At 62.0% G+C, this 112,468-nt stretch carries 109 protein-coding genes, 5 tRNA genes, 3 rRNA genes and 1 pseudogene (1 of these 118 cut by a window edge); 83 read left to right on the forward strand and 35 right to left on the reverse strand.

Translation table 11 applies throughout. The annotated features are described in order from the left end of the window. Window positions 1-143: 143 nt before the first annotated feature. From C7K55_RS03220 to rrf, 5 genes are all read left to right on the forward strand, one after another. Window positions 144-1,628, forward strand: a 16S ribosomal RNA gene (locus C7K55_RS03220). Between the two features lie 260 nt (window positions 1,629-1,888). Then, window positions 1,889-1,962, forward strand: a tRNA-Ile gene (locus tag C7K55_RS03225). Window positions 1,963-1,971: 9 nt separating this feature from the next. After that, window positions 1,972-2,044 (forward strand) — tRNA-Ala (locus C7K55_RS03230). 495 nt (window positions 2,045-2,539) lie between these two features. Next, window positions 2,540-5,415: ribosomal RNA gene (locus tag C7K55_RS03235) — 23S ribosomal RNA — on the forward strand. A 112-nt stretch (window positions 5,416-5,527) separates the two neighbouring features. Then, window positions 5,528-5,644, forward strand: a 5S ribosomal RNA gene (gene rrf / locus C7K55_RS03240). Together the 16S, 23S and 5S rRNA genes with 2 tRNA genes alongside form the textbook arrangement of a ribosomal RNA operon. A gap of 131 nt (window positions 5,645-5,775) precedes the next feature. Here rrf and C7K55_RS03245 read toward each other — a convergent pair. From C7K55_RS03245 to C7K55_RS03265, 4 genes are all read right to left on the reverse strand, one after another. Further along, window positions 5,776-6,210, reverse strand: a complete 435-nt coding sequence (locus C7K55_RS03245) for a DUF4440 domain-containing protein (RefSeq protein ID WP_106501998.1) — start codon at window positions 6,208-6,210, stop codon at window positions 5,776-5,778. Next, window positions 6,207-7,649 carry an acireductone synthase gene (mtnC, locus tag C7K55_RS14175; protein WP_338152860.1) on the reverse strand — a complete coding sequence of 481 codons (1,443 nt, stop codon included), beginning with the start codon at window positions 7,647-7,649 and terminating at the stop codon, window positions 6,207-6,209. The genes C7K55_RS03245 and mtnC overlap by 4 nt, the downstream gene beginning before the upstream one ends. Next, window positions 7,628-8,473 carry a DNA-formamidopyrimidine glycosylase gene (locus tag C7K55_RS03260; protein ID WP_106501999.1) on the reverse strand — a complete coding sequence of 282 codons (846 nt, stop codon included), beginning with the start codon at window positions 8,471-8,473 and terminating at the stop codon, window positions 7,628-7,630. Before C7K55_RS03260 ends, mtnC begins: the two co-directional genes overlap by 22 nt. A 108-nt stretch (window positions 8,474-8,581) precedes the next feature. Next, entirely contained in the window at window positions 8,582-8,791 is a 210-nt protein-coding gene (locus tag C7K55_RS03265) for a photosystem I reaction center subunit IV (RefSeq protein ID WP_106502000.1), read from the reverse strand. A gap of 150 nt (window positions 8,792-8,941) precedes the next feature. On the opposite strand from C7K55_RS03265, the gene C7K55_RS03270 reads away from it, so the two are divergent. Together C7K55_RS03270 and C7K55_RS03275 are read left to right on the forward strand one after the other, a co-directional pair. Next, the gene (locus tag C7K55_RS03270; RefSeq protein WP_193486133.1) at window positions 8,942-9,982 is read left to right on the forward strand and encodes a hypothetical protein; all 1,041 of its coding nucleotides are present in this window, start codon (window positions 8,942-8,944) and stop codon (window positions 9,980-9,982) included. 77 nt (window positions 9,983-10,059) lie between these two features. Further along, window positions 10,060-11,565 carry a RecQ family ATP-dependent DNA helicase gene (locus C7K55_RS03275; protein ID WP_106502001.1) on the forward strand — a complete coding sequence of 502 codons (1,506 nt, stop codon included), beginning with the start codon at window positions 10,060-10,062 and terminating at the stop codon, window positions 11,563-11,565. Between the two features lie 40 nt (window positions 11,566-11,605). Here the strand turns inward: C7K55_RS03275 and C7K55_RS03280 are convergent, their stop codons facing one another. The 4 genes from C7K55_RS03280 to C7K55_RS03295 all read right to left on the reverse strand — a co-directional run bounded on the left by C7K55_RS03280 (window position 11,606) and on the right by C7K55_RS03295 (window position 14,971). Further along, entirely contained in the window at window positions 11,606-13,093 is a 1,488-nt protein-coding gene (locus C7K55_RS03280; protein ID WP_106502173.1) for a LysM peptidoglycan-binding domain-containing protein, read from the reverse strand. Between the two features lie 115 nt (window positions 13,094-13,208). Further along, complete coding sequence (locus C7K55_RS03285) at window positions 13,209-14,558, reverse strand: aldehyde dehydrogenase family protein (protein ID WP_106502174.1); 1,350 nt, start codon at window positions 14,556-14,558, stop codon at window positions 13,209-13,211. A gap of 249 nt (window positions 14,559-14,807) precedes the next feature. Then, a tRNA-Thr gene (locus tag C7K55_RS03290) sits at window positions 14,808-14,879 on the reverse strand. Window positions 14,880-14,889: 10 nt separating this feature from the next. Beyond that, window positions 14,890-14,971, reverse strand: a tRNA-Tyr gene (locus tag C7K55_RS03295). 37 nt (window positions 14,972-15,008) lie between these two features. Here C7K55_RS03295 and aroQ point away from each other — a divergent pair. The 3 genes from aroQ to C7K55_RS03310 are packed head-to-tail and all read left to right on the forward strand — an operon-like array spanning window position 15,009 to window position 17,007. Then, entirely contained in the window at window positions 15,009-15,449 is a 441-nt protein-coding gene (aroQ, locus tag C7K55_RS03300; RefSeq protein ID WP_106502002.1) for a type II 3-dehydroquinate dehydratase, read from the forward strand. Beyond that, the gene (locus C7K55_RS03305; protein WP_106502003.1) at window positions 15,449-16,063 is read left to right on the forward strand and encodes a MiaE family protein; all 615 of its coding nucleotides are present in this window, start codon (window positions 15,449-15,451) and stop codon (window positions 16,061-16,063) included. Before aroQ ends, C7K55_RS03305 begins: the two co-directional genes overlap by 1 nt. Window positions 16,064-16,104: 41 nt before the next feature. Then, window positions 16,105-17,007 (forward strand): cation diffusion facilitator family transporter, encoded by a 903-nt coding sequence (locus C7K55_RS03310; protein ID WP_106502004.1) that lies wholly within the window; start codon window positions 16,105-16,107, stop codon window positions 17,005-17,007. Window positions 17,008-17,022: 15 nt separating this feature from the next. On the opposite strand, the gene C7K55_RS03315 is transcribed toward C7K55_RS03310, so the two are convergent. Both C7K55_RS03315 and C7K55_RS03320 read right to left on the reverse strand, forming a co-directional pair. Beyond that, window positions 17,023-18,183, reverse strand: a complete 1,161-nt coding sequence (locus tag C7K55_RS03315; protein ID WP_106502005.1) for an HD-GYP domain-containing protein — start codon at window positions 18,181-18,183, stop codon at window positions 17,023-17,025. A gap of 46 nt (window positions 18,184-18,229) precedes the next feature. Next, the gene (locus C7K55_RS03320) at window positions 18,230-18,790 is read right to left on the reverse strand and encodes a 1,2-dihydroxy-3-keto-5-methylthiopentene dioxygenase (protein ID WP_106502006.1); all 561 of its coding nucleotides are present in this window, start codon (window positions 18,788-18,790) and stop codon (window positions 18,230-18,232) included. 55 nt (window positions 18,791-18,845) lie between these two features. Between C7K55_RS03320 and cobI the strand changes: the two genes are divergently transcribed. Beyond that, window positions 18,846-19,625, forward strand: a complete 780-nt coding sequence (gene cobI, locus C7K55_RS03325) for a precorrin-2 C(20)-methyltransferase (RefSeq protein WP_241518142.1) — start codon at window positions 18,846-18,848, stop codon at window positions 19,623-19,625. On the opposite strand, the gene dusB is transcribed toward cobI, so the two are convergent. Continuing rightward, window positions 19,598-20,623 (reverse strand): tRNA dihydrouridine synthase DusB, encoded by a 1,026-nt coding sequence (gene dusB, locus C7K55_RS03330; RefSeq protein ID WP_193486128.1) that lies wholly within the window; start codon window positions 20,621-20,623, stop codon window positions 19,598-19,600. The genes cobI and dusB overlap by 28 nt on opposite strands. A 28-nt stretch (window positions 20,624-20,651) precedes the next feature. Between dusB and C7K55_RS03335 the strand changes: the two genes are divergently transcribed. The 7 genes from C7K55_RS03335 to proC all read left to right on the forward strand — a co-directional run bounded on the left by C7K55_RS03335 (window position 20,652) and on the right by proC (window position 25,932). Continuing rightward, window positions 20,652-21,131 carry a DUF1823 family protein gene (locus C7K55_RS03335; protein ID WP_106502007.1) on the forward strand — a complete coding sequence of 160 codons (480 nt, stop codon included), beginning with the start codon at window positions 20,652-20,654 and terminating at the stop codon, window positions 21,129-21,131. 82 nt (window positions 21,132-21,213) lie between these two features. Then, window positions 21,214-22,578, forward strand: coding sequence for a ribosome biogenesis GTPase Der (gene der / locus C7K55_RS03340; RefSeq protein WP_106502008.1), 1,365 nt, complete (start codon window positions 21,214-21,216; stop codon window positions 22,576-22,578). Between the two features lie 13 nt (window positions 22,579-22,591). Further along, window positions 22,592-23,527: a CbiQ family ECF transporter T component gene (locus C7K55_RS03345; protein ID WP_106502009.1), complete on the forward strand. Its 936-nt coding sequence runs from the start codon at window positions 22,592-22,594 to the stop codon at window positions 23,525-23,527. Between the two features lie 51 nt (window positions 23,528-23,578). After that, entirely contained in the window at window positions 23,579-23,845 is a 267-nt protein-coding gene (locus tag C7K55_RS03350; protein ID WP_106502177.1) for a PipX family protein, read from the forward strand. Window positions 23,846-23,849: 4 nt separating this feature from the next. Beyond that, a complete protein-coding gene (locus C7K55_RS03355; protein ID WP_241518143.1) occupies window positions 23,850-24,488 on the forward strand; it encodes a YggS family pyridoxal phosphate-dependent enzyme in 639 nt (212 codons plus the stop codon). Window positions 24,489-24,581: 93 nt separating this feature from the next. Next, window positions 24,582-25,133, forward strand: a complete 552-nt coding sequence (locus tag C7K55_RS03360; RefSeq protein WP_106502011.1) for a cell division protein SepF — start codon at window positions 24,582-24,584, stop codon at window positions 25,131-25,133. Between the two features lie 7 nt (window positions 25,134-25,140). Further along, a complete protein-coding gene (gene proC, locus C7K55_RS03365; RefSeq protein WP_106502012.1) occupies window positions 25,141-25,932 on the forward strand; it encodes a pyrroline-5-carboxylate reductase in 792 nt (263 codons plus the stop codon). Window positions 25,933-25,984: 52 nt separating this feature from the next. Here proC and plsY read toward each other — a convergent pair whose 3' ends face one another. From plsY to C7K55_RS03390, 5 genes are read right to left on the reverse strand one after another with little or no spacing between them, the layout of a single operon-like run. Then, on the reverse strand, window positions 25,985-26,584 hold the full coding sequence (gene plsY, locus C7K55_RS03370) for a glycerol-3-phosphate 1-O-acyltransferase PlsY (RefSeq protein WP_241518166.1): 600 nt from the start codon (window positions 26,582-26,584) through the stop codon (window positions 25,985-25,987). Window positions 26,585-26,616: 32 nt separating this feature from the next. Then, window positions 26,617-27,531, reverse strand: coding sequence for a DUF3086 domain-containing protein (locus tag C7K55_RS03375; protein WP_106502014.1), 915 nt, complete (start codon window positions 27,529-27,531; stop codon window positions 26,617-26,619). Next, complete coding sequence (locus tag C7K55_RS03380) at window positions 27,524-27,958, reverse strand: DUF3119 family protein (protein ID WP_106502015.1); 435 nt, start codon at window positions 27,956-27,958, stop codon at window positions 27,524-27,526. Before C7K55_RS03380 ends, C7K55_RS03375 begins: the two co-directional genes overlap by 8 nt. Further along, on the reverse strand, window positions 27,958-28,704 hold the full coding sequence (locus tag C7K55_RS03385; protein ID WP_106502178.1) for an MlaE family ABC transporter permease: 747 nt from the start codon (window positions 28,702-28,704) through the stop codon (window positions 27,958-27,960). The genes C7K55_RS03380 and C7K55_RS03385 overlap by 1 nt, the downstream gene beginning before the upstream one ends. A gap of 14 nt (window positions 28,705-28,718) precedes the next feature. Continuing rightward, complete coding sequence (locus C7K55_RS03390; RefSeq protein ID WP_106502016.1) at window positions 28,719-30,083, reverse strand: MFS transporter; 1,365 nt, start codon at window positions 30,081-30,083, stop codon at window positions 28,719-28,721. Between the two features lie 97 nt (window positions 30,084-30,180). On the opposite strand from C7K55_RS03390, the gene C7K55_RS03395 reads away from it, so the two are divergent. Further along, a tRNA-Gly gene (locus C7K55_RS03395) sits at window positions 30,181-30,251 on the forward strand. A 2-nt stretch (window positions 30,252-30,253) separates the two neighbouring features. On the opposite strand, the gene C7K55_RS03400 is transcribed toward C7K55_RS03395, so the two are convergent. Continuing rightward, window positions 30,254-32,320 carry a glycogen debranching protein gene (locus C7K55_RS03400; protein WP_106502179.1) on the reverse strand — a complete coding sequence of 689 codons (2,067 nt, stop codon included), beginning with the start codon at window positions 32,318-32,320 and terminating at the stop codon, window positions 30,254-30,256. A 202-nt stretch (window positions 32,321-32,522) separates the two neighbouring features. Between C7K55_RS03400 and C7K55_RS03405 the strand changes: the two genes are divergently transcribed. The 24 genes and pseudogenes from C7K55_RS03405 to C7K55_RS03510 all read left to right on the forward strand — a co-directional run bounded on the left by C7K55_RS03405 (window position 32,523) and on the right by C7K55_RS03510 (window position 54,291). Then, the gene (locus C7K55_RS03405; RefSeq protein WP_193486130.1) at window positions 32,523-33,194 is read left to right on the forward strand and encodes an MBL fold metallo-hydrolase; all 672 of its coding nucleotides are present in this window, start codon (window positions 32,523-32,525) and stop codon (window positions 33,192-33,194) included. 192 nt (window positions 33,195-33,386) lie between these two features. Beyond that, the gene (locus tag C7K55_RS03410; RefSeq protein ID WP_006911342.1) at window positions 33,387-33,662 is read left to right on the forward strand and encodes an HU family DNA-binding protein; all 276 of its coding nucleotides are present in this window, start codon (window positions 33,387-33,389) and stop codon (window positions 33,660-33,662) included. A gap of 90 nt (window positions 33,663-33,752) precedes the next feature. Further along, a complete protein-coding gene (gluQRS, locus tag C7K55_RS03415) occupies window positions 33,753-34,721 on the forward strand; it encodes a tRNA glutamyl-Q(34) synthetase GluQRS (RefSeq protein ID WP_193486136.1) in 969 nt (322 codons plus the stop codon). Window positions 34,722-34,876: 155 nt separating this feature from the next. Further along, entirely contained in the window at window positions 34,877-35,032 is a 156-nt protein-coding gene (locus tag C7K55_RS13510) for a hypothetical protein (RefSeq protein WP_161956106.1), read from the forward strand. Between the two features lie 158 nt (window positions 35,033-35,190). Then, a complete protein-coding gene (locus tag C7K55_RS03420) occupies window positions 35,191-35,457 on the forward strand; it encodes a hypothetical protein (RefSeq protein ID WP_241518144.1) in 267 nt (88 codons plus the stop codon). After that, window positions 35,441-35,830, forward strand: a complete 390-nt coding sequence (locus C7K55_RS03425; RefSeq protein ID WP_241518145.1) for an NADH-quinone oxidoreductase subunit NuoE family protein — start codon at window positions 35,441-35,443, stop codon at window positions 35,828-35,830. The genes C7K55_RS03420 and C7K55_RS03425 overlap by 17 nt, the downstream gene beginning before the upstream one ends. Then, window positions 35,827-37,311 carry a NuoF family protein gene (locus C7K55_RS03430; protein WP_106502019.1) on the forward strand — a complete coding sequence of 495 codons (1,485 nt, stop codon included), beginning with the start codon at window positions 35,827-35,829 and terminating at the stop codon, window positions 37,309-37,311. The genes C7K55_RS03425 and C7K55_RS03430 overlap by 4 nt, the downstream gene beginning before the upstream one ends. After that, window positions 37,308-38,039 carry a bidirectional hydrogenase complex protein HoxU gene (hoxU, locus tag C7K55_RS03435; protein WP_206603460.1) on the forward strand — a complete coding sequence of 244 codons (732 nt, stop codon included), beginning with the start codon at window positions 37,308-37,310 and terminating at the stop codon, window positions 38,037-38,039. The genes C7K55_RS03430 and hoxU overlap by 4 nt, the downstream gene beginning before the upstream one ends. Next, complete coding sequence (locus C7K55_RS03440; protein WP_106502020.1) at window positions 38,036-38,617, forward strand: NADH-quinone oxidoreductase subunit B family protein; 582 nt, start codon at window positions 38,036-38,038, stop codon at window positions 38,615-38,617. The genes hoxU and C7K55_RS03440 overlap by 4 nt, the downstream gene beginning before the upstream one ends. Window positions 38,618-38,628: 11 nt before the next feature. Next, entirely contained in the window at window positions 38,629-40,107 is a 1,479-nt protein-coding gene (locus tag C7K55_RS03445; RefSeq protein WP_106502021.1) for a Ni/Fe hydrogenase subunit alpha, read from the forward strand. Between the two features lie 88 nt (window positions 40,108-40,195). Then, window positions 40,196-40,630 (forward strand): hydrogenase maturation protease, encoded by a 435-nt coding sequence (locus C7K55_RS03450; RefSeq protein WP_106502022.1) that lies wholly within the window; start codon window positions 40,196-40,198, stop codon window positions 40,628-40,630. A 178-nt stretch (window positions 40,631-40,808) separates the two neighbouring features. Continuing rightward, the gene (locus C7K55_RS03455) at window positions 40,809-41,552 is read left to right on the forward strand and encodes a carbonic anhydrase (protein ID WP_241518146.1); all 744 of its coding nucleotides are present in this window, start codon (window positions 40,809-40,811) and stop codon (window positions 41,550-41,552) included. Between the two features lie 127 nt (window positions 41,553-41,679). Beyond that, window positions 41,680-42,021, forward strand: a complete 342-nt coding sequence (gene hypA / locus C7K55_RS03460; protein WP_106502024.1) for a hydrogenase maturation nickel metallochaperone HypA — start codon at window positions 41,680-41,682, stop codon at window positions 42,019-42,021. A gap of 242 nt (window positions 42,022-42,263) precedes the next feature. Next, window positions 42,264-42,872, forward strand: coding sequence for an SDR family NAD(P)-dependent oxidoreductase (locus tag C7K55_RS03465; protein ID WP_241518147.1), 609 nt, complete (start codon window positions 42,264-42,266; stop codon window positions 42,870-42,872). Further along, window positions 42,872-43,075, forward strand: coding sequence for a hypothetical protein (locus tag C7K55_RS14000; RefSeq protein WP_241518148.1), 204 nt, complete (start codon window positions 42,872-42,874; stop codon window positions 43,073-43,075). The genes C7K55_RS03465 and C7K55_RS14000 overlap by 1 nt, the downstream gene beginning before the upstream one ends. Before the next feature lie 115 nt (window positions 43,076-43,190). Beyond that, a complete protein-coding gene (gene hypB / locus C7K55_RS03470) occupies window positions 43,191-43,895 on the forward strand; it encodes a hydrogenase nickel incorporation protein HypB (protein WP_106502025.1) in 705 nt (234 codons plus the stop codon). After that, complete coding sequence (hypF, locus tag C7K55_RS03475) at window positions 43,892-46,213, forward strand: carbamoyltransferase HypF (protein WP_106502026.1); 2,322 nt, start codon at window positions 43,892-43,894, stop codon at window positions 46,211-46,213. The genes hypB and hypF overlap by 4 nt, the downstream gene beginning before the upstream one ends. A gap of 17 nt (window positions 46,214-46,230) precedes the next feature. After that, window positions 46,231-46,455 carry a HypC/HybG/HupF family hydrogenase formation chaperone gene (locus tag C7K55_RS03480; protein WP_106502027.1) on the forward strand — a complete coding sequence of 75 codons (225 nt, stop codon included), beginning with the start codon at window positions 46,231-46,233 and terminating at the stop codon, window positions 46,453-46,455. Next, a pseudogene (gene nifJ / locus C7K55_RS03485) lies at window positions 46,452-50,065 on the forward strand (pyruvate:ferredoxin (flavodoxin) oxidoreductase). Before C7K55_RS03480 ends, nifJ begins: the two are co-directional and overlap by 4 nt. Next, a complete protein-coding gene (locus tag C7K55_RS03490) occupies window positions 50,062-51,093 on the forward strand; it encodes a dihydroorotate dehydrogenase-like protein (protein WP_106502183.1) in 1,032 nt (343 codons plus the stop codon). Before nifJ ends, C7K55_RS03490 begins: the two are co-directional and overlap by 4 nt. Window positions 51,094-51,179: 86 nt before the next feature. Further along, on the forward strand, window positions 51,180-52,202 hold the full coding sequence (hypD, locus tag C7K55_RS03495; protein WP_396094810.1) for a hydrogenase formation protein HypD: 1,023 nt from the start codon (window positions 51,180-51,182) through the stop codon (window positions 52,200-52,202). Continuing rightward, window positions 52,199-53,194: a hydrogenase expression/formation protein HypE gene (gene hypE, locus C7K55_RS03500; protein WP_106502029.1), complete on the forward strand. Its 996-nt coding sequence runs from the start codon at window positions 52,199-52,201 to the stop codon at window positions 53,192-53,194. The genes hypD and hypE overlap by 4 nt, the downstream gene beginning before the upstream one ends. Before the next feature lie 53 nt (window positions 53,195-53,247). Beyond that, on the forward strand, window positions 53,248-53,952 hold the full coding sequence (locus tag C7K55_RS03505) for a response regulator transcription factor (RefSeq protein WP_106502030.1): 705 nt from the start codon (window positions 53,248-53,250) through the stop codon (window positions 53,950-53,952). 105 nt (window positions 53,953-54,057) lie between these two features. After that, window positions 54,058-54,291: a DUF3136 domain-containing protein gene (locus tag C7K55_RS03510; RefSeq protein ID WP_106502031.1), complete on the forward strand. Its 234-nt coding sequence runs from the start codon at window positions 54,058-54,060 to the stop codon at window positions 54,289-54,291. On the opposite strand, the gene C7K55_RS03515 is transcribed toward C7K55_RS03510, so the two are convergent. Next, on the reverse strand, window positions 54,288-54,848 hold the full coding sequence (locus C7K55_RS03515) for a hypothetical protein (protein WP_241518149.1): 561 nt from the start codon (window positions 54,846-54,848) through the stop codon (window positions 54,288-54,290). The genes C7K55_RS03510 and C7K55_RS03515 overlap by 4 nt on opposite strands. A gap of 507 nt (window positions 54,849-55,355) precedes the next feature. Between C7K55_RS03515 and C7K55_RS03520 the strand changes: the two genes are divergently transcribed. The 7 genes from C7K55_RS03520 to C7K55_RS03550 all read left to right on the forward strand — a co-directional run bounded on the left by C7K55_RS03520 (window position 55,356) and on the right by C7K55_RS03550 (window position 62,692). Beyond that, the gene (locus C7K55_RS03520; protein ID WP_241518150.1) at window positions 55,356-55,943 is read left to right on the forward strand and encodes a LysR family transcriptional regulator substrate-binding protein; all 588 of its coding nucleotides are present in this window, start codon (window positions 55,356-55,358) and stop codon (window positions 55,941-55,943) included. 271 nt (window positions 55,944-56,214) lie between these two features. Continuing rightward, window positions 56,215-57,090 (forward strand): type 2 periplasmic-binding domain-containing protein, encoded by an 876-nt coding sequence (locus tag C7K55_RS03525; RefSeq protein ID WP_206603461.1) that lies wholly within the window; start codon window positions 56,215-56,217, stop codon window positions 57,088-57,090. Continuing rightward, window positions 57,045-58,385: a DUF6880 family protein gene (locus C7K55_RS03530; protein ID WP_106502034.1), complete on the forward strand. Its 1,341-nt coding sequence runs from the start codon at window positions 57,045-57,047 to the stop codon at window positions 58,383-58,385. Before C7K55_RS03525 ends, C7K55_RS03530 begins: the two co-directional genes overlap by 46 nt. Before the next feature lie 84 nt (window positions 58,386-58,469). Further along, window positions 58,470-59,642 carry a Fic family protein gene (locus tag C7K55_RS03535; protein ID WP_106502035.1) on the forward strand — a complete coding sequence of 391 codons (1,173 nt, stop codon included), beginning with the start codon at window positions 58,470-58,472 and terminating at the stop codon, window positions 59,640-59,642. 964 nt (window positions 59,643-60,606) lie between these two features. Next, a complete protein-coding gene (locus C7K55_RS03540; protein ID WP_106502036.1) occupies window positions 60,607-61,101 on the forward strand; it encodes an SLOG family protein in 495 nt (164 codons plus the stop codon). A gap of 60 nt (window positions 61,102-61,161) precedes the next feature. After that, window positions 61,162-61,815, forward strand: a complete 654-nt coding sequence (locus C7K55_RS03545; protein WP_106502037.1) for a siphovirus Gp157 family protein — start codon at window positions 61,162-61,164, stop codon at window positions 61,813-61,815. An 85-nt stretch (window positions 61,816-61,900) separates the two neighbouring features. Beyond that, a complete protein-coding gene (locus C7K55_RS03550) occupies window positions 61,901-62,692 on the forward strand; it encodes an RAD52 family DNA repair protein (RefSeq protein WP_106502038.1) in 792 nt (263 codons plus the stop codon). Between the two features lie 52 nt (window positions 62,693-62,744). Here C7K55_RS03550 and C7K55_RS03555 read toward each other — a convergent pair whose 3' ends face one another. After that, window positions 62,745-63,668, reverse strand: coding sequence for an Abi family protein (locus C7K55_RS03555; protein WP_106502039.1), 924 nt, complete (start codon window positions 63,666-63,668; stop codon window positions 62,745-62,747). A gap of 204 nt (window positions 63,669-63,872) precedes the next feature. Here C7K55_RS03555 and C7K55_RS03560 point away from each other — a divergent pair, with 204 nt between their 5' ends. The 6 genes from C7K55_RS03560 (at window position 63,873) to C7K55_RS03585 (ending at window position 66,625) form a co-directional block, all read left to right on the forward strand. Continuing rightward, window positions 63,873-64,133, forward strand: coding sequence for a galactose oxidase (locus C7K55_RS03560; protein WP_241518151.1), 261 nt, complete (start codon window positions 63,873-63,875; stop codon window positions 64,131-64,133). Window positions 64,134-64,143: 10 nt separating this feature from the next. After that, window positions 64,144-64,428 (forward strand): DUF1651 domain-containing protein, encoded by a 285-nt coding sequence (locus tag C7K55_RS03565; RefSeq protein ID WP_106502041.1) that lies wholly within the window; start codon window positions 64,144-64,146, stop codon window positions 64,426-64,428. 56 nt (window positions 64,429-64,484) lie between these two features. Then, a complete protein-coding gene (locus C7K55_RS03570; protein ID WP_241518152.1) occupies window positions 64,485-64,727 on the forward strand; it encodes a hypothetical protein in 243 nt (80 codons plus the stop codon). A gap of 9 nt (window positions 64,728-64,736) precedes the next feature. Next, window positions 64,737-65,159: an NUDIX hydrolase gene (locus C7K55_RS03575; protein ID WP_106502043.1), complete on the forward strand. Its 423-nt coding sequence runs from the start codon at window positions 64,737-64,739 to the stop codon at window positions 65,157-65,159. A gap of 272 nt (window positions 65,160-65,431) precedes the next feature. Continuing rightward, complete coding sequence (locus tag C7K55_RS03580; protein ID WP_106502044.1) at window positions 65,432-66,037, forward strand: methyltransferase domain-containing protein; 606 nt, start codon at window positions 65,432-65,434, stop codon at window positions 66,035-66,037. Between the two features lie 207 nt (window positions 66,038-66,244). Then, window positions 66,245-66,625 (forward strand): AbrB family transcriptional regulator, encoded by a 381-nt coding sequence (locus C7K55_RS03585; RefSeq protein ID WP_106502045.1) that lies wholly within the window; start codon window positions 66,245-66,247, stop codon window positions 66,623-66,625. A gap of 208 nt (window positions 66,626-66,833) precedes the next feature. Here C7K55_RS03585 and C7K55_RS13515 read toward each other — a convergent pair whose 3' ends face one another. Further along, the gene (locus C7K55_RS13515) at window positions 66,834-67,004 is read right to left on the reverse strand and encodes a hypothetical protein (RefSeq protein WP_161956108.1); all 171 of its coding nucleotides are present in this window, start codon (window positions 67,002-67,004) and stop codon (window positions 66,834-66,836) included. 237 nt (window positions 67,005-67,241) lie between these two features. Then, entirely contained in the window at window positions 67,242-67,862 is a 621-nt protein-coding gene (locus tag C7K55_RS03590) for a tetratricopeptide repeat protein (protein ID WP_106502046.1), read from the reverse strand. 2 nt (window positions 67,863-67,864) lie between these two features. Here C7K55_RS03590 and C7K55_RS13230 point away from each other — a divergent pair, with 2 nt between their 5' ends. After that, the gene (locus tag C7K55_RS13230) at window positions 67,865-68,113 is read left to right on the forward strand and encodes a hypothetical protein (protein ID WP_127431964.1); all 249 of its coding nucleotides are present in this window, start codon (window positions 67,865-67,867) and stop codon (window positions 68,111-68,113) included. Continuing rightward, window positions 68,110-68,334, forward strand: a complete 225-nt coding sequence (locus C7K55_RS13410) for a hypothetical protein (protein WP_153062444.1) — start codon at window positions 68,110-68,112, stop codon at window positions 68,332-68,334. Before C7K55_RS13230 ends, C7K55_RS13410 begins: the two co-directional genes overlap by 4 nt. Window positions 68,335-68,338: 4 nt before the next feature. On the opposite strand, the gene C7K55_RS13520 is transcribed toward C7K55_RS13410, so the two are convergent. The 4 genes from C7K55_RS13520 to C7K55_RS03610 are packed head-to-tail and all read right to left on the reverse strand — an operon-like array spanning window position 68,339 to window position 73,385. Continuing rightward, complete coding sequence (locus tag C7K55_RS13520; RefSeq protein ID WP_127431965.1) at window positions 68,339-69,061, reverse strand: hypothetical protein; 723 nt, start codon at window positions 69,059-69,061, stop codon at window positions 68,339-68,341. A gap of 3 nt (window positions 69,062-69,064) precedes the next feature. Beyond that, a complete protein-coding gene (locus C7K55_RS03600) occupies window positions 69,065-71,233 on the reverse strand; it encodes a CHAT domain-containing protein (protein WP_106502048.1) in 2,169 nt (722 codons plus the stop codon). Further along, window positions 71,233-72,243, reverse strand: a complete 1,011-nt coding sequence (locus C7K55_RS03605; RefSeq protein WP_106502049.1) for a hypothetical protein — start codon at window positions 72,241-72,243, stop codon at window positions 71,233-71,235. The genes C7K55_RS03600 and C7K55_RS03605 overlap by 1 nt, the downstream gene beginning before the upstream one ends. Beyond that, window positions 72,240-73,385: a hypothetical protein gene (locus tag C7K55_RS03610; protein ID WP_127431966.1), complete on the reverse strand. Its 1,146-nt coding sequence runs from the start codon at window positions 73,383-73,385 to the stop codon at window positions 72,240-72,242. The genes C7K55_RS03605 and C7K55_RS03610 overlap by 4 nt, the downstream gene beginning before the upstream one ends. 929 nt (window positions 73,386-74,314) lie before the next feature. Here C7K55_RS03610 and C7K55_RS03620 point away from each other — a divergent pair. The 6 genes from C7K55_RS03620 to C7K55_RS13240 all read left to right on the forward strand — a co-directional run bounded on the left by C7K55_RS03620 (window position 74,315) and on the right by C7K55_RS13240 (window position 82,976). Further along, entirely contained in the window at window positions 74,315-77,221 is a 2,907-nt protein-coding gene (locus C7K55_RS03620; RefSeq protein ID WP_241518169.1) for a CHAT domain-containing tetratricopeptide repeat protein, read from the forward strand. Window positions 77,222-77,982: 761 nt separating this feature from the next. Further along, window positions 77,983-80,982 (forward strand): CHAT domain-containing protein, encoded by a 3,000-nt coding sequence (locus C7K55_RS03625; protein WP_161956109.1) that lies wholly within the window; start codon window positions 77,983-77,985, stop codon window positions 80,980-80,982. Between the two features lie 112 nt (window positions 80,983-81,094). Further along, window positions 81,095-81,334, forward strand: coding sequence for a hypothetical protein (locus C7K55_RS03630; protein ID WP_106502054.1), 240 nt, complete (start codon window positions 81,095-81,097; stop codon window positions 81,332-81,334). Between the two features lie 384 nt (window positions 81,335-81,718). Further along, window positions 81,719-82,012, forward strand: coding sequence for a hypothetical protein (locus C7K55_RS13860; protein ID WP_206603462.1), 294 nt, complete (start codon window positions 81,719-81,721; stop codon window positions 82,010-82,012). A gap of 115 nt (window positions 82,013-82,127) precedes the next feature. Then, window positions 82,128-82,373: a hypothetical protein gene (locus C7K55_RS03635; protein WP_127431968.1), complete on the forward strand. Its 246-nt coding sequence runs from the start codon at window positions 82,128-82,130 to the stop codon at window positions 82,371-82,373. Window positions 82,374-82,403: 30 nt separating this feature from the next. Then, window positions 82,404-82,976 carry a hypothetical protein gene (locus C7K55_RS13240; RefSeq protein WP_127431969.1) on the forward strand — a complete coding sequence of 191 codons (573 nt, stop codon included), beginning with the start codon at window positions 82,404-82,406 and terminating at the stop codon, window positions 82,974-82,976. An 865-nt stretch (window positions 82,977-83,841) separates the two neighbouring features. Here C7K55_RS13240 and C7K55_RS03640 read toward each other — a convergent pair. Both C7K55_RS03640 and C7K55_RS03645 read right to left on the reverse strand, forming a co-directional pair. Next, a complete protein-coding gene (locus C7K55_RS03640) occupies window positions 83,842-84,360 on the reverse strand; it encodes a DUF4236 domain-containing protein (RefSeq protein WP_106502056.1) in 519 nt (172 codons plus the stop codon). Window positions 84,361-84,363: 3 nt separating this feature from the next. Continuing rightward, the gene (locus tag C7K55_RS03645) at window positions 84,364-84,690 is read right to left on the reverse strand and encodes a hypothetical protein (protein WP_106502057.1); all 327 of its coding nucleotides are present in this window, start codon (window positions 84,688-84,690) and stop codon (window positions 84,364-84,366) included. A gap of 173 nt (window positions 84,691-84,863) precedes the next feature. Between C7K55_RS03645 and C7K55_RS03650 the strand changes: the two genes are divergently transcribed. Next, complete coding sequence (locus tag C7K55_RS03650; RefSeq protein WP_241518153.1) at window positions 84,864-85,430, forward strand: thermonuclease family protein; 567 nt, start codon at window positions 84,864-84,866, stop codon at window positions 85,428-85,430. A 63-nt stretch (window positions 85,431-85,493) separates the two neighbouring features. On the opposite strand, the gene C7K55_RS03655 is transcribed toward C7K55_RS03650, so the two are convergent. From C7K55_RS03655 to C7K55_RS03665, 3 genes are all read right to left on the reverse strand, one after another. After that, the gene (locus C7K55_RS03655) at window positions 85,494-85,955 is read right to left on the reverse strand and encodes a hypothetical protein (RefSeq protein WP_206603463.1); all 462 of its coding nucleotides are present in this window, start codon (window positions 85,953-85,955) and stop codon (window positions 85,494-85,496) included. A gap of 942 nt (window positions 85,956-86,897) precedes the next feature. Then, window positions 86,898-87,797 (reverse strand): hypothetical protein, encoded by a 900-nt coding sequence (locus C7K55_RS03660; RefSeq protein WP_127431970.1) that lies wholly within the window; start codon window positions 87,795-87,797, stop codon window positions 86,898-86,900. Window positions 87,798-87,996: 199 nt separating this feature from the next. Next, entirely contained in the window at window positions 87,997-90,195 is a 2,199-nt protein-coding gene (locus tag C7K55_RS03665) for an AAA family ATPase (protein ID WP_106502060.1), read from the reverse strand. Between the two features lie 127 nt (window positions 90,196-90,322). On the opposite strand from C7K55_RS03665, the gene C7K55_RS03670 reads away from it, so the two are divergent. From C7K55_RS03670 to C7K55_RS03710, 9 genes are all read left to right on the forward strand, one after another. Further along, on the forward strand, window positions 90,323-91,207 hold the full coding sequence (locus tag C7K55_RS03670) for a hypothetical protein (RefSeq protein ID WP_127431971.1): 885 nt from the start codon (window positions 90,323-90,325) through the stop codon (window positions 91,205-91,207). A gap of 162 nt (window positions 91,208-91,369) precedes the next feature. Further along, window positions 91,370-94,885, forward strand: a complete 3,516-nt coding sequence (locus C7K55_RS03675; RefSeq protein ID WP_106502062.1) for a helicase-related protein — start codon at window positions 91,370-91,372, stop codon at window positions 94,883-94,885. Window positions 94,886-94,888: 3 nt separating this feature from the next. Beyond that, window positions 94,889-97,780, forward strand: coding sequence for a DUF1156 domain-containing protein (locus C7K55_RS03680; protein WP_106502063.1), 2,892 nt, complete (start codon window positions 94,889-94,891; stop codon window positions 97,778-97,780). A 15-nt stretch (window positions 97,781-97,795) separates the two neighbouring features. Then, window positions 97,796-101,137, forward strand: a complete 3,342-nt coding sequence (locus tag C7K55_RS03685) for a DUF499 domain-containing protein (protein WP_106502064.1) — start codon at window positions 97,796-97,798, stop codon at window positions 101,135-101,137. A gap of 42 nt (window positions 101,138-101,179) precedes the next feature. Then, complete coding sequence (locus C7K55_RS13245; RefSeq protein WP_127431972.1) at window positions 101,180-101,494, forward strand: hypothetical protein; 315 nt, start codon at window positions 101,180-101,182, stop codon at window positions 101,492-101,494. Continuing rightward, complete coding sequence (locus tag C7K55_RS03695; RefSeq protein WP_106502066.1) at window positions 101,487-102,176, forward strand: TerB family tellurite resistance protein; 690 nt, start codon at window positions 101,487-101,489, stop codon at window positions 102,174-102,176. Before C7K55_RS13245 ends, C7K55_RS03695 begins: the two co-directional genes overlap by 8 nt. Window positions 102,177-102,206: 30 nt before the next feature. Then, on the forward strand, window positions 102,207-102,566 hold the full coding sequence (locus C7K55_RS03700; protein ID WP_127431973.1) for a hypothetical protein: 360 nt from the start codon (window positions 102,207-102,209) through the stop codon (window positions 102,564-102,566). A 29-nt stretch (window positions 102,567-102,595) separates the two neighbouring features. Continuing rightward, a complete protein-coding gene (locus C7K55_RS03705) occupies window positions 102,596-102,850 on the forward strand; it encodes a hypothetical protein (protein WP_127431974.1) in 255 nt (84 codons plus the stop codon). Between the two features lie 66 nt (window positions 102,851-102,916). Continuing rightward, window positions 102,917-103,474, forward strand: a complete 558-nt coding sequence (locus tag C7K55_RS03710; protein WP_106502069.1) for a SprT family zinc-dependent metalloprotease — start codon at window positions 102,917-102,919, stop codon at window positions 103,472-103,474. Between the two features lie 45 nt (window positions 103,475-103,519). Here C7K55_RS03710 and C7K55_RS03715 read toward each other — a convergent pair whose 3' ends face one another. Then, the gene (locus C7K55_RS03715; RefSeq protein WP_106502070.1) at window positions 103,520-104,158 is read right to left on the reverse strand and encodes an HNH endonuclease signature motif containing protein; all 639 of its coding nucleotides are present in this window, start codon (window positions 104,156-104,158) and stop codon (window positions 103,520-103,522) included. Between the two features lie 343 nt (window positions 104,159-104,501). On the opposite strand from C7K55_RS03715, the gene C7K55_RS03720 reads away from it, so the two are divergent. The 3 genes from C7K55_RS03720 to C7K55_RS03730 all read left to right on the forward strand — a co-directional run bounded on the left by C7K55_RS03720 (window position 104,502) and on the right by C7K55_RS03730 (window position 106,715). Next, window positions 104,502-105,437, forward strand: a complete 936-nt coding sequence (locus C7K55_RS03720; RefSeq protein WP_106502071.1) for an ArdC family protein — start codon at window positions 104,502-104,504, stop codon at window positions 105,435-105,437. 161 nt (window positions 105,438-105,598) lie between these two features. Continuing rightward, entirely contained in the window at window positions 105,599-105,826 is a 228-nt protein-coding gene (locus C7K55_RS03725) for a hypothetical protein (RefSeq protein WP_106502072.1), read from the forward strand. 208 nt (window positions 105,827-106,034) lie between these two features. Next, window positions 106,035-106,715: a sigma-70 family RNA polymerase sigma factor gene (locus tag C7K55_RS03730; protein WP_241518154.1), complete on the forward strand. Its 681-nt coding sequence runs from the start codon at window positions 106,035-106,037 to the stop codon at window positions 106,713-106,715. 26 nt (window positions 106,716-106,741) lie between these two features. Here the strand turns inward: C7K55_RS03730 and C7K55_RS13525 are convergent, their stop codons facing one another. Next, window positions 106,742-106,879, reverse strand: a complete 138-nt coding sequence (locus C7K55_RS13525; RefSeq protein ID WP_161956110.1) for a hypothetical protein — start codon at window positions 106,877-106,879, stop codon at window positions 106,742-106,744. A gap of 193 nt (window positions 106,880-107,072) precedes the next feature. Here C7K55_RS13525 and C7K55_RS03735 point away from each other — a divergent pair, with 193 nt between their 5' ends. From C7K55_RS03735 to C7K55_RS03750, 4 genes are all read left to right on the forward strand, one after another. Next, the gene (locus C7K55_RS03735; protein WP_106502073.1) at window positions 107,073-107,444 is read left to right on the forward strand and encodes a type II toxin-antitoxin system PrlF family antitoxin; all 372 of its coding nucleotides are present in this window, start codon (window positions 107,073-107,075) and stop codon (window positions 107,442-107,444) included. Then, window positions 107,441-107,917: a type II toxin-antitoxin system YhaV family toxin gene (locus tag C7K55_RS03740; protein ID WP_106502074.1), complete on the forward strand. Its 477-nt coding sequence runs from the start codon at window positions 107,441-107,443 to the stop codon at window positions 107,915-107,917. The genes C7K55_RS03735 and C7K55_RS03740 overlap by 4 nt, the downstream gene beginning before the upstream one ends. 335 nt (window positions 107,918-108,252) lie before the next feature. Further along, complete coding sequence (locus C7K55_RS03745; RefSeq protein WP_241518156.1) at window positions 108,253-109,347, forward strand: Fic family protein; 1,095 nt, start codon at window positions 108,253-108,255, stop codon at window positions 109,345-109,347. Between the two features lie 252 nt (window positions 109,348-109,599). After that, complete coding sequence (locus C7K55_RS03750; RefSeq protein WP_106502076.1) at window positions 109,600-109,953, forward strand: hypothetical protein; 354 nt, start codon at window positions 109,600-109,602, stop codon at window positions 109,951-109,953. Between the two features lie 45 nt (window positions 109,954-109,998). On the opposite strand, the gene C7K55_RS03755 is transcribed toward C7K55_RS03750, so the two are convergent. Both C7K55_RS03755 and C7K55_RS03760 read right to left on the reverse strand, forming a co-directional pair. Continuing rightward, window positions 109,999-110,559, reverse strand: a complete 561-nt coding sequence (locus C7K55_RS03755) for a collagen-like domain-containing protein (RefSeq protein WP_106502077.1) — start codon at window positions 110,557-110,559, stop codon at window positions 109,999-110,001. Window positions 110,560-110,631: 72 nt separating this feature from the next. Beyond that, complete coding sequence (locus C7K55_RS03760; protein ID WP_106502078.1) at window positions 110,632-111,099, reverse strand: hypothetical protein; 468 nt, start codon at window positions 111,097-111,099, stop codon at window positions 110,632-110,634. A gap of 122 nt (window positions 111,100-111,221) precedes the next feature. On the opposite strand from C7K55_RS03760, the gene C7K55_RS03765 reads away from it, so the two are divergent. After that, window positions 111,222-111,413: a hypothetical protein gene (locus C7K55_RS03765; protein ID WP_106502079.1), complete on the forward strand. Its 192-nt coding sequence runs from the start codon at window positions 111,222-111,224 to the stop codon at window positions 111,411-111,413. Between the two features lie 59 nt (window positions 111,414-111,472). Here the strand turns inward: C7K55_RS03765 and C7K55_RS03770 are convergent, their stop codons facing one another. Continuing rightward, entirely contained in the window at window positions 111,473-112,255 is a 783-nt protein-coding gene (locus tag C7K55_RS03770) for a hypothetical protein (RefSeq protein WP_106502080.1), read from the reverse strand. Window positions 112,256-112,332: 77 nt separating this feature from the next. Between C7K55_RS03770 and C7K55_RS03775 the strand changes: the two genes are divergently transcribed. Then, window positions 112,333-112,468 carry the 5' end (the start) of a nucleotidyltransferase family protein gene (locus C7K55_RS03775; protein ID WP_106502187.1) on the forward strand. Its footprint extends 179 nt past the window's final position, so only the first 136 of its 315 coding nucleotides appear in the window; its start codon is at window positions 112,333-112,335; its stop codon lies beyond the right edge, outside the window.

Consider the following 112,468-nt stretch of genomic DNA (forward strand, 5'->3'; position numbering starts at 1 on the left):
AAGTCAAGAGGAAAGAAATTTCTGAATGCACTCTTTGAAACCTTCTGTCAGAGGAAGGGGCTCCAACTGTGAGACCTACGCCAGTGGGTTGAAGCGGGTGAGAAGCAATTCAAGTTGAGGCGAAAGCCGATAGGACGTGAACTACAACGGAGAGTTTGATCCTGGCTCAGGATGAACGCTGGCGGCGTGCTTAACACATGCAAGTCGAACGAACCTTCGGGTTAGTGGCGGACGGGTGAGTAACGCGTGAGAATCTGCCCTTAGGAGGGGGATAACGGCTGGAAACGGCCGCTAATACCCCATATGCCGAGAGGTGAAATGAATTTCGCCTGAGGATGAGCTCGCGTCTGATTAGCTAGTTGGTGTGGTAAAGGCTCACCAAGGCTTCGATCAGTAGCTGGTCTGAGAGGATGATCAGCCACACTGGGACTGAGACACGGCCCAGACTCCTACGGGAGGCAGCAGTGGGGAATTTTCCGCAATGGGCGCAAGCCTGACGGAGCAACGCCGCGTGAGGGATGAAGGCCTCTGGGCTGTAAACCTCTTTTATCAAGGAAGAAGATCTGACGGTACTTGATGAATAAGCCACGGCTAATTCCGTGCCAGCAGCCGCGGTAATACGGGAGTGGCAAGCGTTATCCGGAATTATTGGGCGTAAAGCGTCCGCAGGCGGTTTTACAAGTCTGTCGTTAAAACGTGGAGCTCAACTCCATTTCGGCGATGGAAACTGTAAGACTAGAGTGTGGTAGGGGCAGAGGGAATTCCCGGTGTAGCGGTGAAATGCGTAGATATCGGGAAGAACACCAGTGGCGAAGGCGCTCTGCTGGGCCATAACTGACGCTCATGGACGAAAGCCAGGGGAGCGAAAGGGATTAGATACCCCTGTAGTCCTGGCCGTAAACGATGAACACTAGGTGTCGGGGGAATCGACCCCCTCGGTGTCGTAGCCAACGCGTTAAGTGTTCCGCCTGGGGAGTACGCACGCAAGTGTGAAACTCAAAGGAATTGACGGGGGCCCGCACAAGCGGTGGAGTATGTGGTTTAATTCGATGCAACGCGAAGAACCTTACCAGGGTTTGACATCCTGCGAATTCCTTGGAAACTTGGAAGTGCCTTCGGGAGCGCAGTGACAGGTGGTGCATGGCTGTCGTCAGCTCGTGTCGTGAGATGTTGGGTTAAGTCCCGCAACGAGCGCAACCCACGTCTTTAGTTGCCAGCATTAAGTTGGGCACTCTAGAGAGACCGCCGGTGATAAACCGGAGGAAGGTGTGGATGACGTCAAGTCATCATGCCCCTTACATCCTGGGCTACACACGTACTACAATGCTACGGACAAAGGGCAGCAAACTCGCGAGAGCTAGCAAATCCCATAAACCGTGGCTCAGTTCAGATCGTAGGCTGCAACTCGCCTACGTGAAGGAGGAATCGCTAGTAATCGCAGGTCAGCATACTGCGGTGAATACGTTCCCGGGCCTTGTACACACCGCCCGTCACACCATGGAAGTTGGCCACGCCCGAAGTCGTTACTCCAACCCTTGTGGAGGAGGATGCCGAAGGTGGGGCTGATGACTGGGGTGAAGTCGTAACAAGGTAGCCGTACCGGAAGGTGCGGCTGGATCACCTCCTAACAGGGATACAATAACTAATTGTGATGTCTGAGTAATTTATTCTCAGGCCATGATTCTGTCATCTCTAAGGTCGATCGGTGCCTCAATTTAAGAATTCAAGAAGAACTGAGCAATCAGTTTGGAGATGAAGGTCTTATTTTCAGTTCCTAAACTTTGTCTAGGTCACCCCACAGCGGGTAAAGCCGAAAGCACATGTAATTTAATTATTTGTGTTTGATCTGGCAAGCCGAAAAGCGAGCTAGGTTGCGGCGAGAGCTCCTGGGCCATTAGCTCAGGTGGTTAGAGCGCACCCCTGATAAGGGTGAGGTCCCTGGTTCAAGTCCAGGATGGCCCATTCGTGTTTGGGGGTTTAGCTCAGTTGGTAGAGCGCCTGCTTTGCAAGCAGGATGTCAGCGGTTCGAGTCCGCTAACCTCCATCCAATAATGATGCTCATCCCTCAATCTGTAACTGCAAGTTTTGCAGTAAGGAGTTTTGCTGTGTTTGTGATCTTGACTGTTGTTCGCTGAAGATTTCAGCTTCTTTTCATCCTAATGAGTTAACCAGATAGCTGGTTAGTCAGTTTAGTTGAAAAGACGCTGGATTCAATCCTGCCCTGGAGACAGGGCTGTTTGAATGTCAGCAGAACCTTGACAACTGCATAGGTAAAGTCTGGAAATAAAGCATCTCATGGATGCTTGATTCTGGCTTGAGTTTCATCCAGCAATGGATAGGGCTTAAAGCTGGTATCAAGAAAATTCTATTGAGTTTTTAGAGCCGAGAGCTTCCAGTTTTCTTCTGAGCCCGCCGAGGGTTTGGGAGTTTGATCCTGGCATTCAAACCGCATTAGGTATTCAAAGAGATTTGAGTATTAAGTGTAGGTGAATCTAGAGAGAATAGGCCTCAACAGCCTGAAGGACTGGGAGTTGAAATTGGTCAAGCTACAAAGGGCTCACGGTGGATACCTTGGCACACAGAGGCGATGAAGGACGTGGTTACCTGCGATAAGTCTCGGGGAGCTGGAAACACGCTTTGATCCGGGAATTTCCGAATGGGGCAACCCTTAGAACGGCCGCCTGAATCCATAGGGCGGCACGAGCCAACCCAGCGAACTGAAACATCTTAGTAGCTGGAGGAAAGGAAAGTAAAAACGACTCCCTGAGTAGCGGCGAGCGAACGGGGAAGAGCCTAAACCGATGCTTCCGAGCATCGGGGTTGTGGGACAGCAACGTGGACCAACAGAGTTAGAAGAAGCGTTTGAATGGCGCGCCACAGAGGGTGAAAGCCCCGTATTCGAAAACAAAGTTGGCCTAGCTGTATCCCGAGTAGCACGGAGCACGTGAAATTCCGTGTGAATCTGCGAGGACCACCTCGTAAGGCTAAGTACTCCTGTGTGACCGATAGCGAAACAGTACCGCGAGGGAAAGGTGAAAAGAACCCCGGGAGGGGAGTGAAATAGAACATGAAACCGTGAGCTTACAAGCAATGGGAGCCCGACTAATCGGGTGACCGTGTGCCTGTTGAAGAATGAGCCGGCGACTTATAGGCACTGGCAGGTTAAACCGGGAATGGTGGAGCCATAGCGAAAGCGAGTCTGAATAGGGCGATCGTCAGTGTTTATAGACCCGAACCCGGGTGATCTAACCATGGCCAGGATGAAGCTTGGGTGATACCAAGTGGAGGTCCGAACCGACTGATGTTGAAAAATCAGCGGATGAGCTGTGGTTAGGGGTGAAATGCCAATCGAACCCGGAGCTAGCTGGTTCTCCCCGAAATACGTTGAGGCGTAGCGTCTAGTGCTCCAGCAGGGGGGTAAAGCCACCGTTTCGGTGCGGGCTGCGAGAGCGGTACCAAATCGATACGAACTCTGAATACCCTGTGTGTAACTAGGCAGTCAGACTGTGGGGGATAAGCTCCATGGTCGAAAGGGAAACAGCCCAGACCGCCAGCTAAGGTCCCCAAATCAATGCTGAGTGATAAAGGAGGTGGGATTGCCCAGACAACCAGGAGGTTTGCCTAGAAGCAGCCATCCTCAAAGGAGTGCGTAATAGCTCACTGGTCGAGCGATCCTGCGCCGAAAATGAACGGGGCTAAGCATTGTACCGAAGCTGCGGATTAAACTTGTTTAATGGTAGGGGAGCGTTCCATGCGGGGTGAAGCGTTAGCGTAAGCGGGCGTGGACTACATGGAAGTGAGAATGTCGGCTTGAGTAGCGAAAACATGGGTGAGAATCCCATGCCCCGAAACCCTAAGGGTTCCTCCGGCAGGCTCGTCCGCGGAGGGTTAGTCAGGACCTAAGGCGAGGCCGAAAGGCGTAGTCGATGGACAACAGGTCAACATTCCTGTACCTGTGATGTTTTGGGAAGGGGGACGGAGAAGGCTAGCCAAGCCAGATGTTGGTTACTGGTCCAAGCGTTCGAGGCGTTGAGAACCGGCGAAAACGGTTTGAGCTGAGGCGTGAGTGCGAGCTGCTACGGCAGCGAAGTTGGTGACGTCATGCTTCCAAGAAAAGCCCTATACCCGTTAAGGCATCATGGCCTGTACCCGAAACCGACACAGGTGGGGTGGTAGAGAATACCGAGGGGCGCGAGGTAACTCTCTCTAAGGAACTCGGCAAAATGACCCCGTAACTTCGGGAGAAGGGGTGCCACCGCAAGGTGGTCGCAGTGAAGAGGCCCAGGCGACTGTTTACCAAAAACACAGGTCTCCGCTAAGTCGCAAGACGATGTATGGGGGCTGACGCCTGCCCAGTGCCGGAAGGTTAAGGAAGCTGGTCAGCGTAAGCGAAGCTGGCGACTGAAGCCCCGGTGAACGGCGGCCGTAACTATAACGGTCCTAAGGTAGCGAAATTCCTTGTCGGGTAAGTTCCGACCCGCACGAAAGGCGTAACGATCTGGGCGCTGTCTCGGAGAGAGGCTCGGCGAAATAGAATTGTCTGTGAAGATGCGGACTACGTGCACCCGGACAGAAAGACCCTATGAAGCTTTACTGTAGCTTGGTATTGTGCCCGGGCTCTGAATGCGCAGGATAGGTGGGAGGCTTTGATCAACAGCTTGCGGGTTGTTGTGAGCCAACGGTGAGATACCACTCTTTCAGAGCTAGGGTTCTAACAGTCACCCGTTATCCGGGGACTGGACAGTATCTGGTGGGCAGTTTGACTGGGGCGGTCGCCTCCTAAAAGGTAACGGAGGCGCGCAAAGGTTTGCTCAGGCTGGTTGGAAATCAGCCGACGAGTGTAAAAGCAGAAGCAAGCTTGACTGTGAGACCTACAAGTCGAACAGGGAGGAAACTCGGCTTTAGTGATCCGACGGTTCTGCGTGGAAGGGCCGTCGCTCAACGGATAAAAGTTACTCTAGGGATAACAGGCTGATCTCCCCCAAGAGTTCACATCGACGGGGAGGTTTGGCACCTCGATGTCGGCTCATCGCAACCTGGGGCTGAAGTCGGTCCCAAGGGTTGGGCTGTTCGCCCATTAAAGCGGTACGCGAGCTGGGTTCAGAACGTCGTGAGACAGTTCGGTCCATATCCGGTGCATGCGCAGGAATATTGAGAGGATTTCTCCCTAGTACGAGAGGACCGGGAGGAACGCACCTCTGGTGTACCAGTTATCGTGCCAACGGTAAACGCTGGGTAGCCATGTGCGGAGTGGATAACCGCTGAAAGCATCTAAGTGGGAAGCCCACCTCAAGATGAGTATTCCCATGGCTTTAGCCAGTAAGGTCACGGGAAGAACACCCGTTGATAGGCTCTATGTGGAAGCGCAGTAATGCGTGAAGCAGAGGAGTACTAATAGACCGAGGGCTTGACCAAAACTCAGGCTCTAAACAAAAGCTTGTTTCCAGTTTTTAATCACTAAATCTTAGGGTTAAGTGGTTGACTTACCTATGTAGTTCTCAGGGTTCAACCTGAGGATGAATACTATCCTGGTGTCCATGGCGCAGTGGAACCACTCCGATCCATCTCGAACTCGGCTGTGAAACGCTGCAGCGGCAACGATATTTGGGGGGCAGCCCCCTGAGAAAATAGCTCGATGCCAGGTAAAACATTCATCCTATTAAATTGCCCCATCTTCTTGAAAGAGGATGGGGCAGTTAACTCAAAAGCCACCCGAAGGGGTGGCTTTTTTGTTGGGTAAGCTTCTTGGTGGGGCTTGGTAACTAAAAATGACTTTCAGGAACGATGCACGTGGATGTGTTTCCAGGTGCCATCGATCCTCTGCCAAATACGCGTCTCGCAGCAGCTAGACGTAACCGCTGCTCCGTCGACCAACTTCTGAGTGAGACGGGTGTAGCTCAATACGGCAGCGTCGGGGCTAATCCAGCGAATGTGTGGTCTTGCCATGCTCACCTGTATGGGAGTGGAAGGGGTGCTTGTCGCTGCTGCTGGTAGGTCGAAATAGAATTGATGGAAGGCAAGACCCTCTGCGAGGATTCCATTGGTCTCTGCTTCGAAGCAGGTGAGGTCAAGGCTGCAGTGGCTGGAATAGGTGAGCCAATCACCGCTTACTACGCTTTCAAGCAGGTTTTGGTTGAGGCAGATCAACTGCTGCTCGTTTGTCTGCGGTGCCCCAGCTTTGGCATCAATATCCTTATCGCCTTGGTTCATGGGTTTAGCTCCAGGTCTTGGAATGAGCTGATCCTCTCAAATCGAGTCACCGCTTGTGCCGGATTGCCTGGGCGGATGCTTAGCAGCACCTGCATGCCGCTCGCAGCCGCCGCCTCGCATTCGGCCAGGGTGTCGCTTATGAACAATATTTGGTGGCTGGCAACATCAAGCGACTCGGCAATCTTTCTGTAGCTGCTTTGATCACGCTTGCTGCCCACGCGGGTGTCAAACCAATGCCTAAATATCTCCCTGAGATCTCCACCACTGCTGTATCTGTAAATCAGCTGTTGGGCTCCAACTGATCCAGACGAATAGACCGCCAATTGCAGTCCTGCTGCATGCCACTGCCGCAGGGCGCCTGGTACATCTTCAAACAGCGGACCCTGAAGTTCGCCGCTCTGATAGCCAATCTCCCAGATCATCCCCTGCAGCTCTTTCAGTGGCGTGAGCTTCCGATCCATCTTGATCAGCCAATGCAGGTACTTCAAAACACCATCCTTGCCCTCTGATAGGCCCGGCCGCCGAATTGATTGAGCTTCGGGGTCTGGATCTTCCACCCAGGCTTTTTCTACTTCTGCTAGCAACTCTTGAACCTGCGGGTCCTTGTGTTGCTCGTCCAAAAAGCTGCCGAGATGCTCAGCCGCATAGGGGAAAAGGGTGTCTGATACAAAACTCACCGGACAGGTGGTGCCCTCAATGTCAAGCAGCACATGGCTCACGCCATGCCGTTGCACAACTGCCCTGCCGTGCTGCCTGCCGCTTAGCCCCTGAAGCAATAGTTGACGCCAGTGTTGCTCCAGCAGGAACTCCAGAATCTCGAGATGTCTACGAGCTGTTGTCAGATCTTTCCCCCAGGCATAGAGCCCATGACCCGCTATTAGTAGCCCATAGGGCGCTGCCGCAAGGTGGGGTTCCGCGTTGCCGCGCAGTCGTTCCAGATCCTGATCGTTACCCAGTACTGGAATTGAGACGCTGGTGGCATGGGTGGCGACACCTTCAAGTCCTTTAAGCATCTCCAGGTCTTGCAGCACTAGGAAGGCAGCCCCTGCTTTGGTGGGTGCGTAGTGCTGGGACAGCAGGGTGCCGGCTTGGGAATGGGTGTGCAGCACCGCACCGGCTCCACAGGTCTGCACAAGGGCTAGGTGCAGGGCGGTTTCGGCGCTGGCCCGCCCGGTGCCTTTCAGCACCGCCCCAGCAGCATCGACCACGATCAGCTGCTCAGGGGCAACGCTGCCCTTATCCACCCCACTAGGAGCCATCAGCAGCTCCAGCGGCTGCCACCGCAGAACGCAGCTGAAGTTGCCTCCCGTGCCATCGCACCAACCGCGGCGATGAATTGCGGCCATCGTCGCGCTGAGCTGTTGCGCCAACTCGGCAGTTTGTGATGCGGCGGTTTCCACGCAAGCTTGCGGTTGGTTCAATGCTGGCAGCTCGGGCACCAGTGGCTGCTGCGCCCGCCGAGTTTCTCGCGTTGAATGGGGGTCTGGCAGCGGCGGCAGGGTTCGCCACCACGCCTGTACACCCAGGCCACGCCGCCGTAATTGCCGTTGTTGCCCTTGAGGTCGCGGAAGTCGCTGAAGGTTGTGCCGCCGGCGCCGATGCTGGTTTCAAGCACCTCCACCAGGGCCTGCCGCAGGCGCTCCAGCTGCGAGACGCCAAGGCTGCCGCTGGTGGTGGCGGGCCGAATACCTGCAGCAAACAGGGACTCATCGGCGTAGATGTTGCCCACCCCCGCCACCAGCGCCTGATCCAGCAGGGCATTTTTGATTGGCCGCTTCGAGCCCCGCAGTCGCTCGGCCAGGTAGGCCGCGTTGAAGGCTGGGCTGAAGGGCTCGGGGCCCAGCCGCCCCAGGCCCGTGATCACCGAGTCCAACGGTTGGCCGGGGGGGACCCACCACATCTGGCCGAAGCTGCGGGTGTCTACGAACCGCAGCTCCTGATTGCTGGCACCAAACATTTGCACGCGGGTGTGGGGGCAGGCCGGTTTCGAGGTTTCCAGCCAAAGGAATTGGCCGGTCATGCGCAAATGGACGCCCCAGCTGCCAGCATCTTCCCCCCCTCGGCTGAGCTTGCTCATCAGATATTTTCCCCGTCGTGACCAGGCGCCAACTCGGCAACCGCACAAGGCCGCAGCGAATGCAGCGGGGTTTACCGGACTGGCTATGGCCCTAGCCCGGTGTACCTCAACCCTGCTGATCTCAAAGCCTTGGGTCTGCTGCTCGAGACCCCGCCGCACGGTTTCAACTTCGGGTAATTCCGGCATTGCCTTAGGCGCTTGCCCAGCAAAATGCCCGCGCAACCAAAAGTTGCACGGGCTTTAGAGAGGCCTGCAAATTGTCCAGAAACTTGGATCCCAAGAGGCTGAAGCGGTTCAGGCCTTTTGGAGTTCGCTCTCGGCGAAGTTGTTGGTGTTGATGCCGCCTTCAGAGCCGCTGTAGCCGTTGTAGTTCACCTTCTCAAAGCGAACCACCACGGGGTAGCGGATGCCGGAAGTGTCGATCGAAGCGACGGTGCCGACTTCGTTGAACCAGTAAGACTCGGGGCGCTTGATGCGCACCTTGTCGCCGCGGGAGATTGCCATCGCTGCGCTTTAGATCGGGTGGCTGCCAGAGCGAAGATACCCGCGCAGGAGGTGGGCTTCACCAAGGGCGTCACGATTCGTCGCCCTTGGTGAGACGTTGGCTGCCCATGGCACCATCGACAGCACAGCAGCCCGTCCTTTCCCATGGCCATGGACCCGATGGAGGTCCCGGCGCCGCCGGTGCTCAACCTCGAGCTGCCCGACCCCGAAAGCGACACCATCAGCACGATTGAGTTTCTGGCCAGGCTTGAAGAAGCCTGGGCCGTGTGCGACCGCTTTGACCTGCAGACCGAAATCTGGCGCGGGCGGATTTTGGCGGCGGTGCGGGACCGGGAAAAGCGCGGCGGCGAAGGGCGAGGCACGGGCTTCCTGCAGTGGCTGCGGGAGCGGGAAATCAGCAAGACCCGGGCTTACACCTTGATCCAGCTGGCTGAGTCGGCTGAGAGCTTGGTGGGTGGCGGCCTGCTTGAGGAAACCAGCGTCAACAACTTTTCGAAGCGGGCCTTTCTGGAGACTGCCCAGGCTGACCCGGAGGTGCAGCAGATGATCAGCGAGGCGGCCAATGAGGGTCAGCAGATCACCCGCAAGCAAGTGCGCCGTCTTAGTGATGAGTTCACAGCCGCCACCAGCCCCCTTTTGCCCGAGGAGATCCGCCAGCGCACAGCTGACAATCTCCTGCCACCGCGGGCTGTGGCTCCCCTGGTGAAGGAGCTGGCCAAGTTGCCAGAAGACCAGCAGGAGGACCTGCGCAAGGTGTTGCGCGAGGAGCCGGAGCTGGAGCGAGTCAAGGAGGTGACCTGCACGGCCCGTTGGTTGAGCAAGGCGGCGGAGGCAGCTCTGGCGGTGCGGGCGTTTCAGCAGGGGGAGCTGGATTTCGAGAAGGCGCTGCAGGAGGCTCAACGACTCGATGCCCTGGGCTTGCTGGCCGATGCGGTGGGCCAGGCCCAGGCCCTGGAGAGTGCCGTGCTGAAGCTTCACACCAGCTGGCGGCGGCTCGGGGGCCTGCAGGAGCGCCTCTGGGTGGAGAGCGGCAGCAGCACGCCCCACCTGCGCGAACTGCTCACTGCCTTGCAGTCGCTCAGCGGCAGCACCCTGCGGGTGTCCCTGGGGGAGTTGGCGGGGGGCAAGCGGGTGCGCTTGCAACTAGTGGAGGAGTCACCGGAGCAGCTACCGCCACCACCCCTGCCATGACCACCTCTGCCATGACCGGCCCCTAGCACCGCATCTGGTGGTCGCTATGGTCAGTGAGCACTACGGGTAGGGCCCAATTGCCTTCTGGCCCCGCTGATCCCCTGGCGCTGGCCCTGGAGCGCCATTTCGGCTGGTCCGATTTCCGTCCCGGTCAGAGGCCGGTGGTGGAGGCCCTGCTGGCCGGCCAGGACTGCCTGGCGGTGCTGCCCACTGGCGGTGGCAAGTCGCTTTGTTATCAGCTGCCCGCCTTGGTGCGTGGTGGGCTGGTGCTGGTGATTTCACCCCTGGTTGCCCTGATGCAGGACCAGGTGAGCCAGTTGCAACGCCGAGGCATCCCTGCCGCCTGCCTGCATGGCGGCCTGGCCTTGCCGGAGCGGCGCCAGCTGCTGCAGCGGCTGCGCGATCACAGGCTGCGGCTGCTTTATCTGGCCCCGGAGCGGCTGCAGGGGGAAGCCACCCGCCAGCTGCTCGACGACGTTCTGGAGAGCGGCCAGCTGGTGGCGCTTGCGGTGGACGAGGCCCACTGCATCAGCGCCTGGGGCCATGATTTCCGCCCCGACTACCGCCGCCTAGGCCAATTGCGGGCTCAGTGCCCCGGGGTGCCCCTAGTGGCGCTCAGCGCCACCGCAGCCCCCCAGGTGCGGGCCGACATCATTCGCCTGCTGCAGCTGCGGCGACCGCTGATCCAGGTGCGTTCGGCCCGCCGCACCAACCTGGTGTACGGCATGCAGGTGCGCCCGCCCGATCCCCTGCCCCTGGTGCTGGCGGAGCTGGGGGCATCCAGGGGCGCCGTGCTGATCTATGCGCGCACCCGCCGCTCGGTGGAGCAATGGGCGGCTCGCTTGACAGGGGTCGGGGTGGAGGCGATCGCCTATCACGCCGGCATGGACCCCGAAAGCCGCCAGCTGGCCCTGGAGCATTTCCAGCTGCAGCCGCGGCCGGTGCTGGTGGCCACCGTGGCCTTCGGCATGGGAGTGGACCGATCGGATGTGGGACTAGTGCTGCACCTGGACCTGCCGGCCAGTCCGGAGGGTTATCTGCAGGAATCGGGCCGGGCCGGCCGGGATGGGGAACTGGCGCGCTGTCTGGTGCTCTACGACTCGGCTGATCGCACCAGCTTGGGCTGGGCAATTCGGGGCGTGGGGGCCCAGCGCCAGCAGGACCAGCAACGGCTGGAGCTGGCCCAGCAACAATTGCGGCGGATGGAAGCGGTGGCGGAGGGCGAGGGCTGCCGGGAGCAGGCGCTGCTGCTGGCCGTAGGGGAACTGGCGGCTGCCTGCGGCCGTTGCGATAACTGCCGTAGTCCCCGTGAAAGTCGGGATTGGTCTGTTGAGGCGCACCAGGCGCTGGAGGTGCTGGAGCTGCGTCCCGGCCGCGATCTACGCAACCTGGCTGAGGAGCTCGCATCCGCCGTGTCGGTTGAGCAGCGACAGCAGCAAGAAGCGAGCTGGGGGTGGCTGCTGCGGCGGCTGGCCCAGGAGGAATTGCTCAGCGAAAGCGATGACGGCGCCCAGCGGCTCTATCTGCGCGCCTCGGGCCGGCGCTACGTGCGCCAGCCCTGGCCACTTCACTGGGCTGCCTGACTGGGCAGCCTGATTTGTGGTGCTTGGCTAGCCGGTTGGATTAGCTGGCCCGGGCTTTGCAGATATCGCTGATTAGCTGCTCCTCAAAGTCGCTCTGGGGTGCATCCCAGCTTTTCCATTGGCCTGATTGGCTGGTGGCATTGAGCTTGCGGGCTCCGCAGTTGACCGCCAAATAAACGGGCTTGCCATCGCTATTGAGGGTTGGGGCTACGAAACTGCCCCCCATGGGCTGCCAGTTGGCCCAGTCCACCTGCAGCGGGCCGTAGCTGCGCCAGTCGGGCCCCTGAGGCTTGCTGCTGCTGGGTTTGCTGCTGCTGGGCTTGCTGCCAGTGCTCGGCCGGCTGGCGGGGGAGGTGGTTGCGGTAGTCGAAGTGGTTGAGGCTTTGGCGATCGGCGTGGCAACGACTGGGGAGGGTTTCGGAGTGGGTTGGATTTTCGGTTGGCCCGCCGCTTGTACGACTGGTTGTACTGCGGGTTGTACAGCCCTCTCAGCAGCCTTTTGCACTGGCTGTTGAACAGCTTGTTGAACAGGTTGTTGTATGGCCTGTTGTATGGGCTGCTGAACGGTGGGTGTGGGCCGGGGAGTGGGTGTGGGTGCTGGCGTTTTCACGGCCACTGGTGTTGTTACTGGCGTTGCCACTGCAGTTGCAGTTGCCACCGGCTTGGGATTGGGTTTGGCCTGGGGTTTGGTCTGCGGTTTGGCTTGGGCGGCGGCGGGCTTTGGAGTGGCTGGCTTTGGAGTGGCCTTCACCGGAGGCGGGGACTGCAGTTTCAGGCGGGCGCCGGACACCACCAGATCGGGGTCGTCGATTTTGTTGATGGCAACCAGCCGCTCAACCGGCAGCCCATAGCTGTCGGCGATGGTGGAGAGACTCTCACCGCTGCGCACCACGTGTTCCTTGGCGTTGCGCGGGGCCGCTGTGCTGCGGGGGGCGGCCGATGAGGACGGACGCCCAGGGATGGCCAGGCGTGTTCCCGCCACCACCAGATTTGGATTGCTGATCCCGTTTAACTGAATCAGGCGCTCAGTGCTCGTGCCAAAGCGATCGGCGATTTCTGAGATGGTTTCACCGCTTTTCACCGTGTAAGGGGCGGTGGGCAGCTCGCGGGGAGCGGCGGCCGCAGTTGCCCGGCGAGATCCAGGTAGCACCAGCTTTTGGCCTGCTACCACCATGTCGGGGTTGGTGATGCCGTTGGCCTGCATCAACTGGTTGAGGCTGATCCCCTGGCGATCGGCGATGTCGGAGAGGGTGTCTCCGGGCTGGACGGTGACACTGGCGCCGCTGGAGCTCCCAGCGCCAGCGGCGCTACTGCCTGGCAGCCTCAAGCTCTGGCCCGCCACCACCAGGTTGGGGTTGGTGATGCCATTGGCCTGCATCAGTCGGGTGAGGCTGATGCCGTGGCGGTCGGCAATTTCCGAGAGGGTTTCGCCTGGCTTTACCACCACGTTTGCCAGGGCTGCCGCAGGGGCCAGACCCGGGAAGGGCAACACCACCGCTAGGGCCAGGGCGGCAAGGGAGCGACGCATCGGCACCACTTATAGGTACGGGAACGTTAAGGGCGTTGCCTCGTCCCATCCAGTCCCTGGATCGCTTTCGGGGCATCAAAGCTGCTGATCGCCCCCCCCCGTCGCCGTGCCCCAGTTAGCCCAGCAGCCGCTTCACCAGGGCCAACTTGCCCGCATAGGGGGGGTAGCGGAAGGGCAGATCCAGCCAGAAAGGGCGCCTCAGCACCGTGCGCCGGTGCGAAAAGGTTAGAAAGCCTGCCTCGCCGTGGTAGCTGCCCATGCCGCTTTCGCCGACGCCGCCTAAGGGCAGGGCCGCCCCACTCGCCTGCATCACTACATCGTTGAAGCAGACGCCACCGGAGCTGGTGGTGTCCAGGGTGCGCTGCTGGGCGGCTCGATCGTGGCTAAACAGATAGAGAGCAAGGGGCTTGGGCCTTGCCCTCACCTCGGCTAGGGCCGCTTCCAGGTTGGCTACTGCCAGCACGGGCAGGATTGGGCCAAACAGCTCCTCCTGCATCAGCGGATCGTCGCCGGATTCGATTGCTACCAAGGTGGGTTCGATGCGCCGGCGGCTGGGATCGCTGCGCCCCCCGGCCAGCACCTGGCCGCGGCTGCGGGCTCCCGCCAGCAGGGCCTCCAGTCGCTGGAACTGGGCTTCATTGACGATGGAGCCCATGTCCTCGCTGGAGAGGGGATCGCTGCCGTAGAAGCGCTGCCATTCGGCAGCGATAGCTGCAACTAGCGCTTCCCGCACGGCTGGTTGCACCAGCAGGTGGTCGGGGGCGATGCAGGTTTGACCAGCATTGAGACCCTTGCCCCAGGCCAGGCGCTTGGCGCTGGTGGCGATGTCGGCATCGGCAAGCACGATCGCCGGACTCTTGCCGCCCAGCTCCAGGGTCACGGGGGTGAGATGGCGGGCGGCGGCGGCCATCACCAGCCGGCCGACCCGGCCGCCCCCGGTGAAAAGGATGTGGTCAAACTGCTGCTCCAGCAGCTCGGCTGCCACGGCCCCATCGCCGGTGACCACCTGCACCACCTCGGCAGGAAAGGCCATGGGTAGGCAGCGGGCCAGGAGTGCGGAGATGTGGGGCGCATGCTCTGAGGGCTTGATCACGGCCGTGTTGCCAGCCGCAAGGGCGCTCACCAGCGGGCGCAGGCAGAGATGGAATGGGTAGTTCCAGGGGCCGATGATCAACACGCAGCCCAGAGGTTCGGTTTGCACCCAGGCCTGGCCGGGCCGCAGGGCCAGATCCAGCCCAATCGGCCGCGGTGCCATCCAGCGCTTCAGCTGACGCCGGGTGAGGGTCAGCTCCTGACGCACCGCTATTAGCTCAAAGGTGGCCTCTAGGGGCGGTTTGCCTAGGTCGGCCGCCAAGGCTTCGAGCACTGCCGCCTCCTGATCGCGCAACAGGCCTTCCAGGCGATCTAGCTGCTCCAGCCGCCAGGCCAGGCTGCGGGTGAGGCCCGTGCTTACGGGTGCCCGCATCGCCGCAATCGGCGTGGCCAGGAGCGGGGTGGCGCTTGGGGCGGAGGTCAAGGGGCAGGCCGCGTGTCAGCCCAAGCTGGCAAATTGCTTGAGGCTTCGGCTGCTCAGAGCCAGGCCAACCCCTGCACCATCTTGCAAAACAGCTGCAGGACCATGACCTGGTCTTCCCCGATCAGGCAGCGAAGGGTCAGCAAAATGCAGCCGGTGTACCACTGTGCTTGAGGAGCGGTGCCAGCTCCTCTTTTTGTAAGCCCTTGACGAGATTTGAACTCGTGACCTCTCCCTTACCAAGGGAGTGCTCTACCACTGAGCTACAAGGGCATGTGGAAGGTGGGCCGGGTTGGATTTGAACCAACGTAGGCAGAGCCAGCGGATTTACAGTCCGCCCCCATTAACCACTCGGGCACCGACCCGAACCACACCCGAAGAACTTACCAGCCGACCTTCTCAATGCAGCTGCTCGCTCTCCACGGTCCCAATCTCAACTTGCTGGGCACCCGCGAGCCGGGTGTTTATGGCAGCCAGACCCTTGATCAGGTCAACGCTGAGCTCGAGAGTCGCGCCCAGGCCCTGGGGGCGGCGATCAGCTGCTTTCAAAGCAACCATGAAGGCGCCCTAGTGGATCGCATCCACGAGGGCCGCGGCAGCGTGGATGGCATTTTGATCAATGCCGGCGCTTACACCCACAGCTCAATTGCCCTGCGCGATGCCCTGCTGGGGGTGGCGATTCCCTTCGTGGAATTGCACTTGAGCAACACCCACGCCCGCGAGCCGTTTCGGCACCATTCCACCCTGGCCGATAAGGCCCTGGGCGTGATCTGTGGCTTTGGGCCGCTCAGTTACACCCTGGCCCTGGAGGGGCTGGTGGCCCACCTGCGAGCCCAGCCTTGATGGCCCGGGTGAAGTGGTTGGCGGCCCCCTCCAGCCCCGCCTGGCTGGAGCAGGCGATTGCCCAGCCAGAGCTGCTGTTGATCGACCACGCCCACTGCGAGCGCAAGGCTGCCGGCGTAGCCCTGCAGCTGATGTTTCGTTATCCCAGCGAGGTTGGCTTGGCGGCCGCCCTTAGCCCCCTGGCACGGGAGGAGTTGGAGCACTTTGAGCAGGTACTGCAATTGCTGCAACGGCGCGGCGCATCCCTGCGCTCCCTGCCGGCCCCGGCCTACGGCTCGGCCCTCACGGCTCAGGTGCGCAAGGGCGAACCCCAGCGCATGCTCGATTCCTTTTTGGTGGCTGGCTTGATTGAGGCCCGCAGCCATGAGCGCATGGCCCTGTTGGCGGCCCATAGCCCCGACGCGGAGCTGCGAGAGCTGTATGGAGAGCTGCTGGCCAGCGAAGCGCGCCATTTCGGCCTCTACTGGCTGCTCTGCGAAGAGCGCTTCGGCCGTGGGGCCACGGTGGAGCGGCTGCAGGAGCTGGCGGCGGCGGAAGTCGCAGCCCTCACAGGCGATCTCGCCGCTGCAGACCAGGTGCGCATGCACTCGGTGGGGATTGATTTGGTGAGCTGACTTCGGCAGACAGCACCGTCCACCCGATCTACAAAAGGTTTATGAGCCATCCAGCGGTGGGCCGCCAGCGGCTGCCACGCCACATCCAGCACGAACACAGAGATGGCAATCCGGCGGCCTTTCGCTGGAGTGTGCTGCTCAACAGCGGCCTCTCCGCTTTGCAGCTGGCCATTGGCATCGGCTTTGGCTCTTTGGCCCTGATCGGCGATGCCCTGCACAACCTCGGCGATGTGGCGGGGTTGCTGCTGGGCTGGGGGGCTGAGCGCCTCAGCGCCCTGCCCGCCAACAGGCAATTCACCTACGGATTTGGCCGCAGCACCCAGCTGGCTTCGATGATCAACGCGGCCTTGATCTTGATGGCATCCGCCGTTGTGATCGTTGAAGGCGTGCAGAGACTGGCCAAGCCGGTGGAGCTAACCCCTGGCCCGGTGGCGGTGGCGGCCCTGTTGGGCATTGCGGTGAACCTGGGCTCGGCCCGTTTGTTTGGCCACAACCACAGCCACGATCTCAACCGCCGAGCTGCGGTGGTGCACCTGCTCACCGATGCGGCGGTGAGTGCTGCGGTGCTGGTCAGTGCCCTGTTGATTCAGTTCACCGGCATCCACTGGCTTGATCCCTTCACCGGTATTGGCGTGGGCTTGGCCGTGGCCTGGTCCGGCTGGACCCTGCTGCGTCAGTCGGTGCTGGTGAGCCTCGACGGGATCCCGCCAGGGATCGATCGAGATGCGGTGGAACGCACCTTGGCTGAGCTGCCAGGGGTGGCGGCGGTGCATCACATTCATATTTGGGGCATGAGCACCTCCCAAACGGCCCTGACGGCACACCTCCTGCGCGACCCCCAGCAGGTAGACGACATGGCCCTGCTGCATAGAGCAAAAGCTGAGTTGGCCCAGCTGGGCATCGATCATTCGACCCTGCAGTTAGAGCCCCTGCAACTTGATTAAGACCGGAGCATTAGCTCAGCTGTCTTTGAACCGGTCGCGGATGGTGTTCACCTCCGGGAGATGGCACTTCAGAGCCTGAACGCAATCGCCATCGAGCTTGCCCCTTTCAACCAAGCGCTCCAGCTCACAAATGGCCGCCTTCACAGACCAGGGCTCTTTATAAGGCCGGTGACTCGTGAGGGCGTCGAGAATGTCGGCGACGGCGATGATCCTGGCCTCTAGGGCGATCTCGACTCCTTTAAGCCCATTGGGGTAGCCGCTGCCATCGAGACACTCGTGGTGCCCGGCCACCACGTTGCGCATCACCTGGGAGTCGGGCAGGGTATTAAGTCCGAATTCGCCGATCATGCGCTCCAGCACGTCAATACCCTTTTGAACATGGGTATTCATCAGGGCTCGCTCTTCAGGGTTTAGACCGCCGGACTTAAGCAAAATACTGTCGGGAATGCCAATTTTGCCAATGTCATGTAATGGCGCAAATAAGTAAAGATGTTCAATGTATTCATCGCTTAAGTCGTAGCGAGGGGCTAACTCCCTGGCGATTAGGCGGGAGTAGTGAGCCATGCGCTCAAGATGATTGCCGGTTTCAAAGTCGCGGAGGCTGGCAAATTCGCGAGCAACCTGAGCAGATGTGGTGATCGAGCGAACTAAATTTAATTCATTTGAGATTGTCAGGCTGATAAGGGTGTTGTAAACCTCAAGGCTGCGCTGAACTTTTTTGCTAAAAGCAGCTGGCTTCAATGAGTCGTAGAAAAGGAAGCCGATAAACTCCTGCCTCTCGTATAGGGGCACGGTGAAGGAGGAGCGGTAGCCCTCGTTTAGGAGCCATTGGGAGTGGGGATTGGCAGCATTTACGACATCGGCGATTTCATCCAAAATCCGAACGCTACGGCTAGCCGCTAAGCCGCTGAGGGAGGCGCTTTCGGAAAGGCAAAACTCATATCCCTTGATGGCTACGCCCTGGCGAGTGCTATGCACAAAGGTTCTGAGCATGTCATCGCTGGGTTCGTAGAGAGCGCAGGCGATGCGATCTACGTCAGGAACCTGCTCTAACAATTGCTCGTGCAGCTGGCGCAGCCTGAAATTGAGGTCATCGCCAACTTGACGGATCAGGCTGGCAGCTTCCTTGTTCCTCTCGGGCTCGGTGGGGGCGAGATGGCTGGCCGGAAATGTCATTTCGAGAGAAAACCCTAACTTTTTCTTTTCAGCTTCAATTCAAACTTTAAGCGCCTAAATCGTCGAGGCGGGGGTAGTGGTCGGCGATTTGGTCGCCGGTAAATTCGGCCACCCAGCCTGCGGGGTTGTCGAAGAAGCGCAGGGCACAGAAATGCGGTTCTGGACCCATGTCAAACCAGTGCTTCGTGCCGGCGGGCACGGAAATCCAGTCGCCCGCTTCACAGAGCAGCTGCAGCACCAAATCGCCAATGTGCAGGCAGAAAAGGCCGCGGCCCTCTACGAAAAAGCGCACCTCGTCTTCGCTGTGGGTGTGCTCGGCCAGAAACTTCTGGCGCAGGGCCTGGCGGTCGGGATGGTTTGGCGTGAGGCGAATCGCATCCACGGTGGGGTAAGAACCACCGGCCTGCACTCGGGCGATTTCGGTGGCGTAGACGGCCAGGATCGCGGCCGGATCGGCCTCCGGGGACAAGCCGCCCTGGACTTGCCAGCGCTCAAAGCCAATGCCCATCGGCGCCAGGGTGGCGGCGATTGCGGCCGGATCGCTGCTGCTGAGGTTTGGCGAGGCTGATGCGGCTGGGCCGGTGCCAAATACCTGCAGAAGAGTCATCGGGCTAGATCACGGGCTCCTCCCAGCCTAGAAAGGCTGCAGCGGCAGGCCACTCGTGTTTTCGGCAGAATTTCCGGAAGCCCCGTCGCCGGTGGCAGGCCTCACCCTGGTAGGCGTTGGCCCCGGTGATCCCCAGCTGCTCACCGTGGCGGCGGTGCGGGCAATTAGGGCTGCGGCGGTGGTCGCCTACCCGGTGGCCCGGCTCGAGGCGGAGGGAATGGCGGCCCAGATCGCCGCCCCCTGGATTGGCCCCGAGCAACGGCGCCTACCGCTGCTGTTTCCGATGGTGAGCGAGGCGGAGCCGCGCCGCCAGGCCTGGCATGCCGCCGCCGCTGCCCTGGCCGCAGAAGTGGCTGCTGGCCAGGCCGTGGTGTTGTTGTGCGAGGGGGACGCCTCCCTCTATGCCAGCGCCTCCTACGCCCTGTTGGCCCTGGCGGAGCGCCATCCCACCTGTCCGGTGGCGGTGATCCCCGGCATCACGGCGGTGGCCGCCGCTGCCGCCGCTGCCTCCTCCCAGGGGTTGCCCTGGCCGCTGGCCCTGCAGCAGGACGCCCTGCTGATTCGCCCCACCCCCGACGATCCCGCCCAGCTCGAGGCGCTGCTGGCTGAGGCGGCGGCAGCGGCCACGGTGCTGGCCCTGCTCAAGCTCGGCCACCGCTGGGCCTGGGTGCGGCCCCTGCTGGAGCAGCGCAACCTGCTGGCAGGGGCCCTGTTTGCCCAGCGGGTGGGCTGGCCCGACCAGCTACTGGCGCCGGCGGCCGAGGTGCCCGCCGATGAACAGCCCTACTTTTCGCTACTGCTTATTCGTCAGAGCTGGCCAGAGGTGCTGCCCTGAACAGCAGCCTCCGCTCGCTGCAGCAGCTCCAGGGCTGCGCCGGGGCTGGGCGCCCGCATCAGGGCATGGCGTAGCTGGGGGGCGCCGGCGAAGCCCTGGCAGGTCCAGCCCATGTGCTTTCGGGCGATCAGCAGGCCATGGTCGCCCTTGGCCGCCACCAGGGACTGAAGCTGCTCCGCCGCCAGGGCGAGGCGCTCGAGGGCGCCGGGGGTGGCTGGGATGGGCCGGCCGCTGAGCTCCGCATCGATCTGGCCCACCAGCCAGGGGGAGCCCATGCTGCCCCGGCCCACCATCACCCCATCAGCGCCCGTCTGCTCTAGGCAGCGCACCGCATCCTCGGGGCTGTTGATGTCGCCATTGGCGATCACCGGTATGGCCAGGGCGGCCTTCACCGCCGCGATGGCGGCCCAGTCGGCCTGACCCTTGAAGCCCTGTTCGCGGCTGCGGCCGTGCAGGGTGAGCAGCTGGGCACCGGCATTTTCGAGCCGCTGGCACCAGCTCACCGCATCGCTGCCATCGCACCAGCCCAGCCGCGTTTTCACCGTCACCGGGAGAGCTACGGCCGCGGCCACGCTTTCCACCAGGCGGGCCGCCAGCTCGGGATCGCGAATCAGGCCGCTACCGCCGCCTTTCTTGGCGATCTTCTTCACCGGGCAGCCCATATTTATGTCGATCAGAAAGGCGCCGGCGGCCTCGGCCCGCTTGGCCGCATCGGCCATGGCGGCGGGCCGGTAATCAAACAGCTGCACACCGATCGGGCCGGCCTCGCTGCCCAGCTCCTCCACCTTCTGCAGCCCGAAGCCCCGCTCCAGGCTGGTGGCGTTCACCATCTCGGTGAACAGCAGGGCATCGGGCGCCCAGCGCCGCACCAGGCCACGAAAAATCCGATCGCTCACCCCCGCCAGCGGCGACTGCAGCGCGCGGCAGCGCAGGGCGCGGGGCGTGCCGTTGCCAGAGAGCTGCAGGGGCAGAGCGGTGATCGGTGAACCAGTGATCATGGTGATCCGATTGTGATGCTTCAGGTCGATGGCTTCCGCTCAGGCCGCCCCCGCTGCCGTGCCCTACCCCCTGAGCCGAGAGTTGCTGGAGGCGGTGCTGGCCGACCGCACCAGCGATCGCTTCGTGTGTGAGCTGATCTGGCCGCGCCTGGCATACGAGCTGAACGGCTCCGGCACCTGGAGCGCCGGCCCGGCTACCAGCGCTGGCTGGCGGGAGTCCTTCCCGAGCGAACCCCAGTTCATCGCCGAGCGGCCCGCCTCGGTGGCCCTCACCCGCTCGATCGCCAAGGTGCACAAGCAACTGCTGAAGGAGCAACTGGGTTTTGCGGGTTACACCATCGGCGAGCTCTACCCGCGCCGCACCCGCCGCGCCACCGTCGTGAACTGGCTGCTGGCCCACCTGGCGGAGCGGGGTGAAGCCCTGCCGGAGAGCGGGCCACTGCCGCTGCTCTTGGTGGCGCCGGCTGATCCGGTGCTGGGGCATCCCGGCGACCTGCCCATCAGCTAATTGCTGGGGTTAGGGCCTCTATTTTGGGTCAGGCCAGAGCAGACGTTAGGGTCAATACAGGACAGACGTAGGAATACATCCCTTGGCCTTACCGGTCGTTGCAATTATCGGACGCCCCAACGTGGGCAAATCCACCCTGGTGAACCGGCTCTGCCGCAGCCGTGAAGCGATCGTGCACGACACGCCCGGCGTGACGCGGGATCGCACCTATCAAGAGGGTTACTGGGCTGATCGCACCTTCCGGGTGGTCGACACCGGCGGCCTGGTGTTTGACGACGACAGCGAGTTTCTGCCGGAGATTCGCGAGCAGGCAAACCTGGCCCTGGCCGAGGCGGCCGTAGCCCTGGTTGTTGTTGATGGTCAGCAGGGTTGCACCGCCGCCGACCAGTCGATTGCCGAGTGGCTGCGGGGCCAGGGGGTTCCCACCATGCTCGCGGTGAATAAGTGCGAGTCGCCGGATGCGGGCCTGGCCATGGCGGCCGAGTTTTGGGGCCTGGGCCTGGGCGAGCCCTTCCCGATTTCGGCGATTCATGGTGCCGGTACCGGCGACCTGCTCGACAAGGTGGTGAGCTATCTGCCCCCTACCGAAGAAGACGAGGGCGAAGAGCCGATTCAGCTGGCGATCATCGGCCGGCCCAACGTGGGTAAATCCAGCCTGCTCAATGCGGTGTGCGGTGAAAACCGGGCGATCGTCAGCCCGATTCGTGGCACCACCCGCGACACGATCGACACCACGATCGAGCGGGAGGGCAAGACCTGGAAGCTGCTCGATACGGCCGGCATCCGCCGCCGCCGTTCGGTGAGCTACGGCCCCGAATACTTCGGCATCAGTCGCAGCTTCAAGGCGATCGAGCGCTCCGATGTGTGCGTATTGGTGATTGACGCCCTCGATGGCGTCACCGAGCAAGACCAGCGCCTGGCTGGCCGCATCGAAGAAGACGGCCGAGCCTGCGTGGTGGTGGTGAATAAGTGGGATGCCATTGAAAAAGACAGCCACACCATGCCGGCGATGGAGAAGGAACTCCGCGCCAAGCTCTATTTCCTCGACTGGGCGCCGATGCTGTTCACCTCTGCCCTCAGCGGCCAGCGGGTGCAGGCGATCTTCCCCCTGGCCCTGCTGGCGGTGGAGCAGCACCGCCGCCGAGTCACCACTTCGGTTGTGAACGAGGTGCTCACCGAGGCGCTCAGCTGGCGCACGCCGCCCACCAGCCGTGGTGGCCGCCAGGGCCGCCTTTACTACGGCACCCAGGTGGCGGTGCGGCCCCCCAGCTTCACGTTGTTTGTCAATGAGCCGAGGCTGTTCGGTGAAACCTATCGCCGCTATGTGGAGCGTCAGATCCGGGAGGGCCTGGGCTTTGAGGGCACGCCGATCAAGCTGTTCTGGCGGGGCAAGCAGCAGCGAGATGCCGAGAAGGAGCTGGCCCGCAGCCAGACTCGTGGGCGCTAGGGCCTGCGCTTAGGTGGATTTCTTACGCCAGATCCCCATCGGCCAATTTGCCGCCCCGGATCCGGCGGAGGCGGCCACGGGCGGCAGCAGCTGGTTGCGCCGGCTTGATCCGCGCCTGAAGCTGGCCTGGAGCCTGATTTTTCTAGTAACGCCGATCCTGGCAGGACCGCTCTGGCGTCTCAGTCTGGTGGGCCTGTTGCTGCTGATCACCGCCGCTAGCGGGCTCAGCTGGCGGCTATGGCGCCGCAGCGTGCCGCTGCTACTGGCCCTTGCCCTATTGGTGGGTGCCCTGGCGGCCCTGCTGCCGGCGGGCACGGCGGCACCCGCAGCCCTGCAGCGGCCGCCGGTGGAGTTGCGGCTCCAGCCCGGCCCCCCCGGAAGCCCGCCGCCAGAGCGCTCGGGCACCCCCTGGGTGCTGCTGCGCGCTGGCCCCCTGGTGGTGACCCGCCGTTCAGCTGAGCTGGGCCTCAACGGCGCCACGCTGCTATTCACCCTGGTGCACAGCGCCAACCTGCTGCTGCTCAGCACCTCCCCCGAACAGTTGGTGTGGGCGATCAGCTGGCTGCTGGCGCCCTTGGCCCGGCTGGGCCTGCCGGTGGAGCGGCTTGGCTTCACCCTGCTGCTTTCCCTGCGCTTCCTGCCCCTGGTGCAGGAGGAGCTGCAAAACCTGTTGCGATCTATTGCAACCCGGGCGGTGAATTTCAAGCGGCTGGGCTGGAAGGGGGGCTTGGCCTTGGTGCTGGCCCTGGGAGAGCGGTTGCTGGCCAACGTGTTGCTGCGCGCCGAGCAGGGAGCTGAGGCGCTGCTGGCCCGCGGCGGGGTCTGGCTGCCGCCCGACCAGCTGCTGCGCCCAGCGGTTGCGGGGCGGGGCCTGGGCCTGCTCAACGCCACGGCGGCGGGATTGTTGCTGCTGATGCTCCTGCTGCGTTGGAAAGTCGGTGACCTTTAATGGCCAAGTTCGACCGCATCGGTGAGCAGCGCATTGACGAGCAGCGCATTTGTGAGTCCGGAGCGCTACCTAAACCATCCCACCTTCGGGATGCTCTATCGGGTGGCGGCGGTGTCCGAAGGCCGGGATCTGTTCGCCACCCTCTACGCCCAGCGCATTTTTTTCGTCGTCACCCTGCAGCCCCGTGGCGCCACCTTTGAGGTAGTGCCGCTGATGGATGCTCGCCACTTTGCTGAGCAAAATCTGGTGCGCTCCCGCCGCGACGGTCCCGAGGCCCACGCCCATTGGCGTCAGTTGTTTGACCAGACCTTCATCTGAATCCTTGGCCGGGCGACTGGCCGCCCTCCAGGCCGAGCTGCCGCCAGGCTGTCGCCTGCTGGCGGTGAGCAAGGGTCAGCCCGCTGATCGGATCCGCGAAGCGGTGGCCGCCGGCCAGCGCAGCTTTGGTGAAAGTCGCCTGCAGGAGGCGGTGCTTAAGCAGGCCGAGCTGGCCGATCTGGCGCCCCTCGACTGGCATTTCATCGGCCGGCTGCAGGCCAATAAGGCCCGGGGTGTGGTGCGCCACTTCGGCACGATCCACTCCCTCGACAGCCTTGAGCTTGCTAGACGCCTGGCCCGCATCGCCGCCGAGGAGCAGCGCCAGCCAGCGGTGTTTTTTCAGGTGAAATTTCGCCCCGATCCCGCCAAGACCGGCTTTGACCCCGCTGAGCTCTGCCAACACTGGCCTGAGTTGGGTGGCCTGGCGCCCTTGCGGCCCCTGGGCCTGATGACCCTGGCCCCCCTGGGCCTGGACGAGGCCGAGCGCCGGGTCCTTTTTGGCGAGTGCGACGCCCTGGCGACGCAGCTGGGCCTGCCGGAGCGTTCGATGGGAATGAGTGGCGATTGGCCCGAGGCTGCTGAGGCTGGCAGCACCTGGGTGCGCATTGGTAGCGGCCTGTTTGGGCCGCGCCAAATTCAATAATTTCCCCAGAAGGTGCCAATCTCCGCTTGAAAGCCTTGCCGCGATTGGTGTGGGACGCTATTCAGGTGGAAAGAAACTTGCGAGGTTCGGTTCGTGTCGTTGTTTTCCCGCCTGCGTGCCGTTGTCTCAGGAGACGACTATCTCGATGGCGACTACGACGATGAGCTCGATTACGACGGCGGAGAGCAGCCTGAGCCGAGCTACACCAGTCGCTCCAGCGCCCTAGCCCTGAGCTCCGATTTCGGCGCTGACGATCCTTTTGCCGGCACCAACGTGATCGGCATGCCTGGCCTATCCACGGCCGTTGCCGAGGTGACTCTGATGGAGCCGCGCAGCTTCGATGAAATGCCCCGCGCCATCCAGGCCCTGCGCGAGCGCAAGACCGTGATCCTCAACCTCACGATGATGGAGCCGGATCAGGCCCAGCGCGCCGTGGATTTTGTGGCAGGCGGCACTTTCGCTATCGACGGCCACCAGGAGCGGGTAGGTGAAAGCATTTTCCTGTTTGCGCCTAGCTGCGTCACTGTGACCACCGCCGCCAGCGACGAGGCCTCTTCTCCCACGATCGTGAGCCGGGAGATCAGCGAGCCCCAGCAGGACGCGGCCCCCAGCCCGGCCTGGGGCCGCCAGGACGCCGCCATTTAGGCCGGCTGTGACGCCAACCTTCGGCGTAGTGGGCCTGGGCCGTATGGCCCAGGCTTTGCTGTTTCCCCTGCTGGAAGCAGGTCTGGTGCAGCGCGAGGGTGTGCGGGCCGTTGTTGCCAGCGAAGCCTCCGCCACCTGCCTGGCCCAAACCCACGGTTTGGCCGTGGCTACTGATGCAGCTGCAGCCTGGTCTGCGCCGGTGGTTTTGCTGGCGGTTAAGCCCCAGCAGCTCGAGGCCGTGGCACCGGCGGCGGCGGCTGGTTCGGGCGGGCTGCTGATCTCCGTGCTCGCCGGTGTCACCCTGGCGCGGCTGCAGCGTTTGTTTCCTGGCTGGCAGTGCGTGCGCGCCGTGCCTAACACCCCGGCCTTGGTGCGGGCGGGGCTCACGGGCCTGGCCTTTGGCGTCGACGTGCCCCCAGACCAACGCAGCTGGGTGCAGCAGCTCTTCGCCCAGGTGGGCGAGGTGCACGAGCTGCCTGAAGCCCAGCTCGATGCCTTTCTAGCCCTTACTTCATCTGGGCCCGCCTTTGTGGCGGTGGTGGCTGAAGCCTTGGCCGATGGCGCTGTGGCTGCCGGTTTGCCGCGGCTCCTAGCCCAGCGGCTGGCTCACCGCACCCTGGCTGGCAGCGCCGCCCTGCTGGAGGAGCGCGATCTCCATCCCGGCCAGCTCAAGGACATGGTGAGCTCCCCGGCTGGTACCACCATTGCCGGTTTGCGTCAGCTGGAAAAAGCTGGCCTGCGCTCGGCCTTGATCGAGGCCGTGCTGGCTGCCGCTCAGCGCAGCCGCGAGCTGGCCTGAACGGGAGTTTGGGGTCTCAATCAGAACTTGTCTCAATCAGTCTTTGTCTCGATCAGTGCTTGGGGGCCCCCAGGCGGGGTTCGGTGCCGGCTAGCAGCCGTTTGATGTTGCTGCGGTGGCGCCACAGCACCAGCAAGGTGGTGAGTAGGGCCAGGCCCAGGTATGGCCAGCGCAGCCCCAGCCCCTGGTCAGCAAACCAGCCCAGCATCAGCAGCGGCAGGGCGAGCGCCGCCACGACGCTGGATAGGGACACGATGCGGCTGAGGCTGAGCACGGCCAGGAAGATGCCGAAGCAGGCCAGTCCTACCGGCCAGGTGAGTCCCAGCAACATGCCCAGGCCGGTGGCCACCGCCTTGCCACCCTTCCAGCCCAGCCACACCGGCCAAATGTGGCCAGCCAGCGCCGCCAGGCCTGCCAGCACTACGCCAACGCCAAAGGGGTCGAGCAAGGTCTTGGCCAGCAGCACGGCGGCGGCTCCTTTGAGCACATCCACCAGGAACACCGCTAGGGCCGGCCCCTTGCCGACCACCCGCAGCACGTTGGTGGCACCGGTGGAGCCGGAACCTTCGCGGCGGATGTCGAGGCCAGCCAGCCAGCGCCCTGCCAGGTAACCGCTGGGGATTGAGCCGAGCAGGTAGCCGGCGATCAGCATGGCAAGGGTGAGCAGGGTCACGGTGATTGGGGTTAATAGGTTTCGTCGGCCATAAGTTCGCCGGGGCCGGCCGCGAAAACCAGCCAGAGCGGAAACTGCAGGATCGGGATCTCGATCACCTGCTCGCCCGCATCCACCACGATGAAGGGCAGCTCGCCCCGCTCTTCGAGGCGGTCGGCCCGCTCCACCAGGGCATCGGCCCGCTCAAACAGCACGATGCCGCTGCTGGGTCCGAAATCTTCGCGGGAAAGGCCCAGGCAGTCCTGCAGGCCGCGGCGCCACTCCCCCAGGCGCTCCGGTTGGCTGGCCAGCACCAGGGTTTGGAAGCGCTCGCCATAGAGCTCGCCGAGGATGGCGATGGCGGCGGCGGCCACCAGGGCATTGCGGCTGCGGCTACCGCAGCTGGGCTGGGCACCCCGGCCGCCCTGGCCCAGGAACCAGTCGTCGAGCAGGGCGGCTCCGCTGGCATCCAGGGTGCGGCGCAGCTGCCAGGGATCGGCGTAGAAGTCGGGCTGGCCACCAAAGCCGGCCAGACGCTCGCGAATCAGGACTTCGTCAGGGCCGAACAGTCCCGCGGCCGCTACAGCCGCTAGGGGTTGGCTCGCTTCTGCCGTGGTGCTGATCTGGTCGAGGGGGGAGGGCTGCACCAGCACCTGCTGGGGCACCAGCTCCACCTGCTCTGCGGCCACGGCGAGATCCTGCAGGGCTCCCACCAGGTAGTCCTGGAAGCCCTTGAGCCGCCTGGCCACCCCATCGGCCTGGCCAGCAAAGCTCGCTTCGATCTCCTTTTGGATCAGGCCGCGGCGAGCTTCCAGCTGGCGGATCTCCTCAAGCAGGGCTGTGCGCTGCTGCTGCAGCTCCGTGAGGGCCAGCTCCTGCCAGGGGGCTGGTGAAGGGATCTCAGGGCTGTCAGGGGTAGGGGAAGCCTGGCTGGGGTCGTCAGACATCGCTTGGGGAATCGGGAGGTGCTGCGGGGGGGAGCTGGCTCAGGTGCTGCTCCAGCTGCTGGCGCAGGCTGGTTGCATCAAAGAGCACTGGCAGGAAGTGGATGCTGGCCTGTTCACGGAAATAAAACAGCACCGGCAGCCCCGGCCAAAAAATTGTCCAGCTCAGCCACTCCTGGTATGGGAAGCGGCGCAGCAGGGTCTGCTGACGCCACACCAGCAGGGCATCGCCGCCAAATTCCAGTCGCAGCAGGCGGGTTTGCAGCAGCAGAAACAAACCGAACACCGCTACGACCAGGCTGAGCCAGATGGCCCCAGCCCACAGTGGTAGTAGGGCCAGGGCTGCCAGTCCCAGGCCAATCACGCCAAGGGATACGCCGTAGGCGGGGTCGAGCACCACGCCGCTAGTGCCAGGAGCAGGGGAGGTCATCAGGTGAACAGCAGCGAGGTGAGCAGGGCGTCCATCAGGGCGACTGTGACCAGGATCATGACCACGGCACCGGTGGTGCTGGTGCCCACCTCCTTGGGCCCACCACGGGTGGTGAGTCCCCAGCCGCAGGCGATCACGGCGATCTGCAGCCCGAATACCAGTGCTTTAAGCAGCATCGAGGGCAGGTCGTTGGGCTCCATCCAGGTGCGCACCGAGTTCCAGAACACCGCCGGGGGGATGTTGTAAAGCAGCGTGCTGCTCACCTGGCCCGACCAGATCCCCACCCAGAAGAAAAGCAGGCATTGCACCGGCGCCATGATCACCATTGCTATTACCCGGGGCACCACCAAGTACTCCACCGGATCGGTGCGCAGCATGGTGATCGCGTCGATCTGCTCGGTCACCTTCATGGTGCCGATCTGGGCCGCATAGGCCGTGGCCACCTTGCCGGTGAGCAGGGTGGCGGTGAGCAGGGGCGCGATCTCCCGTGACAGCCCCAGGGCCAATAGACCGCCCACCGTGGCGCTGGCGCCCTGTTTGGAGAGTTCCGCTGCCACCTGGATGTTGAACACGGTGCCAGCAGCCAAGGCCGTGATCAACACGATCAGGAAGCTGCCGGGGCCGGCTTCCATCAGCTCTTGCATCAGATCGTTGAAGCCGATGCGCCCCTTGGCGATGGCGCTCACCGCCTGGCCGCCAACCAGAAGGCTGGCTCCCAGGCGCCGCAGCCAGCGCGGTGTTGTCAGCCAGGCGGGGCGCTTCATGGCTGGCGGTGCAGGCCTTTCTCCGGCCAGCGTCGCATCACCAGCAGGCCAGCGGCGATCAGCACGGCCGGAATCAGGCCCATGCATAGGCGGATGGTCGTGAGGGCAGTAGTCGGCTGGGCCAGTTCCAGGGAGGCCTGGTAGCCGCTGAGGCTCAGCCCATTACCAAGGGCAAACACGGCCACACCGATGCCCAGTTTCTGAGTCACCACCATCCAGGCGGTGTACAGCCCGGCTGGTTTGTCGGGGTCGGCATCGATCGCGTCGGGCAACAGGGCCCAGGGGATCAGGTAGGCGGTGGAGGCTCCCAGGCCCGTAACCATGATCGTGAGCACCAGTAGGCCCAGGGAGATGCCATTGCTGAAGCTGCCCAGGGGAGCAGTGCTGCCATCGAGGGGCACCAGCAGGCTTGCCCCCAGGCAGCCGGCAATCCATAGCCCGGTGCCCCAGCGCAGGGCGCAGACACGGCCGTGGCGCCCTGCCACCCGGCTCCATAGCTGCAGCCCCGCCAGGGCACTGAGCTGGAAGGGAATCAGGATCCAAGTGCTCCAGCTCTCCGGCAGTTGCATAACCACGGCCAGGAAAATCAGCGAAACCGGCTGCATCAGCTGCAGGGCACACCAGAGCAGCAGGTAAAGCCCCAGCACCTTGAGAAAGCGAGGGTTGGCGGAGATGCGCTGTAGTTGGCGCCGGATCGGTTCCGGGTGGCCCGTAGGGCGCTGGCAGTTGCGGGCGAAGGGGGCTAGGCCCCAGCAGCACAGCAGGGTGAACACCGTGAGGGTTAGTCCGGACACCCAGCCCATACGTAGGTAGCCCTCCGCGCCCTGGCCCACCAGCAGGGCCCCCAGCACCAAGCCGGCCAATCCAGCCAGGATCGATCCGGTGAAGCGGCTGGCATTCAGCTGGGTGCGCAGCTGGGTGGAGCTGGTGAGCTCGGAGGCCAGGGCCGAGTAGGGCAGGTTGACGCAGGTGTACAGCGCCATAGCCACAAGCTGAATCGCCACCAAAATTGCGAACTTCTGCCAGTCCCCCCCCGGAGGAACCCACCACATCGCTACAAGCGCCAGGCCTAGGGGAATGGCGCTTGTAGCCATCCAGGGCAACCGCGGGCCCCAGGGATGCTTGGTGTGGTCGCTGAGCCAGCCCACTAGGGGGTCGTTGATGCCATCCCACACCTTCAGCACCATCAGCACCAGGCCCGCCATCCAGGCCGGCAGCCCGGCCACACCGGTGTAAAAAACAAAGAGGTAGAAGCCCAGCTGGGTGGCAGCCATGCCGGTGCCGATGTCGCCGAGCCCATAGCTCCACAGCAGGCGACGCCGGGCTGCTTTCCCCAAGCTTGGTTCTTCAGCTGTAATCATCGGGGCCGCTTTGGGCTTGGGGTGGGCAGGCCATAATGTCTGAGCTGGATTACTTCGGTAACAGCAACAGGCATGTGACTCGTACGCATGTACTGCCGCGGGCGTAGTTTAGTGGTAAAACCTCAGCCTTCCAAGCTGATGATGCGGGTTCGATTCCCGCCGCCCGCTCTTTAAAGCTTTCGGCCTTCCAGCAGGGGGGCAGCCACCAGCAGCATCAGGCTGCGGCTTTGCAGGGGTGCGCCGGTGGGCAGCCAGGCCTCAGGCTTGGAAGGCAGGTCTTCGCCGGGGGGTAGGGCCGTGTCAATCACCCGCAGCCAGCCCTGGCGGCAGCTGGGCAGCTCAAAGTGCATCGCTTTGCTGTAGGCGTTCATGCCGCACCAAACCAAGGGCCCCTGTTGACTGTCATTGAGGCTCCAGGCCAGGGTGTGGGACCAGCTCGCCCAGTCCGGGCTTCCTAATTCGACACCGTGCCACTGGCGCCAGAGGTGGCCCCGATCGCCGCTGCGCCGCTGGGGTTTGTCATCAAGGGGCAGCTCGGGGTTGAACAGCCCGGCCAGATGGGCCCGTAATTGCAGCAGGCGTTGCAGAAACAGGCGCAGGGCCAGGTCGCCCGTATCGGGTTGCCAGTGCATCCAGCCGAGGGGGTTGTCCTGGCACCAGGTGTTGTTATTGCCGCCCTGGCTGCGGCGCACCTCGTCACCCATCAACAGCATCGGCACTCCCGGTGCGAGCAGCAGGCTTGTGAGCAGATTGCGCAGCTGGCGCTCGCGCAGGGCCGTGATGGCTGGATCGGAGCTGGGACCCTCTACACCGTGGTTCCAGGTGTTGTTGTGATTATCGCCGTCGCGGTTGTCCTCACCGTTGGCCAGGTTGTGCTTGCCGTTGAAGCTCACCAGATCGGCCATGGTGAAGCCGTCGTGGGCGGTCAAGAAGGTGATGCACTGACCCGGATGCACCGGTGTGTTGGTGAAAAGGTCTGGGCTGCCGCTCAGGCGCTGGGCCATGGTCCAGCAGGTTTTTTCATCACCCTTCCAAAAGCGACGCAGGTCGTCGCGGAAGCGGCCGTTCCAGGTGGCCACCCGGCGGGCTGGGAAGTCGGCGAGGCGATAGAGGCCACCGCAATCCCAGGGTTCGCTGATCAGTTTCAGGTCGCCGAGATCTGGATCGGCTTCCATCTCCTCAAATAGGGGCGGCGCGTCTAGGGGGGCCAGGTTGTCGCCGCGGCTGAGGGCGATGCCCAGGTCGAAGCGGAAGCCATCAATTCCCAGCTCCGTGGCCCAGCAGCGCAGCGATTCCAGGATCAGCCGCCGCACCAGCGGCCGATTGGCCGCAATGGTGTTGCCGCAGCCGCTCACATCTTGGTAATCGCCTTTGGCGCTCTGTTGGTAGTAGAGGCGGTCGCAGAAGCCGCGCCAGCTGAGGGTGGGCCCATCCTGATTGCCCTCAGTGGTGTGGTTGTAGACCACATCCAGTAGTACTTCGATGCCGGCCCGGTGGCAGGCGGTCACCAGTTGACGCACCTGGTCGCGGCCGCTGAGCGGGTCATCGCCCACCAGATAGTCGGGATGGGGCGCCATCCAGCTCAAGGGGCTGTAGCCCCAATAGTTGTGGCGTCCGGCCGGGGCGTCGTTGGGATCGAAGGCCATCACCGGCAGCAGCTCGATGGTGGTGATGCCCAGATCCTTCAGGTAGGGAATGGTGTGGATCAGCCCAAGCAAGCTGCCGTGCAGCTGCGCTGGCACAGGACAACCCGGTCCCTGGGTGAAGCCACCCACGTGCAGTTCATAAATGACGCTCTTCTGCCAGCTGTGGCGGGGCCGGGGGGCGTGGCTGAAATCAAAGCGGTCGCGCTCAGTTACCACTCCCTTGAGGCAGTGGCCGGTGTTGGGTGCCGCCCCAACGGCGCCGCCACGCTGATAGCTCTGCCAGCCGGCGATCGCTCGGGCGCAAGGGTCGAGCAGCACCTTGGACGGATTAAAGCCATGGCCGCCCGGCTGCAGCGGCCCAAATGCCCGGTAGCCGTAACAGCTGCCCAGGCCCAGACCCTCCACCTCCACATGCCAGTGATCAGCAGAGCGGTGCCGCTGGTCCAGTTCCACCACCCGCGCTGGCTCGCTTGCCTCACCGTCGGCGAACAGGAGCAGCTCGATCCGGGTGGCCAGAGGGGCCACCACCGAAAAGTTGACACCTCGGCTGGTGAGGCTTGCCCCCAGCGGCCAGGGGTGGCCGATGTGAATCCCTTGGTGGTGATTCGGGGGTGGAGCTAGCTCAGGACTGTTGAATTGGACCGTCAAGGGGCCGAGCCTGCTGCGGTGACGCTAGGCGCGAATCTTGGCCGGGGCAGCAGGCAATCGCCTGAGGTGCCCGTCTCCGGACGGATCGCGCTCCACTCCTTGCCCTGTTTTTGCCCGCTGCCGCTGCATAAACAAGTTGACCCAGTTGACCCAACCACCCGAATCCGGCCGGCCGCCCCAGCAGGTGCGCCCTGGTCTGTGGCTGTTCGCCCCCAGCCGCGATAGCCAGGGGGGAAGCAGCTGGCTGCTGGAGGCCGCTGCTTATGGAGGTGGCGGAGATCTGCTGGTGGATTGTCCGGGATTCACTGAGGCGAATTTGGCCATCTTGCGCCAGCGCACTGAGCTGGTGGGGCCAGGCAGGCTTGTGCTCACTAGCCGCGAGGGCCACGGCCGCTGCCGGCGCTGGCAGGAGGCCCTGGGCTGGTCTGTGCTGGTGCAGGAGCAGGAGGCCTACCTGCTGCCGGGTGTGCAGAGGTGCACCAGCTTTGGCGAGCAGCTGACCCTGGCGCCTGGGGTCCAACTGCTCTGGACCCCAGGGCCCACGCCGGGCTCCTGCGTGCTGCTGGTGCGTGCTGGAGCAGTCGATGGCCTGTTTTGTGGGCGCTTGCTGTTGCCAATCGGACCAGCGGCTTTGGCGCCCTTGCGCACGGCGCGCACCTTCCATTGGCCCCGCCAGCTGGCCAGTTTGGAGCGGCTGCGCAGCTGGTTGCCGGCCGGCTCTCCCGACTGGATCGCCAGTGGTGGTGGGCTTGGTGCCCTGCGCGGCGAAAAACTCGTGAATGGGGGTGCGCAGCTGCTGGCTGGGCTCGTCTTTTGAGCCATTTGGAGCCTCCCTGGACCCCCCATGTGGGGAAATTGTCACGAAAACCGTTGCGCCGGAGCACTTCTGTGTTGCAGCAGCGGCCAGAGCCCCATACCATTGGCGCGCTCATCTCAGGGCCGGTCGGGGTTTTCCGACTCGCCACCTTTCGTCGCAACACGACCGCCACCCCCGAGGCTTCCTATTCCCATGAACAAAGCTGATCTCGTCAACCTCGTTGCCGCCCGCACCGAGCTCACCAAGACCGACGTCTCCCAAGTCGTCGACGCCGCAATCGAAACCATCATCGACTCGGTCGTAGAAGGCAAGAAGGTGTCGATCTTGGGCTTCGGCTCCTTCGAGCCCCGTGAGCGCTCTGCCCGCCAGGGTCTGAACCCCAAGACCGGCGAGAAGATCAAGATCCCCGCCAAGCGGGTGCCTGCCTTCACCGCCGGCAAGATGTTCAAAGACCGCGTCCAGGGCTGATCTGGTTTCAGGTAATTCCTGCCCCGGCGGCTCCTAGGGGCCGCTTTTTTTGTGCCCAGGGCAAAGTGGGCCCCTGAGTGATGCTTCCCCCTGCTGGCTGCTGCGCCGCTGCCATCCCACCTGCAGGCCCTGGTTGAGGCCGGTCTGGCCCAGCGCCAGCTGGGGTATCGCGGCCGTTTCGCCCCATCCCCCACCGGCGCTCTGCACCGCGGCAACCTGCGCACGGCCCTGCTGAGTTGGTTGCACGCCCGGCTGCGGGGGGGCGCCTGGTTGCTGCGCCTCGACGACCTCGACACGCCCCGCAATCGGGCCGGTGCTGAGTCTTCGATTTTGACCGATCTGGCTTGGCTGGGCCTCAATTGGGACGGCCCGGTGCTGCGTCAGAGCGAGCGGCGCGGGCTCTACGCCACGGCCCTGTCAGCCCTGCGGCGCCATGGCTTGCTCTATCCCTGCCGCTGCAGTCGCCGCCTGCTCGCCGATATCTCTGCGCCCCACGGCGCTGCTGCTGTGTATCCGGGCACCTGCCGGGCAGCCAGTGGCGGCTGGGGGCCGGTGCAGGGGCGACTGCCCAGCTGGCGCTTGCGGCTGGAACCCGGGAGCCTGCATTGGCTGGAGAGCTATGGCGCTCCTGGGGAGCTCGATGGGCCAGCGGCTGTTGGTGATGTGGTGTTGCGCCGGGCTGATGGTTACCTCGCGTACCACCTGGCCACAGCGGTGGATGAGCTGGTTTTGGGAATTAGCGATGTGGTGCGCGGTGACGATCTCTGGGGAGCCACGGGTGCCCAGGTGGCAGTGATGGCGGCGCTGGGCGCGCCCCCGCCCCGCTACGGCCATGTGCCGCTCTTGTGCGATGGCAGCGGGCGGAGGCTCAGCAAGCGAGAGGGCGCCGAGGGGCTAGCGGGCTACCACCAGCTCGGCATGGACGCAGCGGCAGTGGTGGGCCAGCTAGCTGCCAGTGCGGCTTTGGTGCCAGCTGGCAGCCGCCTTTCAGCTGCTGAATTACTGCAGCAACTCAGCTCAGAGCGGCTGGACCAAGTGCTCCGGGGCGCCCAGGCTTAAGGAAGGTTTCGGGATCAAGTGGGGAAAAGCAGATCACACTGGTGGATAGCTCTAAGTTCCCAAATGGGGACATTTCGATGACCTACTCCGATGGGCCCCTGCAGCGGTCAAGCCACGCAAATTCCTGCCGCTGTCAGCAATGCGGAGGCAGCGGCATGCTGCGGCTGGACGATCAGCGCTACCGCACCTGCCTTGATTGCTTAGGGCAGGGCAAGGTGCTGCAGGCCATTGGTGCTACCACCGTCGCCGCCATTCTCAAAGGACGGACTGGGCTTCAGGTCAGCCTTTCTGCTTCTTCTTCCGCCAAATGAAGAAGGCTGCGGTAGCCACCACCACGGCTAGGGGCGCCGCAGTTAACAGCAGCAAAATCACGGCAGTCCAGTCCGTGTACATCGCTCAGAGGCCAAACCGGAGCCATCATCCCAGTAAGCCGTTCTGGTTGACGATCCCCATGGCACGGGTATTTCCCATGGCTCTGATATTTCGATCAGCCCTTGCAGTGGGGGTCATCAGCACTGGTTTGCTCGTGGGTCAGCCAGGCCGGGCTGGGGTGGAGTTTGACAACTGCCAGCCCACCGCCGATGGCGGCATCAGCTGCGACACCCGTCCCACCGGCAATACCCAGATGGATGACGAGGCGGCCCGCTATGGACTCTTTAACGACGCCAGCCCCGGCTGGAGCGAGTTCGATCCCGATCAGGGCTTTGAGGACGACCTCGGTGGCAACGACACCTGATCGCCCCGGCTGCCATGCCCTGGATGCCTCGCTGATCGAACGCCTGCATGCTGTGCAGCAGCGGCATGGCTATCTGCCGCGAGCTGAGCTGCAGCAGCTGGCGGTTGCCATGCAGCGACCCCTTAGCGATGTGATGGGGGTGGCAAGTTTTTATCACCTGTTTCGGCTTGTTCCTCCGCCATTGCACCGCTGTGTGGTGTGTCGTGGCACCGCCTGCTTTGTGCGGGGGGCGGAGCGGCTGGAGGCGGGCCTGCGGCGGCGAGGGGTGGCGTTCGAGACCGCCAGTTGTGTGGGGGCCTGCGGCCAGGCGCCAGTGCTGGTGCTCGACGGCACTGTTGGTTGCGGCGACCCCGGTGCCTTGCCAGAACCATGAAGGCGGCCATCTCCTGGCGTTGTTGCGATGCCACCTCCTGCCGGGCGGCGGGGGCCGCGGCCCTGCGGCAGAGGTTGGTGGCCCAGCACGGGGTGGAGCGGGTGAAGTCGGTGGGCTGCCTGCGGCTGTGTGGTCAAGGTCCCCTAGCTGCCGCCGACCACGAAGATGGCCGCGTCGAGTTGTTTGGCGGCGTGGCCGCTGAGCGCCAGCTGGATCCGGAGCATCCCTTCTTCACCCTGCAGCGATCCGTGGTGCTGGAGCGTTGTGGCCTGGTGGATCCGGGCTGCCTCGACGACGCCCTTGCCCAAGGCGCCTACACCGCCCTCGCCGCCTGCCGCCAGCTGGCACCGAAAGCCGTGGTGGAGGAACTGGAGCGCAGCGGGCTGCGGGGCCGCGGCGGGGCCGGCTATCCCACCGGCCGCAAATGGCAGTTGGTGGCAGCTCAGCCGGGCAGCAGCAAGGTGGTGGTGTGCAACGCCGATGAGGGCGACCCGGGTGCCTTCATGGACCGGGCCGTACTGGAGGGCGATCCCCACCGGCTGCTGGAGGGCATGGCGATCGCAGCCCATGCCGTGGGGGCCAGCGAGGGTTTTATTTACGTGCGGGCCGAATACCCCCTAGCTATTGAGCGGTTGCGCCGCGCCATCGCCGCTGCTGAGACCAGGGGGGTACTGGCGGGCTTTGCCATCCAGCTGCGCATCGGTGCCGGGGCCTACGTGTGCGGCGAGGAAACGGCCCTGCTGCATTCGATCGAGGGTGGGCGGGGTACGCCGCGGCCGCGGCCGCCCTATCCGGCGGTGTCGGGGTTGTGGGGCCTGCCCACCTTGATCAACAACGTTGAAACCTTTGCCGCCGTGCCGGCAATCTTGCGGCAGGGCGGCGCCTGGTATGGCGCCATGGGCACCGCCACTAGCAAGGGCACCAAGGTGTTTGCCCTCTCTGGTGCCATCACCCACACCGGCTTGATCGAGGTGGAGATGGGCACAAGCCTGCGCACCATCGTTGAAACGATGGGAGGAGGGGTGCCTGCCAACCCCAACGGCAGCCTTGGCGTGGTGAAGGCGGTGCAAACCGGTGGCCCCTCAGGCGGATGCGTGCCGGCGGCGCTGCTCGATACCCCGGTCGACTACGAGAGTCTGCAGGCGCTGGGATCAATCATGGGTTCGGGCGGCATGGTGGTGATCGACGAGTCGCTGGCGATGCCTGAGCTGGCCCGCTATTTCATGGGCTTCTGCGCGGCCGAGAGCTGCGGCAAGTGCCTGCCCTGCCGGGCCGGCACGGTGCAGCTGGAGCAGCTGCTCGATCGCTTCGTGGAGCGGCGCGCCACCGGCGCGGATCTCGTGCAGCTCGAGCAGCTTTGCGGCATGGTCAAAGCCACCAGCCTTTGCGGGCTGGGTCAGTCGGCTCCCAATCCGGTGCTGAGCACCTTGCGCTTTTTTCGCGCTGAATATGAGGCGGCCATCGCCGGAGCTGCGCCATGACCCAAGTGCTGCCCAGCGTCAGCCTGCAGATCAACGGCCAACCCTGCACGGTGGCGGCCGATGCAACGGTGTTGCAGGCGATCCGCAGCGCCGGTCTGCACGTGCCCACCCTCTGCCACCTCGATGGCCTCACTCCCGTGGGGGCCTGCCGGCTTTGTTTAGTGGCCCTTGAAGGCCACCCCAAACTCGAACCGGCCTGTGTCACCACCGTGGCTGAAGGGATGGTGGTTCATACCCACACGCCCGAGCTGGAGGGCTACCGGCGCATGGCGGTGGAGCTGTTCTTTGCTGAGGGCAATCATGTGTGCGCTTTCTGCGTGGCCAATGGCGCTTGCGAGCTGCAGGACGTGGCGGTGGAGGTGGGCATGGACCACTCCCGTTTCCCCTACCAGTACCCCCATCGCCATGTCGATGCTTCCCATGCCCTGTTTGGGCTGGATCACCACCGCTGCATCCTTTGCACCCGTTGCGTGCGGATGTGCGACGAGATCGAAGGGGCGCACGTATGGGATGTGGGCTACAGGGGCAGCGCCTGTTCGATCATTGCCGGCCTCGACCAGCCCTGGGGCGAGGTGGAAGCCTGCACCTCCTGCGGCAAGTGCGTGGATGCCTGTCCAACCGGCGCCCTGTTTCGTAAGCAGGACGCCACCGCCGAGAAGCAGCCCCACCCCGAGCGGGCCCAGCAGCTGGCTGCAGCGCGCACTGACCACCGCTGGCGCAACCAATGACCACTCCCCAGGTGCCACCCCCAAAGCTGCGATTTGCCACGGTGTGGCTGGCCGGCTGCAGCGGCTGCCACATGTCGTTTCTCGACCTTGATGAATGGCTCTTTGAGCTCGCCGCAGCGGTGGAGATCGTCTACTCACCGGTGGCAAGCGACATCAAGGTGTTTCCCGAGGGGGTGGATCTGTGCCTGGTGGAGGGGGCGGTGGCCAACGCCGACAACCTCGAGCTGGCCCTGCAGCTGCGGGCTCGCAGCAAGGTGGTGGTGTCCTTCGGTGATTGCGCCGTGAGCGCCAACGTGCCGGGCCTGCGCAACCTCTGGGCAGGAGTGGCTGGTGGCAGCCGCCAGAGCGTGCTGGAGCGCGGTTATGTGGAGCTAGCTGATCGCGGCGCCCAGCACCCCCACGCCCCCGGCATCGTGCCGGAGCTGCTGGAGCGGGTGCTGCCGCTGCATGAGGTGATTGCGGTGGATCACTTCCTGCCCGGCTGCCCGCCTTCGGCCGAGCGGATCCGGGCGTTTCTGGAGGCCCTGCTGCGCGGCGAGCCGCCGCCGGAAGGTCAGGCCATGTTGAGCTTCGGCTGAGGGAGATCGCTTTGAGCTCTGAATTCACTCCCCGCACGATCACGATCGATCCGGTGACCCGCATCGAGGGCCACGCCAAGATCACGCTCCACTTGGATGAGTCGGGCCGGATCGCTGATGCCCGCTTCCACGTGGTGGAGTATCGCGGCTTCGAAACCTTTTGTGAGGGCCGGCCCTTCACGGAAATGGCGGGCATCACGGCGCGCATCTGCGGCATCTGCCCCGTGAGCCACCTGCTGGCCGCGGCGAAAACCGGCGACAAGTTGCTGGCGGTGCAACCGCCGCCGGCGGCCCGCAAGCTGCGGCGGCTGCTGAACCTGGCCCAGATCTGCCAAAGCCACGCCCTGTCGTTTTTTCACCTCAGCAGCCCCGATTTCCTGCTGGGTTGGGATAGCGATCCGGCCAAGCGCAACGTGTTTGGCCTGATGGCGGCCGATCCGGAGCTGGCCCGCGCCGGCATCCGCCTGCGCCAATTTGGCCAGCAGCTCATCGAGCAGCTGGCGGGCCGCAAGATCCATGCGGCCTGGGCGGTGCCCGGTGGCGTTCGTACGCCGATGACGCCTGAGACGGTGGCCTGGATCCGGCAGCGCTTGCCCGAAGCCGAAGCCACGGTGCGGCTGGCCCTGAAGGTGTTTCAGCGGCTGCTGGATCAACAGCTGGCTGAAGAGCAGCAAGTGTTTGGCACCTTCGACTCCCTGTTCATGGGCCTGGTGGACGACCAAGGCCAGTGGTCTTGCATCGATGGCCAGTTGCGGCTGGTGGATAGCAGCGGTGCCGTGGTGGCCGATGGCCTCTCAGAGGACCACTACGCCAGCTTCTTGGGCGAGGCGGTGGAGAGCTGGAGCTACCTGAAATTTCCCTACTACAAGCCCCTGGGCTATCCGGAGGGGATGTATCGAGTGGGCCCTCTGGCGCGCCTGAACGTGTGCGAGCGGATCGGCACCCCCTGGGCCGATGCCGAGCTGGCGGCCTTCCGCGCCTGCAACGGCACAACGGCCAGCGGCGGTCGGATTGCCATTTCGTCGTTTGCCTATCACCATGCCCGGCTGGTGGAGATCGTGGCCTGTCTGGAGGCGATCGGCCAGCTGGCGCAGGATCCCGAGCTGCAATCCCCCCACGTGCGCAGCCATGCCAGCCTCAATGCCCGCGAAGCGGTGGGGGTGAGCGAGGCGCCCCGCGGCACGTTGTTTCACCACTACCGGGTAGATGACGACGGCCTGATCACCCGGGTGAACCTGATCATCGCCACGGGCCAGAACAACCTGGCGATGAACCGCACCGTGGCCCAGATCGCCCGCTACTACCTCGGCCCCGCGCCGCTGGCCGAGGGCGCCGAAATTCCTGAGTCCCTACTCAACCGGGTGGAGGCCGGTATCCGCTGTTTTGATCCCTGTCTCTCCTGCTCCACCCACGCGGCCGGCCAGATGCCGCTGCGGATAGAGCTGGTGGATGCCACTGGGCGGCGGTTGGCGGAGCGGGTGCGGGATTAAGGGGGCAACCCCAGGGCAACGCCTCGCTGCGGATCAGGTCATCGCCGCCAACAATTAGGAGCTCGCCTCCCCCCTCTCTTGGTTTGCCATGGAGAAGCACCCCCAGGGCAGCCGCCTGGTGATCGGCATCGGCAACAGCCTGCGCGGTGACGACGGGGTGGGGGCGTTGCTGGCCGAACAGGTGGGAGGCCGCAGCGTGCAGCAACTCACCCCCGAGCTGGCTGCGGAGCTGGCCGAGCTGGAGGAGGTGCTGTTTATCGATGCCTGGCTGGCTCCGGCAGGTGGGGCTCCCCAGTTGGTGGAGGTGATCCCGGCCGGGGCCGGAGCGCCGGACAGCCACCGGCTCGAGCCCGCCCAGCTGCTGGCGATCAGCCAGGCGCTCTATGGCCGCGCCCCTGCAGCCTGCCTGCTCCAGGTGCCGGCCCATGCTTTTGAGCACGGCAACACTCTGTCGGTTGAGATCCAGGCGGCCCTGCCTCGTTCCCAGGCGCTCATGCAGGGCTGGCTGAGGCGCCATGCATGAGCTGAGCCTCATACCTGCGCTCTTTGGAGTGGAACTGGCTCCTTAATTTGTTTTCTTCAATACGGAAAGATGGCCTGGTGGGCTCAGCTTTCTAAATTTTTTCCTGCTTTATTTGCGCTTTTAGTGTTGTCTGAGGGGTGTTGATTAACGTGCCAGCAGCTGGCTTGGTCTTATGGGGATGAACCGGCGTGATCTCCTGGCGGGCACGGCGTTCAGTGTGGCAACGGCAGCCTGGTCCATGATCGGGGCCCAGCGTGCCTGGGCCTCCGATCCGATCGATGGCCAGTTGCTGGCCAGCCTTCAGGTGTGCACCCCAAAGGATGCTTTGGATCGCCTGATGAGCGGCAATGGGCGCTTCGCCAAGGCTTGGGCAGCGGCCAGTGACATCGCCACACCGGTCGAGCGCATGCAGGTGCTCAACAGAATCTGGCAAAACGGATGTCAGATTGATCCTGCGGCGCTTGCCCAGGGGCAGAAGCCGTTTGCGGCCACATTGTCCTGTGCGGATTCCCGGGTAGATCCCAGCTGGTTGTTTGCCTGTGGTTCCGGTGAGCTCTTCGAAGTGCGATCTGCAGGAAACACAGCTTTTGATGAGGCCATTGCTTCCTTGGAATATGCCGTGTCCGTTCTCGGTACTCCGTTGATACTGGTTATGGGCCACAGTGGCTGTGGCGCGGTCAAGGCGGCCATGGACACGGCGCCGCTGACGCCCTTGCTCGAGCAGCTAGTGGCACCGATCAAGGCAAGTCTTCAAAGTGGTGACGATCTGAGCAAAGCTGTTCAGGCCAACGCTCGCCATTCAGCCACCGAGCTCACCAGACGCAGCGAGGTGCTGAAATTCGCAGAAGCAGAAGGGACGCTGACTATACGTAGCTCCTATTGTGATATTGGCACTGGAGTTGTGAGCTTGCTGCCTAAGTAATTCCAGGCGTCTGGTTGAATCCAATTGGTAGCTATTGCAAAGATCAGTTCCCTCCTCGCTTGTCAAAATATCATGATCTATTTGGCTGCAATTATCTGTTCCTGGTAGGCCCTGACCCTGATGCGCCATGCATGAACTCAGTCTGATGGAGGCGGTGCGCGATCAGGCGTTGGCGGCCGCCCGCGCTGAGGGTGCCAGCCTCATCACGGCGATCAGCCTGCGCATCGGCAGCCTGGCCGGGGTGGAACCGGAGGCGTTGCGCTTCGCTCATACGGTGGTGATGGCCGGCACGATCGCCTCTGGCGCCGAGCTGCGCATCGAGGTTGTGATCGCCAGCTTTTTTTGTGAGTCCTGTCAGCAGGGCTTCGATTGCGAACAGGGCGATTGTCTTTGTTTCCGCTGCGGTAGCTTCAGCCGCCGGCTTCTGCAGGGCCGCGAGCTAGAGCTGTCCTCGCTGGAGCTCAGCTGAAGGCAGCATTGGCATGGCCCGACCCAGGTGCGCCCTTGGGAACCTGCGGTTGCATCAAGGTGGGCATCAAATAATGAGCTGCTGCGTCGTCGAGTAAACTGGCATCAGCTTTAAGCGTGGCATCAACATGCTTTAAGCGGGACGAAAACGTCTAGTAAGAATCCCAATTTGAAGTGCGATTAGTTTAGGGAAGGTTCTTTCCATCTTGATCATTGTTTTGTGATTTCAATTCAGAGCTTGTAATGCCAGCCCCAACCGTTCTTGTTACCGGAGCCTCCAGCGGAATTGGTGCGGCGACAGCCCGCCTATTGCTGGAGCGCGGCTGGCGTGTGTTTGCCGCTGCTCGGCGGCTGGAAGCAATGGAGCCCCTGGCAGCTTTGGGTGCCGAGGTGATGGCGTTGGATCTCAGCGATGAGCACTCACGCCGCGAGCTCGCTGAGCAGCTCACAGCCAAGGTGGGTGCGCTCGATGCGCTGGTCAATAACGCCGGCTTCGGTGAAGTGGGTCCGCTCGAGACATTGCCCCTGGATCGAGCCCGGGCGATTTTCGAAGTCAACGTCTTTGGGCTGATGGGGCTCACCCAGCAGCTGTTACCCGCCATGCGCGAGCGAGGTCGCGGCCGCATCGTCAATATCTCCTCGATCGCCGGTCGCTGGGTTTCACCCGGATCGGGGTGGTATGGGGCCAGCAAGTTTGCGCTGGAGGCCCTGAGTGATGCCTTGCGTCTCGAGCTCAAGGCCTTTGGCGTCAGCGTGGTGGTGGTTGAGCCGGGCGTGATCGCTACCGACTTTGCCAATGTGGCAGCCCCTCGATCGAGGGAGCTTTGTCTTGCAGCACCTACGGCAACATGATGCGTGCCGTTCGCAAGAGCTGGGATGCGGTCTACCGGGGTGCCTCCCAGCCGCTAGAGGTGGCACTAATAATCGAGCGAGCCCTCACCGACCCCACCCCATCAGCCCGTTACCTCTGCGGTCACCAGTCGGCCTCAGTGATCGCCAGCAGGATCCTGCCAACGCGACTGTGGGACAGCCTGATTCGCATTCAGATGACCTGATCACCGTCTGCACTCGTGGTGCTCTGAACCTTGCAGGCACGGAGCCCCATGACCCTCATTCCGGAATGGATCCGCGTGGTGCCTAGCCTGGAACTGGCCTCTGCCGATTGCCGACATGTGCCGCGACTGCTCCTGCGGACAGCCGGCGCCTGAGCCGCTCCCAGAACCAACCCGCCAGCTACCCCTGCACACGGCCCTGCTGCAGCGCAACGACGCCCAGGCCGCCGGCCTGCGCCAGCGCTTCGAAGCCGCAGGCGTCACGGTGGTGAACCTGCTCTCCTCCCCGGGCTCGGGCAAAACCGCCCTGCTCGAAGCCCTGGCCCAGCGCCTCGATCCCACCGTCTTGGCAGTGATCGTGGGCGATCTGGCCACCGACAACGACGCCCGCCGCCTCCAGGCTGCCGGGCTGGCGGCGGTGCAGATCACCACCGGCCAGGCTTGCCACCTGGAGGCGCCCATGGTGGCCGAGGGTCTGCATCGCCTCCACCACCAAGGCATCAGCCTTGAGCAGCTCGAGCTGCTGGTGATCGAGAACGTGGGCAACCTGGTGTGCCCCGGCGCCTACGACCTCGGCGAGAGCCTGCGGGTGGTGCTGCTCTCCACCACCGAGGGAGAAGACAAGCCGCTCAAATACGCGCCCATCTTCCACGGCGCCGATCTGGTGCTGATCACCAAGCTCGACCTGGCCGAAGCGGTGGGCTTCGATCGCGCCGCCGCCCACGCCGCCATCGCCCGGGTGGCCCCCCACGCCCGCGTGCTGGAAACCTCGGCCCGCAGCGGCGCCGGCCTCGACGCCCTGATCAACGCCCTGGTGCGATGAGCGCGGCCCGGCTGCGCCTCTGGTGCCGCGGGGTTGTGCAGGGCGTGGGCTTCCGGCCGTTGGTGCATCGCCTCGCCGCTGACTTGCAACTGGTGGGCGTGGTGGAAAACGTCGCTGGCGCCGTAAGGCTCGATTTGCAGGGGGAGCGCCGCTCGCTGGAGCTGCTGGTGCGGCGCTTGCCCCAGGAGTTGCAGCCCCCCGGCGCTCTTGAGCCACTGGCGCCCGAGTGGCTCCCGCCCCTCGTTCCGGCGCCGCCTGGCCTGCGCATCTCCGCCGCATCGGCCCAACCCCTGGGTGCTGGCCTGCTTGCCCCGGCCCTCGCCGCCGATTTGGCCCCCTGCCCCACCTGTCTGGCGGAGCTCCACGACCCCGCCAACCGCCGCCACCGCTACCCCTTCATCAGCTGCAGCCAGTGCGGGCCGCGCTATTCGATCGCCACTGACGAGCCCTACGCCCGCGCCCACACCACCCTGGCCGACTTTCCGCTCTGCCCTGCCTGCCAGCGCGAGTTTGACGACCCCACAGATCGCCGCTTCCACGCCGAAACGATCGGCTGCCCCACCTGTGGGCCCCAGTTGCAGTGGCAGGGGGCCGGGGACTGGGGTGCGGATCCGCTGGCGGCAGCCCTGGCCCTGCTGGCGGCGGGCGGGATTTTGGCCCTGCAGGGGGTGGGCGGCTTCCAGTTGTTGGTGGCTGCCGGCGATCCGGCGGCGGTGGCCCGGTTGCGCCAGCGCAAGCACCGCCCCGCCAAACCCCTGGCCCTGTTGGTGGCCGATCTGGAGGCCATCGCTCCCCTGGTGGAGCTATCGGGGCCTGAAAGGCTCCAGTTGCAGCACCCGGCCGCGCCGATCGTGCTGCTGCGGTTGCGGCCAGGCCAGCGCGAGCCCTTCGCCGGGGTGGCCCCCGGCGCCGCTGCTTTGGGGGTGATGCTGCCGGCTTCGCCGTTGCACCAACTGCTGGCGGAGGGTTTTGGCCGCCCCCTGGTGGCCACCAGCGGCAACCGCAGCGGCGAGCCCCTCTGCCTCGATCCGGCCGAGGCCCTCGATCGCCTCGCCGGCATCGCCGATGGCTTCCTGTTGCACAACCGCCCGATCGCCCGCCGCCTCGACGACTCGGTGCTGCAGGTGATCGAAAGGCGGCCGGTGCTGCTGCGCCGGGCCCGCGGCTACGCCCCCCAGGCCCTAGCCCTGCAGGCCCCGCCTGGCACCGCCCTGGCCCTCGGCGGCGATCTCAAAAGTGCGCCGGCCCTGGCGCTCGGCGGTCGGGTGTGGCTGGCACCGCTGCTGGGTGATCTGGCTGGCCCCCTGCCGCAGCAGCTGTTGAGCGAGGGGCTCGAGCAGCTGCTGGAGCGCCACGGCCCCCGGCTCGTTGCCCTGGCCTGCGATGGCCATCCCGGCTACGCCAGCCACCAGCTGGAGGTGGTGGCGGCCCGGAGGCTGGGGATTCCGCTGCAGCTGGTGCAGCACCACCGCGCCCATGGCCTGGCGGTGGCGGCGGAGCACGGCCTGCCGCTGCCCCTGCTGGTGTGGGCCTGCGACGGCCTCGGCTATGGCGAGCCGGCCGGGACGAGCGGCCATCGGCTCTGGGGCGGCGAGCTGCTCTGGCTCACGGCGTCTGGCGCCGAGCGTTGGGCCTGCCTGCGCCCCTTCCCCCTGCCCGGCGGCGAGCGGGCCATGGTTGAACCACGCCGGGCCGCCCTGGGGCTGCTGGCCGCGGCCGGCCCGGAGGCCCTGGGTCATCCAGGGGCCGCCGCCTGCCGGGCCGCTTTCAGCCCCGGCGACTGGCAACTGCTGCAGCAGGCCATCGCCAGCGGCTGTAATAGCCCGCTTTGCTCCAGCACCGGCCGCCTGTTTGATGCGGCGGCCTCCCTGCTGGATCTATGCCAGCGCAGCAGCTTTGAGGGGGAGGCGGGGCTGCTGCTGGAGGGCCTAGCCCTGCAGGCCTCCCTGCCGCAGGTGGCGCCCATGCCGCTGCTGCCAGCTGCAGGGCTGGAGCTTGGCTGGCTCGATTGGCAGCCCCTGCTGCAGAGCTTGTTGAACGCGGGCGTGGCGCCGCAGGAGAGCGCGGCCTGCTTCCACGCTTCCCTGGCGGCCGGCTTGGCCAGTGCCGCGGCTCAGGCAGCTGGGCGCCTTGGTGCCACCACCGTGCTGCTGGCCGGGGGCTGCTTCCAGAACCGCCTGCTGCTGGAGCGCAGCGCCGCTGCCCTGCGGGCGGCGGGCCTGGTGCCCCGCTGGGCTGAGCAGCTACCCAGCAACGACGGCGGCCTGGCCCTAGGCCAGCTTTGGGCAGCTCTGGCTGATCTCTCTATAAAGAAGTAGAGCGTGGAGGCCTACCCATGTGCCTTGCCACCCCCGGTCTGATCTTGACGATCACCGGTTCGCCTGCGAATGCCGGCCCTGATGCGGAGCTGTGGCGCCAGGCCGAGGTGGATTTCGGTGGTGTGCGCCAGTGGGTGAGCCTGGCCTGCCTGCCGGAGGCGGAGGTGGGTGACCGGGTGCTGGTGCACGTGGGCATGGCCCTGAGCGTCGTGCTCGCTGACGATCCCGCCGAGGAGCCATGAGCAGCCCCCAGCTCACTACCACCAAGAACACCATTGATGGCAACGAGGCCGTGGCCCGGGTGGCCTACCGCCTCAATGAGGTGATCGCCATCTACCCGATCACGCCGGCCTCGCCCATGGGCGAGTGGGCCGATGCCTGGGCTGCTGAGAGCAGGCCCAACCTCTGGGGCAGCGTGCCGGCGGTGGTGGAGCTGCAGAGCGAAGCGGGTGCTGCCGGCACGGTGCATGGCGCCCTGCAGGCCGGAGCGCTCACCACCCCTTCACGGCCAGCCAGGGGCTGCTGTTGATGATCCCCAACCTCTACAAGTTGGCCGGGGAGCTCACCCCGGCGGTGCTGCACGTGGCGGCCCGCTCCCTGGCGGCCCAGGGCCTGTCGATCTTTGGCGATCACAGCGACGTGATGGCCACCCGCGGCAGCGGTTGCGGGATTCTCTGCTCGGCGTCGGTGCAGGAGGCGGGCGACTTTGCCGCCATTGCTGCCCGGCTCAGCCTGCGCAGCCGGCTGCCGTTTCTGCATGTGTTCGATGGCTTTCGCACCTCCCACGAGATCCAGAAGATTGAGCCGCTCAGCGACAGCCAGCTACTTGAGCTGATGCCCGCGGCGGAGATCAGTGCCCACCGCGCCCGCGCCCTCAGCCCCAATCGGCCGGTGATCCGAGGCACCAGCCAAAACCCAGACGTCTACTTCCAGGCGCGCGAATCGGTAAATCGCTTCTACGACGCGGCCCCGGCTCATCTGATCGAGGCGATGGCGCGCTTAGGCGAGCTCACCGGTCGCCCCTACCGCCCCTACGACTACGTCGGCCCCGCCACTGCCGAGCGGGTGCTGGTGCTGATGGGTTCCGGCTGCGAGACCGCTGTGGAGGCGGCTGAGGCGCTGCAGGCCGCCGGCGAGCGGGTGGGGGTGCTGAAGGTGCGCCTGTTTCGGCCCTTTGCGGCCCGCTTGCTGGTGGAGGCCCTGCCGCCCAGCACCCGGGCGATCGCCGTGCTCGATCGCTGCAAGGAGCCAGGCGCCCCCGGCGAGCCCCTCTACCTCGATGTGGTGGCGGCTCTGGCCGAGGAGTGGGCGGCGGTGCATGGGGCGGTGCCGCTCCCGGCGGTGCTGGGCGGCCGCTACGGGCTGTCGTCGAAGGAGTTCACCCCGGCGATGGTGAAGGCGGTATTTGATCATTTGCGGCCCCTGCTGGTGCCTGGCCAGCCCCGCCCGCTCAACCACTTCACGGTGGGCATCGACGACGACCTTACCCACCGCTCCCTGCCCCTCGACGCTGACGTCGAACAAGGCTTCCACACCGACGCCGCAGAGGTGCGGGCCGTGTTTTACGGCTTGGGTTCCGATGGCACGGTGGGGGCCAACAAGGCGGCGATCAAAATTATTGGCGAGGGCACCGATTTGTATGCCCAGGGCTATTTCGTTTACGACTCCAAAAAGTCGGGTTCGGTCACGGTGTCGCACCTGCGCTTTGGGCCCCAGCCGATTCGCTCCACCTACCTGATCCAGCGGCCCACGTTTGTGGCCTGCCACCAGTGGGATTTCGTCGAGCGCTTCGATCTGCTGGCCGGCATCGAGCCCGGTGGTGTGTTCCTGCTCAATAGCCCCTTTGCGCCAGCAGACACCTGGGCGCGGCTGCCCGAGGCGCTGCGCAGCCAGATCCGCGCCAAGGGGATTCAGGTGCAGCAGATCAATGCCTACCAAGTGGCGCGCCAGGCGGGCATGGGGCCCCACATCAACACGGTGATGCAGGCCTGCTTCTTTGCCCTTAGCGGCGTGTTGCCACGCCAAGAGGCCTTCACCCGGATTCGCCACTCGATCGAAACCAGCTACCGCCGCAAGGGTGAGGCGGTGGTGGCGATGAATCTGGCGGCCCTCGACGCCAGCCTCGAGCACCTGGTGCGCCTCGATTGGTCGAGCCTCGACGACTCCGGGCCGGAGCCATTGCGGGAGGACCGGCTCAATGGGGCGCCCGATTTTGTGCGCACGGTGATCGGGCCGATGCTGGAGCGCCGCGGCGACGCCCTGCCGGTGAGCGCCCTGCCCTGTGATGGCACCTGGCCGGTGGGCACGGCCCGCTGGGAGAAGCGCAACATCGCCGATGCGGTGCCGGTGTGGGAATCGGACCTGTGCGTGCAGTGCGGCAAGTGCGTGCTGGTGTGCCCCCATGCGGTTATCCGCGCCAAGGTGGGCGCCCCGGAGGTCTTCGTCGCAGCCCCCGAGGGCTTCCGCATCGCCCCCGCCCGCGACCCCGCCTTCGCCGGCCAAACCTTCACTATCCAGGTGGCCGCCGAAGACTGCACGGGCTGCGCCCTGTGCGTGGAGGTGTGCCCCGCCCGCGACCGCAGCGAGCCCAAGCGCAAGGCGATCAACATGGCGCCGCAGCGGCCCCTGCGCGAGCAGGCCCGGGGCAACTGGGACTTTTTCCTGCAGCTGCCCGAGGTGCCCCGCGCCGAGCTCAACCTGCACAAGATCGGCCAGCAGCAGCTGCAGCAGCCCCTGTTTGAGTTTTCCGGCGCCTGCGGTGGCTGCGGCGAAACGCCTTACCTCAAGCTCGCCTCCCAGCTGTTCGGCGACCGGATGCTGATCGCTAACGCCACCGGTTGCAGCTCGATTAACGGCGGCAATCTGCCCACCACCCCCTGGAGCGCCAACGCCGAGGGGCGCGGGCCGGCCTGGAGCAATTCCCTGTTTGAAGACAACGCCGAATTCGGCTATGGGATGCGGGTGGCGCGCGACCAGCAGCGCCAGATGGCCCTCGATCTGCTGGAGCGGTTGGCAGGCCAGCTTGAGCCTGACGAGCTGCCGCCTCCCCTGGCCGCGGCGATCCGCAACGCCGACCAGGGCGATGAGGCCGGCATCGTTGAGCAGCGCCAGCGGGTGGCCGAGCTCAAGGCGCGCTTGGCGGGCATGGAGCAGCCCGAGGCCCGCCAGCTGCTGGAGCTGGCCGATGCCCTGGTGAAAACCAACGTCTGGCTGGTGGGCGGCGACGGCTGGGCCTACGACATCGGCTTCGGCGGGCTCGACCACGTGCTCGCCAGTGGCCGCGATGTCAATGCCCTGGTGCTCGACACCGAGGTGTATTCCAACACCGGCGGCCAGGCCTCCAAAAGCACCCCCCGGGGGGCGGTGGCCAAGTTTGCCGCCGCCGGTAAGGCGGCTCCCAAAAAAGACCTGGGGCTGATGGCGATGACCTACGGCACCGTCTATGTGGCCAGCGTGGCGATGGGGGCCCGCGACGAGCACACCATCCGCGTTTTTCTGGAGGCTGAGAGCTACCCGGGGCCCTCGCTGATCATTGCCTACTCCCACTGCATCGCCCACGGCATCGACATGGCCCAGGGCATGGCGCACCAGAAGCTGGCGGTGGATTCGGGTCGCTGGCTGCTCTACCGCTACGACCCCCGCCGGACCGAGCGCGGCGAGATTCCCCTGCAACTCGACAGCCCGGCGCCAACGTGCTCGCTCAAGGAGGCGATGGAGCAGGAAAACCGCTTCCGCATGCTGCGCTACAGCCAGCCGGAGCGGGCCCAGGCCCTGGTGCGTCAGGCCCAGCGGGAGCTCGAATGCCGCTGGGCCACCTACCGGGCCCTGGCCCAGCCAGCCCCCAAGCCATGATCCCCGACCTCTCCACTACCTATCTCGGCTTGGCCCTGCGCAGCCCCCTGGTGGTGGGCGCTGCTGCGCCCCTCAGCGAGGAGCTGGCCCAATTGCAGGCCCTGGAGCGGGCCGGGGCGGCAGCGATCGTGTTGCATTCGCTGTTTGAGGAGCAGATCGAGCAGGAGCAGCTCGACCTGCACCGCCATGCCATGGCCGGCGCCGATAGCTATGGCGAGGCGCTCACCTACGTGCCGGAGCCATCGATCTTTCATGGTGGGGAAGACCTCTATCTGCGCCATCTGGAGCAGGCCCGGCGCTGCCTTGCGGTGCCGGTGATCGCCAGCCTCAATGGCACCAGCCCTGGCCGCTGGGTGGAGTCGGCGCGGCGGATTGAGGCGGCCGGCGCCTCGGCCCTGGAGCTCAACATCTACGCCATCCCCACCGACCCCGAGCTCTCCAGCGCCGCTATCGAAGCCGAGGTGGAGGAGATCGTGCGCCAGGTGCGCGCCGAGGTGCGCCTGCCGCTGGCCGTGAAGCTCAGCCCCTTCTTCACCAACCTCAGCGCCATGGCTCGGCGCTTGGCGGTGGCTGGCGCCGATGGGCTGGTGCTGTTCAACCGCTTCTACCAACCCGATATCGACATCGAAACCATGGAGGTGCGGCCCAACCTGCTGCTTTCCACCCCCCACGACCTGCGGCTGCCGCTGCGCTGGATCGCCCTGCTGCACGGCCGCCAGCCGGTGGATCTGGCCGCCAGTGGCGGCGTGCACCGGGGCACCGATGTGGTGCGGCTGTTGATGGCGGGGGCTTCGGTGACCCAGGTGGTGGGGGCGCTGCTGCGCCACGGCCCCGAGCGCTTGGCGGGCCTGGAGGAGGAGCTGGCCACCTGGCTGATGGAGCACGAGGTGGCATCGGTGGCGGAGCTGGTGGGCTGCATGAGCCAGCAGCGCTGCCCCAATCCGGCCGAATACGAGCGGGCCCAATACATGCGCGCCATCCAGGGCTACCGCCCCGCCGATGCCCGCCAGGCGCAGGGCCCCTGGTGAGTGCCGCCCTGCAAAGCCAAATCAATGGCCGGGTAGCTGAGCTGGCGGCCCAGCTTGCTGCCACTGCCAGCCGCCCCTGGACCCTGATGGAGGTGTGCGGCGGTCAGACCCACGCCATCCTGCGTTGGGGTCTTGATCAATTGCTGCCACCGGGGCTGCGGTTGATCCATGGCCCGGGCTGCCCGGTGTGCGTGACTTCGGCCGAACGCATCGACGCGGCCCTGGAGCTGGCGGTGCGCCCCGAGGTGATCCTTTGCTCCTACGGCGACATGCTGCGGGTGCCGGGCGGTGCCGCCGGCCACGATCTGCTCGGTGCGCGGGCTGCAGGCGGCGACGTGCGGCTGCTCACCTCGCCCCTACAGGCCATTGCCCTGGCCCAGGCGTGCCCTGAGCGCCAGGTGGTGTTTTTGGCGGTGGGCTTTGAAACCACGGCACCGGCCACCGCCCTGCTGCTCCGCCAGGCCCGGGCCCTGGGGCTCACCAACCTCACGGTGCTGCTGGCCCACGTGCGGGTGGCACCGGCGATGGCGGCGTTGCTGCAGGAGCCCGGCAACCAGGTGCAGGGATTTTTGGCGGCGGGCCATGTGGGGGCGGTGATGGGCACCGCCGAGCTCGGGCAGTTGGTGCGGCGCCACCGGGTGCCGGTGGTGGTCACGGGCTTTGAGCCTGTCGATGTGATGGCCGCTCTGCTGCGGCTGGTGCAGTTGCTCGAGGCGGGCACCCCGGCGCTTGCCAATGCCTATGGCCGGGTGGTGCGCCAGCAGGGCAACGGCGCGGCCCAGGCCTTGCTGAAGGAGGTGTTTGCGGTGGTGGACCAGCCCTGGCGGGGTTTGGGCCCCATCGCCGGTGGTGGCTATGAGCTGGTTGCGGCCTACCGCGATTTCGATGCGCTGCTGCGGTTTGACCTGCCCCCAGCGGCTGCTGCCCCGCCGCCGGAGCCCCTAGCCAGCCCCTGCATCAGCGGCCTGATCCTGCAGGGCCGCGCCCTTCCTCCCGACTGCCCGGCCTTCGGCTCGGCCTGCACCCCGGAGCGGCCGCTGGGGGCACCGATGGTGTCGAGCGAAGGGGCCTGCGCCGCCTATCACCGCTACCGGCGCCCGGCGCCATGAGCGACTGCATCCAGCTGGCCCATGGCGGTGGCGGCACCCTGATGCAGCAGCTGATAAACCAGGAGCTGCGGGCCCTCTACGCCGATCCGACCCAGGTGCTGCACGATGCGGCCCGGCTCGAATTGCCGCCCGGCCCGCTCGCTTTCAGCACCGACGGCTACGTGGTGCAGCCGCTGGAATTTCCCGGTGGTGATATCGGCAGCCTGGCGGTGATCGGCACCGCCAATGATTTAGCGATGGCCGGCGCTCGGCCCCTGCATCTGAGCGTGGCGCTGCTGCTGGAGGAGGGCTTGCCGCTGGCGCTGCTGCGGCGCCTGGTGGCCTCGATGGCTGCGGCGGCCCGAGCCTGCGAGCTCACGATCGTTACCGGCGACACCAAGGTGGTGGAACGGGGCAAGGCCGACGGCATATTCATCACCACCAGTGGCATCGGGGCGGTACAGGCGCCGACGCCGATCCACCCCACGGCGATTCGCCCGGGCGATCAGCTGCTGCTGAGCGGGGACCTAGGCCGCCATGGCGTGGCAATCCTGGCCGCCCGCCATGGCTTGGCCCTGGTGCCGCCCGTGCTCAGCGACTGCGCGCCGCTCTGGCCCCAGGTGCGGGCCCTGCTGGAGGCCGGGGTTCGAATTCACTGCCTGCGCGACCTCACCCGCGGCGGCCTGGCCAGTGCCCTGCATGAGCTGGCGGAGGCGGCGGTGGTGGAGCTGGCGATCGAGGAGGCGCGCCTGCCGGTGCTGGAGCCCGTGGCGCGCACCTGTGAGCTGCTGGGCTTTGACCCCTTGCACCTGGCCAATGAGGGTCGCTTTGTGGTGGTGGTGCCGCCCCAGGCCCGCGATCAGACCCAGACCCTGCTGGCGGCCAGTGGCGGAGCCTGGATTGGCAGCGTGCGGCCGGCCAGCAAGGGAGCGCGGGTGCTGCTCACCACCTCTTTTGGCACCGAGCGCCTGCTGCTGCCCCTCAGCGGCGAGCTGCTGCCCCGCATTTGCTGAGCCCGCCAGCTGTCTTAGGGTGATTTGACGCCCCTGCCAAGAGTTGTGGGTCGATGGATCTCACCCCTTTTCTGAGCAGCCTGGAGGGCACCACCCTTGACCAGGTGCTGTTGTCGATTGCGATCAGCGGCAAGGTGGCGGTCAGCGGCAAGGTGGCGATCGCCATGAAGGGTCGATTTCTGTTGCGATCAGTGTGCGAGAGCTTCCAAGACCGCACCCGCATCGGTTGTGCCGTGACCGATGAGGCCACCTGCCTGGCCTATCTGGCGCGGGAGCCCTACGAACTGTTGATCTGCACCGACTACCTGGAGGATGGCAATGGCTTCGAGCTGGCCCGCAAGGCGCGCAGTGCCCATCAGGGCTTGCGGGTGGTAGTGCTGGCTTTAGGGGATGTGATCCCGGCTCAATACGTTGAGGCTTCCTGGCTGGAGGCCGTAGTGGCGGAAGCCGATTTCATCGGCGATCAGCGGCCCCTGCAGGCAGCTGTGCTGGCGGTGATGGGGCGGCACTCCTACCGCAGCCCTTCGCTGCGTTCCGGCACCCTGCCCTACCTCAGTTGCCCGCGGCTCACTAAGCGCGAATACGAAGTGTTGGATCTGCTGGCCAGCGGCCTCACCGATCGGGAGATTGCTGAGCGACTGGTGGTGAGCGAGGAAACCGCCAAGACATACACCAAGCGACTGCTTAAGACCCTGGATGTCAATAACAGGTTGCAGGCCGTGCTCAAGGGCATGCGTTGCGGCATGGTGCAGCTCTGACGCCTTACAGATTGTCCCCGTATGGGGGGCTCGGTAAACCTGCCCAGAAGCGCACACTCAAGCCAGGCCCCAACGGGTTCTTTGCGGCCGCCCAGCCGGAGTGCCATGACCACCTCCCTCCCCGCGCCAGGTCTCACCATTGGTGAATTGGAAGCGAACTATCCGCTTTATTGCAAGGCCATGCGCCTGTTGATTCGCGAGGGCAAGACGATCGCCAAGGTGCGCCGTACGGTTTGCTGGCAGAGGCTGGAGATCCTGCACAATTGCCTGCCGACTCAATATCGCGAGCCCGATTATCTATTCGCCTTGCTGCAGCGGGAGTTGAGCGCCGGCCTCTAGGCGTCGCTTGCTTTTTCTAGCTGGGGATCGAGAACCCACAGGGCTAATCCGCCGCCCCGCCCCCTGGCCAGCAGCCAGCCGTTATCGGCGGCGCCGGAGCGAGCGATCAGGGCGAAAAATGGGCGCCGGCGTGGCTCCGGCTGCCGGCTGATTGCTTGGCGCCAGAGGCTTTGGCGACCGAGCCGCAATTCCAGCTGGTCAAACCAAAACTCCAATAACGGCCTGCGGCCCCGCAGATTGCCGCTGCCGCTGAAGCGCAGCTGCAACGCCCCGAGCTGAACGCTGTTCACCACCTTGAGATCACCCCTTTCCAGAGAAGGGGCGTCTGGAGTGACGTCTCCTGTGGCGATGCTCAGACTTGCCTGCAGGCCCCGCAGCAGGGCTGCGGTGGCGGGGTTGGGGTGGGCCCTGCCCTTGCTCCAGAGCAGCTGGAGCCGCCAGCGGCCAAACAGCTGCTCTGCCGTAATCGCGGAGCCCTGGCGACGGCTGAGCCGCTCAAGTGCCAGCGCCTGTTCGCCACTGGGAATTTCGCTAGTAGGCATTTTGCTACTGGGCATCAGACGTCGAAGATGGCCTTGAGGTAGCGCTCTAAAAAGATGCCTGGTGATAGCTCAGTTGGCAACTCAAATTTCATGGCCAAGTAGGTCTGAAAGGAATCGTCTGAAAACCCCATCGGCAGTACGGAGGTAAGAGCGGGGGGTAATGGCGAAGGGAATGACCTTGCGCTTCATGGCACAGGCCTGGCCTAAAATCAATCGTCAGTTTTCGCGGAATTGATTGATCTTGATGCGCTTACGGCGCTCGATGCCCTGCAGTGGCTGCGTACGATTGAAGAGGTCTCTAAGCGCTTCGGCCTAAGTCAGGCCACCGTCAGCAGGCAATCGCGGAGATGTCTGGATCTTTTTGGCCTTGACCTCCAGCGCATTGAGGGCGAGTGGAACACCGTTGGCGATGCGACGATCTTGGCGCTGGAGCGCTGCGTTCATCAAGTGGCGAGGTGGCAGGGGCGTAGGCCCCTGCGCCTGGAGGCGACCTATTGGTCAGGCCCCTTGTTGTGTACTCCTGTGCCAGATAATTGGATTCTTGGCCTTGCCAATATTGTTGGAGTGCCGCGTAATTTTCAGCTAGTTAGGGAGAGGATTGTTGATGTCTGCCTCACCGGCTTGCCTGATTGCCCCCCTGCAGGCGACCCCGAGCTGACCTCGATTACCCTGTCGAAGATGCCGGTATTTTTTGTTGCTAGGCCAGGTCATCCTTTGATTAATCAAGCCCAGCTGTCTTTTGATGATATTGCCCAATATCCAACCCTTGGTCTGCCGCCAGGCTCCTATCCCAGGGTTGAGGCTTGCCTAAAGAAGCTCGGCTTCTGGAACGATCATGTGCGAATGTTTCGCTATAAGCGCGAAAATTGGGAGGGCAAAACGGAGGCGGAGCTCACTATCGGCTATGCCACTTCGCTCAGTATGGAAATTTCTGGGGGTGATTTAGTCAAGCTGCCCCTGGAGTTGCCATTTGCCTCTGGGGAGGTGCTTGTATGTCGCCGGGATTTTATTGATCATCCTCGTTTGCAGTCCTTGCAAGCTTTGCTGCTTTCCCGCCTGGCTGGGTTGGCTGAGCGCTACGGCGATATCCAGTTGATCGGCAATCACTAGTTTTTGTAATTTTGTGGCTGGTGCAATCGCTGGCTCGCTGAGTTGCCGCCGGCTGCGCAAGGAGGCCGCAAATGATTAATTATGCAAAAACTGAAGCACTCTGCATGGTTCGGCTACCCTCAACCTGGTGTTTTTGCTTTTTTGCGTTAAAATTATTCCGGTTTGCTGGGGGGTGGTGGTTGAGCTTGATTGGCTAGCTGCACTAGATGGTCTGATTTGGTTGCGCACTGGCCATCAGGTTGAGGCCAGGCTTCGGATCGGTCAGTCCAGCGTGAGTCGTTTGAGTCGCAGGTGCGCCGATGTTTTCGGCCTTTCCCTGGCCAGGCGAGGCTCCGAGTGGCACCTCGATGGTGATACGACACTGTTAAATCTTGAGCGCCGCGTTCATCAGGCGGTGCGGTGGACCAATGGAGGTCCTTTGCGTCTGGAGGCGCAGCATTGGTCGGGCCCCTTGCTCTGTGAGCCGGCTCCAGCAGGTTGGATTGCTGGATGTTTTCACTTTTATGAATACGAAAAGCCGCTGCAGCTGCTGAGGGAAGGGGTGATCGACGCCTGGATCGCTTCCTATCCCGATGTGCCAGCTGCCACTGACCCCACCATTGCCTGCATTGGCTTGAGCCGAATGCCGATATGGCTGGTGGTCGATCAATCTCACCCGTTGCTGGAGCTTGGTGAACAGGTGACGTTTGCTGATGTGGCTGCCTATCCCTGTATGCCCATGCCTGATGGCGCCTTTCCTAAATTTCAGGCTGTTCTGGAAGCCTGCGGCTTGTGGAATGGCGGCACCGCCCCTAAACCGATTCGGAATTCTTCGCAATCTCGGCAGGTTAATTCTGAAGATCTCATTGTTGGTTTCGCCACTCCCCTCTCCTTGCTTCTTAGTGACGATTCCTGCAGGGTGCTGCCCCTAGAGCTGCCTTTAGAGGTTGGCGATGCCCTCCTGGTGCCAAGGCAATACGAGCGTGCGCCCCAAACGCTGCAGCTGCTGGCGCAACTTCGTTTGCGTTTGGAGAGCCTCGCCGGCGCCGCTCCAGGCTTGGTGGTGTTAGACGGGGTCGAGCACCCAAGTGCTGCCCCAAGCGACCAGCCCTTTAAGGAGCAATGGCTGCCAAGCGCACCCTCAATGCCAAAAACCTCGAAGGTCTAGGCGCGGCCGTCCTCGCCGAATTGCTGATTGAGGTGAGCGCTGGTAGTGCGGTGATGCAGCGCCGTTTGCGGCTGGCGCTAGCTGCGACTGAGGGTGCCGGGGGAGCGGCCCAGGAGGTGCGCAAGCGCTTGGCAGCCCTGGCCCGGGCCACCACCTATGTCGATTCGCGCAAGCGCAAAGCCTTGGTGGTTGATCTGGAGGCCCAGCGCCAGGCCATCGCTGGACCGGTGGCGGCAGTGGATCCGCCGCTGGCTCTGGAGTTGCTGCTGCGTTTTCTCGAGCTGGCAGATGGTGTGCTCGATCGCTGCTCCGACAGCACGGGCATCGTGATTGGCCTGTTCCAGCGGGCCGTGCTTGACCTCGGGCCGCTGGCCAGCGCGGCCGCCATGCCCGCCGAAGCGCTGGCTGAGCAGCTGCTGGAGCTGGTATTTGAAAACGGCTACGGCCAATTTGACGACTTGATCCCGGCGGTGGCCGATGCCCTTGGCGATCCGGGCCTGCGACTTCTCGAGCAAGGCTGCCGCGACCGGGGTGCCTGCGCTGGTCACCCAGCCCTGCTGCAGATCGCTGAATGCCTGGGTGATGTGGATGGCTATGTGGCCCAGTTTGATGCCAAGCAATTGGCCTGGCCCCCTACCGCCGCGGATGTGGCAGGCCATTTGCTGCAGGCGGGCCGCAGCCAGCAGGCCCTGGCCGTGCTGGATGGCGCCGCCAGTGCTGCTGCTACCTGGCATTCCCCCGAGTGGCACGACACCCGCATCGCCGTGCTTGAGGCCCTGGGCCGCAACGACGAGGCCCAGCAGTTGCGTTGGGCTTGTTTTACCAAAACCCTCTCGGCTTGCCATTTGCGTGAACACCTCAAACGGCTTGCTGCCTTCGAGGACGTGGAGGTGGAGGAGCGGGCTTTTGCGCTGGCAGAGGACCATCCCATGCGGCTGCTGGCCCTCGACTTCCTTGTGCTCTGGCCCGCAGTAGCGCGGGCTGGGCGCCTAGTGCTCACCCATGGGCCCGACTGGGATGGTGAGTCCTACGAAATCCTTGCCCCAGCTGCTGAGCGGCTCAGCGCTGAGCAGCCGCTGGCCGCCACGGTGCTGCTGCGGGCGATGTTGCTTTTTGCCCTGTCGACGGGCCGCACCAAGCGCTACCGGCACGCCGCCGAGCACCTGCGGACCTGTGAGCTGCTGGCCGCCCGCATCGACGACTGGCAGGGCGTGGAGCGCCACGAGAGCTTCATGGGTCGCATTCGGGAGGCCTTCGGCGGCCGCTGGAGCTTCTGGTCTCTGGTGGAGCGCTGAGGCTCTGGCAGGGTGGTCCCTAATTCACAGGAAAAGCCGTTTCTTTGAATAAGCTGGCTGCGTATTCAAAGTTGCTGGGGGGTAATGCGGCGCGAGGCCACCGGCCACTACGAGGACAGCGCCACCGCCGGGGAAACGGTGCGGGCTTTTGTGCCCGATCCGCTGCCGCCAGAACCCCCGGTGTTGCTTGCGGGTCCACTGCAGGCGCTGCATGAGCGGGCGCTGCTGGCCTGCGGCCGCCTTGATGGCGTCTCCACCCTGCTGCCCAACCCCGAGCTGTTCCTCTACGCCTACGTGCGCCGCGAGGCCCTGCTCTCCTCCCAGATCGAGGGCACCCAGTCGTCGCTTTCTGATCTGCTGCTGTTCGAGCTGCAGGAAGCACCCGGCGTTCCCTTTGACGATGTGGTGGAGGTCTCCAGCTATGTGGCCGGGCTGGAGCATGGCCTGACCAGGCTGGCGGAGGGGTTCCCGCTCTCCTGTCGCCTGCTGCGCGAGATCCACGGCCGGCTGCTGAGCCGTGGACGCGGCGCCGATCGCCTGCCGGGGGTGTTCCGCCGCAGCCAGAACTGGATCGGTGGCACCCGCCCAGGCAATGCCCGCTTCGTGCCGCCTCCGCCGTGGCTAGTAGAGGACTGCATGGGGTTGCTGGAGCAGTTCATCCATAGCGGCCACCACGGTGAGCACTCTCTGCCAGTGCTGGTACGTGCCGCCCTGGCCCACGTGCAGTTCGAGACGATCCACCCGTTTCTCGATGGCAACGGCCGCCTGGGCCGGCTGCTGATTGTGCTGATGCTGATCGATGCTGGCCTGCTCCAGCAGCCGCTGCTCTACCTGAGCTTGTTCTTTAAGCAGCACCGCCGCCGCTACTACGAGCTGCTCGATGGCGTGCGCCAGCAGGGCGATTGGGAGGCCTGGATCGAGTTCTTTCTGGAGGGCGTGGAGAGCACGGCCTCAGCCGCGGTGGCTACTGCTCAGCGGCTGCTGGCCCTGTTTCATACGGATGAAGCGCGGCTGGAAGCACTGGGCCGATTAGGCCCCAGCGTGCGCTTGGGCTATGCCGCTTTGCGCCGGCGGCCGCTCACCAGCACTAAGCAGCTCAAGGAGCTGAGCGGACTGAGTTTCCCCACCGCCGGCAAGGCCCTCGAGATCCTGGTGGAACTCGGCATCGCCCGGGAAATCACCGGCGGCCAGCGCAATCGTCTGTTCGCCTACGACTCCTACCTGGCGATCCTCAGCGAGGGAACTGAGCCGCTCTGAGATTTCTGCTCCATCGCATCGGCCAACCGCGTCCGTGCAGTTGATTTGGAAAGCGCCCCCTGTTGGATTCGAACCAACGACCGGCTGCTTAGAAGACTCTGGTCTTAAACGCTAAAAGCTCTTGATTTGACTGGTATCTGGTGTGCGGCTGCCTTGGGTGTGAGAAGGAATGTGAGAAGGTTTGGGGTTTCAGGTTCGTCGGAGCCTGCCAGGGAAGCGTCTTGGTATCGAGCATCTGCTTTGCAAGCAGCTGCTCGATAGAGGGGGCGAGTGGTTGCGAGCGCGCAGTCTCGAGTCTGTGGCGAGGCAAGCAAGGAGCGCCAAGTCGCCATATTCAAGAGAAACTCCGATTCCTTGAATAAGGCGACAGCGGGATCAATGTTCGAGAAAGGCGCTCACTTTGGCGTGCCGCTCGAGGGTGCGGAGCGGCTCTGATCGTTCTGATCTCCACGTGTCGGGATTGCTGGCGGCCACGTCGCAGGGCTCTGCTGACACCGCAATGCTTCGGTCGGTGACGGCCGTCCTTCAGCGTGCCACGGCTGGGCCGTGGCGTGCATTGGCCAGCCGCCGCCCTCCGTTCCGGGGGCGGTGTTGGGGGGTGGTGGGTATAGCGGCTCTCCCGCGGCTGCGGTGGCCTGGCGGCCGGTCGCTAGTGAATAGCCGGGGTGAGGTTCCAGCTTTCCTTGCGTGGCTGCGCGGGCGCTGCTCGATTCGGCCCGGATCTAGAGGTCTTGATTGTCAGCAAGCTGGAGCTGCCATATTTGCCTAAGTTTTGCGCAGATCCATTGCCCTGCAGTCGCTCCGCTCGCCCAAAAGTGCATTTGTACTGGTACAATAAGGGCTGCGCCAAAGGCCCCAAGCCCATCGCCTGCGGCAACCTCATCCCCTGATCTCGCCATCAAGGCCGCGTATTCCTAAGCGGTTGTGATGCCCCGATCAGTTGTCACTTTCGGCAACTGATTCCATGGCTATCTGTCATTCATCCGAGCCAAGTTCGGGCCCTGCTCGCTCCCTTGTGATCGCTGCCGGTGGAGGCCGCGATCTGGCCTGGTCCCATCAGCGGATCGCCGCAGAGCTGCTCGCCCGTAGCGGCGGCCGGCTCGTCCATCTGCTGCTCCATGGCGGTGCCCGTGGCGCCGATGCTGCCATCGGCCGTGCGGCCCATCAGCTGGGCTGGCCGTCTCTAGTGATGCCGGCGCAGTGGCTGCTCCACGGCCGGGCCGCCGGGCCGATGCGCAATCGCGAGCTACTCCAGGAGGCCATTGCCCGGGCGTTGGCTCACACCTCCCCCAGTTCGATCGCCTCTGTTTTGGTGGTGGCCTTCCCGGGTGGCGCAGGAACCGCATCGCTAGTGCAGCAGGCCCGCCGCATGGCTTCCCGCTCCCCGGTGCCCATTGCGGTTGTGGAAGTCAGCCCATCGGCTGTGCTCTGGGCCGCTCCCGCCGCTGCCCACTCCTGAAGCCTTCCGCGCCATTGGCGCAGCGTTCTGTCTCCGATCCATTCATTCCCCCTCCCCGTCATGGCTGTTCTCACCCCTATCCCCGCGTCCGCTGCTGCCATCGAGTCAGCCCCATCAGCGGCAGGTCCGTCCTGCTCCCTCCAGCGCGTCGCACCGCAAGGTGCGCGTGGCAAATCTGCTTCCCTCTGGCAGCTGGGCATTGAGGCCCAGGCGCTCACAAGCGCCATCGGCCAGCTTGCTGAGCAGCTGGAAACCGATGACCCCGAGCAGCGCGCCTCAGCTCTGGCTGAGCTGGAAGCGGCCCTCTTGTCAGAAGAGGGCAATAAGGCTGCCCTCGCAGCCAAGGCCGATGCCACCTGCTGGGTGATCGAGCACTTACGCGCCCAGGCCTCCTACCGCCAGCAGCAGGCCAAGCGCCTCACCGATCTGGCCCGCTCCGATGCCGGCCGGGCCGATGCCCTGGAGGAATCGCTGGTGTTCGTTCTTACCCAGCTGCAGCCGGCAGCGACCCGCTTCTCCTTCCCCAATCACGAGCTCAGCAGCCGCAAATCCCAGTCAGTGGTGATCGATGACGAAGACGCCCTCGACTCCGAGTGGCTGTCCGTCACCACCACCACCAAACCGGACAAGTTCGCCATCAAGGACGCCCTTAAGGCCGGCCGCCAGATCACCGGTGCTCAGCTCCTCATCCGCCGCTCCTGGCGTATCCACTGACGGCCACAGGTCGTCCGGCAATGGGCCCGCTGCAAGGGCAGGCCCGTTTCGTTTCACCAGCACTCACTTTCTCTGCTTCATCGCCATGAGCACCACCGTCTTCTCCCCAGACCAGATCGCTGCCCTTTCAGCTCCACTCGATCGCGCCAAGGTCAAGCAGCGCGAGCAGGGCCGCGCCAAGGTTTCCTATCTGGAGGGCTGGCAAGCAATCGCAGAAGCCAACCGTATCTTTGGATTTGACGGCTGGCAGCGCGAAACGATTGCCGTGCAGTGCGTCGCTGAGCGGGAGCGCACCCTCGGCAGTAGCAACCGCGCCGGCTGGGGCGTTACCTACACCGCCCGCGTTCGCATCTGCGTTGGCGCAGATGCGGCAAGCCAAGTCATCCGTGAAGGCAGCGGCGCCGGCCACGGCATCGACGCCGATTTGGGCCAGGCCCATGAATCGGCCCTCAAGGAGGCCGAAACCGACGCCATGAAGCGCGCCTTGATGACCTTTGGCAATCCGTTCGGCCTGGCGCTCTACGACAAGCAGCAGCGGGAGGTCACCAGCTCCACCGCTCCCACGTCCTCCCGCCACGTACCGGCAGCTCAGCGCAACAGTGCCGCTGCCGAGCCCATGGCAGAGGTGGGCCTGGAGCCCCTCGATCCAGCCACCGTCCAGAAGATCCTGGCCACCGTGCGGGGATTGCCCCGCCCGGCTCTGGAGGGCTTCACCAAGGCATTCCGTAAGCGGTTCCAGGTGCCGCCTGATGCTCCCTCGATCGCCGACCGGATCTGCCAGCGGCGGCACCACGACTGGATCGAGACGTTTCTCGTGTCGCACACCGCCGACAGGCATCCCGCGGTAGCGGCTGGAGCTGCGTCAGAGGCCAGATGAGCGGATCCGAAGTGGATCCACCTCATTGGGCTATGGGTGTAGACGGGACCGGTCAGCTCCAGATCTGTTGCTCTTGCCAGCCCACAGGGCAGCCCATGGCTGCTTGCTGCTCGCTTGGCATTGGTGAAATGACTTTCGCCATGCGCGAGGGCCAGGTGCTGAGAGGCGCAACCTTGCGCACGATGATGGCCATCACGACAAGGTAGTTGTACAGATTCTTGGATGGCTGGACGCCTTCTTCGTCAACATCATCCAGCACAAGGAGGTGCTGGAGCTTCTTTATCTTCGGGAGCCGCTTGACGATGAGACGGTTCCAGAGCCGGCCGTGGTGGGCGCTGATATTTCTGAGCAGATTCAGGGAGTGCAAGACACCATTCAGCACCTGGGCCGTCGGCATTCCCAGGGATCGCGCCACCTTGGTCTTGCTGTCCAGCTCTGTTGCAGCAATCCAGACGCGCAGCGTGCCAAGGGAAATCAGCTCCGTCATTGCCCAGATCGGGGGAAGCTCGGGCTCTGAGTAGGTCTGCTGGTAATGAATCACGAAGGTTTCATTGCTTTGCTGCAGCTGATCACGCAGCTGCTTGATCTGTTTTTCGTGATTAAAGTCAGGCCTAAATAGCTGCTGCTCAAGGTAAGAGTGGGGGCCATGCTTGATGCTCAGCTCTTGAACCCAAGCTGATCTGGCGGCGATTTCGATTCGCTCAATGGCGTCAATCACCAGCAACCGAATCAGACGGTCCCTGTCATAGAGCTCAATCACCTGCTCAAAACTGGAGCCAGGCTTGAAACGATGGCTTCTGGTCTCCCCTAGAGCTGGAGGTTCTTCAAAAAACAGCCAATACGCGCTCAAGCGGTAGTAGCCGATCAGTTCGAGAGCATTCAGCGCTAGGTCGTCTGACCCAACCAGCAGACCTCGATCGCGTAACTGCTTGAGCTGGTCTGGAATGTTCAGCGGAGGCTTGGAATACCTCAACAAACGTCCGCTGGGAAGAGTGACCCCCCTGTTTGGGCATGCCGGGAGCCGGCAGAGGCCTGGAGGGTGTTGCTCTCAAAAAAATAGCAGGTGGGTCAACCGTCGTGAGATCGGCCCAGCAAAACCGCGGCAGCCAGACGATTGGAGGCGTGCTAGTACGGATGTACGCATCAAGAGTGGTTCATGGGTGTCTCTCTCCCCCGGTCAATGGAGCTGACTGCAAGGCTCGAAACCTCTGTTGAGGAGTGGCCGTACCTCGATGGGGACGTGCTGGTGAAGACCCGCAGCCGCAAGGTCTGCATGACCTGCCACTGGTTCCGGCACCACGCCGGTGCGAACTGCATCCCCGTGCTCACCTGTCAGCTGCACCAGGGGCTGATCGCCCATGGCGAGCACCTCACCAGCCGCTGTCAGGGCTGGACCGACGACATGGTGCGCCAGAAGGGGTGGGCGCCGGAGGTGGCCTGAGCAGCTCCCGATGAACGTCACGGACAGGCCTGGCCGGCTGCCGCTCTCTCCGCAAGAGGGCTGGATCAGTGATGGCCGCCAGGTGCTGCATTTTCAGCCGCGCCGCTACGACCGCTGGAGCCAGAGCCTGGAGGTGACGCTCGGGGAGTTGATCCCCGGGGAGGCCGCGCCCCTGCTGAAACGCCGCAGGGAGCTGACGCGGGAGCAGGCGGTCAAGCTCTGGACCCAGAAGCAGCGGCAGGGCTGGCGGGCTTGTGTGCCGCAGTGGATACCGCCGAAACCTCCGCGCTCCTGAAGAAACCACTGCGTTGGTTTTTACACGCCACGATGGGGGCACGTCATGGTCTCGCTGTGCTTCTGAACCCGTTCTGTCCGTTCAGCACGGCCAAGGTGGTGGCCCTCAAGGCCACGGTGTTGCTGCTGCTCACCCTGCTGATCAAGGCGAGGGTGCAGATTGCGGCTGGCTCAGCACTGGGTATCACCCTGTTGTTGCTGCAGACCCTGGTGTTCCTGGCCATTAGCGGTGGCCTCGTGCTGGCGGCCGGCGGGGCCGCTCTCTACGCCACGCAGCAGCGCCGGCCTTCAGCTGCCTGAGGTTGACCCATGGCCGTTGAAGTTGCCCTGGCGATGCTGCAGCGGGATGGTCGCTGGCTGATGCAGCTGCGCGACGAGATCCCAAACATCGTCGCCCCCGGTTGCTGGGGACTCTTTGGTGGGCACCTCGATGCCGGCGAAACGCCGGAGCAGGCGCTGCGGCGGGAGCTCCTAGAGGAGATCAGCTGGCAGCCAAACGAGCTGGAGTTCACCATGGTGCACCACATCCATCGGCGCACGGCCCACGTCTTCCACTCTGAGCTATCGGTGCCTCTGGAGCAGCTGCGGCTGTTGGAGGGCCAGGACATGGCCCTGGTGAGCCCAGAGGAACTGCTGTCTGGATCGATCTGGAGCAGTCATCTGGGTAGCCATCGTCCCCTGGCCGATGGGCTGCTGGATGTGATGCAGCACGTACTTCAAAGACAGACCTGAGCAGGCGCAGCCCTGAGTTGTTTGTCCAATCCCTCCATAAATCTTGGGCTATTAAGCCCGAGCTGGAATCACAGCAAAGAAGGTCAAGCTCCAAGCATCCCTTCTCTGAGATGGGATCCCTTTCCTTTCCTGTCAGGCTCCAGACAGCCGATCCGCGAATCCACAGCCACTCGATCGGCAGGCCTTGGTGTGAGGAATGGACTGCCGCAACCGGTGCTAAGGCGTCCACCCACGGGGCGCCTTTTGAATGCTGTGCAGCTGGGATCCGCACCATGGCCGTATCGAACTGGGACCAGCGCTACCGCGAGGGCAGTGATCGTTGGGAGCTGGGCATGCCAGCGCCACCGCTGGAGACCTTTCTGCGCACTGACAGCCGAGCACCCCAGCCACCGGGTCGAGTGTTGGTTCCTGGCTGCGGCCGAGGTCATGAGGCTGCCTTACTGGCCGAGTTGGGTTACGAGGCGATCGGGCTGGACTTCAGCAGCGAGGCCATCCATCGCGCCCAAGCGGTGCACGGTTCCGATCGCGCTGATTTGCGCTGGCTACAGGCTGATCTATTTGACGGGATGGCACTGGCGGCAGCCGGCATCAGCCCCGGCAGCCTGCAGGGCGTGTTGGAGCACACCTGCTTCTGCGCGATCGATCCAGCTCAGCGCGGGGCTTATCTAGAAGCTGTGCAGAAGTTGCTGGACCCTGGGGGCTGGTTGCTGGGTCTGTTCTGGTGCCATCAGCGCCCGGATGGTCCCCCTTGGGGCAGCGACCCGGCGCTACTGGAGCAGCAGCTGGGGGAGGCCGGATTCCACCCGGAGATATGGGAGCCAGCACAGGGCTCAGCCCCCGAGCGCGACAACGAATGGCTGGGACTCTGGCGGCGCTGAGCACCTGTACAGACAGAACCTGCACACCAAAAACGGAGGAGTAGTGCAAAAAGCTCGAATTATTGGAGCGCAGCGCTCAGGGCCTTGTAGCCACCGTGGACCTTCCTACGGGCAGACCGTTTGAGCAGCCTGCGATGACGGTGAGAAATCGAATACCAGCCCCACTGATGGGCGCTACATTAAAGAACGTATTCGACTTGATTTCCCATGCTCACCGGCTCGGATCTGCTCGCCAAGGTAAAAGAGCTAGGCGATATCTCCAAGTCCGAGTTGGTGCGCGAATGCGGCTATGTGAGCACCAAAAAAGATGGCAGCGAGCGCATCAACTTCACTGCCTTCTACGAGGCGCTGCTAAGCGCCAAGGGTGTGAACCTCGGCATCGATAGCGCCGGTCGGGGCACTGGCAAGGGTGGCCGCAAGCTGAGCCACACCACCAAGGTGCAGTTCAATGGCAATCTCATGGTGGGAAAGGCCTACACCGCCATGCTCGATCTCAAGCCAGGTGACGAATTTGAAATCAAACTGGGCAACAAGCAAATCAAGCTAATTCCCTTGGGCGGCGAAAAAGAATCTTCTACAGAAGTCTGAAAACCAGCCGTAGAAGGAGTACTCACCAGCCCTGTTTTCAGGCCTAGCCAGAGCTGAACGCAGTAATTGGGTAGGTATCTATGCCACGACGCCTGCTGGTGGGTTAAATGTTGCTGAGAAGCATGGCCACCCAGGGCTCGGCTTTGCTGCCAGCGTTACGAGTCCGATCGGCCATGCACCTTCCATTCCACTATGGCGGCTTTAAGTATCAATCTTGCAGCAACTCTTCTAGTAATCGTTGGACGACTTCCGTCCTGGTCTTTACGCCAAAATGATCACGCAAGGCGTTGATCTTCTCAAAGGTTTTGCGAGATAAATTTAGCCGCACAGTTACATTAATGGAATCGTGGTTAATGCTTTCTTCGGGTTCGGGATTCATGACAGGGCTGGAAATAGTTGAAATGAGTAGAGCGGACGAACTGCTAAGGCCTTTCGGTCGGTGCCTGCGAGGCCTCGACAGGAGCGCTCTGGCAGGAATAGATGTTGCCCGACGCTTGGCAAATGTACTCGGTTTTAAAGTTTGAGTACACAAACGTATTGCCACCCTTTAAGACGACATATCCGATCCCTAGCCATTGCTGAGCACATATCGCCAGTATTGACGTGCAGATGAAGCTCATTGGATTGCTTCGCAATTGATGGCGGGATTGTCTTGCTTTCTGGGCCTCTTCTTGTTTAGCTTTTTCTCTTCACGTTGCCGGGCTTCTTCGAGGAGGAGCTTGACCAGTCTTCTGAGGTAGGGACTTCTTCTCAGTTTTGCAATCTCAATGTCTTCTAGTGCCAAAGTGATCTTGTCCTCGAGCATGTAAGAAGCTGCCCTGAGTAAGTGAACCCCTCGCGTCTCGGGCTTGCAATCCAAAAGCTTGGTATATGCCGCTATCGCCATTTTGTGGTTCCCTTGCCTTGCCATGGCATAGCCATAGGAATGCCAGATGTCTACAAAGTTAGGCTCGCGAAAAATGCACTCCCTGAAATCATCCGCCGCTTTTCCATACCAAGCAAGACGTGCGTAGTAGAGGCCCCTTTGATACAGGCAAAAAGGGTGCCTCTGGCACTGGTCCATTCCGGAAGACAAGACCTTGATAGCTAACTTCAGCTCATCTGCTTCCGCGTACTCCTTCGCCGATTCAATCCATTGATAAACACGCCAGTCCACACTGTGATCTGGAAATGCCGATAGGTCCAGTGGTAATGCTTCAAGGACCTCCAGCGTGACTCTGTTTTCCTGGGGCTCCATGCTTGTTTTCGCTTGCCACTGCTTTTAGTTCCGAGGGCGATTTGCTGATTCCAAGTGGATTTGGAATCACCCTCAAGCAACCAGAACGAGGAGAGGGCAGCAGCACGGGACACAAGTCCATCAGCCGCACCTTCACCCAAGTAAAAGGACTATGGAATCCACGAAAAACAACAGCTGGCCAGTTCTGGGCGCAGCCTTTCTCATTCTTTGCGGAATCTGTACTGCATGTAGCGGCGGTAGTCAAGGGATGACTGACTACCAGCGGTCTCAAGTTCAACTCCAACAGCAGCAGCTTAATCAGCAGTCAATTGACAGTGCTCGTCAGGCTGCTCAAAGTGCCATGAACAATGCAACACAACTGCTGAATTCACCGGTCCCAGAATATGGTGTTGACCCGAACCAATCACAGACCAACTGTGTCACTGGAGCTGATTACATGGGAAGGTTGGTGACCCAATGCAACAGCCAGTGATTGGTTATCGACAAGCTCGTTGAATCACTGTTTGTTGAAGCTGCTTGATGGCGCTGCCTTCTGGAGCCTTATCGGAGAACAGCAGGGCCAGGGCAAGACCTTGCTGTTTGGTATTCAGTGCCGATTGGATTGACCCGCGCCAGGCCTGTGGATCAGATCCCAATTTTCGAATCTTGGCTTCCGTTTCTGACATGACTTCAGATGATCCTGCAACCAAGTTGTAACTAGCAAAATCACCCCCTGAGGCTCCCTTTGGCCGGACTCTTAATGTGAGTCTCTGGTTTGGACTCAGGGGCTGAATAGGCCAGGCAATGGGTCCTTCGATGCTCTTGGTGCTGGACGCTAGCTTTTGCCAGAGAATCCCATCTTGGTTCTCAAGGCGAAGCTCATTTAAGGGGCCTTTAACAACAATTGTTGGTCGACTAACCAATGCCCGCAGGCTGGATCCTGATCCGATCTCGGCGGCAGATGCCCCTGGCGAGACCACACAAACACTGCCATCGCTACTACTACGACTGCCTCCCACCGCACTGGGGGTGCCGATTCCGACGAGTTCCCTGATTTGCTCAAGCAGACTGGGCTGAGGAGGTTTTGGCTTGTTCGCGGGCTTAGCGGCTGATGCCGCACTGAGCTGGGGCAATAGCAATGGGCCTGACAAGCAAAGTCCCAGAAGCCAAGGGCTGAGTCTGCTGTTGGCTGTTGCCCGGTAGGAGGAGGTTTTTTTCATCTTTCAACGCCTGCTCAGGACGACGGCTGTGAGAGTTGCTAGTGGCAGAACCAGGGGGATGAGAAAGAGTGTGCCTCCCACCAGGGGCGTCACTGCAATTTGCAGGGCCACCACCGTAGTGGCAATGGCGATGACTCCCAGCCAGAGGAGTTGTCTTGATCGCCTTGTCTCCACTGCTGCAAGGACCACCCCAAGACCTGCAGCAAGTGCGGCCGTGGCACTTTGAAGCAGGGGGGTAAGCCAATGGTGCATGGCAACGGATTGGGCCAGAACGGCCTGCACCAAGACACCTGGGATTGTTGAATCCGCTTGCTCCAGACTGCTGAGGGCCCGCTTGGCTGCCCAAGGGGCCACAAAGACATCCTTCCTGCTGTTGGTTGTATTAACGCCGTAGCCATTACTGCCGACAAGAAGGATTGGGGCTTTGAGTTTTTCCAGTGATTGACGATCACGCATTGGCGTGATCATGCTTTGCCAGTTGATGGACCAATCGATGACTGCCTCTGATGGGATCTGACCATCTGCGTTTCCGCTGACTGCAACTGCAAAGTGTTTCCCCCATAAACCGTGGTGCAACTGAAGTGGCACTAGTTTCTCCTCTGGACAATTGGAATTGGAGTTTGAACTTGTTTCGACTGACAGATCAAAGGATTGAAGTCCTTCAGCCGTCAGTTCCGTTAATGGGTGGGATGAACTTCCCGAATTAGGTGCACAGGTTGTGGGACCGAAGTAGCCAGCAAAAAGGCTTGGCCGCCGTTGCTTCTGGATCGTTGTCAGGAATTCCTGGTAGGCAGCTGGATCGGATCCCTTGGAATCAAGAACGAAGTCCAGGGCTACAGAGGGGACGCGTTCAGGTGGGGCTGCTTGCAGAACCCTGGCTAAAACCTGGCGGGAAACCTGATCGCCCTCCTGATTGGGATCGACACCGAAGTCTTGGTAGGCCTTGGCATCGAGCATGAGCAGGGGCAGCGCCGCAGTTGATGGACCTTCCTGGTGAGTGAGCTGCCGCCATACCCGCTGGACATTCAACCGTCGATCAAGCAATCCCAAGTTCACCGGGTTCCAGGGGACCAGATCGTTGGTGGCGCCGAGTACGACGGCAATAGCCGCTGCAACAAGCTGGGGTTTTTGGCTGCTTGCTAGGCGGAGCTTGATTTGTTGACGCTTCCTGAGCGGCAGGGTGAAGCCCGTGGCATCGGTGCAGCTCACAGCGCTGAGCAACAGTTCGCTAGTGGCCGGGCCTTCTCGGCCGAGCAGCTCACGGACCGCTCCTATGGCCTGGGAAAACGGAACTCCTGCTTCCAGCTTCTCAAGCAGGCTCAACACTGTGATGGCAGCAGCCTGGGTTGGGACTTTTTCGCGGAAGCACAGGGTCCAGGGGATTCCAGCGCCACAGAAGGTTTGGGCCAGATCCAACCCGCTGCAGCTGGCCAAAACGGCTAGACCCAGACCATTGGATGCGGCGGTTTTTAGTTCCGGTGTGAGTGACGCCCCTGCTATCGAGCCGCCATCACCAAGGAGTAGCCGCCCTCCAGTGGAGGGGTCGGCATCGGAATGGCCTAAGAACGCCAGCAAATCCCACCCTTTGGCTTGAGCCAGGGCAGATCGAATCGCAGATGGATGGCACTCAGCCCCCCGCAACACGGTGAGATCGATTCGTCCCTGCCGCTTGAGGGTTGAAAAACGCTCCAGTTCTGGGCTGAGATCGAGGCCGCGTTCATTGCCGACAAGCAGCAGAACCCGGGTCAGACGCCCAGAAGATCGATTTGACTTGAGAGCACAGCTGGCTTGACCCAGCCGCCAAATGGGGCGAGCAAGGGGAAGCTGCTCCCAAGGAAGAAGGGCCAGTTGGCCCGTTCCATCGAAGCAAGAAATCCGCAGCGGCAAGCCTGGATGACTTTGCAGGGCCTGCTGCAGCGGTAGCCAGCTGCCGTCTTCCAGCCATTCGCCCAGCAACACGCATAGGCGTTCGGCGTAATGGCGCACCGCATCAGCTGTTGGCCGCCCTTGCTCCAAGTGGAGGATCAGTTTGTCGATCCACAGGTCGCGAGAGCGGAACAGTTGATCAGGGATGGATAAGGCGAACGAGCGATTACCCGTAGGACCCTGCAAAAAAGCCGTTACGACAGGGCCTGTATCAGCCCTGTGCAGCTGCAGATCAAAGGACTCCATCAGCTTTTCGGCAGTTGCAGCAAGGGCAGTTCAATCGGTTCACTGGATCCAAAAGCAACCGAAACGGCCAGCAACTCGGAGCTGGAGGGGAAGTTCAGATCCAAGTTGTCGCTGTTTTCACTGGTGATGGATTGAACGTGCTCACCTTGGCGCGCAATCAGGGTCAGGCCATCAGGAAGAAGGTCGCCGATCAGGGCAGGTGCCAGGCGTAAATACAGACCATCTGGGTGGATCGGAATTAGGGATAGATCGAATCGCTCAAGACACCGCTGGGCTGTCAGACCCGTGACAAGCGACCCATCTGCCAGGCCAAGGGGAATAGAAACCATGGCCAGCGCCCCCTCAACAGGAGGCAAACCAACCCCACTTCTGGTTGCACCGGCTGTAACGGGAACCAAACCACCACCTAGGGCAGCCAGGCTTTCATCGAGTTGACCGTTCAGCCAATCAAGAACCGAAACCACCGTCTTTTGCAAGGCGGTGATGGGATCAGCTGGAAGGGCCAGACGGGGCAGAGCGGCAGGTTCAAGAAGCTGAACCAGGATCAACAGCCGATCAATCCCCCCTTTGAAGCAAGCGGTATTGAGCACAAGAGCGGCTGAGTCGGAATCCGCATTTTTGGCTTGAGCCAGAAGCTCCTCCCCTGTCAGGACCCCAGGGAAAAAGACGACGTTGTTCTCCTCATCTACGGCAGCAGCAAGCAAGAGCTGCGGGGCCAGGGCTGAGTCTTCCCAAAAGGATCGTTTGACTAAGACCTCATCACTGGTGATGCCAGTGGTCGCCAGCTGCACAGAGAAACGGTTCAAGCTCAACAGCCGAGCGGTATCCTCGGGTTCGATGGTTGGACCAAAAGGCAAATCAAGGTTCCGTTCATCCATGGCTTGCTTGAGGGCAGCCACGGCAAGAAGCCGGTCCTCGTGGGCAAACGCCAAGGGCAATTCGCCCAACTCGATTGCCCCTTGGGGCATCTGCATCACATCAAGCGGTTCTTGGGAAGAGGGTGTGTTCATGGCTGGTTTAGGTATTGCTGAATCCAGCGGCGTAGGGGGGCGACATCTCCCTCTCGTTCTGGCTCCAGCAAGTGATTCCGAAGGGCATTAACCAAGCGCTCAGCCCCTTCTACGGACTGGCTGACGGAAGCAAAAGCCTGATGGCGATTGAGTTCTTGGGCTGCGGCTGTGGCGATGATGGTTGCGTGCTCGGTAGGGCGCAGCTTTTTGCTTACCGTCCCGCAGGTGGTGCCGCAGCGCTCGGCTAGAGGACGATTGGTGAGGCCCTCTGCCCAGCCAGCCCAGAGGCAGCGGAGGAGTTCCGCATTTTTCCCACTCGCAGCCAAGACGTCTGGCATGAGCTGGTCCATGGCCCGTTGCAATGCATCGCTTACCAGCGCTTTGAGCTCACCACTAGAAGGGCCAACATCATCATCTGAATTGGCCTGTGAGCTGGGATCGACGGGCTCAAAGCCAACCTCAGCTGCTTGATCGAGGCTCTGGTTGGAGCTGCCGGTCAACAACAGGCGAACAGCCTTCGCGATCGCTTTCAGGCGTTCAGTAGTCGCGAAGGGATCCTGATCAGGAGCGAGCTCCCTGAGGAACGCCGGATCGGGCTGCCAGCCCGATGACTTGCCGGTTCTGTTTTTGTAGTCGCGCTTAGCGGCGTCATACAAAGGTCCATAACGGCTATGCAGGGCAGACAAAAAAACGACGGTGTCATTAGTTCTTAGTTGTTCCTGGCAGGCCTGGCGGACCCGGCTGGGGCTGCTATTGCGCAATAGGGCCCAATCTGAGATCAGAAGCAAGCCGTGCTGCCGGAAGTAGGCCTTGAGCTCGTTGTGAGCCTGAATTTTGAGCCTTGCCCAATGGGGCAGCCCGCAGAGTGCCGAGTCGTAACTGCGCAGGATCTCAGCGGAAAAGGGCGTGCTCATCCCTTTGGGAAGCAATGCCAGTTGTGTATGGGCGAAGGGCTTCAGCTCATCAGGCCCAATACGGAGCGTGAGCTTCCCCTCATCGTCGAGGGCGTAACTCGCCATGGCCAACAGCTCAAGCCCGTAGCGTTCTTCGTTGGCTCTGTGGGTGGCACAAAGCCAGGCTTCTAGAGCATGGCTGATGCGGCAGCGCAGGCAGAGCAAGGGCAGTGGGTCATCGTCCCGCATCCCCGCAAGGAGCAACGCAGTATCAAAGCTTCGTGATGGCTCTGGCTCTGGCTCTTGGTCATGGCCCTGGCCCAAATACTGGGCGGCGTCTGCCAAAAGCCTGGGCTTGATTCCAGTGGTCGTGAGACTGCAGAGCTCCTGGTATTGCCCCATTGCAGCCCTGCAGGTCTGTCGCACCGTAGGAAAGCGAAGCTGGTTTTGCCCAGTCCACAGCGATCTGGAATCACTTCGAGGCAGGCAGAACAAGAGGGAGGGGTACTCGCAACGTGGCTGCGGCCACCGCATCCGATGAGCATCCCCAGATTGAACCCATTCCTGTTGGGCGCTGCTGCCGCCGTTGCCGGGCTTCTTACCCAACCAGCCCAGGCCCAGATGTATGGCTATGGCAGTGGCTGGCAGCAGCCAAGGCAAAGCGGCCCGCTCATGAGGCCCAGCCAATCCGGAGGCATCTACCAGTCCAACCGACCCGTGATGCAACAACCAAGCTTCGGCCCACAACGTCAGATGCCCAGTCAACAGGGCAATGGCTACAGGAGCGGTAGCTATTTCGGCTGGTAGGTAGCCCAGGCAATTCACAACCCGACGAAAAGTGGGTCGATTTAGTCCCCGCTTTCTTTTGGTTCAACCGTTGAGATATGCGGCATTACGGCGTAACCTCAGAACAGCACCCGTCGTTGCAGTTGCATTTAGTGGCGGCCCTTTTGGATTGACATGGCTTGCAACTTCATCCGCCGCCACATTCCTTATGCTAACGCTTTGGTGATTCAATCTGCAACAGCTTATTCCATAATTTCTACTGGGCTTGATTTAGTTGCTCCTCTGCTAATACGGCCAGAGCGGATGTCGCGTGTAACTTCGCCAGGGAGCAGGCCATGTGAAGTAACAAGGGGAACCAGGAGGCAATTTGCCATGCAAAATGTTTGCAGACGGTGGCCATGACAGGTAAATCCTTAGGCTTCGTACATAAGGGGCTCGCCATCAGCCTCATGGCATCTGCGGCACTGGTCTCAGTACAGCCGGGTTATGCAGCTACTGCCAGGGTGGCACAGGCGAATGTCAATCAAAGCACACGTAATCAGCCTGATCTTAAGGCGATGATTGAGCGGGCTGAAAAACTACGCACGGAAGAGAAGTTTGGTCCTGCGGCAACCATCTGGCAGCAAATATTGCTCGTTGTTGAAAAGTTGCATGGGCCGGATCATCCCGATGTAGCCAACAGCCTCAGTAACCTTGCGTTTCTTCTGAACACACAGGGACGGTATGCCGCTGCCGAACCCCTCTATCGCCGCTCCCTGGCCATCCGAGAAAAAGCCCTCGGGCCTGACCATCCCGAAGTTGCGTGGAGTCTCAATAATCTGGCGTTGATGCTGAACGAGCAAGGGCGGTACGGTGCCGCCGAGCCTCTCTACCGTCGCTCACTGGCCATCAAAGAAAAAGCTCTCGGGCCAGACCATCCCGATGTCGCTACCAGTCTCGTCAACCTTGCAGATCTTCTGAAGAATCAAGGGCGGTATGGTGCCGCCGAGCCTCTCTACCGGCGCTCACTGGCCATCCTAGAAAAAGCTCTCGGGCCGGACCATCCCGAGGTTGCGTTAATTCTCAATAATCTTGCAATGCTTCTGAGTAAGCAGGGTCAGTACGCAGCAGCCGAGTCTTTCTATCGCCGTTCTCTGGCCATTCACAAAAAAGCCTTCGGGCCGGATCACCCCGCCGACGCACCTGTCCTCAACAACCTGGCGTCGCTTCTGAGCGACCAAGGTCAGTATGCCGCAGCCGAGGCGCTCTATCGACGCTCTCTGGCAATTCAAGAAAAAGCATTAGGACCGGGTCATCCCAATGTAGCCATTCTCATCAACAACCTGGCGTTGCTTCTGAGCGACCAAGGTCAGTACGCCGCAGCCGAGGCGCTCTATCGACGCTCTCTGGCAATTCAAGAAAAAGCCTTCGGGCCGGATCACCCCGTTACCGCAGTTATCCTCAACAACCTGGCAGAGGTTTTCTATTATCGTGGGCAATACAGCTCCGCCGAGCCACTAGTTCGACGATCACTGGCCATCCGTGAAAGTGTTCTGGGGGCAAATCATCCCGATGTCGCTACAACGCTTGGCAAGCTGGCGTTTCTTCTAGGCGAACAAGGTCAGCACAGCAGCGCCCTAATCGTTCTTGATAAATCTGAAAAGGTAAAGACAAACTGGTACCTAAAAGAACTTCCGCTGCTTCCCGATCGAGATCGGGCCACTCAATTACGCCAACTAGCGGATGGGGATGAAAGGGAATATACCTTCGGGATGATTGAGTTCTACCCACCCGCGGTCCAACTAGCTCTGGAGACCCGTCTCAACCGCCAAGGCTTGCTTCGGGATATTGAACGGAGTCAGGCCTTGCTGCTCAATTCACCTGGTGTTGATCGCATAAAGGTGAAGCAGTTGCAGGCTCTGGCCCAGCAACTGACATCTGTCACGTTGTCGATTGATCGCCGCGCTGAGGTGGCCAGACAACGGGGCAAACTGCAGGCTGAGATCTACCGACAGATCCCAGAGCTGCAGCTTCACCCTGTAACCACCGCTGAGGTAGCCAAGGCATTGCCGGCTGATGGGGCATTGGTGGAGTTCCAGCGCTACCAGCCCTTTGACGGGCGTAAGCAAAAAGACCAGCGCTGGGGCGCGGCCCAGTACATCGCCCTTGTGCTCAAACCCAACGGCAGCATCAGCGCAGTGCCTCTCGGAGCAGCAGCGGCGATTGACGCGCAGGTGCATAAGGGGCTGAGGGCCTCGGCGGATGGACTCTCTGATGCCGAGTCGATCTGGGCTCAGCTAAGCATCCAACTGCTCAAGCCCCTATTGCCTCAGCTGACTGACAGCCACCAATGGTTTCTCTCCCCTGATGGTGAGCTCAACCGGGTGCCGTTTGCCGCACTGCCAGCCCCGCAGCAAATGGGTACACCCCTGGCTCAGGCGGTGCAGCTGCGGCTGCTCACCACCGGCCGGGAACTAGTTCGGCTCCAACAACCCGCACCGCCTGGCAGTGAAGCACTGGTGATGGCCAATCCCAACTACGAGCGCCCCAGCACCAAGCCGCCGCCAGCCAGAAAGCCCGATGCGGTGTCCACCATGACTCAGCGACGCTCAGCGGAGATGGGCAGCAACCAGTGGAATCCGTTGCCGGCCTCAGAACTTGAGGGGCAAAAGGTGGCGAAGCTGCTGGCTACCGGGCTGACCAGCGGGGCAGCAGCCACGACCACGGCGCTGCAACGCCTGCAGGGCCCCAGGGTGCTGCATATTGCCACTCACGGCTTCTTTGTCGCTGATCAGGAGACCAAACCCACAGAAGGAATGCGAGCAATCCAGGAGGGGTCGCCGCTGCTGCGCTCCCTGCGCCAGGAAGACCCCCAACTGCGCAGCGGCTTGGTACTTGCCGGCGCCAACCAGCCTGACCTCGACCCCAACGACGACGGATATCTGACCGCGGCCGAGGCGGTGACGCTGAACCTCAAGGGAACTGAGCTGGTAGTGCTTTCGGCATGCTCCACAGGCCAGGGGGAAGTGCGCACCGGTGAGGGTGTCTACGGGCTACAGCGCTCGCTAACCGTGGCAGGCGCCAGAAGCACTCTCCTTTCTCTCTGGAAGGTGGATGATGCGGCTACGGCTGAATTCATGACCCGCTTCTACAAGCGCCTTAAGGCAGGAGAGGGAAGAAGCGACGCTTTGGCCGCTACCCAGAAGGAGTTCCGCGACGTACAGGTTCGTGATCCCCAATCCAAATTGGTCTGGAGTTCGCCGTATTACTGGGCAGCCTGGCAGCTGGTAGGGGATTGGCGGCCTATCAAAGGTCTCTAACACCAGTGGTGACAATGGTTTAGCCGTTTTGGAATCACCCGCCTGACGTTCGAACGAGAGGAGTGCGTACCGATCACTGGCGCTCGCCACTCAGATCATGAAAAGCCTTGTTCGTTTCCTCGCAGTTGCTGGTTCCATCGCTTCAATCTCGGCAACCGCAGTTCAACCCGCATCTGCTCAATGGGCTACCTACGGACTGAGCCGCCAACAAATTGAGCTCCAGCGTGGAAATGGCTGGTCTAGTGGCGACTATTTCGGATCTGGTGGCGGTCCCAGGAGTCAGTATCAGCGTGTAAGCAATGACTACTCACCCGGAATGGACCAGAACATCCGTTATCGCTCTGGCTCCTGTGCTCAATATATCTATTGCTGATCTTGCCTTGTTCTCATTCCATTCCCACCCGCATTTTATCCGCGGGTGGGTTTTATTTTGTGTAGGCATCTGTATAGATACGTGGTTTCTTCAAAAAAGTCAGATCTGAGATTATTTGATTAAGTATCTATTGAGTATTCTTCTGTACAGGTCTGGCGCATAGCTGGCCATAGCCCCTAGATCCAAGCTGGCACTTTTCTACCATTGCTCATGGGTTGCTCTCATCCACGCCTCGAGGGGGTGACTCAGTCTGCAGCGCATGCAGAGCAGGGGGAACGGGTCAGGCTCCGCTAGGCATCTTGTCAGCAGTTCCCTATCCTGCGCTGGAGTGGGTTACTCCCCTATCTATCCAAGCTGGTTTAGCCAGGATTGTGCTGCGGGGATGGGCTTGGCTTTGATAACTCCTGTGGACTCAAGCCTCTTGATCTCCGTAAAGACCTGCACAAAAATAAATAAGTGGCTTATCAAAACCGAACACGCAGTAAGATCATGCGACATGATAGAGCGTATAGACTGTAACGCTATGGATAGGATGAAGCCGTTTGCCCTGCGGGTTGTTCTCATGATTTCCACCTTGGCTATAGTAGCCAATGGAATTCAGGCAAGATGCGCACATGCCATTGTAGCGAACAGCAATAATGAAGAAAAAAGCAACATCGCCGAGCCAGATTCAAGGCCGATTTTTTTTAGATTAGTTTCTGAAGCAAATGAAAAATGCAAAAAACATGAGTTGGAGAAGAAAGAATTAGATCTGCGAGATGCTGAAAGCTTGTTTCTGAAGGCAAGAAGTCTTGCCAAAAAAGGAAGAGACGGCAATGGAATTAGGTCATTAGTGGATCTACAATACATACAGAACTGCCTGGTGAAACGAAATGACTGGGATGCAATTATTCAGCTCGCAGCTGAAATTAAAGAAAGCGTTGGGGAATATAAGACCGAATTAGAAAAAAGCCTATATCTAGACTCCCTTGACTGGGGAGGATGGGCTCTGTATAAGAGAGGAGAAATAGAAAAGGCGATTGACAGCAGAGAAGAGATTTTAAGGCTTGGCCCCGCAGAACCAAATTGGAGCCTAAATCATCTGATACTTATCATAGAGCAAACAGTAGGGATAGCCTCGGAAGCAAATAAATTCGAGAAAGCCGACCAATTAATAACAAAGGGCGACCAATTAGTTTCTAAGATGCAAGCTGGCGAAGAGAAAGACAGGCTAACCGCAGAAGTTTCAATATTGTTAATGAAATCCATATCAATGCAAAGGAGATCAGACTATCTAGGTGGCTTAAAAATGGCCAGGCAAGCCGAAATGATAATCAAAAGCTCAAAGCAGCCCCCCATGTATCAATATCTTATGTACAGAATCTATGCAAACGAAGGCTCGTCTTATGAAGGACTTGATAAATACGTGCAAGCGCTAGAAGCATTCCAATCTTCACTAAAGTGTGCAGAAAAGATTTTCGGCAGCAACAGCAGGGAAGTTGCTGTTGGATACCTAAATATTGCCTCCCAATACAACGAAATTGGCAAGTATCAGGAGGCTATAAGCGCACTAATGAAAGCCAATGGCATCGCAGTCGATGTACTTGGCAATAATGACCCAGACACCATAAACATACATCAACTAATGGCTGCAGTTAAATTCAATATGAGGAAAACTGGAATTGCTGAATTAGCAGCACAAAGCGCTGAAATTAGCGAGTCTGAAAGGATCCAAAAAATAACTAAAGTCTATGACCCATTTATTGGGCAAATGGAGCTAAACAAAGCTGCTATGTTAATAGATCTGGGGAAAGCAGAAGAGGCGTTTTTGATTGCCAAAAGTGGTGTAACTAAGATTTCTGAATCGATCCAGACAATACTTCCTCGGCTATCAGAAAGAGAGAGAGTCGGAGCGGCAAATAGTATTGAAGGTGATATCCAGGCAATATACTCTTACATGAAAAAGATGAATGGCTTTGGGAAAGCGAATGAACTTGCATTGTTTGCTCGAATAAATACTCATGGGCTAATTCAAGAGTTAGCAAGAAGGCAAGTGGTGCTTAACCCCGGAGACAAGCAGGGTAAGCAATTAATCAAAGAGCTGGATGAACTTCACCAAAGAGGTGTTAACGAACTAGTGAGCCCATCAAGAAAAGAAGAATTAAATTTAAAAAAAAATGAATTTGAGCGTGAATTGTATTCGCGAATTCCGGCTCTTAGGCCATTATTAGTGTCAAGCGAAGATATAGGCAAGAAAATGGGAAGCGGAGGAATCCTTATTGAGCTTGTCAAGTATCGGCCCTGGGACATCAGCAAACCACGATCCGAAAGATGGAGCAATGCGCGCTATCTGGCACTTGTTTACAGCGCGAGACTGAACACTAGCTATTTTGACCTTGGCGAGGCAAAAGAAATAGATAAAATAGTAGACGAGGCTTTGGTTTCTGCCCAGGAAAATCTTTCTGATTCAACTGAGCAACTCAATAGAGTAGAAGCTTTGGTTTTCAAGCCTCTAATGAAAATAATCGCTCCATATAAGGAAATTTATCTCGTACCAGACGGAGAGCTCCATAGAGTCCCGTTTGCCGCCCTAAGTATTTTCCAGTCAAGACTCAAGAAGCTAAGGTTGCTGACAACATCCCGAGAGCTTGTGCTTGAAAAATCTAATTCATCAAGTACTGGGAAGCCAGTAATTTTTGCAAATCCGAATTACAACAAGGGTCTAAGTGGTGAACCACATACTAATGCTGGCAAAAAAGATAACGAAAGAGGATCAATAAGTGGGTGGGCGATTTTGCCTGGTTCGTTGGTAGAAGGGCGACAAATTGCGGATACATTAAAGGGTGAACTTGTAACTGGCGACGAGGCTACGGATACAAGGTTAAAAGCAATGAAGAGTCCAAATATATTGCATCTTGCTACTCATGGCTTTTTTTATCGAGCTGAAAAAGCATCAAGCGATGATCCAATGAGCCATAGTGGAGTTGTGTTGGCCGGTGCCAATGCTGGATTAACTGGCAACAATTTCGGTAGTGGAGTATTGACTGCCAGCTCTGTCTCTCTGCTGAACCTCACTGGCACAGAATTAGTTGTTCTTTCTGCTTGCGAAACGGCCAATGGCACGATACAAAGTGGAGAAGGTGTATACGGGCTTCAACGTGCACTATCAATCGCCGGATCACATAGTACTCTCTTGTCGCTATGGAAAGTTGATGACAATGCAACAGCCGCATTCATGAATATTTTTTATAAGCGTTTGAAGACTGGTGAAGCTCGAAGTGAAGCCCTAATTAATACACAGTCTGATTTTAGAGAGGGGAGGTTGTCGAAGGAGAAAGGCTGGCAAAATCCTTACTACTGGGCTGCCTGGCAGCTAACTGGCGATTGGCGTCCAATAGCAGGGCTCTGACACCGCCCCTAAACTATGAACCATTAGCTGGATTGCAAATGGAATCACCCGAAGAAACCTGGAACTAGGGGTAGGTGTCCGGAGGGAAAACCCTCCACCCATCAACAATCCCATGTTTTTCCAGCAGATCCGCCCAACCCTTGGTGGCGGCTACAACATCATGGACAACCAAGGTCATTACACCCAGGTACAACCCACCCTTGGCGGTGGTTGCAATATCTGGGACAACAAAGGTCATTTCACCCAAGTCAACCGCACCTTGGCTGGGGGCTACAACATCATGGATAACCAAGGACATTTCACCCAGGTTCAACCCACACTTGGCGGTGGGTGGAACATTTTTGGCAATTAGCAAGAACTGAAGCTAACCGCTCAAAACAACCCCCAAAAGAAATGATCCACTTTATCGAAGTCACTGCCCTGCTTCTACCAGTAGCTTTGTTTCCTCCCCAAGTAAAAGCCCAGTACTACAACCCCTACACTCAGTAATAACAGCAGTGGAATCGGGACAATGGTTATGGGTCTTCCAGAAACAATGAGATGAATCCCTACAACCAAATGAGCCGACAGTATCGCCAAGAGACATACGGGAATCAGCGTTATAGCCAACCACGTCAAAACTCCTGGTGTTGAGATGCCGCTCAAGTTGCCTCGCCCATGGGGCAACCGAACTGCCGCCTCCGAATCATTCCAGTAAACAGGTCTAGATCTCTACCAACTAAGCAGAGGCTATTTTATGCAGGAACTCCCGGAGCCCAAACGGTTCACGCTTGAGCTTGATGGCGAGATTCTTCGCGAGATCGACGGCATCAGGAAATCCTGGGGCCTGCGATCCTGTGGAGCCACTATCAGTATCTTGCTTAGAGAACTGCTTTGCCCCCAAGGACGAAGCGTAGAAGCTGTTCCCCCAGAGCAGTTTGATCAGACGCGACTTTGTTTTTTGACTGATAATCCTGTTCCCATGGTGGCATCAGTTGAATGCAAAAAGATCACCAAAATGCCAGGTGGAGTTTTGCTGGTCATTCTGTAGGTGGTTTAGATCGGTGAGATAGGTGCGGGCGCTGGAGGGATTTGGAATCACCCGACTTCCGCCAGAACTAGAGGTAGGTGTCCGGAGGGAAACACCTCACTACTACTTAACCAAAATGCGTACTCGCATCCTTGCTCTGATCGCTGCTACACCTCTTGCTTTGATGGCTGGAAGCAATGTGGCACAAGCCTATCCGCTGTCTTACTACGGCTATGAATCTCCTTCCAGCAGCTATTTGATGGTTGATGGCCCTGGTGGCTACTCCGGCATGGGTTTTGGTGGAAGGAATTGGGGAATGTATTCCGATAACTATGGCAGCACCACCTGCGTGTCTTCTGGCAACGCAGTGATGTGCTTTTAATTAAAATAACACTACCAATTTCTTCTTGTCATGGGCTTCAAAACAAATCTTCTGCTTCAGGCCTTTGCTGGAATTGTCATCGAGGGAGTCGTGGCACCAGCCCTGCAACAGGCCCCAGAGGTCATTGGCCGCTTCCGTTCTAAAAACAAATGGCACATTCATTTTTATTGCCTTAGTGCCTCAAATCCCGCCGATAGCTTTTGTTGCGTCAGTACAAACCCGATAGCAGCAAATCCTCTCCAGCTTCTCGAGGAAGGATCTCTCTCATCATTGCTGCCCCTGTTTCTCGTTCCTGTCCGTTTCTCTAAAGATCATTTGACTGGGCTGACACTCAGGCCTAGTTCCACTTCCATTCCAATCGGCTTGTCTAGTCATTGGATTGGATCTTCTACCAATCTTTCTGGGATGAAGATTGTGAATGATTCAGGTGTCAATCTTCTTTCCTTTCATCGCTCAGTTGATCGAATGGTGTTTGTTGCAGCAGGATCTACATCAGCAGCACAGACGGCCATGGCAGATCTAAGCATGAAAAATCCATTGTGGACTGAACTGAATTCACGTGGTCCAGCAGTTCCTGGGCTGCTTGCTCAGGCATTGGGTTGATCTGCTAGCAATCTCGGAAGCACGATGAGCCGGCCTTAACTAAAAGTAGGCATAGGGGGGGGCAGCCTGGTTTTCCCTTTAATTTTTAATCCCATGTAAGAAATTCGTATTAAGGCAGTCAAGCTTGTTGCTTCGGCCAAGTCCTCTTCACTTGGCATGCCCAAGGCTAGTGTCGGGTTTGACAATGGCTACGCAACAGGGCTGGGAAGGATTGTCAGCCAGCAAATAGCAGAACAAAATCGGAGGCTCTGGTTTTAGTCCCAGATTTGCAAGCAGAACTGGCCGGAATGCTCTTGATCCAGGCACTTCACTTTCTGCGTAGAGCTACTTCAGCCTTTCAGGTCTGGTAGCTCTTTCTTCTATTCAATCACGCCAGCCAAGTTTATGAATTCATCTTTGCAGCCTGTTCAGCCGATCTGCTCTCTTGCCAAACCCCGAGAGGCTCTAGGCCCTGTTGGGATCTGGCTGTGTCCTCTTCTACAAAGTTTTTGTCCTTCTGGCGACCCACAAGCCCTCAGCGTGACTGTGGAAGGGAGGGCTTGAAATGTCATTGGTCTTGACCAATCTGTTGGTAATTTGCTTGATGTTGTTTTTCTGTCTTTAGTTCAGAAAGTCAGATGTATGGCTTTCCTGTTGTCACCAGCCGGATTGCAGCAGGACTCACCCCAATGACTTTGAACCTAAGCATCATGCCTCCATCAGTTTCAGGAAAGACGTCACCGCTCTGAGCAGTACACCTGGGGCTCGAGGAGGGAATCAATCCATTCATGGCCGTGCAGGTGCAGCCAGGCTTGATCCCTGGATCTACAGCTCAGGGCCACTGCAAAGTCCCTCACCAACGGCGGCATGGAACGGGGATCCAGGGTCATCCCAACATCCGCTGACCATCGATCAGCAGTAAGGCTTCCTGTACGGCCGAGATGCAGCGATGGGCGCGGCGCTTGGCATCGTCCTGCCCCTGGGCGCGCTGTAGATAGGCCTCCATCGCCTCTTGTGTTTCGATCAACGCCAGCAGACCGGTCGTTCGCGCCGGGAGGGAGCCATTGGCGAGCAGGCGGCTGACCAGGCCCTGCTCCCACAGCTGCTCCCCTGGGGAACCTGGAGAGAAGAGATCCTGGTGCAGCACCGATAGAAGCGTCTGCTTGAGTGCATCGAGCTGACCGGACCGGAGGCGGCGGCTGTTGGGCAGACCCGATGCAGGCTCCGCACTCCAGCTGAGGCCCGTGCCTGGCAACCCCACGGTGGTTCGGGCTCCACCATTGAGGTTCATCGGGATGTTGAAGGAAGCACCGCGGCCCCCAACGGAGATCGAACTCAGCCCTCCCTTGCTGAAATTGAAGCGCAGTGGACCCAGGCGGGCAGAGCGGCGGAAGCGGAAGCCCATGGTTCAGCGGCTCTTGACGCAGTAATTCCCGGAGCCGTAGTAGCCCAGCGGGCAGGAGTTGCCCGCTTTCTGGATCGCCTCGCGGTTACTTGAAGGGCTACTGACGCAGTAGTTGCCGGAGGAATAAAAACCCAAGGGGCAGCCGCCACTCTTTTCGATCGCTCCCCTGCTGTTGGCACCGCCCGAGGGAACGCAGTAGCTCCCGGAGCTGTAGTAGCCAAGCGGGCAACTGCCAACCTTTGGCAGGGGTTGCACCGGTTGCTGGGCCAGGGCGCTGCCGGCTGCAAGAGCCGAGAGAGCAAAGGCGATTAGCAGGGGATTGCGGCTCATCGCACGCACAAGTAGGGCTCCAGATTGGCGTGAATCACTGCAGCTCACCCAGGCGATGCAGGAACTGCATGGAAACAGTGCCGGTGCAAACTTCGGCGATGGTCAGGTGGGTTCTGCTGGGTGTAGCGCTCTGGGCGTCCACGGTCTGGCCGGCTGAGGTCCATGGCCAGAGCATGAGGGCCACCGTGTTTTCCATCGGCGATGGCGACACGATTCGTGTGCGCCAAGCCGGCCGGACTTTGACCGTGCGGCTGGCCTGCATTGATGCTCCCGAAACAGCTCAGAGCCCCTGGGGTCAGCAGGCCCGGCGTTACCTGCAGCAGCGGCTGCCGATTGGCCGTGAGGTGACCCTTGAGGTCAAGACAACAGACCGCTACGGCCGCACGGTGGCCGAGGTGATCAGTGACATCAACCTCAACCTTGCACTGGTAGAGGACGGTCAGGCCTTTGCCTACCGCCAGTATCTGGGCGGTTGCAACGCCAGGGAGTACCAGGACGCCGAATACCGCGCCGGCCGGCATCGCTTTGGGGTGTGGCAGGTGGAGGGCGGCATCACCCGCCCCTGGGATTTCCGCCGGAGCCCCCGGGGTCGCCACATCAGCGATGGAACCACACCAGGAGGCCGCCGATACCGCTGCAGCGAGATCGGCTCCTACGAGCGTGCCCAGGAGTTGCTGCACCAGGGGCACAGCTATCTCGATGGCAACGGCGATGGCGAGGCCTGCGAAAGCCTGCGCTGATCGCATCGGTGGGGGGCCCCTGATCTGGACTGCTTGATCAGGGGGCGCTATCGGGGATCGCCGCTAGGGGAAGTGAATCCACATGGCCGTCGGGAGCTTGCGATCCCGGGCCAGGTTGGCCACGGTGGTGGCCAGGTCCGTGAGGGCGGAGGCTGCCGAACCTGTGCTCGGAGCCCTGCGGCTCGCTGGCGGATCGTCTGCTGCAAACAGCGGGTCTGGCAGTGCGTCGAATTCCATGGACGGCGACGAACAACAGGTTTCATCGCAGTTGTCGCTTGCCTCGATGGACTGTTCCGCCCAGGGCCTGAGCTTCAATCCGCTGCGGGTTTGCAGCAGGTTGACCTCGCGGCCCTCCAGTTCGCTGAGCTTGTCGAGGTCGCCAAAGAGCTTGCTGCAAGCCAGTGCCGTATGGGTGTTGCCGGCCGGATCGATCATCAGGGTTACGGCGTAGGGAACGCCGTAGGGCGATGTGCGTTGATACAGCACCTGATGCAGGAGGCAACGGGTTGGTAGAGGCTTAGTCATGAAGGTCACCTCCGCTGAGTGCAGTGCCGTGCGGGGCAGCAGCATCAGAAGCGATGCATGCCACGCCAGCACGATGCCGGCTGGGTAGAGATGGATTGACCCGACGTGACAGCCCTGTCAAGGGGCTGGGGTCAATTCCTGAGATGTGTCGCGGACGGTGTAAAAAAGGCGGTTGATGGGTCACCATGAATCTGCTGACAGAAAGCAGCACCCTTGAAGGGGAGGCCTGGGGAGGTGAGATTCCCTGGGCCTTTTCTTTGCGAAAAGCCCGGGACTCCCCGTGTCGCCCGGCCAGGACCGGGAGTGCCGCCCCTTGCCAAGGCGCCCATCAGTTCTATCAGCACCGGTTAGGTCTTGAACCACCCGTTGCCACCATCGGCAGTGTCAATTCCCAACCAGACCCTGAAGCAAAGCTTAAATGTTTGGTGGGTGGGCCTAGAATCGCGCGCTGGTGATTATTTGGCGCGAGTGTTTGCAGGCTGCGCACCACGGGCCCGTATAACAAAAAATTATTGGTGCCTTTGAGATCAACTGCACCGCATTGGGTCTTGCTTTCTCCTCAGCCGTCTTAGTCTGAGTTGGTGTGACGATTGCGAATCTGGCGTGTCGCGTCGGTCTGGCAACGGTGTAAGCCCTTGCGGCTGATCAATCGCATGATTTCGATGCAGTTCCTACATTGTTATCTGCGGCTGCTCACGGATATCCGCGCTCCAGCTCGATCGGCAAGGTTCGGGATTCACGCCATCTCGCAAGTGCTGACCCTCGATCTAGCGCCAACACCTGTGGCCTTCCGGCTTCAATGAGTCGTTGCGCCTCGCGTCAACCGTGGGCTGCATTCAAAATGATGCAGCTTCTGCATCATTGCCGTAGCCAGTTCCTCCGTCTCTGTTATTCAGGGATGGTCTTCGGGCAAGAGGCGCTGCCTATGCCCGCGTCGATCCGTTAGCACTGTCTCAGCGTTTCTGCTTGTTGCTTGTAGGACGCTGCCCATTGCCTGAGGCCCGGCTTGGAATCGAGATAGGCCTCCCACTGCTGGTCGGTCGACGTGGATGCCATGTCTTGCACGGGCGGCAACCCCAGCTTTCTGCGCAAAGCATTGATGTGCTCAACCATGTCTTTGTAGGCGGCACTGTTTAAATTGTCGCTGAGCTTGATGGTTGTGCACCACGGCTTTTTGTTGTTCACAACCAGAAGAGGTTTCTTTAATGCCTCCAGCTCAAGTATCGATTGCTTGAGCCCTGCTTCGTAAAGGGGTTTGGTGGTTTCAGGTCCTCGCCTCGTGCCTGGGGCTAAACCCGTGGAAAACCGCAGGAGCTCCATCGCTGGCCTGGGGCTTTCGATGGTGGCGAAATCAAGGCTGACATCTTTGCCGAGCCGATCAATGGTCTCAACCTGAAAGCCGGTGATGGTGTAGTTCTTCACCATGAACGGGGCCGCCAGCATCATCGGCCAGAAGAACAAGGCGCCAGCAACGGCAACGCTCACGGCGCTGCTGGCGTCGGTTCCTGAGCCTGCGTTTGCCGATTTCCAGCTGATGATCTCGGCCGGCTTCAGCACCAGGCTCTCTTTGTTCTTGCCGTAGTCGAAGGTGATCTCGCGGCCATCTTTGGAGAGCAGGGTCAAGCCAATCTGTTTCCCGCTGGTCGGCTCAACCGTCAGAAAGCCGGGACGAGAGAAGGGATAGGTAGGGGGCTGCAATTCTTCCGCCTTTTTCTTGGCCTCTTGTGCCTTGGCCGGATCTTCGGCGCAGCGAGTCTCCTGGTCCGGGGTGAGTCCGCGACCCGGCGGATATTTGCAATACAGCGGCAGCTCGTTCGCTAGTAGCGGAAGCTGGCTGCTCAACAGCGCTGCCGCGGCTAACAGGCTAAGCGGACCATGGTTTGACTTCACGACGCAATTGCTCCTGTTGGCCACGGCTGGGCTCGGGCCTTTATGTAGACCCTGGAGTGCGTCATTCAGGGGGGTGGTGATGAATGGTTGTACCCATGCGAAATCCGCATCAAAACAAGATCTCTCAGGATCTTGTTTCGTTCAGGTTTGATTACAACAATCGCCTATCTAGATGCAGGCGGTTGGCAAAGTCAGTCCGCTGGGAAGGCTGTTCTGCGGTAGCGCTTGGGCTTGGCTGCCCACCATTGGCCGCCATCGCCTCCTGACAGCGCTGCAGTAGCTCCTGCCTGAGGACATCGGGTTGTTCGATGCGAATGCCGCCGCCAAAGGCAAATAACCAGCTGCGCAGGTCGATGTCGGCGGCCACGGTCCAGGGGGGCAGGTCCAGCTCCACCGGGTACGGGTGGCTGGCGTCGGCTGGGCCTGGCTCGAGCACGTGCGGCGCCTTGGGGTGATGCCACCAGCTGTCGCCGGGCAGTGGTCTGGAAAAGCGAGTGTGCTCGATCGGATAGCGCTGCAGGCCCTCACGGATGAAGGCAAAGGCCCAGGGGCTGCAGCAGAAGCGCAGGGTCACCAGGGCCTGGGTGCGGCGCTGGACTGAGCTGCTGGCCACCGCCAGCTGTTGCTCCAGATCACTGCCGAAGAAGATGCCGCCGCTGTGGTGCAGCAAGCGCTCCAGCCGGTTGATGGCGGCGGCGTGCTGCTCGTGGTTGCGGCGCAGGTCGCCATCGCCGCGGGCCATGGCGAGGCGATCGAGCCGTTCGCTGCGGATCAACCCCTGCTCGCGCCCCACCTGGTCCTCTTCAAAGAGGAGATACCAGCCCACGTTGTGGAAGATCAACTGCAGCGGCCACACGCGCAGCTCACCAGCGGGGCTGCCTGCGAAGCTGCCCACGCCGGGGTAGCGCTGCAGCAGCACGCGGCGGTGTTCCACGATTGCCGCTTCGATCGCCTCGGCGCGGCGGGGTGCGGCCAGCGAGTCGCGGCGCACCAGCTGGGTGTCGACCACCGCATGGCGGGCATAGCTGCGCACCGGCGGTAGGCCATCGGCGGCGATGCCGGCCCAGCCCAGCCGTTCATCCAGCTCGGCCAACAGGTCCTGCGCCGATGGATCAGCCAGCCGGCCGGCCGCCTGCTGCACCACGTTGTGCACCTCCCGCAGCCGGGCCGGTGAGAGCACGGCGGTGCCCAGGCAGTAGCCGTGGCGCACGTTGTCGTTGCGGTTGCGGAAGCCGTAGGGGGTGAGGAGCTTCTCGAGGTCCTTGCGCAGGGTGGCCGTTTCGCCCGGCAGGTAGGCGCCGGGGATCGTTTCTGTGGCGGTGATCAGGTGCTGATGGAGGTTGCTGCCGCGCTCGGCTGGCCGGTCAAAGGGCACCTGCAGCAGGTGGCGCAGCAGCGTCATCACCCGCACAAACACCGGCCCATCGCCCATCGGCGGCAGCCCGCCATGGATGGGTGCGGCGGCACGCGGCGCTGGGGCCAGCTGAACCGGTGAGGTACTTGGGATCGCGCTGCAGAAGCCGTTGGCTTCCAACCAGGCCAAGTCGTTGCGGATGGCGCTGGCATCGGCAAAACAGGCTCCGTGCAGCTTCCCCAGAAAGGCCGCTGCCCGATCGGCCAGATCGCCCTGGGGCAGAGGCGAGAGGATCGCCTCCAGCTCTTCTGCGCTGGCGGGGTCGGTGGCGGCCAAATCGGGCCAGGTGCTCAGCAGCCGGATCAGATGGAGCAGCCGCTCCAGATCCAGCAGGCGCGAATAGCCATGGCGCTGCAGCTTGCGCTCGCGGTTGGTGGCCGAGCGAATGCGCTGATCGAGCCCGGCCAGTTCGGCCTGCAACACCGCCGCCAGATCGTTGTGGTGGGTGGGCACCACGGCACAGATGGCCGCAAAACCCTCCGCCCGTGATGGCCCGAAGTGCGGATCGGCCAGGGCGGCGGCCATCTCCTGGATCACCGGCACCGGCACGGCCCGCTCGCGCCGGCTGTTCCACTCCAACGAGGTAGGCAGATCGGTGTAGAGCCACCAGCCGATCCACTCCACCGGTGCCGGCAGCGGCAGCGCCTGGGTGATCTCCAGCCGCCAGGCCCGGCGGGCATGGGTGGCATCCACGATCACTGGAATGCCAGCGGCCACACACTCCTGGATGCGTTGGTGCAGCCGCTGCTGGATGTCCACCCACGGGCCTTGCACGGCCGCATCGCCAAACACCTCGGCGCGGATGGCATCGGTGGAGAGCACCTGCGCCGGCGGTTCACCAGGGGCGCTGAGCAGGGGCGCCAGGGCCTTGGACAGGGTGGTCTTGCCGCTGGCGGGCTGGCCGATCAGCAGGTGGCAGCGCAGCGCAGGCGTCATCGGCAACGGCAACTCCCACCCCAAAACAGAAGCCGCATCCTCACCCGGCGGCTTCTCTTTCGCACGAAAAACAGCGCGGATTGGTCCTGCGGCGCTGACGCTGCAACCAGCAACGTTCAAGCCAGCCGTGGCCAGCTCCAGCAGTCCTCCAGTCAGCAGTTACGCGCCACCCGCGGCGCTGGCAGACCTGCACATCCTCGACTTTCTCGAGCTGGCCGGCTCCCAGGCCAAGGCCGGCGCTGCCCTGGCCATGCACCAGAGCACGGTGTGCCGCAGCCTGCAGTTGATGCAGCTGCAGTTCCGGCTGGTGCCGCGCCAGGGCTCCTCGGTGTGCCGCCACGGGCACAACACCTGCCTGCAGCACCTGCGGCTGGCCTACCGCGAGCACCGTTTGATGGAGGGGCTGCTGCGTATCGGCACCGATGTGCTGCACCAACGCCTGCTGCACGGCCTGGCCGGGATTCAGCAGGTGCCAGCGCGCTGCCGCCAGGCGGAGCACTGGGCGGAGCTGGTGCGTCATGGCCTGCTGGATGGAGCGCTGCTCAGTTCCTTCTGCCTGGAACGCAGGCTGCTCTCGGGTCAGCTGCCGCATTGGGAGGGTCTGTCGGTGATGCCGCTGGGCCAGCTGCGCCTGCAGTTGGTGGCCACGGCAGCCACCAGCCGCCGGGTGCTGCTGCCCCGCAGAGCTGTTGCTCCCCTGCTGCATCAGGCCGTTGCGGACCAGGGCTATGGGGTGGAGCAGCAGCCAGCGGCCTGCCAGGAGGCCGAGGCCTGGATCAAGCGCGCCCGCGACCGGCAGCTGGCCCTACCGATCAGCCCGGAGCTGCTTGGGCCGCGCTGGTTGGAGCGGTATGGCTTGCAGCCCCTGGCTGATCAACCGGTGCTGGTGGAGCAGCTCTGGCTGCTGCTGCCCCAGGGAGCGGCCAACGGCTCCGCTGCCCGTGAAGCCTTGCGGGTACTACGCCAGCAGCTGCGTTTAGCCGAAACAATGCAAGATCCGCATGAAAACTAGTTCTGATCAGCGTTTCATTGGCTGCGGAGTGGCTGTCTTTTGCCCCGGCCTAGCGCAGACTGAAGCGAATGCGTTTGCCGTGATGGGCGGCTCTTCACTGGTGGCTCCGGTCGGGGGCGTGGCTGGGGTGCCTGGGCGGCAGCCACGGCAGGAGGTGCAGCGATGACCACCCGCCTGGAAGACCTCAAGCCCGACGCCCTTGTGAAGGGCCTAGTGGGCCGCGAAGCCGTGCGGATCGTCACGGCCCAGATGATGGGTGAGGCCGCCCAGGTGGTGTACCGGGATGGGCAGGGCACGATCGATACCCAGATCCTGTTCCGCGAAAGGGAGTCCGAGCTGGAGATCGTCTCCGGCGGCCGCAAGTGGAGCTTTGAGGGCGACGGCGACCAGTTCCGGCTGGTGAGCGAGGCGGAGCGCATCCGGCTGGCCTACCTCTTCGACCCCTATGTGGCGGTGAGCGGCAGTGCGATCGACCCGCTGCCCCACCAGATCAGTGCGGTCTACGAGCACATGCTGCCCAGGCAGCCGATGCGCTTCCTGCTAGCCGACGACCCCGGCGCCGGCAAGACGATCATGGCCGGCCTACTGATCAAGGAGCTGCTGATCCGGGGCGAGCTTGAGCGCTGCCTGATCGTGGCGCCGGGGTCGTTGAGTGAGCAGTGGCAGGACGAGCTCAAGGAGAAGTTCGAGCTGCAGTTCGAGCTGCTCACCCGCGACCTGATCAACGCCACGGGGCTGGGCAACCCGTTCGAGCAGCGGCCCTTGCTGATCGCCCGGATGGACATGCTCTCCCGGGATGAGGAGCTGCAGACCCGGCTGGAGCAGGCCCCGGAGTGGGACCTGGTGGTGTGCGATGAGTCGCACCGGATGAGTGCCCACACCTTTGGTGGGGAGATCAAACGCACCAAGCGCTACGAGATGGGCCGGCGGGTGGGGAACCATGCCCGCAACCTGCTGTTGATGACGGCCACGCCGCACAACGGCAAGGAGGAGGACTTCCAGCTCTACATGGCCCTGCTGGATGAAGACCGCTTTGAGGGCCAGGAGAGGGATGCGGTGCACCGCAGCGATCCCACCGACCTGATGCGGCGGCTGGTGAAGGAAGACCTCTACACCTTTGAAGGCAAGAAGCTCTTCCCGGAGCGCAGGAGCTACACCGCCCAGTACGAGCTGAGCCCCAGCGAGAAGGTGCTCTACGAGCGCGTCACCGAGTACGTGCGTGATGAGATGAACCGCGCTGATCGCAATGCCGACAAAGAAGGTGGTGGCAAGCGGCGGGTGAATGTGGGCTTCGCCTTGATGACCCTGCAGCGCCGCCTGGCGAGCTCACCGTTTGCGATTCACCGCTCAATCGAGCGCAGACGGGAGCGACTGGAAGCTCGGCTCAAGGAGGAACGGCTGCTACTGGAGGGACGGCAAGTGGGAGACCGGTTGCAGCTGGAGCGCAAGCTCGCGGCCCTGGAGGCCGATGACCTCGACGAGCTCTACGAGGAGGACACCGCCGCTGAGATCGAGGAGGTGGAGAACGCCTTCACCGACAACGCCACCTCAGCCCAGACCCTGGCGGAGCTGGAGCACGAGATCCAGGTCCTCAAGGAGCTGGAGGTGCTCAGCAAGCGGGTGGTGAATTCCGGTACCGATGCCAAGTGGATGGAGCTGGACCGGATCCTCGATGCCCCGCAAATGGTGGATGAGAACGGCGGCCGGCGAAAGCTGGTGCTGTTCACCGAGTTCAAGGACACGCTCACCGACCTGGCCCGCAAGATCCGCAACCGCCTCGGCCGGGAAGAAGCGGTGGTGGAGATCCATGGCGGTGTGCCAAGAGACCGGCGGCGGCAGGTGGTGCACGCCTTCATGAACGATCCACAGGTGGTGGTGCTGCTGGCCAACGACGCCGCGGGGGAAGGCGTGAACCTTCAGCGGGCGCACCTGATGGTGAACTACGACCTGCCCTGGAACCCCAATCGGCTGGAGCAGCGCTTCGGGCGCATCCACCGGATTGGTCAGCAGGAGGTCTGCCACTTGTGGAATCTGCTGGCGCAGGACACCCGCGAGGGCGAGGTCTACATCCAGCTACTCGAGAAGCTCGACAACGCCCGCAAGGCCCTCGGCGACAAGGTGTTCGACGTGCTCGGCCAGCTGTTCACCGGTCGCTCGCTGCGGGAGCTGCTGATGGATGCGGTGCTCTACAACGCCGATCCGGCGGTGAAGGCCCGCATGCAGGAGATCGATGAGGCGGTGAAGTCCGATCACCTGCTGGAGCTTCTGGAGCGCCGTGCCCTCGTGAAGCAGGGGATGGACACCAGCAAGGTGCGCGATCTGCGCCAGCAGATGGAGCGGGCGATGGCGCGCCGCGTCCATCCCCACTACGTGCACGACTTCTTCCTGGAGGCATTCCGGCGGCTGGGCGGCAAAGCCTTCCCCAGGGAGGAGGGCCGCTACGAGATCACCCACGTGTCACCGCAGCTGCTCGATCGCGACCAGCAGATCGGCGTGGGGGTGCCGGTGCAGCCTCGCTACGAGCGGATCTGCTTTGAGAAGGAGCATGTAGGGCAGAGCCCCAGGGCCGAGCTGGTGAGCCCGGGCCATCCCCTGCTGGAGGCGTGCATCTCCCTGATCTGGGAACGCCACGGCCAGGTGCTCAGCCAGGGGGCGGTTCTGATCGACGACGACGATCTGGGGGCCGAGCCGCGGCTGATGTTCTGTCTGGAGCATGGCCTGCAGGATGGACGCCGTAACCGTCAGGGGCAGCAGCAGCTGATCTCCAACAGGCTGGTGTTCCTTGAGATCGCCCGCTCCGGCGCGGTGAAGAGCGCCGGCTCCGCCCCCTATCTCGACTACCGCCCGCTGCGCACGGGTGAGCTGGAGTTGATCCAGCCGCTGCTGGGGGATGGCTGGCTGAACCAGGACTGGGACCAGCTGGTGCTGGCCCACGCCATGCAGAGCCTGGTGCCTCAGCACCTGGAGGAGATCAAGCGGGAACGGCTGGAGCGGATTGAGAAAGCGCGCCAGGAGATCCAGGCCCGCATGCAGCGGCAGATCAACCATTGGTCGCGCCAGTACGAGGAGCTCAAACACAAGGACACCGCTGGCAAGCGAACCCGCCTGCCGGCCCATGTGGCCAAGGAGCGAGCCGAGCTGCTGGTGAGCCGGCTGGGCAAACGCATGGCCGCACTCGAGGCCGAGGCTCAGATCAGTGCCCGGCTTCCCCTGATCAAGGGAGGGGCGCTGATCGTTCCCGGGGGCCTTTTGCGTCAACTGCGCGGCGAAACGCCCGATGCAAGCGTGGATGCCGAAGCCCGCAGGCGGGTGGAGCTGCTGGCGATGGAGGCGGTATTCGCAGCCGAGCGCGCCCTGGGCCGCATCCCGGTGGACAAGAGCGCCGAGCGGGGCAAGGGGTACGACATCGAATCGGCTGGTCCTGATGGCTCGCTGGTCTTCATTGAGGTGAAGGGCCGAGTGGAGGGAGCCGACTCATTGACCCTCACCTACAACGAGCTGAAGTGCGGCAACAACCAACCCGAGAAGTTCCGGCTGGCGATCAGCACGGTGAGTGGCGATCGGGCCTCGCCGCCGCGGTATGTCAGTGGGATCGACTGGGGCCGCCCTGGCTTTGGCTCCACCGGTTCCAACTTTTCCCTTTCAGACCTGCTCTCCGTTGCGGAGGACCCGCACTAACCTATGACCAGCGACCATCCCGTCAAACGCCGCAAAAAACTGATCGAGGTCGCCATCCCTCTAGAGGCGATCAATGCGGCCTCAGCGCGGGAGAAGAGCATCCGTCATGGGCACCCGAGCACCCTGCACCTGTGGTGGGCTCGGCGTCCACTGGCGGCGGCACGGGCGGTGATTTTCTGCCAGATGGTCGACGACCCCTCAGCAGTGCCTGAGGAGTTCCCCACTGAGGAGGAGCAGGAGAAGGAGCGGCTGCGGCTCTTCGCCCTGATCAGTGAGTTGGTGTTGTGGGAGAGCACCACCAGAGAAGAAGTGCTGGAACCCGCTCGGGAGGAGATCCGCCGCAGCTGGCGCCGCTGCTGCGCCGACAACGCCGAGCACCCGGAAGCAGCTGAGCTGTTCAATTCGGAGAAGCTACCTGGTTTCCACGATCCCTTTGCCGGTGGTGGAGCTTTACCGCTGGAAGCCCAGCGCCTGGGGCTTGAGAGCTACGCCAGTGATCTGAACCCGGTGGCGGTGCTGATCAACAAAGCGATGATCGAGATTCCCCCGAAGTTTGCGGGGATGCCGCCGGTAAATCCGGAGAGCCGGCGCAACCTTGATGTACGGCAGTGGAAAGGCGCTCAGGGGCTTGCGGAAGACGTGCGCTATTACGGCCAGTGGATGCGCGATGAGGCTGAGAAGCGGATCGGCCATCTCTACCCGAAGGTAGAGATAACGGCCGAAATGGCTAAGGAGCGACCCGATCTAAATCCCTATGTGGGCAAGAAGCTCACTGTGATTGCATGGATCTGGGCCCGCACAGTGAAGAGTCCGAACCCAGCCTTTGCACAGGTCGACGTGCCTTTGGCATCAACCTTCATGCTTTCCACAAAGGTTGGAAAGGAATCTTATGTGGAGCCAATAATCGAAAACGGTGCATATCAGTTTACGGTCAAGTCGGGAAGGCCCGCGGATCCCAAAGCCGCCAAAGAAGGTACAAAATTTAGCCGGGGAAACTTCCGCTGCTTGATGTCAGGGAATGCGATCGATCCAAATTACATCAAATCCGAAGCTCAAGCAGGTCGTATGGGCGCTCGCTTAATGGCGATTGTGGCAGAGGGTGCAAGAGAGCGTATTTATCTAACTCCCTCGCATGAGCAGGAGGCCGTCGCCAAAAGTGCTCAACCTGGCTGGAAGCCCGATGTGGATTTCTTTCAGCAGGCCCTTGGCTTTCGAGTCGGCAACTACGGCATGTCGAAATGGAGTGACCTCTTTACCGATCGCCAGCTCGTTGCGCTTGCCACCCTCTCTGACTTAGTCCAAGAAGCACGAGAGGAAGTTAAGGCGGACGCACTTGTAGCCATTCGAGCGAGTGGCGAAGTGGAATCAAGAGAGGAAATAAGTCTGCCCGAGAAACATGCGAATGCCATCTCCTCCTACCTGGGGATCGGAATCAGCAAGATTGCAGATAGTGGCAACGCGCTCGTCTCATGGAAGTCGAGCATGGATCAACCAATTCATTTGTTTACCAGGCAAGCAATTCCAATGGTTTGGGATTTTGCAGAGCCAAACCCCCTAGGGGGCGCAATGGGAGATCCGCTTGTCACGCTAAGGAACCTTGCACGAGTTCTCGACAACTTTCGCTCCTCAATTAGTTCATTCGCCGAACAGCTATCGGCCCAGGATCAAACACTTTCCGCTAACAGGGTGATTTCATCAGATCCTCCTTATTACGACAATATTGGCTACGCGGATCTTTCGGACTTCTTCTATGTCTGGCTGCGACGCTCTCTTAGGCTGGTTTTTCCTGAGTTGTTCGCGACTCTAGCTGTTCCCAAGGCTGAAGAGCTGGTGGCTACTCCTTATCGCCATGGCGGAAAAGATTGCGCTGAAGCTTTCTTTCTGGATGGGATGACCCAGGCAATGCGGCGCATTGCAGAGCAATCCCATCCCGCATTTCCTGTCACAATTTACTACGCGTTCAAGCAGTCTGAAACCAAGTCTTTGTCCGGAACAGCCAGCACAGGCTGGGAAACTTTTCTTGCCGCTGTGATCAAAGCAGGCTTTTTTCTCAGTGGAACTTGGCCTATGCGAACGGAGCTGGCCAACCGCATGCGGGGAATGGAATCCAATGCCCTTGCCACCAGCGTCGTACTTGTCTGCCAGCGACGGTTGGACTCGGCGCCAACCCTTTCGCGCAATGAATTTCGGCGCCAGCTGAGGCATCAGTTACCCCAATCCATCAAAGAGCTTGAGCGCGCCAACATCGCTCCCGTTGATGTGGCCCAGGCGGCGATTGGTCCCGGTATGGCCATCTTCAGTGGTGCCAAAGCGGTACTAAATCCTGACGACTCGCCCATGTCAGTACGAGAAGCTCTGATCGAGATCAACGCTGCCCTCGATGAGTATCTCTCCCAGGACGAAGGCGATCTGGATACTGATAGCCGCTTTGCTCTCACCTTCTTCGAGAGCTTCGGGTATGCCGAGCGAGAATTTGGCGATGCCGAAGGACTAGCAAAGGCTCGCAATCTCTCCGTAGATGGTGTGGCTCGTGCAGGGATCCTGCGCTCCATTGCCGGCAAGGTGAAGTTGCTTCAGCGCTCAGAGCTGCCTGAGGATTGGGATCCCACCAGTGACAAGCGCCTCTGCGTCTGGGAAGCCACCCAGCAGCTCATCAAGCGCCTGGAAACCGGCGAAAAGGCTGCGGCAGCACTGTTGGCACAACTTAAAGACATTTCGGGCCACGGTGATTTGCCAACCAATTGCCGAGCCCTGGCCTATCGCCTCTACAACCACTGCGAGAAGAACAAGCAGGCAGAAGAAGCCCGTGCCTACAACGGCCTTGTCATCGCCTGGCCCGAGCTCGAAAAACTTTCAGCCCTGGCTGCCAGTCCCATTCAGCCCTCCCTGCTGTAACCCCCACCCAGTTCCATGGCCATCACCAACAGTGAGCGCGTCGGCAAGGCGCTGAACGAAGTCCGCGATGGGCTGCTCCCCTACATCAGCCGTGAGCTCTACGACAAGCTCGGTCCGGGCTGGCAGGAACGGCTCGATCCGAGCGTCAATCTGAAGGATGTCAGCGTTCTGCTTGGCCTGTTCATGGAGCATTGGGGAGCTGTGTTTAAGCAGCTGCTCAGCCAGGAGGATCGGGCCTACGTGAGTGAGCTCAAGGTGGCCCGGAATAAGTGGGCCCATTCCGAGCCCATCACCTCCGACGACGCCGATCGCTATCTCGACACCGCCGTTCGGCTCTGCCGCAGCATCAACGCCGTGCCCCAGGCGGAAGCCATCCGAGACCTGCGCTCCGAGCTGCAGCAGCAGGTGTACACCGAGCGGGCACGCAACAAAGTCCGCTACAAGACCACCACCGAAAACCAAGTCAAGGCAGGGCTCGTGCCCTGGCGGGATGTGATTACCCCGCACCAAGACGTCATCCACGGCCGCTATCAACAGGCTGAGTTCGCTGCCGACCTCGACCAGGTGCGCCAGGGCAAGGGCAGCTCGGAATACACCGACCCTGCCGAGTTCTTCCGCCGCACTTACATCACCGGTGGCCTCAAGGATCTGCTGCGCATCGCCTTGCTTCGGCTCAACGGCCAGGCCGCCGACCCGGTGATCGAGCTGCAGACCAACTTCGGCGGCGGCAAGACCCACTCGATGCTGGCCCTGTATCACCTCTGCTCAGGCACCCCGCTCAACCTCCTCACCGGCCTCGAAGAGGTGTGCGCCGAGGTGGGCATCAAGAGCGTCCCCAAAGCCAACACTGCCGTTCTGGTGGGAACGGCCTTCAGTGCAGCGGAACCCACCACCAAGGCCGACGGCACTGTGGTGAACACCCTCTGGGGTGAGCTGGCTTACCAGCTGGGTGGCCCAGCGGGTTACGCCATCGTGGCCAACAGCGACCGCGAACGCATCTCCCCCGGTGCCCGGGATATCGCTGAACTCTTCCGGCAGTGCGCTCCCTGCCTGGTGCTGATCGACGAGTGGGTGGCCTACGCCCGCAATCTTGTCGGCAAAGACGACCTGCCTGCCGGCACCTACGACTCTCAGGTCTCCTTCGCGCAGGCGCTCACTGAAGCCGCCAAGCAGGTGCCCAATGCCCTGCTGTTGATCTCCGTGCCACAGAGCACCAACGAAATAGGGGGCTCGAATGGTGAGAAAGCGCTGGAGGGCTTGCGCAATGTGCTGCAGCGCATTGCAACGGAGTGGCGCCCTGCCAGTCCAAACGAAGGCTTTGAGATTGTGCGTCGCCGCCTGTTTGAGCCGATCCCAAGTGATGAGGCCGGGGCCCATCGCGACGCCGTCGTCCGCTCCTTCAAGGAGATGTATTCGCTCAACAAGAACGAGTTCCCCGCCGAGACACGCGAGGCCGACTACGGCGACAAGTTGACGGCCTCCTATCCCATCCACCCGGAGTTGTTCCAACGCCTTTACGACGACTGGAGCACCCTCCCCAACTTTCAGCGCACCCGCGGCGTGCTGCGCCTGCTCGCCAAGACCATCGAGGAGCTCTGGAACGGCGGCAGCAAAGACGTAATGATCATGCCCTCCTCCATGCCGCTCGATGACCTCGAGGTCAAGAACGAGCTGCTGCGCTACCTGCCCAATGAGTGGGACCCAATCATTTCCCAGGACGTCGACGGTGAGGGCTCGATCCCTGTTCGCATCGACGCCGCCAACAGCAACCTGGGACGGCTCAGCGCCTGCAAGCGCGTTTCTCGCAGCATCTACATGGGCACCGCTCCGGGTTCAGGAGCCGCCAAGCCCGGTATCGGCGATCAGCGCATCAAACTCGCCTGCGCCATGCCGGGAGAAGCTCCAGCGGTGTTTGGCGATGCCCTACGGCGGCTGAGTGATCAAGCCCGTTTTCTCAACCAGGACGGTGACCGCTACTGGCTCGACACCAAGCCCAACCTCAACCGCACTGCCGACGAACACAAGCAGAGCTATCTCAACGACCGAGACACCTTGCTGGTGGAGCTGAACCAGAAGCTCGACCGCGAAGGCAAAAGTCGCGGTGCTTTTGCCGGGCTGCACCTCACTCCTCCCAACAGTGCGGCCGTCCCCGATGAACCAGCCACCCGTCTGGTGGTGGTGCCCTCCCAATATCCCCACAAGAAGGGTGAAGACAGTGCAGCCCTCACTTGGGCGAAGGAGGTGCTCTCCGCACGTGGCACCAGTCCGCGCCAATACGCCAACACCCTGGTGTTCCTTGCGGCCGACGAGCGGGCCCTTGAAGATCTTGCGGACGCTTACGCCTCGCAGAAGGCCTGGCAGCGGATCAGCGACAACCGGGAGGAGCTTGATCTCACCCTCAGCCAGGTGAACCTGGCCGCCAAGCGCATCAAGGACGCCACCGACGCGATTGATGTCCGCATCCCGGAGACCTGGTGCCATCTACTGCTCCCTCACCAGGCCCAGCCCGGCAACCAGGGTCCGTCCTGGGATGAGTTCCGCCTTACTGGCGGTGAACCGCGCCTCGCCGATCGCGTCTCGAAGAAATGCAAGGACGAGGAGGCGCTCTATGTGGAGATCGGTGCCAGCCGCATCCGCCGCAACCTCGACAACTTCCTCTGGGCCAACCGTGACTCAGTCAGCGTGCAGGAGTTAGTGGATTGGTGCCGCAAGTACCTCTACCTGCCCCGGCTGAGCAGTGACGACGTGATCTTCAACGGCCTCACCAATGCCCAGGCCTCCCTGCAGGGCGAAAGCACCTTCTATCTGGCGGAAGCCTGTGATGAGGTCAGCGGACGCTTTATCGGCCTCAAGCCCCAGGGGCAGTTCCAGAGCGCCGCCACCATGCGGATGCTGATCGTCAAAGACGAGGTGGCCCTGGCGCAGATCGAGGTGGAGCAGCGGGCGAAGACCGTTGATCTTCCCGCTGGCACAGGAACCGGTGGTGGCGATGGCTCTGGCCCTGGTCTTGGGACTGGCATTGCTACCGGAACGGGCACAAGCGCGACCAACACCAACACCAACACCGCCGAAGGCACTGGCAAGCCAGGGACTGGCGTCAATCCACCTCCCCCGCAGGCGCCGCCTCAGCGCACGACCTTCACCGGCTCCCTGAAGCTCGAACCTGTGCGGGCGGGCCTGCAGATGGGCCAATTCCTCGAGGAGGTGATGAGTCACCTGCAGGCTCTCCCCGGCGCCGAGGTGAACCTGTCTGTTGAGGTCCACGTCAAAGCCCCCAACGGCATCGACGACCAGACCGCCCGCATCGTGCTCGAGAACGCAGCGGCACTGAAGCTGGATAACCCACAGGTCTATTGATCCTCCATCTCAATCCACGCAAACGAACAGCACGAAATCAGCATGGAAAACCCAGATCCACTTGTTATTGATCGAAGACGCCTAAACCTTGGCAAATACACCCGCTGGGCAGCCAGTCTTTCCGATGAGGAGATGTATGGGCTGCTGTGGTTCCTTGGTGAATTTGGCATTAGAACCAGTGAATACAACCTTGTTGACTCCATCCAGGAAGTCGGCAGAGCAAGAACAGGCTTGCTCGGAGCTCTTGGTTTTGTCCACGGACGCCCCGTCACCCAAGAGCAGGCCATGAAGGCCATACGCAATGCCTACAAGACCAGTCCTCTCCCTCAAGATCTGAACCAAGCCTCCCATGACTGACCAAGTGACCCATCCGCTGCTTGCCTATCCAGAGGTCGAGCGTGTTGCCTACCTCTCAATCATTGCGGAACTCAGCAACGTTGACAGCAAGTTCGACGAGCAAGAGAGAAAGCATCTTGATGAGCAGTTGAAGGCCTTTGAAATCTCCGACGAAGGTAAAGCCAAGGTCTATGCCGCCGTCTTTCACTTCAAGGAGGAGCACAGGTCAGAGGTCCTCGCGTCGCTCCATGCCCTCGATGACAGCGATTTACGTTTCACCTTGATCGCCGATCTTTTCCTGCTTGCATTGAGCAACGGATATATATCCGTAGAGGAACTCGAATATGTTGAAGTAATAGGCAGCGAGCTTGGCATCACGAAAGATCAAGTGATGGCCATCAAGGATGTTCAGTTCCACCTGTGGCAGCTCAGGTCAACGCCATCCGATTCAGATGCCTTTAAGGCCATGCTCAAGGAATGTGCCAGCAATCTTGCGGCGGCAGGTGTTCCGATTGCCGCGATCGCTGGTACCGGAAGCGTGTTTGGCCTCAGCGCTGCCGGTATCACATCTGGTCTGGCTGCCCTGGGGGGCCTGATTGGAGGCGGGATGCTTGCTGGCACTGTCCTGGTTGTTCCTGCAATAGCGGTGGGTTCAGCCTGGGGAGTGAAAAAGCTCGTTGACCTTGTCATCGACAAGAAGTAATCATTTCGCGCATCCTGTTCTTCCTTAGCCATGCCCAACACACCTGAAGACCTGCCAGTAGCCCCTGCGGCATCTCTTGATACGAGCGTGATTCTTGCCAAGGGGCTTGTCGAAAACCTTCCGGCGATTCTGTCTTCTTTCAAGGAGGTCTATGCCTTGCGCGCCAAAGAGAGCGCCTTCAAGGCAGCACTGGAGGCGCGTTGCGCCGACATGAAGATCAACAGTCAGAACTTCACGACCCTTGTCCAGAACCTGACCGAGCTTTCAAAGAGTGAGTCGGCAGACGAGGAGACAAAGTCAATGTACCGGGAGTTGATCCGCTCGCTGTTTGAGCTGTTTACAGCCCGTTCGAAGGAATCAGATTCGTTTTCCAGATTTCTCAACGGATAGCCTCGATGTGGGGAATCAATCCATTCACCGTGGGCAAGATCATCGCAGGGGTTGGTTTCTCCAGTGCGCTACTGGGCAGGCACGGCTCCCTGAAGCAGTTGACAAGAAAGATCAAGCTGCATGTATCGGAGCAGCATGCGGAAGCGGCAAAGGCCATGGCGCGTTCTGTCGCCCTTCAAGATCAGTCGCTCTATGAGAGGCTAAAAAAAGAGCTCGAACGCGAGCTTTCGCCGGAGGAATACGAACGCGTCTTCGGTGACTCTGGTGATCCACCGTCTCACTGAACTGTGACCTTGGCAATACTTCCCCATGAAGCGCATACGTGACAGGTCATCTCAACGGTCTTGGTGATGGCTTTGTCACGCAAGAAGCCCATTGGCTACCCCGAGATCAGCTTCCTGTCATTTGACGTTCTGGCCCTACTGGTCAAGCTCCAGCAGGAGATGGGGCTCGATTCTGTTGGTCCTGTCTCTTTCAGTCTGCAGACGATGGAGACCTTGGCTTGCATTCGCTGGGAGCATGGGAAGCCGGGTGGGGATGTCTTCTTCCACTCGCTGTTCAACCGCCCTGATGTGCCTCAGCCAGTAATTGAACATGTTCTGCGCCATGAGCTCCTGCACCTGAAGATCCCGGCCAGGGAGATCGATGGCAAGCTGCTCCATCACCCGCCTGAGTTCTGGGAGGCGGAACAGGCTCTGGTTCCCTGGAAATCGGCGTCGTGGGGGTGGATGGTTCTCGCCTTCTGGGAAGTCATCAAGACGGACATCCCGAATGAATGCGTTTGGGTCAAGAAGTCTTGGCGAAAGCTCCAGAAATACCCCTATCCAAGCTGGCAGATGATCCTTGACGACCAGAGTAGATACTCTGACAAGCAAGGCCAGATCCAGATCTTAATGGAAAGTCTCTAATGAGCCTGAGTCACGAATTTTTGGCCATGCCTGTCTGCCACCTGCCTACTCTATCGGGGACCGCGCCTTGGCCCCTTTGCGGACATTCTCGTTGGCGCTGATCACCTGAAGGTTGCCAGGGTGATGCTGGCCACCCTTTGCGAGAGGAATGATGTGATCCACGTGGTACTGAATGAATCCCGCCGCTTGATTGAGCCTGTCCCTTTGGTCGTAAACCTGCTGGATCAGCTTCTCTTCTTCATCGCTCAGCTCCGGCGTTTGCTCGCGCAGACGCTGTTTTCTTCTCTGCAGATAAATCGCTGATTTGTGTCTATCTTCTTCATGGACAGTCTCTGGTGGCGGACATCTCACCCCGTCCAGGTCCAGGGCTGCTCGCTCAAGTGTCCAGAGTTCTGAGCGGAGCTGCTTGGAGCACCACTGGTGATACCGGGTATCGCCCTGGAGATCGATCACATCCCGAAAACGGCTGACGACGTAAATGAAGTCATCCCCAAGCCGTTCGCCTGTCCACTGGGTCCAGCAGCGGGCGAGATAGCGGTCTTTGTCGCTGACCCAGATGAAAAGGGTCGGTAGTTCAAGGGCCTCCTCTCCTTTCGCAGGTCCGCGTCGGGCATACGTGCGATCGCCCTGCTGCGTGATCAGTCCGCGGTCGTTCGACTGGATGACCCGGAACTTCAGCTCCATGGCGCCGGGAGCACTCGTCTGCTGTGCCCAGCAGCCTATGGCCCAGAAACACGACGAGCACCGGCCTGCCGGGGGATCAGATTCCCCCTGAAGACCCCAAAAGTCGTCGCGCAGGAATCCTCAGCGTGCGCGGCCGCGCAAGGGCTTCGCAAGCCGGCCCACCACTGGTGATGAGACGCCGGTGGCACTGGGTTGACGGAGCGCTGTGGCCGGCCCTTGCCGCTGGCCGCGCTGGCGCTTGCGGTCCTGCGCTTGTCCATCCGTGGCTGTTGCTTCACCATCCCGTTCCTCTCGGTCAGCCAAGAGAGCTGCTGCTGCCAAGGTCTCCCCTGAGGAGAAGCTGGTGGCCTCCCTGGTCGCCCTGCTGGAGGCCGGCACCACCCCCTGGCGGCGGGAGTGGGATGCCGCCTCGGGGGGCCACCATGTGAATCTGCTCTCCGGCCGCCGCTACCGCGGCGCCAATCCGGCGCTGCTCACTCTGGGCATGCACCTGCGGGGATCAGCCCTGCCTTACTGGTGTGGCTTCTCGGAGGCCAAGGCCCTGGGGATCTTTCCCCGTAAGGGCAGCAAAGCGGTGCATGTGCTGCGGCCCCAGGTGTATCAGGGAGTCGAAAGCCGTCTGGCGGAGCCGGGCTCAGTTGCTCAGGGTGGCCAGGTATTAGCTGGCGCCGATGGCCAGCAGTCGGTTCAGCCTGGCCCCAGCTGGGTCAGCTATCGGCCGGTGGCACTGTTCAATGCCGCCGATCTGGAAGGCGAGGCTCTGGAGGCGCTGATCCAGAAGCGCCGCCAGGCCGAGGGGGCTGTGCTGCGGCCCGAACCGGAGCGGCTTGTGGCAGCCGATGCCGTGCTCAGTAGCTGGGCAGTGCCGGTCTGCTTCGCGGGCGATCGAGCCTGCTACCTGCCGGTGCCCGATCGCATCCAGCTCCCTGATCGCACCGCCTTCCACTCGGCAGGAGCCCTCTACGCCACCTGGGCCCATGAGGTGATTCATTCCACCGGCCACAGTTCCCGGCTGGCCCGTGATCTCTCTGGTGGCATGGGCGAAGGAGGCGATGGCGGCCGGGCCTATGCCCGTGAGGAGCTGGTGGCCGAGCTGGGCGCCGTGCTGCTCGGCGATCGCCTCGAGATCGGCAGTGCGATGGCCAATCACGCCGCCTATCTGGGCCATTGGATCGAGCTTCTGCGTGAGTCGCCCCGGGTGCTGTTGCAGGTGCTCAGTGATGCTCGCAAAGCTGCCGATCTGGTTTGCCCCGAGAGCGGCGGGGAGTTATCCCCCTGACATTGCCGCGCAGGCCTCTTCATGGTGCGGGGCGGCGTCAAGGATCGGAGCCATGCCCGCGGCTGGTTGACGTTGGTGCCGCATGACGCGGCACATCAGTCGAATGGCGCGGGTCCTTGACCCCGCCCCGCTTGAAGGTGAGGTCCTGCGCTGGTTCCGCCATGGCCACGCTTTGCCTTCCTGTTCACACCCCTGCTCACCTGCATGCCGCCCGCCGGCTGCACTTCTCGTCCAGCAGCGATGGCTTGCTGCTCTGGCTCAGTGAAGAGTGCTGGTGCCGCGGGCTGATCCGGCTCGCCGACCTCCTCGATGATCTGCTCACCGAGCGTCAGGCGGAGCAGCCCGAGCCAGTCCTGGATCCCGAGCTGGAGGCCCTGCTGCCCTTCTGAGGGCTGGGGACTGCGGCCCCCTTACAACGGATTTCAGCAGGGTCCAGCAAGGCCATCGCGGACCTGGGCAGAGACGCAACTGGGGCGGCCGACTGCTCTGGCAGCCGAGGACGTGGATCGCCACCGGGCCGGCGCACACCCGCCGCATCCCTCGGCCAGTCCTCACGCCGCGTCAAGGATCGGGCCATGCACCCCCTGGGGGGCGCCCTTGTCACAGCGCTGCGGCCGGCCGGTGGGGGCGGGGTTCTCCGCCGTCTCCCAGATGGCTTCCCCGCTTTCTCCCTGCCGCCGGCAGCAGGCGCAGGCCCTCAGCCGTTGTGCCCTCAAGGCCCGCAATGCCCTGGTGCTGGAGCACCTCCCCCTGGCCGATGCCATCGCCACAGCCACTGCTCGGCGCCTGTTCCCGCTGGTCGAGCGGGAGGATCTGGTCCAGGTGGCCCGTGAGGCCCTGGTTCGCTCCGCCCCCCGCTGCAGGGCCGGCGAGCCTCCAGCTCCCTACCTGCGCCGCTGCATCACTGGGGCCTTACAGCATCACCTGCGCGATCGGGTTCGGCTGGTGCGCATTCCCCATCGCCTGCATGAGCAGGGCCAGTGCCCGCTGGGGCACACCAGCCTCGATGCCCAGGTTGATGGCGAGCACTCCCTGCTCGATCAGTTGGAGGCGCCCGCAGCCGAGCTGGCCTCAGGCAGTGATGCCGAGGAGCTGGCCGTAGAGCAGCTGGTCGAGCAGCTGCCCGCTGCCCAGGCCACCGCGTTGCGGCTCACCTTGCTGGAGGGCCTAACGCTGCGCGCCGCTGGGCTCAAGTTGGGCATCAGTGCCATGGCCGTGCAACGAGCCCAGAAGAAGGCCATCGCAGCCCTGCGCCTGCAGCTGGTGGGTGGGGGCTGAGGGCCCTGAAGCTCCGGCCTGTTCCTTCAGCGCACGCCCCTTGGCTGGCGGTGGATCGGCCGCACCACAGGCCGCAGCGACGGAGGGATTTGCAGTTGCTGTTCGGCCCAGTGGGCCGCCAGGGCTGCCAAAAGGCTGCTTCTGTCGCCGTGAATGCGGAGCATGGCGTGAGCTGAAAATGCAGGCCACCAGCATGATCTGGCTGAGCCGCTGCCCCAGTGAAAAGGGTGACAACACCGCGCAACCAAAGGCACAGGAGCGGCCATCGGAAGGCGCCGAGGCGTGTGCGCAGATCCGCCAACCTCGCCAAGGCAATGCACCTGCATTACTTTGGTGTCAGGTTCAGCGGGCGGCCTGATGGCTCCTCTTTCCACTCCTGATGTTGCTGGCGCCTCCCTGGGCACCCCCAAGGACGAGGTGGAATCGGCGCTCACGGATCGCTATCAGACCACCGTGCCGCAACCGGTGCGGCGGGCTCTTGGTTTGCGCAAGCGCGACCGCATCCGCTACGCCTTCCGCGCCAACGGTGAGGTGGTGCTGCAACGCGTCAGCGCAGATTCAGACAACGACGACCCGGCACTGGCTCCCTTTCTGGCGCTGCTCGAGCAAGACATCGCCAACCATCCCGAGCGGCTGCAGGCCATCGATGCCGAGCTGGTTGAGCGGCTGCAGGATCTGGTGGGCGGCATCGAGGTTGATCTGGAGGAAGTGCTGCCAGACGAGGCGTGATCAACGGGTGGACGCTTTATGCGCACCCCTTGTTTCTGGATCAGCTGGACGCGTTGATCGCTGAGGTGGACGCGTTGCGCGCCAAGGATCCACAGGGCTATGGCAGCAAAAACGCCAGCAAGCGCCTGGCGGCCATCACCCGCCTGATGCTCCAAGACATCCCCCAGGACCCCAGCCGCAAGGAGTATCAGCAGGGATCAACCCTTGGCGCTGCGCATCGCCACTGGCGACGCGCCAAGTTCTTTCAGCAATACCGCTTGTTCTTCCGGTTTCACACCCGCTCACGGCTGATCGTGTTGGGCTGGGTCAATGACACCGACACCAAGCGCGCCTACGGCAGCAAGAGCGATGCCTACCGGGTGTTCCAGTCGATGCTGGCCAGCGGTCATCCGCCGGATGACTGGGGTCAGCTCTTGCAGGAAGCCACACAGGCCGCAGAACGCCTGCAGCAACTGAGGCATCGACTGCCCTGAACTGCCCCTGAAGCTGGCTTGCTCGGGGCTTTGCCCTCCTGCAAACAGCTGCTGCACGAGGTGCTCCTTCGGTGAGGGCAAGCCTCCAAGAGCGCAAATCGTGCAGGCCTACCCCCTAGTGGATCGGCACCGCGCAACCCTCTTCATGGTCTGGGCGGCCTCGGGTGCTGACGCGAGGCCGCCGCAATGGGGATCTGCCCCCCTGGCCACTGGCGACCCCGACGTGCCGGGAAGCGGCCTGTGCCGGCAGTCTTGTTGGCAGGGTGGGGGGCTGGTGCCACCTATCGTCAAAACACGTCAGCAAAATGGCGTTTTCTTAACTGGTGTCAGCCGACGTGTCAGCTTCCCACGGCTTCCTGCAACCGCTGCCTCCTCCCGTAGAGCTGGAAACAGTGGCGGTCATGCGTTCTCTGGCCGCCGCCAACCGTGCTTTGGCGGAGCTCAAGGGACGGGCGGCCACGATCCCCAACCAAGGGATCCTGATAGACACCCTCGCCCTGCAGGAGGCAAAGGCCAGTTCCGAAATCGAGAACATCGTCACCACCCAAGATGAGTTATTCCAGATGGACCTGTTCCCGGACGGTCTGGAATCGGGTGCGGCCAAGGAGGTTGCCCGCTACCGGGATGCCCTCAAGCTGGGGCTGACGCAGCTGCTGGATACGGGCGGGTTGATCCGTAACGCCACGCTCATCGACATGTACCGGTTCCTGAAGGCACGCAGCGATGGTTTTCGCTCAACGCCAGGCACCGCCTTGAAGAACGATCGGACGGGGGAAGTGGTCTACAGGCCTCCACAGGATCGCAACGAGATCATCGCCGCAATGTCATCACTGGAGGCGTTCATCAATGATGATGAGCTCTGCCGTCTCGATCCACTGATCAAGATGGCACTCATCCATCATCAGTTTGAGAGCATCCATCCCTTTGCCGACGGAAACGGACGAATCGGGCGCATCCTGAACGTTCTCTACCTGACAAGAACAGGATTGCTGGACATCCCAATCCTCTACCTGAGCCGCCATATCAACCAGCACAAAGCTGAATACTACCGGCTGCTCCAATCCGTTCGAGAAGAAGGCGAGTGGGAGCCCTGGGTGCTCTATATGCTTGAGGCCGTCGAGAAGACCTCTAGAACGACCCTTGCGCTGGTGGAGGGAATCCGGAAGCAGATGGCAGATGTGAAGCAGCGCATGCGCACCCATCTCCCGAAGCTTTACTCCCAGGATCTGCTGAACAATCTCTTCCGTCACCCCTACACCAGGATTCAATTTGTCCGAGATGACCTGCGCGTGACCCGGCAGACAGCTGCCGAGTACTTGGAGCAATTGGTGGAGAAAGGTTTCCTAGAGAAGCACAAATCAGGTCGGAGTAACTACTACATCAATACAGCCTTGGTAGCCTTGTTCCTGCAGGTCTCGGAAGGCCCCTGACGCGCCATCGATTTGGCTTGGATCAATTATTTAGGCATGGCTCGGCCCTCTTGATGGTCCGCAGCTAGGGCAAGGGGCGGCCACGACTTCACTGCGCATCCTGATGAGGCAGCCCATCACTCTGCCCTGGACTGCTATTGCCTGGGGCCAGGAGGAGAGCTTGCTCGGGGCCTCTCCAGTCTGAGGCCTTCCTGTCGTCGGGCCTCCGCTGGGATCGGTCCCGTCGCTGCGCCGCTCTCGGCGCCGATCGTCATGGCCACACGCTCTGCTGCAGGCAACCCGGCTTCCGCGGAATCGCCGTTCTGCCGGCCTATCGCACCGGAAGGTGCGTTCTGCAAACCAGAAGAAGATCCGTTCCTGCTGCTGGAATCCACGCTCCGCTCCGTGCAGGAGATCCTGCTGCGCCGGCGCGGGCTTTCGCTGCGGCGCACCTGGATCGAGCAGCCCTATGGAGAAGAGGAGATCACCCTGCTGGAGGAAGAGGTGATCCCGGCGATCCAGCAGTGCCTGGCCCGCATCGATGAGCTCGATGAGCGGCTGCTGGCCGAGCAGGAGCTGCTGCGGCGCTCCCAGCTCGAGGCGCAGCGGCGGCTGATGCTGGCCTGAGGCCATCCAGGCCCGGCGGGCGTGATCAGCACGCAGCGCCGGGCCTCAGCTCAACACGTACACATCGCCGCTGGTCTGATCCAGATACAGATCACCCGGCACAGATCCAGGCACGGATGTGGGTGCGCCACTGCCGGTGAACCAGCCGGTGCCGCGGTTGCCCTGGGGCCCGGCAGGACCCTCCACCCCCTGCAGGCCCTGGGGGCCTGGCTCTCCTTGCAGGCCTTGGGGTCCCTGCGGGCCGGCGATGCCTTGGGGGCCCTGGATCGAACCCCCATCCACCCAGCTGCTGCTGGTTGCGTCCCAGACGCGGAAGGAGTCATCCGCCTGCACGATGTAGGCATCGCCCTGGGCGGCATCAGCCGGCAGATCCGCCACGGTGGCCACATGCCCCTTGAAGGTGATGCCCAGGCCCGGAGCACCCTGGATGCCCTGCTGGCCCTGCGGTCCTTCTGGCCCAGCAACGCCCTGCATCCCCGCTGGTCCCTGTGGGCCTTGAGCGCCCTGGGCGCCATCGGCACCGGGTTGGCCCTGTACCCCCTGAGGTCCCTGCGGGCCGGGATCCCCTTGCGGGCCCTTGAGCGAACCGGAGGGAATCCAGGCCATGGAAGAGCAACGGCCCTGTGGCCGGCGAGAGCACACCCCCTATTGCCGTTGTTGCGCGCGTCTGAGCCCGGCTCAGTGCTGCAGCACCTGCCACCAGGAGCCGCGCAGCACCGTCACCGCTGTGCCGGCCACTTCTGAGCGGAAACGCAGGCTGAGGGTGCCAGCATTGGCGCCGTTCTCCACCGTGCCGCTCACCTGGGCCCTGAGCACCGAACTTCCGGCGGAGGTGGTGCCGATCAGGGGCGTGTCGTAGCTGCTGGCGGTGAGGTTGCGAAAGCTGGTGAGCGATTCACCGGTTACCAAGTTGTGGATCACCGCCTGCGGTGTGGCGGGGCCGGAGAGGGTGGTCACCAGGCCGGTGTTGTTGGCGCCGCTGGAGAAGTAGAGCTCCGCCGAGAAGGAGAGCACCTGTTGCGCCGCCAGCGGTGTGCTGAACAGGCTGAGCCAGCTGGTGTTGGAGGTAGTGCTCAGCGCCGCCGGTAGCCGCGCCACCCGCAGTATCGAGGGGCCCTTGAGGTTTGTGCTGCGTGTCCAGGGCATGGCCGTATGCCTGCGGTCCAGCTGGCCGCTCGAAGGGGTCGGCTGCTATTGCCGCCTCAATTCAGCAGCTGGTCTGCCCTTTCACCTCAGTCAGAGGGAGAATGGGCTTACGGAGGCCAGCGATGGAAACGGCAGATCCAGAGCTTCTGAGGTTGCGCGCTCTGGCGCGCCGTCGGCCCCTGCAGCAGCGGATCATTCGCTCAGTGGCGAGCTCAACTGCCATCGAGACCCGTCAATCCATCAGCAACATCGAGGCCAAGCTGCTCACCACACCGGAAGTTGTCGTCAATGGGCGCGTAATAACGCTCGCCTGAGACCGGCACTTGCAAGTTCCTCTTAGGGGCATCATTTCCTCCTTCATGTCCGACTCGCTTCAAGCCGAGAACGCGTAAAGATCACCGCTGCGGGTGTCGAGATAGAAGTCGCCCGCCTGGGCATCAGGCAGCACACCGGGTGGCCCCTCGCCGCTCCACCAGCGGGTGCCGCCACTGCCCGGTGGGGTGGCCCAGAGGCCATCGGCCCTCAGGAAGCGGCTGCTGGAGCCATCGCTGGCGGGTACGCCGCCGCTGCTGGTGCCGCCACTCCACCGCTGCAGTTGCCATTGCTCGCGGCGCCGGCCATCAAAGGGTTGGCCCAGCAGGCCGCTGCCGGGGATCAGCGGTTGAATCGCCCCCGGCGGTAGGGGTTGCGGTGGCGGCCAGATCGGGCAGCCCAGCAGATGCACCGCCAGCTCGGCGCTGATGCCGCTGCCGCTCAGTTCTGCCGAAACCTGCCAGTCCTGGGCATAGGCATAGGCATGGCGCAGCCGCGGCGCATTGTCGCCGCTGGGCCAGGGCCAGGTCTCAACGCTGCCGTCACCCCAATCAAGGGTCAGCGCCGTTGGCAGCGGTGGCCGGGCCTGGAGTAGCAGCAACACCGCGGTGCTGCCAGCTGGGTCCAGGGGCACAGGTGCATCCGGCAGCCAGGCCAGCTCCAGCGGTGCGGCGGGGATGGGAGCGCGTCGGTAGCCCTGCTGCTCCCAGCGGGTCACCTCCACGGGAGGCACCCACGCGCTCTCGCCAGGGCAGCCCAGCGGCGGCAGCAGGCGAATCAGCTGCGGGCTAGCGGCCGCCCCGCTGCTTGCAGTGGGACTGCTGGCAGCCAAGCGCGGGGCCATTGTCTGGGGTGTTGCGCCGGCCAGAGGGGTTCGCCAGGGACCGATTGCTATTGCCGATTCCCGAGCAGAATGGACCGATGACCATCGCCAGCACGGGCACACCCAGCATCCGCGAGCGGCTTGAGACGCTCCGGCCTGCCGTATTGGAGGTTGCCCAGCGCTATGGGGCCTCCAACCTGCGGGTGTTCGGCTCTGTGGCCCTCAATCAGGAGC

The sequence above is a fragment of the Cyanobium usitatum str. Tous genome, assembly GCF_003011885.1.
In the GTDB taxonomy this organism is placed as follows: domain Bacteria; phylum Cyanobacteriota; class Cyanobacteriia; order PCC-6307; family Cyanobiaceae; genus Cyanobium_A; species Cyanobium_A usitatum.

Coding starts and splice junctions, on each gene's coding strand:
- C7K55_RS03245 (WP_106501998.1), bottom strand. CDS start 6,210: ATGAACCAAGGCGATAAGGATATTGATGCCAAAGCTGGGGCACCGCAG.
- C7K55_RS03260 (WP_106501999.1), bottom strand. CDS start 8,473: ATGCCGGAATTACCCGAAGTTGAAACCGTGCGGCGGGGTCTCGAGCAG.
- C7K55_RS03265 (WP_106502000.1), bottom strand. CDS start 8,791: ATGGCAATCTCCCGCGGCGACAAGGTGCGCATCAAGCGCCCCGAGTCT.
- C7K55_RS03270 (WP_193486133.1), top strand. CDS start 8,942: ATGGACCCGATGGAGGTCCCGGCGCCGCCGGTGCTCAACCTCGAGCTG.
- C7K55_RS03280 (WP_106502173.1), bottom strand. CDS start 13,093: ATGCGTCGCTCCCTTGCCGCCCTGGCCCTAGCGGTGGTGTTGCCCTTC.
- C7K55_RS03285 (WP_106502174.1), bottom strand. CDS start 14,558: ATGCGGGCACCCGTAAGCACGGGCCTCACCCGCAGCCTGGCCTGGCGG.
- aroQ (WP_106502002.1), top strand. CDS start 15,009: ATGCAGCTGCTCGCTCTCCACGGTCCCAATCTCAACTTGCTGGGCACC.
- C7K55_RS03305 (WP_106502003.1), top strand. CDS start 15,449: ATGGCCCGGGTGAAGTGGTTGGCGGCCCCCTCCAGCCCCGCCTGGCTG.
- C7K55_RS03310 (WP_106502004.1), top strand. CDS start 16,105: ATGAGCCATCCAGCGGTGGGCCGCCAGCGGCTGCCACGCCACATCCAG.
- C7K55_RS03315 (WP_106502005.1), bottom strand. CDS start 18,183: ATGACATTTCCGGCCAGCCATCTCGCCCCCACCGAGCCCGAGAGGAAC.
- C7K55_RS03320 (WP_106502006.1), bottom strand. CDS start 18,790: ATGACTCTTCTGCAGGTATTTGGCACCGGCCCAGCCGCATCAGCCTCG.
- dusB (WP_193486128.1), bottom strand. CDS start 20,623: ATGATCACTGGTTCACCGATCACCGCTCTGCCCCTGCAGCTCTCTGGC.
- C7K55_RS03335 (WP_106502007.1), top strand. CDS start 20,652: ATGGCTTCCGCTCAGGCCGCCCCCGCTGCCGTGCCCTACCCCCTGAGC.
- plsY (WP_241518166.1), bottom strand. CDS start 26,584: ATGCTGATCGCCGGCTACCTGCTCGGCTCAATCCCCAGCGGTTACCTG.
- C7K55_RS03375 (WP_106502014.1), bottom strand. CDS start 27,531: ATGTCTGACGACCCCAGCCAGGCTTCCCCTACCCCTGACAGCCCTGAG.
- C7K55_RS03380 (WP_106502015.1), bottom strand. CDS start 27,958: ATGACCTCCCCTGCTCCTGGCACTAGCGGCGTGGTGCTCGACCCCGCC.
- C7K55_RS03390 (WP_106502016.1), bottom strand. CDS start 30,083: ATGATTACAGCTGAAGAACCAAGCTTGGGGAAAGCAGCCCGGCGTCGC.
- C7K55_RS03410 (WP_006911342.1), top strand. CDS start 33,387: ATGAACAAAGCTGATCTCGTCAACCTCGTTGCCGCCCGCACCGAGCTC.
- C7K55_RS13510 (WP_161956106.1), top strand. CDS start 34,877: ATGCTGCGGCTGGACGATCAGCGCTACCGCACCTGCCTTGATTGCTTA.
- C7K55_RS03420 (WP_241518144.1), top strand. CDS start 35,191: ATGGCTCTGATATTTCGATCAGCCCTTGCAGTGGGGGTCATCAGCACT.
- C7K55_RS03430 (WP_106502019.1), top strand. CDS start 35,827: ATGAAGGCGGCCATCTCCTGGCGTTGTTGCGATGCCACCTCCTGCCGG.
- hoxU (WP_206603460.1), top strand. CDS start 37,308: ATGACCCAAGTGCTGCCCAGCGTCAGCCTGCAGATCAACGGCCAACCC.
- C7K55_RS03440 (WP_106502020.1), top strand. CDS start 38,036: ATGACCACTCCCCAGGTGCCACCCCCAAAGCTGCGATTTGCCACGGTG.
- C7K55_RS03450 (WP_106502022.1), top strand. CDS start 40,196: ATGGAGAAGCACCCCCAGGGCAGCCGCCTGGTGATCGGCATCGGCAAC.
- C7K55_RS03455 (WP_241518146.1), top strand. CDS start 40,809: ATGAACCGGCGTGATCTCCTGGCGGGCACGGCGTTCAGTGTGGCAACG.
- hypA (WP_106502024.1), top strand. CDS start 41,680: ATGCATGAACTCAGTCTGATGGAGGCGGTGCGCGATCAGGCGTTGGCG.
- C7K55_RS03465 (WP_241518147.1), top strand. CDS start 42,264: ATGCCAGCCCCAACCGTTCTTGTTACCGGAGCCTCCAGCGGAATTGGT.
- C7K55_RS14000 (WP_241518148.1), top strand. CDS start 42,872: ATGCGTGCCGTTCGCAAGAGCTGGGATGCGGTCTACCGGGGTGCCTCC.
- hypB (WP_106502025.1), top strand. CDS start 43,191: ATGTGCCGCGACTGCTCCTGCGGACAGCCGGCGCCTGAGCCGCTCCCA.
- hypF (WP_106502026.1), top strand. CDS start 43,892: ATGAGCGCGGCCCGGCTGCGCCTCTGGTGCCGCGGGGTTGTGCAGGGC.
- C7K55_RS03480 (WP_106502027.1), top strand. CDS start 46,231: ATGTGCCTTGCCACCCCCGGTCTGATCTTGACGATCACCGGTTCGCCT.
- C7K55_RS03490 (WP_106502183.1), top strand. CDS start 50,062: ATGATCCCCGACCTCTCCACTACCTATCTCGGCTTGGCCCTGCGCAGC.
- hypD (WP_396094810.1), top strand. CDS start 51,180: ATGGAGGTGTGCGGCGGTCAGACCCACGCCATCCTGCGTTGGGGTCTT.
- hypE (WP_106502029.1), top strand. CDS start 52,199: ATGAGCGACTGCATCCAGCTGGCCCATGGCGGTGGCGGCACCCTGATG.
- C7K55_RS03505 (WP_106502030.1), top strand. CDS start 53,248: ATGGATCTCACCCCTTTTCTGAGCAGCCTGGAGGGCACCACCCTTGAC.
- C7K55_RS03510 (WP_106502031.1), top strand. CDS start 54,058: ATGACCACCTCCCTCCCCGCGCCAGGTCTCACCATTGGTGAATTGGAA.
- C7K55_RS03515 (WP_241518149.1), bottom strand. CDS start 54,848: ATGCCCAGTAGCAAAATGCCTACTAGCGAAATTCCCAGTGGCGAACAG.
- C7K55_RS03530 (WP_106502034.1), top strand. CDS start 57,045: ATGGCTGCCAAGCGCACCCTCAATGCCAAAAACCTCGAAGGTCTAGGC.
- C7K55_RS03535 (WP_106502035.1), top strand. CDS start 58,470: ATGCGGCGCGAGGCCACCGGCCACTACGAGGACAGCGCCACCGCCGGG.
- C7K55_RS03540 (WP_106502036.1), top strand. CDS start 60,607: ATGGCTATCTGTCATTCATCCGAGCCAAGTTCGGGCCCTGCTCGCTCC.
- C7K55_RS03545 (WP_106502037.1), top strand. CDS start 61,162: ATGGCTGTTCTCACCCCTATCCCCGCGTCCGCTGCTGCCATCGAGTCA.
- C7K55_RS03550 (WP_106502038.1), top strand. CDS start 61,901: ATGAGCACCACCGTCTTCTCCCCAGACCAGATCGCTGCCCTTTCAGCT.
- C7K55_RS03560 (WP_241518151.1), top strand. CDS start 63,873: ATGGAGCTGACTGCAAGGCTCGAAACCTCTGTTGAGGAGTGGCCGTAC.
- C7K55_RS03565 (WP_106502041.1), top strand. CDS start 64,144: ATGAACGTCACGGACAGGCCTGGCCGGCTGCCGCTCTCTCCGCAAGAG.
- C7K55_RS03575 (WP_106502043.1), top strand. CDS start 64,737: ATGGCCGTTGAAGTTGCCCTGGCGATGCTGCAGCGGGATGGTCGCTGG.
- C7K55_RS03580 (WP_106502044.1), top strand. CDS start 65,432: ATGGCCGTATCGAACTGGGACCAGCGCTACCGCGAGGGCAGTGATCGT.
- C7K55_RS03585 (WP_106502045.1), top strand. CDS start 66,245: ATGCTCACCGGCTCGGATCTGCTCGCCAAGGTAAAAGAGCTAGGCGAT.
- C7K55_RS13515 (WP_161956108.1), bottom strand. CDS start 67,004: ATGAATCCCGAACCCGAAGAAAGCATTAACCACGATTCCATTAATGTA.
- C7K55_RS03590 (WP_106502046.1), bottom strand. CDS start 67,862: ATGGAGCCCCAGGAAAACAGAGTCACGCTGGAGGTCCTTGAAGCATTA.
- C7K55_RS13410 (WP_153062444.1), top strand. CDS start 68,110: ATGACTGACTACCAGCGGTCTCAAGTTCAACTCCAACAGCAGCAGCTT.
- C7K55_RS13520 (WP_127431965.1), bottom strand. CDS start 69,061: ATGAAAAAAACCTCCTCCTACCGGGCAACAGCCAACAGCAGACTCAGC.
- C7K55_RS03600 (WP_106502048.1), bottom strand. CDS start 71,233: ATGGAGTCCTTTGATCTGCAGCTGCACAGGGCTGATACAGGCCCTGTC.
- C7K55_RS03605 (WP_106502049.1), bottom strand. CDS start 72,243: ATGAACACACCCTCTTCCCAAGAACCGCTTGATGTGATGCAGATGCCC.
- C7K55_RS03610 (WP_127431966.1), bottom strand. CDS start 73,385: ATGCGGGACGATGACCCACTGCCCTTGCTCTGCCTGCGCTGCCGCATC.
- C7K55_RS03630 (WP_106502054.1), top strand. CDS start 81,095: ATGTTTTTCCAGCAGATCCGCCCAACCCTTGGTGGCGGCTACAACATC.
- C7K55_RS13860 (WP_206603462.1), top strand. CDS start 81,719: ATGCAGGAACTCCCGGAGCCCAAACGGTTCACGCTTGAGCTTGATGGC.
- C7K55_RS03635 (WP_127431968.1), top strand. CDS start 82,128: ATGCGTACTCGCATCCTTGCTCTGATCGCTGCTACACCTCTTGCTTTG.
- C7K55_RS13240 (WP_127431969.1), top strand. CDS start 82,404: ATGGGCTTCAAAACAAATCTTCTGCTTCAGGCCTTTGCTGGAATTGTC.
- C7K55_RS03640 (WP_106502056.1), bottom strand. CDS start 84,360: ATGGGCTTCCGCTTCCGCCGCTCTGCCCGCCTGGGTCCACTGCGCTTC.
- C7K55_RS03645 (WP_106502057.1), bottom strand. CDS start 84,690: ATGAGCCGCAATCCCCTGCTAATCGCCTTTGCTCTCTCGGCTCTTGCA.
- C7K55_RS03650 (WP_241518153.1), top strand. CDS start 84,864: ATGAGGGCCACCGTGTTTTCCATCGGCGATGGCGACACGATTCGTGTG.
- C7K55_RS03655 (WP_206603463.1), bottom strand. CDS start 85,955: ATGACTAAGCCTCTACCAACCCGTTGCCTCCTGCATCAGGTGCTGTAT.
- C7K55_RS03665 (WP_106502060.1), bottom strand. CDS start 90,195: ATGACGCCTGCGCTGCGCTGCCACCTGCTGATCGGCCAGCCCGCCAGC.
- C7K55_RS03675 (WP_106502062.1), top strand. CDS start 91,370: ATGACCACCCGCCTGGAAGACCTCAAGCCCGACGCCCTTGTGAAGGGC.
- C7K55_RS03680 (WP_106502063.1), top strand. CDS start 94,889: ATGACCAGCGACCATCCCGTCAAACGCCGCAAAAAACTGATCGAGGTC.
- C7K55_RS03685 (WP_106502064.1), top strand. CDS start 97,796: ATGGCCATCACCAACAGTGAGCGCGTCGGCAAGGCGCTGAACGAAGTC.
- C7K55_RS13245 (WP_127431972.1), top strand. CDS start 101,180: ATGGAAAACCCAGATCCACTTGTTATTGATCGAAGACGCCTAAACCTT.
- C7K55_RS03695 (WP_106502066.1), top strand. CDS start 101,487: ATGACTGACCAAGTGACCCATCCGCTGCTTGCCTATCCAGAGGTCGAG.
- C7K55_RS03700 (WP_127431973.1), top strand. CDS start 102,207: ATGCCCAACACACCTGAAGACCTGCCAGTAGCCCCTGCGGCATCTCTT.
- C7K55_RS03710 (WP_106502069.1), top strand. CDS start 102,917: ATGGCTTTGTCACGCAAGAAGCCCATTGGCTACCCCGAGATCAGCTTC.
- C7K55_RS03715 (WP_106502070.1), bottom strand. CDS start 104,158: ATGGAGCTGAAGTTCCGGGTCATCCAGTCGAACGACCGCGGACTGATC.
- C7K55_RS03725 (WP_106502072.1), top strand. CDS start 105,599: ATGGCCACGCTTTGCCTTCCTGTTCACACCCCTGCTCACCTGCATGCC.
- C7K55_RS13525 (WP_161956110.1), bottom strand. CDS start 106,879: ATGCTCCGCATTCACGGCGACAGAAGCAGCCTTTTGGCAGCCCTGGCG.
- C7K55_RS03735 (WP_106502073.1), top strand. CDS start 107,073: ATGGCTCCTCTTTCCACTCCTGATGTTGCTGGCGCCTCCCTGGGCACC.
- C7K55_RS03750 (WP_106502076.1), top strand. CDS start 109,600: ATGGCCACACGCTCTGCTGCAGGCAACCCGGCTTCCGCGGAATCGCCG.
- C7K55_RS03755 (WP_106502077.1), bottom strand. CDS start 110,559: ATGGCCTGGATTCCCTCCGGTTCGCTCAAGGGCCCGCAAGGGGATCCC.
- C7K55_RS03760 (WP_106502078.1), bottom strand. CDS start 111,099: ATGCCCTGGACACGCAGCACAAACCTCAAGGGCCCCTCGATACTGCGG.
- C7K55_RS03765 (WP_106502079.1), top strand. CDS start 111,222: ATGGAAACGGCAGATCCAGAGCTTCTGAGGTTGCGCGCTCTGGCGCGC.
- C7K55_RS03770 (WP_106502080.1), bottom strand. CDS start 112,255: ATGGCCCCGCGCTTGGCTGCCAGCAGTCCCACTGCAAGCAGCGGGGCG.